We start from the raw sequence: 115,343 nt of genomic DNA, 5'->3' as shown, positions 1-115,343 counted from the left end.
CGGAATCGGTGTGCAACCGCTGCGACTGTCCGATGGCCTCGTCGAGGGTCCGGTATCCCAGCAGTGCCAGGTACTTCCGCACGTCCTCGGCGATGAACCGGAAGAAGTTGACCAGGTGGTCGACCTGTCCGGTGAAACGCGAACGCAGCTGCGGGTTCTGGGTCGCCACGCCGACCGGGCAGGTGTCGAGATGACACACGCGCATCATGATGCAACCCGCCACGATGAGCGGCGCGGTCGAGAAGCCGTACTCCTCGGCGCCGAGCAGGGCGGCCATGATGACGTCGCGGCCGGTGCGCAGCGCACCGTCGCATTGCACGGTGATGCGGTCGCGCAGACCGTTGAGCATGAGCGTCTGCTGGGCGTCGGCCAGGCCTATCTCCCACGGGGTGCCCGCGTGCTTGAGTGAGGTCAGCGGCGACGCACCGGTACCGCCGTCGTGCCCGGAGATGAGCACGACGTCGGCATGCGCCTTGGAGACGCCGGTCGCGACCGTTCCCACGCCTACCGCGCTGACCAGCTTCACGTGGATGCGGGCCTGCGAGTTGGCGTTCTTCAGATCGTGGATCAGCTGCGCGAGGTCCTCGATCGAGTAGATGTCGTGGTGCGGCGGCGGCGAGATCAGCGCGACACCGGGCGTCGAGTGCCGGGTCTTGGCGATCCACGGGTACACCTTGTACGCCGGAAGCTGGCCGCCCTCACCGGGTTTCGCGCCCTGCGCCATCTTGATCTGGATGTCGGTGGCGTTGATCAGGTAGTCGCTGGTCACACCGAACCGACCGGACGCGACCTGCTTGACCGCGCTGCGTCGTTCCGGGTCGTAGAGGCGGTCGACGTCCTCGCCACCCTCCCCCGAGTTCGACCGGCCGCCGATCTTGTTCATTGCCATCGCGATCGTCTCGTGGGCCTCGGCGGAGATCGAGCCGTAGCTCATGGCGCCGGTGTTGAAGCGCTTCAGGATCTCCTCGACCGGTTCCACCTCCTCGATCGGGATCGGTTCGCGCGCATCGAGATCGAACTCGAACAGCCCGCGGAGCGTGCCGCCCTTGCGCGACAGCCGGTCGACCTCGTCGGAGTACTTCTGGAAGATCTCCGCCTGCCCGGTCTTGGTGGCGTGCTGCAGCAGGAACACGGTCTCCGGGGTGAACAGGTGCAGCTCGCCTTCGCGGCGGTACTGGTACTCGCCGCCCGAGTCGAGACGTCGGTAGACCTGCTCGGTCGGGTTCTCCGGGAACGCCCGGTGATGCCGGATACGAACTTCCTCCGCGAGCTCGTCGAGACCGACGCCCTCGATGCGCGACACCGTGCGGGTGAAGTACTCGCGCACGACCTCCGACGACAGGCCGACGGCCTCGAAAGCCTGTGCTGCGGTGTAGGAGCTTATGGTCGAGATGCCCATCTTGCTCATCACCTTCAAGACGCCCTTGCCGAGCGCCTCGAGGTAGTTGCGGATGGCCTTCGACGGGGTGACGCCGATCAGCTCGCCCTCGGCGATGAGGTCCTCGATCGTCTCCAGGGCCAGGTACGGATTGACCGCGGCCGCACCGAAACCGATGAGCGTCGCGATGTGGTGGACCTCGCGGGCGTCACCGGATTCGACGACCAGCGCGACCCGGGTGCGTTCCTTGGTGCGCACCAGATGATGGTGGACCGCCGAGATGGCCAGCAGCGACGGGATCGGTGCGTGACCGGAGTCGGTGAGCCGGTCGGAGATGACGAGGGTGGTGTGGCCCTCGGCGATCGCCTGGCTGGCCCGCGCGCGCAGGTCCTCGAGGGCGACCCGGAGACCTTCTCCCCCTTCGTTCACCTCGTACAGCGCGCGCAGCACCTTGGCGGACAGGCCCGGGTGATCACCGTCGTCGTTGATGTGGACCAGCTTGGCGAGGTCGGCGTTGTCGAGGACCGGCCAGTGCAGCATGATCTGGCGGCACGACGCGGCGGTGGGGTCGAGCAGGTTCTGCTCCGGGCCCATCACACGCCCCATCGAGGTGACGATCTCCTCGCGGATCGCATCCAGCGGCGGGTTCGTGACCTGCGCGAAGAGTTCCACGAAGTAGTCGTAGAGCAACCGGGAACGCCGCGACAGCACGGCTATCGGGGTGTCGGTGCCCATCGAGCCGAGCGGCTCGTAACCCGACGCCGCCATCGGCGTCAGCAGCACCCTCAGGTCCTCTTCGGTGTACCCGAACGACAGCTGGCGGCGGACCACGGTGTCGTGGTTGGGCTGGAAGACCGGGCGTTCGGGAAGCGTGGCGATGTCGAGGAGCCCGGCGTGCAGCCACTCGTCGTACGCCTCGGCGTTCATCAGCTCGCCCTTGATCTCCTCGTCGGGGATGATCCGGCCCTGGGCGGTGTCGACGAGGAACATGCGGCCCGGTTCGAGGCGGCCCTTGCTGATGACGTCGTCGACCGGGACGTCGAGGACACCCGCCTCCGAGGCGAGGATGATCCGGCCGTCGCGCGTCTGCCACCAGCGGCCGGGGCGCAGCCCGTTCCGGTCGAGCACCGCGCCGACCACGGTACCGTCGGTGAAGGTGACACACGCCGGCCCGTCCCAGGCCTCCATCAGCGATGCGTTGAACTGAAGGAACGCACGGCGTTTGGGGTCCATGTCGGGGACGTTCTCCCACGCCTCGGGAACCATCATCATGACCGCGTGCGGCACGCTGCGGCCGCCGAGGTGCAGCAGTTCGAGTACCTCGTCGAGCGACGCCGAGTCCGATGCCTCGGGGGTGCAGATCGGGAAGGCGCGCTTGAGGTCGCCGGGGATGAGGTCGGTCTCGAGCAGAGCCTCGCGGGCGCGCATGCGGTTGCGGTTGCCGCGCACCGTGTTGATCTCGCCGTTGTGGGCGACGAACCTGAACGGATGCGCGAGCGGCCACGACGGGAAGGTGTTGGTGGAGAAGCGCGAGTGGACGATCGCGATGGCGCTCTGGCAGCGGTCGTCGCGCAGGTCCTCGTAGTACAGCGGCAACTGCATCGTGGTGAGCATGCCCTTGTAGACCATGGTGCGGCTCGACAGCGACGGGAAGTACAGGCCGAGGCCCGCCTCCTCGATCTCCGGGGTGACGCGCTCGGCCTGCTTGCGGAACGGATAGATGAAGCGGTCGAGGGCCGCACCGCCGATGCGCTCGGCACCCGCCTCGGGGTGGACGGTGACGAACAGCTGCATCATGTACGGCATACAGGCGACCGCGGTGCCGCCGATGTCGGCGTGCTCGTGGTCGACCGGGACGTCGCGCCAGCCGAGGATGGTGATGCCCTCGTCGGCGGCGAGCGCCTCCACCCGCGCGATCGCCTGCCGGCGCAGTTCCTCGTCCATGGGCAGGAAGCAGGTACCCGCGGCATAGGTGTGGGAGCCATCCGCGGCCGGCTCGGGCAGCTCGAAGTCGACGGCGGCGCGCAGCAATTCGTCGGGCAGCTGGATCAGGATGCCGGCGCCGTCGCCGCTGTTGGTCTCGGCTCCGGCGGCCCCGCGGTGCTCGAGGTTCTCCAGTGCCAGCAGCCCGTCGGCAACGATGGAATGCGAACGACGTCCATGGATGTCGGCGACCATCGCGACACCGCAGGAGTCGACCTCGGCCTCCGGGTCGTACAGGCCCTGCTTGGCCGGGAGCGCAGAAAACAGCATCACTACCTCCACTCGATCCGGAACGGATCGCTGCTGAGTGTCCACTGGGACAGCACTGGCCCGAGGAGTATTGCGCGGCGAGCGGATGACCGTGCCGAGATCGGTACCGGGCTGAGTCGAATCCGTCGCGACCCGTGGGACGAGACGGTCGGTACCGGGCGGTCGGAGATCGCGCGTCGTGAAATTCGATCGTATCCGAACAGCACGGCGAACGCGTGTGCTCGACGGCTGTGATACTCGCGACCGGAGGGCGCAGAACAGCGGTGGTTGTCGCCAAGCGGCTTTCGTGCTCGGTTCTCCCGGAGCCGGGAAGATCAGGAACGACGCCGACGGAACCGGGAGGCGACCCGGCGGCGGAGACTGCTTGCCGCATCGGTCTCTCCGGCGTCGGTCTCTCCGGCGTCGGTGGCTTTCGCATCGGCCTGATCCGCGTTCGGCAGTTCTGCGTCACCGGTTTGAGCGTCAGACGGTTCGGGGTCGGCATCAGCCGAGCCTGTCGTGGCGTCCTCAGGCTCTGCGGTGCCAGTTGTCGCGTCCTCAGATTCGAAGACGCCGGGTGCCTCGTCCTCTGGCTCCGAGACGGCAGTTGCTGCGTCCTCGGGTTCGGCATTGCCTGCCGCGTCCTCGGATTCGACGTCGGCGTCCACGACGTCTTCGGTCTCGACGACGTCGTCGGCCTCGTCGTCCGCTGCTGCATCGACCGAGGCTCCGTCTTCCGCGTCGGCGGTCGCGTCGTCCTCTACCTCGGGATTCGTGACCTCCGGGTCGCCTCCCTCAGCGGACTCGGCTGCGTCGGGCTCCTCCGCGGCAGGCTCCAACTCCTCAGCCTCCGCTGCGAGCGTTGCCGCTTCGGCTTCGGCCTCCTCTCCCTCGGGTTCCGGGGCCTCGGTCTCCGCGACCGCGGCGTCGTCGTCGTGGTCGTGGTCGACCACCGGAACCACCGGCTCGGCAACCTCGCGGGGAGCCGGCGAATCATCCTCCGGGCTCGACTCGTCGGCGGTTTCGACCGCGGGCTCGTGATCCTCTGCCTTCACGGCTGCAGGTGCGGTTGGGACACTACTGGTCTCCACCTTGTCGGCCTCGGCGTCGAGGGCGTCCAGTGTGTCCACATCTGCGGGCGGTTCGTCGTCTTCGACAGCATCGAGGTCGTCGAAGTCCTCGTCGTACCAGTCGTCGACGTATCCGGCGACACCCTGTTCCTCGAGTTCGGCGGCGCGTTCGGGGTGGTACATCTCCAGGCCCTGTTCACGGCCCTTGGGCGCGACGACGAAGTAGACGATCGCGCACACGAACACGAGGGCGGCGGTGAAGAGGTTCGGACGGATGCCGGCGATGTAGTTGGCGACGGCGGCACGGTCGTCACGGAGCATCTCGATGAAGAACCGGCCGAGGCAGTAGCCGGCGATGTAGAGCGCGAACAGGCGGCCGTGGCCGATGCGGAACCTGCGGTCGATGACCACCAGGAGGATCACGATCAGGACGTTCCACAGCAGTTCGTAGAGGAACGTCGGCTGGACGACAGCGACCACGACGCCGTTGGACTTGCCGTCGATCAGGCCGGCGTTGGCGTAGCCGGCCTTGTTGACCCGTTCGTAGATCTCCAGACCCCACGGCAGGGTCGTCTCCCGGCCGTACAGCTCCTGGTTGAAGTAGTTGCCGAGCCGACCGATGGCCTGGGCCAACAGGATCGGCGGGGCGATCGCGTCACCGAAGGCGGGTAGTCGGATACCGCGGCGTCGGGCGCCGATCCACGCACCGACCGCGCCGAGCGCGACCGCACCCCAGATTCCGAGACCACCGTCCCAGATCCGCAGCGCGTCGAGTGGCTCCTTGGGGGCGTCTGCCCCGAAGTAGGTCTTCCAGTCGGTGATGAGGTGGTAGAGGCGCCCACCGAGGAGACCGAACGGGACGGCCCAGATCGCGACGTCGAGGACCTCGCCTTCCTGTCCCCCGCGAGCGATCCACCGGCGGTTGCCCCACCAGACCGCGACGATGATCCCCGCGATGATGCACAGCGCGTACGCGCGCAGCGGGAACGGTCCGAGATCCCACACGCCCTGGGGCGGACTGGGGATGTAGGCGAGCATCGTCGTGGTCGGCGCGTTCACCATGCAACCCTAACCGACACGGCACCCACTCCCGCGCGGTCTGGTTGTCGGGGCGTGGCCGGCCTCGGGATACGGACCTCGGGCAACCCCTCGGCCGCTACTCGACCGGCGGACAGGTGGCCCGCGACTCGTTGAAGCAGCGTCAGACGGCAGCGTGGCGCGACCGCACGCCCTCGGCGAGTTCACCGACGAGCGAGGCCAAACGGTCCTGACCGGCCTTGGCGGCGGTCACCAGAGCCGAGCCGACGATGACGCCGTCGGAGTAGGACGCGATCTGGGCGGCCTGCTCACGGTTGCGGACACCGAGTCCGACGCCGATCGGGATGTCGGAGTACTCCCGCACGCGTGCGCACAGCTCGGGAGCCATGTCCGACACCGCGTCACGCGCACCGGTGACACCCATCGTGGACGCGGCATAGACGAATCCGCGGGAGGCGTCGACGGTCAGCGCGATGCGCTCGGTGGTCGACGACGGCGCGACGAGGTATATGCGGTCCAGGCCGTACTCATCCGAGGCGGCGTGCCACTGAGCGCCCTCTTCGGGAATCAGGTTCGGCGTGATGAGCCCGGCACCGCCCGCGTTGGCGAGGTCCCGCGCGAAGTTCTCGACGCCGTACTGCAGCACCGGGTTCCAGTAGCTCATGACCACCGCGGTGCCGCCGGCCGAGCTGATCGCCTCCACCGCGGTGAACACGTCGCGCACCCGAACGCCGTTGGTGAGGGCGAGGTCGGCGGCCTCCTGGATGGTCGGACCGTCCATCACCGGATCGGAGTAGGGCACGCCCACCTCGATGATGTCGCAACCGACGTCGACCATCGTCCGGAACGAGGTCAGCGAATCGTCCAGCGTCGGATAACCCACGGGGAGATATCCGATGAGGGCGCTGCGGTTCTCCTCGCGGCACTTGTCGAAAACCGGTCCGGTCTTCGATGAGATGGTGTCTGCGCTCATGCCTGTTCTCCCGGCTGTCCGCTGGTGGCCTTTGCCTCGTCCTGCGACGGCGGCGGGTCGAAGAGACCGAACCAGCGCGCAGCGGTGTCGACGTCCTTGTCGCCGCGTCCGGAGAGGCTGACGACAATGATCGCGCCCTCGCCGAGTTCCTTGCCGAGCTTCAATGCACCGGCGACCGCGTGCGCGGACTCGATCGCGGGAATGATCCCCTCGCGACGGCTCAGCAGCGCGAGCGCATCCATCGCCTCGGTGTCGGTGATCGGTCGGTACTCGGCCCGGCCGGTGTCCTTGAGGTAGGCATGTTCGGGGCCGACGCCCGGGTAGTCGAGACCCGCGGAGATCGAGTGGGACTCGGTCGTCTGTCCGTCTTCGTCCTGCAGCAGGTACGAGTAGGCGCCCTGGAACGCTCCCGGCGTGCCGCCGGTGAAAGTCGCTGCGTGACGGCCGGTTTCGACGCCGTCACCGGCCGCCTCGAAACCGACGAGACGAACGTCGGAGTCGTCGATGAACGGATGGAAGATACCTATGGCGTTGGAACCGCCACCGACGCAGGCGGTCACGGCATCGGGCAGGCGTCCGGCCTTGTCGAGGATCTGGGCCCTGGCCTCGAGGCCGACGACGCGCTGGAGGTCGCGGACCATCACCGGGAACGGGTGCGGGCCGGCGGCGGTGCCGAAGCAGTAATAGGTGTTGTGCGCGTTGGTGACCCAGTCACGCATGGCCTCGTTGATGGCGTCTTTCAGCGTGGCCGAACCGTTGTCGACGGCGATGACCTCGGCGCCGAGCAAACGCATCCGGGCGACGTTGAGCGCCTGGCGATCGGTGTCGACACGACCCATGTAGATCACGCATTCGAGGCCCAGGAGCGCACATGCGGTGGCGGTGGCCACGCCGTGCTGGCCGGCGCCGGTCTCGGCGATGATGCGGTTCTTGCCCATTCGCTGGGCCAGAAGCGCCTGCCCGAGAACGTTGTTGATCTTGTGCGAGCCGGTGTGGTTGAGATCCTCGCGCTTGAGGAAGATCCGCGCTCCCCCGGCGTGCTCGGCGAGGCGCTTCGCCTCGTACAGCGGCGACGGACGTCCGGCGTAATCACGCTGCAGACGGTCGAGTTCGTTCAGGAAGTCGTCGTCGGTGCGAATCTTGTAGAAGGTGGCGGTGACCTCGTCGATGACCGCCATCAGGGCTTCCGGCACGTGCCGTCCGCCGTAGACGCCGAAATGGCCGCCCTCGTCGGGTTCGATCGACGTACGCGTCGTCAAGCCGGTACTGGCCGGCGGGAGCACGGTCGCGGAAGAGTCGGGATGGGCCGAGTCAGGATGGGCGGTCACTACATCTCACAGTCGATCGGGCCGACGACGACATGGACCGAACACGGCCCGAAGACGTATGTCAGCGAACTGGTTTCGGGCACGACGGGTGGGTACCCGCGGTGACCAGCTCACGCACCGCGGCGCGGGGGTCACCACTTGTCACTAGTCCCTCACCCACCAGGACGGCGTCGGCGCCTGCGCCTGCGTAGGCCAGCAGATCGGCGGTGCCGCGCACGCCCGACTCCGCGATGCGGATGGTCTCGGTCGGCAGGCCGGGGGCGATGCGAGAGAAGGTGTCCCGCTCGACCTGGAGGGTCTTGAGGTTGCGGGCGTTCACGCCGACGACCGACGCACCTGCCTCGAGGGCACGGTCGGCCTCTTCCTCGGTGTGGACCTCCACGAGCGCGGTCATGCCGAGGCTCTCGGTGCGGTCGAGCAGCGAGGCGAGGACGTTCTGCTCGAGGGCTGCCACGATCAGCAGGATGACATCGGCGCCGTGGGCACGGGCCTCATGGATCTGATACGGCCCGACGATGAAGTCCTTGCGCAGGACCGGGATGTCGACTGCCGCGCGAACGGCGTCGAGGTCGGCGAGTGATCCGTGGAAGCGTCGCTCCTCGGTCAGCACGCTGATGATGCGGGCGCCGCCTTCTTCGTAGGCCCCGGCCAGTTCGGCGGGATCGCCGATCGTGGCCAGTTCACCCTTGGACGGGCTGGCTCGCTTGACCTCGGCGATCACCCCGATACCGGGCTGACGGAGTGCGGCCATGGCGTCCCGGGGAGCGGGAGCCTTCGCCGATGCGGCCTTCACAGCAGCGAAATCGACCACCGCTTCACGTGCGGCGACGTCGGCTTTGACTCCCTCGATGATCGACTCGAGAACGTTGGGCATGCTCACAGCGACTCCGCTCCCTTCCGCTCGTCGTGTGGTCTCAGGGTAGCCCGATCGTCTCGGCGACCTGTCACGGGGTTGGCCGATCCTCTCCGAGACGGGAGCGGTCCTGGACTGTTACGCATATCTCAGCCTGCCGTGCGAGTCTCAGGGAGACCTGTGGATCGGGTCACTGCTCGCCCGCAGGATCAGCGTTCGTCCGAATCGGTCGGATCCGTCGGATCGATGCCCGTGTCGAGCGCGTCCCACATCATGCGCTCGTTCGCGTCCGGGTCGTCGGCCGACCGACCGCCCTTTCCGCCGGTCGCGGCGCCGCCGGCCGGGGTGTCCCCGGTCTGGGTGGTGTCGGCCGCGCCCGCCTTCTTCCGCCGCTCGTAGTCGGCGAAGATCTCGGTCTCGAGCTCCTCGCGCCGGGCTGCGGGGGTCTTGTACTTCGACGACATCGTCGCACCTCTGGCGACCCGGAGCAGCACAACCGCGGCGGCGACGGCACACACCGTGCCGAGTAGGACCAGCGCGGCGGGCAGCCACTGGGTGTCGGTGTAGAGAGCGATGTACCGGTCCGGGATGTCCCCGGCGTCGGCGGCGTACTCGGAGTCGGCGCCGCCGACGATCAGCGAGATCGCCGGGAAGGCGGCGAGCACGCCACCGACAGCCACGAGCAGCGCGACCAGGCGCAGGCCCCAACCGCGTACCGACAGCACCGCGGCGATGCCGGCGAGGTACACCAGGGCAAGCGGCGTGAGCCAGGGACTCCAGTCCGATCCCTTGACGTCGAAAGTGCGCTGGGGTGAGAGGCCGTCCTCGGCCGACACGGTCGCCCAGGTCAGCCGGCTCGCACCCCAGAACGCGGCAGCCGTGGCCAGCATCAGGATCGCCGCGATCATCTGCGGCCGTCGCGAGGACTTCGGCCCGGTCTTGGACGCCCCCGGCTGGGACGACTCGGCCGGATGCTCCGCGGATGTCACGCGCTGTCTCCTGTCGGGGTCTCCCCGACCCTTGTCATCGTCGACGCGGCGGCGACGGCGTTGAGCACCGCGGTCGCCTTGTTGCGCGCCTCGTTGTACTCGTATTCGGGCTCGCTGTCGGCGACCACGCCGCCACCGGCCTGCACATAGGCCTGGCCGCGCGCGAGGAGCGCGGTGCGGATGGCGATCGCGGTGTCTGCGTTGCCGGCGAAGTCGAGGTAGCCGACGATACCGCCGTAGAGACCGCGCCGTGTCTTTTCATGTTCGTCGATGAGCTCCATCGCGCGCACCTTGGGCGCACCGGTGAGCGTGCCCGCCGGGAAGCAGGCGGTCACCGCGTCGAGCGCGTGTTTGTCCTCGCGCAGGGTGCCCGACACCGTCGACACCAGGTGCATGACGTGGCTGTACCGCTCGATGTGGCGGTAGTCGCTGACCTTCACCGTGCCCGGGACGCACACGCGGCCGAGATCGTTTCGACCGAGATCGACGAGCATGAGGTGTTCGGCGTTCTCCTTCTCGTCCTCGAGAAGACCCTTGCCGAGCAGCTGGTCCTCTTCCTCGGTGGCGCCGCGCCAGCGCGTGCCGGCGATGGGGTGCGTGGTCGCGATCCGGTCGGAGACGGTGACCAGTGCCTCCGGGCTGCTGCCGACAATCGTGAACGGCTTGCGGGCGATCGCGTCGGGGGCCGCGGTGTCGCTGTTCGCCTCAGTCCCCGGCATCCGCAGCAGGTACATGTACGGGCTGGGATTGGATGCACGGAGCACGCGGTAGACATCGAGCGGATCGGCATCGGTGTCCATCTCGAATCGCATCGACGGCACGACCTGGAAGGCCTCACCCGCCTCGATCTCGCCGACGAGACTCGTGACGATCTCGCTGTACTCCTCGAGCGTGCGCTGCGCGGTGAAGTCCGGCTTGGGCCGGTCGAAGGTCGAGACCGTCGACGACGCGGGTGCGGCCAGCGCCTCGGTCATCCGGTCGAGCCGGGCCACGGCGTCGGCGTACGCCTCTTCGACGCGCTCGTCCGAGCCGTCCCAGTTGACGGCGTTGGCGATCAGCGTGATCGTGCCCTCGTGGTGGTCGACGGCGGCGAGGTCGGTGGCCAGCACCATCATCATGTCCGGGAGACCGAGGTCGTCGACGGTGGTCTCCGGGAGCCGCTCGAGGCGTCGGACCATGTCGTAGGCCATGAACCCGACAAAGCCGCCGGTCAGCGGCGGCATGCCGGGCAACGGGTCGGTCTTGAGCACGCGCAGGGACTCGGCCAGCACCTCGAGGGCGTCGCCTCCCTCGGGGGCGCCCACCGGCACCGAACCCCACCAGTGCGCCTGACCGTCGACGACGGTCAGCGCCGACGGCGCCCCGGCCCCGATGAAGGACCAGCGCGACCAGGACCGGCCGTTCTCCGCCGACTCCAGCAGGAAGGTGCCGGGACGATCGCCGGCGAGCTTGCGGTACGCCGACAGCGGGGTCTCGGAATCGGCGAGCACCTTGCGGGTCACCGGCACCACGCGATGGTCGCGGGCGAGGTCGAGGAAGTCCGTGAGGGTCGTCGTGTGGGCCTCGGCCGCCGATGTCACGCCGCTCATCCGAGGGGCTCGCCGCCGACGCCCCACTGGGTACGGGGTACCTCGGTGATCGTCACCCAGACGGAATCCGGGTTCTTGCCGGTCGCCTTGGCGTACGCCTCGGTCACCGCCGCGATGGTCTCGCGCTTGACGCGGTCGGAGAGTCCGGGGGTCTGCGAGATCTGGATGAGGGGCATGCAGCGTCACCGCCTTTCGGGTGTGATCACGATGGAAATCTACTGTGCGGAGTCGACCGGCCGGGCTTCTACTCCGAACGGCAGCGAGCCGGTGTCGAAACAGCTGTGGTTCCCGGTATGGCAGGCCGCGCCGACCTGGTCGACGACGAGCAACACGGTGTCGCCGTCGCAGTCGAGGCGTGCGTCGTGCACGTACTGGGTGTGGCCGCTCGTCTCGCCCTTGACCCAGTACTCCTGGCGCGAGCGCGAGTAGTAGGTCGCCTTGCGGGTGGCGAGCGTCTGCTCGAGAGCGGCGTCGTCCATCCACGCGACCATCAGGACGTCGCCGGTGGAACGTTCCTGCGCAACCGCGCTGAACAGTCCGTCGGCGTTGCGCTTGAGACGTGCGGCGAGCGCCGGATCGAGTGCCATCAGCGTTCTCCTGCCTGTGTCATCGGACGGTGATCCCGGCCTCGGCCATGGCCGCCTTCACCTCGTGGATGGTGAGTTCGCCGAAGTGGAAGACCGAGGCGGCGAGCACTGCGTCCGCACCGGCCTGGACGGCGGGTGCGAAGTCCTCGACCTTGCCCGCACCGCCGCTGGCGATGACCGGGACCCGCACGGCCGCGCGGACCGCCTTGAGCATGCGCAGGTCGAAACCCTGCTTGGTGCCGTCGGCGTCCATCGAGTTGAGCAGGATCTCACCGACACCGAGGTCCTGGCCGCGTCGCGCCCATTCGACGGCGTCGATGCCGGTGCCCTTGCGGCCGCCGTGCGTGGTGACCTCCCAGCCTGACGGCGTCGGCTCCGAGCCCTCCGGCACGGTCCGCGCGTCGACCGACAGGACGATGCACTGCGAGCCGAATCGTCGGCTCATCTCGCCGAGGACCTCGGGGCGTGCGATCGCGGCGGTGTTGACGCTGACCTTGTCCGCGCCGGCGCGCAGCATCATGTCGACGTCCTCGACGGTGCGGATGCCGCCGCCGACGGTCAGCGGGATGAACACCTGATCGGCGGTCCGCTTGACGACGTCGATCATCGTGGAACGTCCCGAGCTCGACGCGGTGACGTCGAGGAAGGTCAGTTCGTCGGCGCCCTCGCGGTCATAACGCTCGGCCAGCTCGACGGGATCGCCGGCGTCGCGGAGGTTCTCGAAGTTGACGCCCTTCACGACGCGACCGTCGTCGACGTCGAGGCACGGGATGACCCGGGTCGCCAGCGTCATCGTGTCTCCTTCGCGTGCTCGTTCTTCATGGGATGCTCTCGTGCCTGTCTCATCGGTTGCCGGGGCGCTCATTCCGACCACTCCCCGACCGTTTCCTCGATCACTGCCATCAGACCCGCATGTACGGTCGGCGTACCCGCGACCAGTGACGGGGAGGCGACCGTCCAGCGCTCACCCGCGATGTCGGAGGCGACCCCGCCGGCGGCCCGGACCAGCGCGGCGCCCGCCGCGTTGTCCCACGGATGCCGACCGAACGCGACGGCGCCGCCGAAGACGCCCGAGGCGGTGAACGCCATGTCGACGCCGGTACTGCCCGTCATCCGGATGCGGGCGACGCGGGAACTCAACGCGCGCAACAGGTCTGCCCGACGATCACCCGCATAGCGGCCACGCCCGGCGGCGTTGAAGGGCCCGAAGGCGATCGCGGCCTCCTCCAGCGGCATGTCCGGCAACGGTTCGGCGACCTCGCCGTTGATCATCAGCGGACCGTCGGCGTGGGCGGCGTACTTCCGGTTCAGCAGCGGCAGCCACGTCAGGCCGAGTGTCGCCTCACCGTCGACGACGAGGCCGAGCAGGATGCCGGTCAGCGGCATGCCCGCCGAATAGTTGAACGTGCCGTCGACCGGGTCGAGCACCCACACCGGGCCGTCGACCGGGTCGGCGCCGCCGAATTCCTCACCGTGAACCGGGATCTGCGTCCGGTCCTCGAGCTCGGCCGAGATCCGCCGTTCCAGATCGAGGTCGACCTGGGTGGCGAAGTCCGTGCCGCCCTTGTGCACCGCACTCGGCGCGCCCAGACCTTCGACGAAGGTCTCGACGGCGGCGTCGAGGACCGATCCCGCGGTGTCGAGCAACCGCGGGAGGTCGAGCGAGCTCTGGGTTGCGCTCATCAGACCCCGGCGACGGCCGTGAGTGCCTCGGGCAGGGTGAAGCGGCCGGCATAGAGGGCCTTGCCGACGATCGCGCCCTCGACGCCCTGGCCGACGAGACCGGCGATGGCGACGAGGTCGTCGATGGCCGAGACCCCGCCGGAGGCGACGATCGGGGCGTCGGTGGCCGCGGCGACCTCGGCGAGCAGTTCGAGGTTCGGGCCCTGGAGGGTGCCGTCCTTGGACACGTCGGTCACGACGTAACGCGAGCAGCCGTCGCGGTTGAGGCGTTCGAGGACCTCCCACAGGTCTCCGCCGTCGGTGACCCAGCCGCGGCCGCGCAGCCGGTAGGAGTCGCCGTCGCGGATGACGTCGAGGCCGACAGCGATGCGGTCACCGTGCTCAGCGATCGCGCGAGCGCACCATTCCGGGTTCTCCAGAGCGGCGGTGCCCAGATTGACGCGGGTGCACCCGGTCGCGAGTGCGGCGGCGAGCGACTCATCGTCGCGAATACCGCCGGACAGCTCGACCTTCACGTCGAGTTCGCCGACGACACCGGCGAGGAGGTCGCGGTTGTCGCCGCGTCCGAAGGCCGCGTCGAGGTCGACGAGATGGATCCACTCCGCACCGTCGTTCTGCCACGCCAGCGCCGCATCGCGCGGCGAGCCGTAGGAGGTTTCGGTGCCGGCCGCGCCCTGGACGAGGCGGACCGCCTGCCCGTCGGCGACGTCGACGGCGGGAAGGAGTTCGAGGGTGCTACCCATGGGTGGAGTGTTCCTGTCTGTTCTCGGGTCGGGCTGTTGTGTGTTCGGGCGGGTCAGGCGGGCGGGTGTCCGTCGCGGGCGGCGATCAGGTGTGCTCGCGCGCGGTTGACCATGCGGTTTGCCACGGTACCGATGGCCGCGATCATCGCGGCCACTGCGGCCAGTGCGGCGACCAGACCGGCGAGCGGTGACCAGTTCGCCAGCAGGAGGATGAGCGGTATGCACACCGCCAGGACCAGCACGCCGGCGCCGAGAGCGTAGAACGCGAGCTTGGCGATCGAGAAACCGCCGCTTGCAGACGGGGTGTCGGAGCTGTCCCCGCCTGCTTCGCCGGCCGGCGTGCCGTCGGTCATGAGAGGCCCTTCACCCAGTTCTCCAGGAGTTGGGCACCGGCGTCCCCGGATTTCTCCGGGTGGAACTGCGTGGCCGAGAGCGGCCCGTTCTCGACTGCGGCCAGGAAGCGTCCGCCGTGTTCGGCCCAGGTCAGCTTCGGAGCGGTGAGCGGCGAACCGACGTTGTCCATCTCCCAGTTCTGCGCGGCGTAGGAGTGCACGAAGTAGAAGCGCGTGTCGGCGTCGAGGCCGTCGAACAGCACCGACCCCTCCGGGGCCTCCACGGTGTTCCAGCCCATGTGCGGCAGGACCGGCGCGGGCAGCTGGGTGACGCTGCCGGGCCACTCACCGCAGCCGTCGGCCTCGACCCCGAACTCCACACCACGTTCGAAGAGGATCTGCATGCCGACACAGATGCCCAGAACCGGGCGTCCGCCGGCGAGACGGCGACCGATGATCCGGTCGCCCTTCACCGCACGCAGGCCTTCCATGCACGCGGCGAACGCGCCCACACCGGGGACGACCAGGCCGGTCGCCTCCAGCGCGGTGTTGAAATCGGAGGTCACCGTCACCTGGGCGCCGGTACGTTCGAGTGCCCGCTGCGCCGAGCGCAGGTTGCCCGAACCGTAGTCGAGGATCGTGACGTCGGTTTCGCTCACAGGGCTCCCTTCGTCGACGGGACGCCGCTGACGCGGGCGTCGTATTCGGTGGCGGTGCGCAGTGCGCGCGCGACGGCCTTGAACTCAGCCTCGGTGATGTGGTGCTGGTCGCGGCCGTAGAGCACCCGCACATGCAGGGCGATGCGGGCGTTGAGGGCGATGGACTCGAAGACGTGCCGGTTGATGATCGTCGAGTACGGAACACCTGGATAGCCGCCGATCACCGCGGTGAGCAGGTGTTCCGGTTCCCCGGTGTGCACGCAGTACGGGCGACCGGAGACGTCGACGACGGCCTGCGCGAGGGTCTCGTCCATGGGGATCCAGGCGTCGCCGAAGCGACGGATGCCCCGCTTGTCGCCGAGGGCCTGACCGAGCGCCTGGCCGAGCACGATGGCGGTGTCCTCGATGGTGTGGTGTCCCTCGACCTCGATATCGCCCTCGGCCTTGACCGTGAGGTCGAAGCTGCCGTGCTGACCGAACGCCGTCAGCATGTGGTCGTAGAACGCGATGCCCGTGGAGATGTCGGTGATCCCGGTTCCGTCGAGGTTCAGTTCGACCGAGATCGAGGATTCCTTGGTGGTCCGTTCGACCTTCGCGATGCGAGGCGCGGGGATGCTCACTGAGAGTTCTCCAGATCTGTTGAGGCAAGCGTGCGGCTGACGTCGAGGAAGGCGTCGTTCTCGTGCGGGAGTCCGATGGTCACCCGCAGGTGGCCGGTGATCCCGACGTCCCGGATGAGGACACCGGCATCGAGGTAACGCTGCCACGACGCCGGAGCATCCCGGAAGCCGCCGAACAGGACGAAGTTCGAGTCCGAGTCGACGACGCGGTAGCTGAAACCGGTGAGCGCGGTCACCACGCGTTCGCGTTCGGCGATGATCGCGGCGACACCGGCGAGGGTGTCGTCGCTGTGCCGCAGTGCGGCCCGCGCTGCGGCCTGCGTGAGCACCGACAGGTGGTAAGGCAGGCGGACGAGCTGGATGGCGTCGACGACGGCCGGGGCGGCGGCCAGGTAGCCGAGGCGTCCGCCGGCGAAGGCAAAGGCCTTGGACATGGTGCGGCTGACGACGACCTTGGTCGGGAACTCGTCGATCAGCTCGGTCGCGCTCGGCGCGGCGGAGAACTCGGCGTAGGCCTCGTCGACGATCACGATGCCGGGAGCGGCCTCGACGAGGCGTCGCAGATCCGCGAGCGGGAGCGAGCCTCCGGTCGGATTGTTCGGCGAGGTCACGAAGACCACGTCGGGTTCGCGGTTGGTCACCTCGGCGACGGCGTAGTCGATGTCGAGACCGAAGTCGGGCGACCGTGCCGCAACCAGCCAGGTGGTGTCGGTGCCGTCGGAGATTATCGGGTGCATCGAATACGACGGCACGAAGCCGAGAGCGGACCGACCGGGGCCACCGAAGGCCTGCAGCAGCTGCTGCAGGATCTCGTTGGAACCGTTTGCCGCCCAAAGGTTCTCGACGCCGAGCTGCACGCCGGTGGCGCGGGTCAGGTACGCGGCGAGGTCGGTGCGCAGGGCGACCGCGTCGCGATCCGGGTAGCGGTGCAGTTCCGCGGCGGCGGCGCGCGCCGACTCGGCGACGTCGTCGATCAGGGCCTGCGACGGCGGGTGCGGGTTCTCGTTGGTGTTGAGAATGACCGGCACCTTGAGTTGCGGTGCGCCATATGCGGATTTGCCGCGCAGGTTCTCCCGCAGGGGCAGGTCGTCGACGCTGATCTGAGATCCGGGGAGGCTCGTCTGGTCCGTGGCCGCATCCGATGCCGTCACGACCGCGACCCCACGAAACGCTGCTTCACCGCGTCGCCGTGGCCGGGCAGGTCCTCGGCGTCGGCGAGCGTGACGACCTTGTCGGCGACCTCACGCAGCGCGGCCTCGTCGTAGTCGATGACGTGGACGCCCTTGAGGAAGGTCTGCACCGACAGGCCTGACGCGAAGCGCGCCGAACCCGAGGTCGGCAGAACGTGATTCGAGCCCGCACAGTAGTCGCCGAGGCTGACCGGCGCGAAGGGCCCGACGAAGATCGCGCCGGCGTTGTGGACGCGGTCGGCGACCGCGGCGGCGTCGCGGGTCTGGATCTCGAGATGTTCGGCGGCATAGGCATCGACGACGGCCAGCCCGGCCTCGACGTCGTCGACGAGAACGATGCCCGACTGCTCCCCCGACAGCGCGGTGATGACGCGTTCGCGGTGTTTGGTGGTGGCGGCCTGCTGCTCGACGGCGGCATCGACCGCGTCGGCGAGCTCGGCGCTGTCGGTGACGAGCACCGAGGCGGCGAGGACGTCGTGTTCGGCCTGGCTGATGAGGTCGGAGGCGATGATGCCCGCGTCGGCCGAGTCGTCGGCGAGGATCGCGATCTCGGTGGGTCCGGCCTCGGAGTCGATGCCGACGACGCTGCGGCACAGGCGTTTGGCTGCCGTGACGTAGATGTTGCCCGGACCGGTGATGAGGTCGACGGGGTCGAGGACGGCGCCCGGCTCGTCGGCCGCATCCGTATCGGTACCGCCGTAGGCGAGGAGCGCGACGCCCTGCGCACCGCCGACGGCCCACACCTCGTCGACGCCGAGGAGCGCGCAGGCGGCGAGGATCGTCGGGTGCGGCCAGCCGCCGAAGTCCTTCTGCGGAGGCGACGCGACGACCAGCGAACCGACGCCCGCTTCCTGGGCGGGGACGACGTTCATGATCACCGACGACGGGTAGACCGCATTGCCGCCGGGAACATAGAGGCCCACGCGCCGAACCGGAATCCACTTCTCGCTGACGACGCCGCCGTCGACGACCTGGGTGCGGGTGGTCTCGCGACGCTGATCGGAGTGGACCTTGCGCGCGCGGGTGATCGACTCGCGCAGCGCGTCGGCGACCTGCGCGTCCAGACCGGCGAGCGCGTCGGCGATGACCTGGGCCGGAACCCGCACGGAGGTCGGCCGCACGCCGTCGAACTTCTCACCGAACTCCAGCGCCGCGGGCGTACCGGTCTCGGCCACCGCATGCACCACCGGCGTCACCGTGTCGAGTACGGCATTGACGTCGGTACCCCCACGGGGCAGCGCGCGACGCAATTCGGCGAGCGTCGGCGTGCTACCGCGCAGGTCAGTTCGGGCGAGCATGATCTCTCCTGGTCGGTGCGGGAAATTACCCGTCCAGGATACGGGTCGGTGGCCAGCGGGTTTCTGGTGCGGGTGATCACCGGCGTGTGGTGTGTCGGGCGCCACGCCCCCACGACGCGCGACGGCGACCCGGGCGGTACCCGGGTCGCCGACGTTGTGGCCAGGCCTCGTGTCAGGGGTTCTTGTCCCCCGAGGGGAGTTGGAACCAGGTGTCGAGGTCGAAGTCCGCCTTGATGCTGCCCTGCTCGACGAGGAACGCCTTCGTGCCGGTGAGCAGCTCGACGGCCTGTGCCGGGAACGGTTCCTCGGAGTAACCGTCGGGGTTCGCCGCGGCACGGACCGCCGCCTCGGGGGCCTTCGAGTTGGCGAGTTCGAACTTCAGGTACTCGTCCCAGTGGGCCTTGGCGAACCTGACCGCGGCGGCGTGCAGCTTCTGCCAGGTGGGTGCGAACTCGGGGTTCTTGGTGAGGAAGTCCTCGCTGCTGACGGTCACACTCGTCCCGGCGAGGTTCGGGTGGTCACGGTAGACCGAGTCCACGAGGTGGAAGCCCTTGGCCTCGAATGCCTGGAGCTGAACGGACGGGATAACACCCGGCAGTGCCGCACCGTCGATCTCGCCCGAGTTCAGGGGTGCCTCCTGATCTGCCGGGTAGAGGTGGATCAGGTTCGCCGAGATCCCTTCCTCGGCCAGTGCCCCCTGCAGATACCGGTCGATGTAGGAGCCCTTGGGGACTCCGATGTTCTTGCCGGCCAGATCCTTGAGCGTCTTGATCGACGGATCCTTGGCGACCACACCGGCGTCGTTGTCGAACTGCTGCACCGCGACGAGTCGCGTCTGCAGGCCGGAGCCGCGGGCCACCAGCGCGGGGGTGTCGCCGTAGCTCGCCACGTCGAGTCGTCCACCGATGAGGGCCTGGTTCAGGTCGGGGCCGTTGGGAAAGCTGAAGACCTCCACCTTGCTGACGCCGAGCGGCGCGAACGCCTCGATGAGTTCGCCGCGACTGTGCGCAAAGCCCACCGGGCCCGCGATGACGTTGCTCGATCCGATGACACCGATGCGGAGGGTGTCGATGACGTCGCGCTGGGACGAGGACGTGTCGTCGGACCCGCATGCGGCCAGCGCCATCACGGCGGAGGCGGCCGCGAGGACGGCAACCGTGCGCTTGACTCGGCGGATCGGTGTTCGGAGGTCGATGTTCATGGGTGTTTCTCTGTTCCTTGGCGATCGGCGGTTGCCGGGATGCGAGATCGCGCGAGTTCGGTGAACCGGTTGCAGTTCAGTTGATTTCAGCTGCCGAGTGGTCAGCTGGTGGAGGGGGTGAGTTCGTCCTGGGTTCGCTCGACGAGTCGTGGTGGGGGATCCCCGTGCGGAATGGGCGGTCCGACGGCTGTGCGGCTTCCCGGTTGACGTCCCTTCCCCCAGCCCAGCTTCTCGCGGTAGCTGCCGATGAGTTCGTCGCGAACAGCGTCCCCCGGACCGATCGGCGACGATTGCGGGCTGACATAGAGCGCGTCCGTCGGGCAGTACGCCTCGCACATGAAGCACGTCTGGCAGTCGGACTGCCGGGAGATCACCGGCACACCGTCTGCGCCGACGTCGAAGACGTTCGTCGGGCAGACGTTCACGCATTTGTCGCAGGCGATGCAGGCCGATGCGACGACGAGTTCGATCATGCCGGGATCCTCGCGAGCGTCTCGGTTCCGGTGTGGTCGGCCGACCGCGCGGCGGACACCCACACGTCGTCGAGTCCGCCGGTGCGCACATGGGCCTGCTGGGCGGGATCGAGGCCGGGGAGGTCGTCACGCTTGCTCATGCCCCGGGATTCGGTACGCGCCAACGCCGATCGATAGATCCACCGTCCGACGGCAGTGATCGCGGCAGCCTCTCTGGCCCTTACGCGGCCGGCCGGCGTCAGGGCTCCGTAGGACCTGCCGGAGACCTGGTCCCACAGGGAATCGAGTTCCCCCAGGGCCGACGCCATCCGGTCGCCGGTGCGAATGTAGTTCTTGTCGAACGGGATCAGCTCGGCCTGGGCCGCCGCGACCACCTCGTCGGCGCTCAGCGAGCCGCGGCTGATGGACAGCCCGACGGTTCCGGCGCCGCGGAGACGATCGACCGGTGCCGCGCCGCCGGCGCTGAGCGCAGTTCGGGCGGCAGCCCCTCCGGCGAAGCTGCCCGAGGACATGGCCCACGCCGAATTGTGGCTGCCGCCACCGGTGAAGCCGCCACAGATGCGTTCACGCGTCGCCGCGTCGCCGGCCGCGTACAGCCCCGGCACACCCGTCCAGCAGTCGTCGTCGACGACGTCGATGCCCCCGGTTCCCCGAACGGTCCCCTCGGCAAGCAGGTCGACCTCGAATCGCTGTGTGAACGGGTCGATTCCGCGGCGGTCGAACTGGAGGAAGAAATTGGGCTGTCCCTTCCGCATCTTCGCCGCGACCGCTTCGTCGGCACGGTCGAGTTGGGCGAAGACGGGCTCGTTCAGCAACGTGCGCGCGATCATCGACCGCCCCTTCATCGACCCGGCACCCTCGACGATGCGCCCGTCGGCGTGGAAGAAGGTCGCGTACCCGTAGTAAGCCGTCTTCGTCACCGTCGAGCCCTTGGGCACGATGGCGTAGGCGTTCGCGAACTCCATTCCCGAGAACGACGCCCCGACCTCGGCGGCCATGAGGGCACCGTCACCGGTGTCGACATTGGTACCCAAGGCCTTCGAGAGGAAGGCACAGCCACCGGTGGCGAGGACGACGGCACCCGCGGTGATGCGGAAGTCGCGGTCGGCCTGGCGTTGGTATCCGGCCGCGCCGCGCACGGCGCCCGCCGCGTCGGTGAGGAGTTCGAGGACCGGCGAATGGTCCAGAATCTGCACACCGCGGCGCTGGACCCAGGCCCGCATCCGTCGCATGTACTCGGGTCCCTGGACGCCGGTACGGATGGGCTCACCTGTCCGGTCGTCGATCGGGAACGGATAACGCCCTTCGGCGCCAAGTCGGTGCATGTTGGCGTAGGTCTGATCGAGCACCCGATCCATCCACGCGTGGTCGGCGAGGTGGCCGCCCAGCGTCTCGCGGCTCGCCTTGGCCTTGGCGCGCTCGTCAAAATCGGGAACCACGTACCAGACACCGGTTCCGGCCGGCGCCGTCGTGCCCGAGGTACCGCAGTAGCCCTTGTCGACGATGATGACTTCCGCGCCCGCGTCGCGGGCATGGATGGCCGCCCAGGTGGCGGCCGGCCCGCCGCCGATCACGAGCACATCGGTGGACAGCGTCAGTTGCTCAGACATGCGTGTACTCCTGATCGGTGGTGGTGCGGATGGGCTCGCCGTCGCCGACTCCCAGACCGGCGAGCAGACGTGAGCGCAGGGCGACGAACTCGGGATCGGTGACGCGGCGTGGGCGGGGAAGGTCGACGACGATCTCCTCCGCGATGCGGCCGCCGCGCAGGATCAGCGCACGGTCGGCGAGCAGGAGAGCCTCTTCGACGTCGTGGGTGACGAGAAGCGTTGCCGGGCGATGCGTTTCCCACAGTCGTGCGACGAGCTTCTGGGCGTTGATCCTGGTGAGTGCGTCCAGCGCGCCGAACGGCTCGTCGAGCAGCAGCAGTTCCGGCTCGCGCACCAGCCCGCGGGCCAGTGCCGTCCGTTGCGCCTCACCACCTGACAGGGTCGAGGGCCACGCGTCGGATTTCGACGCGAGACCGACCTCCTCGAGCGCACGTCTTGCCCGGTCACGGGTGTTGCCGCCACGTAGACCCAGGGCGACGTTGCGCCACACGGACAACCACGGCATGAGCCGGTGCTCTTGGAACACGATGGCTTTGGCGTCCGGGGCCTCGATCGTCCCGGTGAACCCGCGGTCGAGTCCGCCGATGCCGCGCAACAGCGTGCTCTTGCCGGAGCCACTCGCCCCCAGGAGCGCGACGAACTCTCCCGGTTCGATGGTCAGATGGACGTCGGCCAGAACCCTCCGGCCGTCGAACTCACGACCCGCGCCCGAGACGACAACCCTGTTCTCACTATCGCTGCCCACGGGTCACCGTCCTTCGAATCCGTTGCGCCAGGACAGGTACCGGCGTTCGAGAAGGCGCACGGCGATATCGGTCAACAGGCCGAGGATCGCGTAGATGACCAGGACCAGGAAGATCTGGTCGGTCCTCAGATACTCCTTGGCGTCGTTCATCAGGAACCCGAGACCGACCGGTGTCGTCTGCATCTCGGCGACGACGAGCACCAGCCAGCCGATACCGAGAGCCTGACGGAGGCCGACGAAGATCTGCGGCAGCGCACCGGGAAGGACGACGTACCGGATCAGCTCGAAACGGGTGAGCTCCAACGACTCTGCGGCCTCGATCAGCTTCTGGTCGACGCCACGTATGCCGGCGACGACATTCAGGTAGATCGGAAAGATCGGCGCCACGATGATGAGTGCGATCTTGAATTCGTCACCGATGCCGAACCAGATGATGAAGACCGGCACGAGTGCGACCGCGGGCATCATGCGCAGCACCTGGACGGGCGCGTTCACCAGGTCCTCGGCGACCTTGAACAGTCCGGCGGCCGCACCCAGCACCGCACCGACGGCGATGCCCACGGCCAAACCGATTGCCACGCGGCGTCCGGAGGCGGCGAGATGCGTCCACAGTTCACCGGTGCGGATGAGTTCCCATCCCGCGGTGACCACCTCGGTCGGCGCCGGTGTGGTGGCTCCCAACCAGTCTCGCGCCCCCGAGTTGCCAGATGGCGACCACGAGGATCAGACCGATGGACTGACGCAGAGCACGAGTCACCTTGGTACGCGGAACCGAGAGTCGGCGAGAGCGCGGCGTCGAACTCGCCGGCGCGGCCTCGGTCGCAGGTGCCGCGGGCACGGCACCGACGACGCCCGGCGTCGTCGAGAGCTGGAGGGTCATTAGGAATCCGCCTGAGAGTGGGCTGGTCAGGACTTGTCGGACGCTACTGACACGTCCAGCCGCGAGGGACCCTTTGGCCCAGGGTGATTCAGAACACCCGACTGCTCGCCACGGCAGTGCGATCTGTGGTCATCATGCGTCGAGATCCCTTGCGCAGCCTGACTGAGACCTGCCCTCCACAGCTTCGCGGCTATCTTAACGGCTCTACCATGCGGCACCGACAGTTGTCGCGTCGCCGCAGATGTTCGATTTTTCCTGCACGGCAACGGAATTGCGGGTACAGTCGAACATGTATGGCACTCTTGACGGTTCTGTGGGTGCCTCCCGGTGCGCCTGAAGCGCGCAACGCCCTGTCTCACTTAAGGTTTGGTTTGCGAAGACTAAACCGAGGAGCAGGGCGTTGCGCGCTACTAGACTACTGCAGAAGTTGCTGAAGATCGAGAACCTGGTGGTTCTTGATGTCGCCATTGAAGACGACGATGACGGCCAGTTGTTGGTCGTCTCGGTCCGTGCGAAACGCAGGCAGGGCTCGCGGTGTCCACACTGTCGACGGCGTCGACCAGGCTATGACCGTCCACACCATCCGCGCCGTTGGCGACACCTCGACCTGGGCGGGATGCGCTGCTACCTGCAAGGACACATTGGACGGGTCGACTGCAGCCTGCACGGCGTCGTCACAGAACATGTGCCGTGGGCACGGCCGGCAGCAAAGATGACGCGCCGATTCGACGACACGGTCGCCTGGCTCGCCGCGCACAGTCCATCATCCGCGGTGTGTGAGTACATGAGGGTGTCGTGGCGAACAGTGCAACGCATCATCGCTCGAGTCGTTGCCGATCACACCGGACAGGCCGACCGAATGGATGGGTTGCGCAGGATTGGTATCGATGAAATCGCCTACCGAAAAGGTCGGCGATATCTGACGGTGATCGTCGACCACGACACCGGCAGGTTGGTGTGGGCGCGTGAGGGTGCAACCAAGAAGACGCTTCGCCAGTTCTTCGACGAGCTCGGCGCCACGCGCAGTGCACAGCTGACCCATGTGAGCGCCGACGCGGGTCAGTACATCGAAACGGTTGTTGCAGAACGTGCTCCGGATGCCATTCGATGCATGGATCCGTTTCATGTCGTCCAGTGGGCCACCCGTGCCGTGGACCGTTGTCGTAGCCGGGTCCTCAACCGGATCCACGGTCTCTCCAACGACGATCGTAGGAATCTGAGGTGGGCACTGTTGAAGAACCCCGAGAACCTCACCCCCGGTCAACAGCGGACCCGTGAGCTGATCGTCAAACGCGCCAATAGTGAACTCGCTCGCGCGTATCAACTGAAAGAGGAACTCCGCCACATCGTTACCGGGGAACATTCCGGCACGTGGCGACGGCTCGAGCACTGGTTACATCGAGCTGATCGTAGTCGAATCATCGAACTCGTCGGTCTCGCCAGATCGGTACGACAGCAACAGATCCAGATCTACAACTCCGTTGTCGTGGGCCTATCGAACGCCCGGGTGGAGGCCACCAACACGCATCTGAGGGCACTGACCAAACGGGCCTACGGATTCCACTCACCAGAAGCACTCATCGCGATGTCGACACTCACACGAGGAGGGGCGTGTCCTGCTCTGCCACACCAGTAGTGACCCACGAAACCGTCAGGAGGACCACATGTATTCGAACTACGGCATCGGGGGTGACCGTCATGACCGATATCGCATCAACCGATGTCGCTGATGAGTCGTCTCCGGTCGGGGTGCCCGCGTTGCTCGATGAACTCGATACGATCATCGACCAGCTGCAGACCGCGGGTTTCACCCGCCTGTCCGATACCGAGGTCGACGACGCCGGTGTCCGTATCGAACAGGCGATCGCCCGACTCACCTACACCGGTAACCAGCAGATCGTCGAAGCCGACCAACGCGACCTGCCCCGTAAAGCCGGCTACCGCAGCGTCATCGACTACATGAAACACCGGTTGCGTATGGCCTACCCCGGCAAACGGCTCAAACAAACCAGGGCCACCGCCACCTACCCCGACGCCACCACCGGCGCACCCCTCGAACCCGTCCACCCCACCCTCGCCACGGCGTTCGCCGCCGGACAGGTCGGGTCGGCGCATGTACATGCGGTGATCGACGTGCTCGACCAGATCCCCCACGCCCTCGACCACGATGTGCAGGTTGCCGCCGAACGCACCATCGCCGAACAAGCCGTCACCCTCACCCCCGACCAGATCACCGAAGCCGGCGCCCGCCTGCTGGGTTACCTCGATCCCGACGGCACCCTCACCGACGACACCGACCGCAAACGCCGCCGCCAGCTGTACCTCCACCGCCAACGCGCCGACGGCACCGCCAAGATGACCGCCACCCTGACACCCGAACTCCTGGCACGGGTGTCGATGTTCCTGGCCGTGTGGGCCAAACCCGGCATGAACAATCCGAATGACCCCGACTCACCCTGTGGCTCAGTCGAGGATGCCGATCCCGAGGCAGTGGCTGCCGCCGCTGAACGTGATGACCGCTCCCCCGCCCAGCTCAACCACGACGCCTTCAACGCCCTGCTGAAAGCCGTGCTCGAGGACGGCATGCTCGGCAAGAGTCACCGCGGACTACCCATGCAGGTGATCGTCAAAGCCGACCTCAACGACCTGATCCGCGAAGCCGGCTATGCCGTCACCGCCACCGGCACCCTGATCCCGATCACCGACCTCATCCCCATGGCCGCCGACGCCCAACCCTGGCTGGCCGTGTTCAAAGACGCCACCGCCATCCCCCTCTACTTCGGACGCGGCAAACGCCTCGCCACCCGCGAACAACGACTCGTCTCCTTCGCCCGACCCGATGGCGACACCTGCTCCACCCCCGACTGCGGTGTGCCCGCCGCACACGTGGAAGTACATCACGCCCAACTCGACTGGGGACTCGGGGGACTCACCGACATCACCGACCTCGCCCCCGCCTGCCCCAAACACAACCGCATGGTCGGCAACCAACCCGGCCAATACACCACCCGCATGGTCCGCGAAGGACCCGACGAAGGCCGCGCCACCTGGCGGCTCAACACCGAACCCGGCGCACCACCCCAACCCCGAACGCATCAACCGGCGACCCGACATACCCCGACGATTCGCCGAACACCTACAACACGTGCGCACCGAAATCCATGGACCCGAGCAGGAGTCCGGCGATCAACCACGCCTACAGATGCGCCAGATCATCGACCTACGCAACGCCTCCGACGCCGAAGCCACCCTCGCCTCACTACTCCTCACCGCGGCGTACCCGCGCGGGTGACATCCGTATGACGTTGTGCCCGGAAACCGGGCACAACGTCATACGGATCAGCAACGTCTACAACGGAACCAAGACCGTGGTGTCCGAGGACGTATCGGAGTTTGCCGACGTCATGGCAAAGGCCGACGCGGCGGACTGATCGGACCGATCGATAATCGGCAGTTGCGACCAAACTCCCGCCGGACCACCTTCCTTGGCCCGACGACCTGCGGGTATTTGGACCTCAAAGATCCCGGAGTAGCTGCGGGCGTTCATCATCCGCAGTAGCGTCACGGACATGCCAGCATATTGGGTCATGTTCGCCGTTGCGCTGATCTCCTGCATCATCATCGGGGTCGGCTTCATCATCGGAATTCCCGGCAACAAGGACTGATCGCCGAGCCCCACTTCCGCGGCCGCACCGAGCGTGCGCGCCGCATTAGGGGTGCGCGCCACTTCTACAGAATCGCCACTTCGGGCACATAAGCGCTGGTCACAGCCAACACCTATGTGCTCGGAGTGGCGATTTTCAGTTGTCGGGGTGTTGCGCCTCACACTCCCCCTGTTACTCTCTCGATACTTCAGGTCATCTGACCTGAACATGTGGTCGATAGCCTCGCTTCACCACGAGAACGGGGGATCACATGAGTACGCACCTCTCACGGAGGCACTTCCTGGGCGGAACGCTGGCTGCAGCGGGAGCCTTCGCGGGCGCATCGCTGGTCGGGTCCGGGCGGGCGTCGGCCGCGCCGTCGGGGATCGTCGACGTCATCGTCGTCGGTGGAGGACTGTCCGGGCTGGCGGCCGCGAAGGCACTCACGGCGGCGGGCGCGTCGGTGACGGTCCTCGAGGCCCGGGACCGTGCAGGCGGCCGCGTCCACAACATCTCTTCGCCCAAGGTGGGCGCCACACTCGACGCCGGAGCCGAATTCATCGGGCCCACACAGGGTCACATCGCCGGCCTCGCCCGCGAGTACGACGTCCGGACACTGCGGACCTACAACGCCGGCGACAGCATCTTCGTCAGCCGCACCGGCACCACGCACGTACCCGCGGCCCTGCCGATACCCGCCGTCGCCGACCTCGGGCAAGCGGGTGCCGCACTGGTACGCGCCCAAGCCGATGCCCTCGCGGGATTCCCCGTCGGTGAGCCGTGGAGGCACCCGAACGCCGCCTACCTGGACTCGATCACCTGGGGCCAGTACACCCATCAGATCGCCGACACACAGACCGCGCGCGATCTCGTGCAGATAGCAATGTCAGCACCGCTCTCGGTCCGCCCCGACGAGGTCTCCGCGCTCTACTACCTCAACTACATCGCGGCATCCGGTGACGAGCAGAACACCGGAACCCTCATCCGCCTCCTCAGCACCGACGACGGCGCTCAGGAACGACTCTTCGAAGGCGGCGCCGCCCTCATCCCGCTCCGCATGGCCCGCGAACTCTCGGCGCGCATGGTCTACAACGCACCCGTCCGGTCAATCTCCTACACCGACGGCATCGCAACCGTCGCCAGCGACGCCGGCACCCACCGCGCCCGTCGCGTCATCGTGGCCATGTCCCCCGCCATCGCCGGCCAGATCGACTACCGCCCAGGACTTCCCGCTGCACGCATCGGCATCCACCGCGGCTACCGGATGGGTGCGGTCAGCAAGTTCGCGGCGCTCTACAAGCGGCCGTTCTGGCGCGACAAGGGTCTGTCGGGACAGGTCTACGGCTCCGGGCGCCCCATCGACGTGACCTTCGAGAGCTACGCCGAGGGCAACCACATCCTGATGGGTTTCATCTCCGCCGACGCCATGCGCCGCCTCGACCACGCTCCCGAAGCCACCCTGGTCAAGGAATGCATCGCCAACTTCGTCGAGTACTTCGGCGCCGAGGCGCGGGACTTCATCGACTACGGCGTCTTCAAGTGGGACCTCGAACCGTGGTCCCGCGGTGGGCCGGTCGCCGTCAGCCGGCCGGGCGTACTCACCAAGTACGGCACCGCACTTCGCGAGCCCGTCGGACCCATCCACTGGGCGGGCACGGAGACCTCGGACTACTGGACCGGGTACATGGACGGCGCGGTCCGTTCGGGACGCCGCGCGGCACGGGAGATCCTCGATGATCTCCGGTGACCGAGCAGGAGTGAGGCTGCCGCGACCATGAGGATGCCCGTCGAGGAACGGCGAGAACTGCTCTTGGAGTCCGCGTTTCGGGTGATCGCCCGACGCGGGGTCGACGGCGCGACCACGCGCGCGATCTGCGCGGAGGCCGGCGTGACGCTGTCGACCTTCCACTACGTGTTCGCCACCCGCGACGAACTCCTCGAGGCGCTCGTCGAACGCGGAACCGAAAAGGAACTGACCGCAGTGAGCGCCGCGCTCGAAGAGGGCGCCCAGGAGATCTCGCAGGGTCGATCCGGTGCGGTGGCGATCCTGGAGAGCGCGCTCTCGGCCTACATCGACGGGGTGCAGACCGATCCCGACCGCGAACAGGCCATGATCTCGCTGAACCAGTACGCCAGACAGACCGACGGACTCAGCGACCTGGGCTCACAGATGTACCTCCGGTACTACGAGGCGATCGCAGCCGCACTCGAAGGCGTCGCCGCGGCCACCGGGACCGGCTGGAACCGCCCGACTGCGGAGCTGGCGCCGCTCGTCCTGGCCGCCACCGACGGAATCACCCTGTCGTACCTCAACATTCGTGACCGCGCGATCTGCGACCTCATCGCCGACGCCGTGGTCGCCAATCTTTCGACCCACATCGTCTACAACCCAGAGACCACCCAGAACATCCCAGAGAATGCCGGAGAGGGACACAGTACGTGGACGTGACACGGAGACAACTGGTCGCCGGCGCGGCGGTCACCGCCGCGAGCGCCGGTCTGGCGCTGAGCGCTGCCGGTCGGGCCTCGGCCGCCCCGTCCGACTCGACGAACTACCTCGTCGGCTGCGGCATCGGTGACATCACAGGTGCCGTTGCCGGACAGGGCATGATGGGCTACTCCAACCCCGAGCAGGTCGCCGCCGGGCTCCTGCAACGATGCTGGGCGCGTGCCTACATCATCGTCGACCAGGCCACCGGCAAGCGCGTCGTCTTCCTGACCGCGGACATCGCGTGCCTGTTCCAGTCGCATCACATGGGACTGATGGACAAGCTGCGCAAGCGTTTCGGTTCGCTCTACACCGAGGCGAACGTCAACCTCAACGCGCAGCACTCGCACGCCTCCTGCGGCGGAACCGCCTGGGACTACGCGTATTCGCTCGCCGCGTTCGGCTTCAAGAAGAACTCCTACGACGCCGAGGTCGACGGCATGTTCGCCGCCATCGTGCGAGCACACGAGAACCTGGCGCCCGGCACGATCACCATCGGTCGCGAGGAACTGCACAACGCCAGCGCGAACCGGTCCAAGGTCGCCTTCGACGCCAACCCGGCGTCGGAGAAGAAGTTGTTCCCCAACGCGATCGACCCGCAGGTCACCGTGCTGCGGCTACGCCACGCAAGCGGCAAGGACGTCGGGGCCATCACCTGGTTCTCGACCCACGGCACCTCGCTGGCCGATCACAACGTGCTGATCGCCGGCGACAACAAGGGTTACGCCAGCTACCTGTGGGAGCGCACCCAGCCGGGGTTCGTCGCCGCCTTCCCGCAGACGAACTCGGGCGACATGACGCCGAACCTCTCCCTCACGTGGTTCGAGCCGAGCGGGCCGACCACCGACAACAAGCGCAATTGCGAACTCATCGGCGAACGCCAGTACGTTGCCGGGCGACGCGCCTTCGACGCGACCCGCCCGATGACCCGTAGTGGCGTCGACTCGATCACGCGCTACGTCGACATGTCCGCGGTGCGGGTCGCCGGAACCTACACGCCCGACGGGAAACCGGCATCGACGACGCCGGCCATGATGGGTGCCGCCGCGGCGGCGACCAGCAGCGAGGACAACTACGAGCAACCACTCCCCCTGCTTGTCGAGGGGATGACCAACCCGCTGTTCGACGCTCTCGGCGGCAACAAGAAGCCGCCGATCGCCCCGTGGATGCGGGACATGCAGGCGCCCAAGCTGATTCTCTTCCCACTCGGACTCATGCCGCCGTCGGGCTGGATTCCGTCGGTGGTCCCGCTGCAGATCATGCGGATCGGTGAACTGGTGCTCGTCGCGGTCCCGGCAGAGGTGACCGTCGTCGCCGGACACCGACTGCGTCAGGTCGTCGCCGACGAACTTCGCGTCGACATCGACAACGTGCTCATCCAGGGTTATGCGAACTCGTACACCCAGTACGTCACCACTCCGGAGGAGTACGACCTCCAGCAGTACGAGGGCGGCGAAACCCAGTACGGCCGTTACACATTGCCCGCGTACATGCAGGAGTTCGCGAAGCTCGCCGCCGCAATGGCATCGGGCCACAGCCTGGGTCGCGGTCCGGCTCCCGTCGACAAGTCCGGTTTCCAGCCGGACCTGCTCCCACCGGTCCCCGCCGACCGTCCCATCCCGGGGCACTCCTACGGCGACGTCCTGCGGCAGCCGGGCGGGTCGTACCATGCCGGCCAGACCGTGACCGTCGACTTCGTCGGCGCGCACCCCAACAACGACTTCCGCCATGGCGGAACGTATCTGGAGGTCCAGCGCCGCGAAGGCGGTTCGTGGACGACGGTCGCCGACGACAACGACTGGTCGACCGAGTTCCGTTGGGCACGCCCGCCGGGCAGCACCGACACCTCACGCATCACGATCACCTGGCGGCTGCCCGCCGGGATGTCGGGGACGTACCGGATCAAGTACAACGGCAACAGCCGCGACGGCAGCGGCAAGATCCGACCGATCACCGGTACCTCGAGAACGTTCGAGGTGCGCTGATCCGATGCGCGCTCCCATCGAACAGACGCGTGCCCGACCGCCGAACCTCGATCCGACTGCCAGACTTCGATCGAAGTCTGGCAGTCGAGTTGGCGTCGACCGGTGGCGAGCTCAGCGGATACGCGCCCGCATGAGTGAGACGTTGTAGTCGGTCCAGGTCGACATGGTGAAGTACAGGTCCTCGCCGGTGGACCAGGGGTGCATGAAACCGCCGTAGAGCTGGTCGTACCTCGACGAGTGGACGAGCTCGGCGGGTTCGGACCAGAGTCCTTGCGGTTCGCGGGCCTTTCGGATCACGATCCCGCCGCGGAGCGCGTCGAGGTAGGTCAACTGCCAGCGCTTCGACTTCTCGTCGAAGCGGGCCGACACCTCGCCGGCCGGGCCGGCGAAGATCACCGACGCGACGTTGCCGTCGCGGGCCGGAACCCAACGACCGTCGCGCCAGTACTGGTAGGCGGTCTTGTTCAGGACGTGGTCGCGGTGGACGCGAGCGAGACCCACCGATCCGATCCGGGAGTTGGGCGTGCCGAACATGTAGACGTACTCGCCGTGGGGCACCATCGACGACACCTGGAACTGGCTGACGCCGAAGATGTTGTCCCACCGGGCGTACGGATCCTTGATCCACGTCGACCCGCCGTCGTCGGAGTACGCGAGCCCGCCGTGGTTGGTCAGCCACGTGCCGGGGATCTTTCCCCAGGTCCGCACCGACATGTACGTCATGAACTGGCGGTCGCCGATCGCGAAACCCGAAGTCGGGATGACGGTGATCTCGTAGTGGTCGATGCGTCGCGCGCTCAGCAGCTCCGCGGCGTGGCATCGGCTGTCCTGGATCATCGTGTCGATGCTCATGCCGTCGGACAGCTTCGCATCGCTCGAGAACCCGAGCACGTTGGAACGCCAGTCCCGACCGTTGGCTCCCGGCGGGCGGAACCCCTTGCCGAAGGTGTCGCCGAACACGACCGCGACCTTCCCGGGCGCGGACTCCCACATGATCCCGAGGTCGGTTCCGTGGATCTGCCAACGCTTGTCGGTTCGGCTCGTCGACCCCTTGCCGGTGAGTGTGCTGACGAGGTCGACGTCGGACACCCGCGGACGCGTCGGCTTGGATGCGACCGGCCCGGCGTCGACGCCCGGGGCGACGGCCGCAGGTGGCGGCGGAAGCTTCGGCGGGTTCGGATTGGGCATCGGAACAGGGATGTTCTTGGGCGCCGGATCGAAGGTGATCTTCGGGAACTCGATGCTCAGCGCGGGACCGCCGGCGTCGGGTTTCGGCTTGGGCGGGTCGGTGATGTCCGGGCACGGATCCGAGCACGGGTCCTTCGGCGGCTTCTCCGACGGGATGCGGACCACCGGCTTCTCCGGAGCCGGTTCGGGCACCGGCAGGATCCGCGGATACGGCAGCGGGATGCTGAAGCGGTCGGGCAGCCGGGGGATCAGGTCTCGCGGGTCGACCGGACCCTTACTCGGTTTCGGCGGCAGATCCGCCTCACACCCCGAACTCGGCAACACGACCGACGGTGCTGCGTGCACCACCGCGGCGGAGCCCCCGAGTGCGGTTCCGGCGACCACGATCGCGCAGACCGGGACCAACCAGCGCAGCCCGCCGATCCGGGACGAGTCCGTACGAGAACTAGGCCTTCGACTCTCGGACGGACGGCTCATGGATCAGGAGTTGTCCGCGTTGCCCTTGCGCCACTCCGACCACGGGATGTTCCAGTCACCGAGGCCGTCGGTGCCGGAGAGCGTGCCGCCCGTGGTGTTCTTGACGACCACCGGGTCGCCCCGCAGCGTGTTGTTCATGACCCAGAGCGCGTTCTCCGGGCTGAGGTTGAGGCAGCCGTGGCTGGTGTTGGTGTTGCCCTGTGCCCATACCGACCACGGCGCCGAATGGAAGAAGATGCCGCTGTAGGACATCCGCGTCGCGTAATCGACAGGTGTGCGGTAACCGTTGGACGAGTTGATCGGGACGCCGTACGTCGACGAGTCCATGATGATGTGGTCGTGCTTGTCGGCGATCAGGTAGATGCCGTTGTCGGTCTCGTCGCCCGGCTTGCCCATCGACGTCGGCATGGTCTTGATGACCTTGCCGTCACGCTCGAAGACCACCTGCTTGGTGTTGTCGTCGGCGGTGATCACCATCCGGCGGCCGACCGTGAAGTTGGTGCGGACATTCTCCTGGCCGAAGAGACCGTCGCCGAGGTCGATGCCGTAGGTGTTGACGGCGACCCGGACCTTGGTGCCGGGCTTCCAGTACTCCTTGGGACGCCACCGGACCTCGCTGTCGCTGATCCAGTAGAACGCGCCCTCGACCGGCGGATCGGTGACGACCCGGATGGCCTTCTGCGCGGCCCGACGGTTCGGGATCGGCTCGTCGAACTTCACCGCGATCGGCTGTCCGACGCCGACGGTCTCACCCGGGTTGGGGGTCAGGTAGGCCTGCGTCAGGTTGTTGGGGCTGCTGGTCGTGAAGGTGACCTTCTTGGTGACCGCGCCGCCGATGCCGACCGCGTCGGTCTCCAGCGTGTAGGTGCGGTTGTAGCCGAGCGCCTCGTTGCTGACCCAGACGGTGTCGTTGTCAGAGATGGTGCCCTTGAGTGGGGTCCCGTCCGACTTGGTGATGAGGACCCGGCTCAGCGTGCCCTCGCTCGTCGTGACCTTGATGGGGGCACCCGGCTGCACGCCGACCGTGTTGTCGCTCAGCGGCTGATCGTTCAGCTCGGTGATGTCGACCGCGGGCTTGAGCAGATCGTCGAACAGACTCGAGCTCGTCACGTTGTCGGAGTACGACGGCGCCTGCGAGCACGACGTCACGAGCGCGATGATCGCGAGCAACACACCACTGATGATCAGTGACATCCGTCGTGAAGAACGACCGATCCCCATCTCTCTCCCGCCTGTCCCGACCGACTCTGATGACTGGTCGGCCGAATGCCTCCCCGAATCTCGCACCAGTGTACGAGAACTCGGTCTGTGAGTTCCGCTGTGTGTCGTCCGTTCGGCGGCGTGTCCGGTGCACCGCCCCACACCGGCCATGAGGGCCCCAGCTCACAAACCCTCATATGCCACAAGACGCCTCGCATTGCTGCGAGACGCCTTGTGAGCTGTTGTGCGCCATCAGGGACTCGAACCCCGAACCCGCTGATTAAGAGTCAGCTGCTCTGCCAATTGAGCTAATGGCGCTTGCCTTTTTCGCCTCCGGAGTACCTCCCGGCGGCGAGAAGGAACATTACCTGACACCATCGCCAGTTGTGAAATCGCCTGGTCGGAGCGGGTTTGCGCGGGTTTGTGAGCCGTTGCGTCCCGCCGGTGCCGGCTTCGGCACGGGTCAGCTCGTGATCTTGCGGACCACGAGGACGAGCACGAGTGCCCCCACGCCGGCGATGGAGTACATGACCGCGGGCTTCTGCAGCGTCGCCAGCGCCTTGGACTTGGCGTCGTCGGCGAGGCGCTGCGGGTTGGCACGTTCGGCGAGCGCGTCGAGCGTGCTGGCAAGGTCCTCACGGGCCCTGGCGATCTCCTGCTCGATACGTTCGGTGTCTCCGGCCACGTTGCATCCTTCCGGCGCTTCTCGCTCTGGTTACGCGTCGTCACTGCTCACGCGTAGTCATCGACTGTCAGATCGCCGCCAGACGGCGGCGGTTCGATGCTACGACATCCTCGCCTCGCGGCAGGTGACCATGCACTAGCCTTGCTCTCATGGCAGAGGTCACTCCCCCGGTGGAGGCACAGCGTTTGTCCGTCGGTGATCGCGCACCAGCGTTCACCCTGCCCGACGCGAACGAGAATCCAGTGTCATTGTCCGACTACGCCGGCCAGAAGGTCATCGTCTACTTCTACCCGGCGGCGTCGACGCCCGGCTGCACCAAGCAGGCGTGTGATTTTCGCGACAATCTCGCCGAGCTGAACGACGCCGGCCTGACGGTGCTGGGCATCTCGCCCGACAAGCCGGCCAAACTGGCCAAGTTCGTCGAGAAGGAAGGGCTCACCTTCCCGCTGCTGAGCGACCCCGAGAAGAAGGTGCTCACCGAGTGGGGCGCCTTCGGCGAGAAGAAGATGTACGGCAAGACCGTCACCGGCGTCATCCGCTCGACGTTCCTCGTCGACACCGATGGGACCATCGCGCTCGCGCAGTACAACGTCCGCGCCACCGGTCACGTGGCCAAGCTGCGCCGCGACCTGTCCGTCTGAGATCTCCCGCCGATGGCCGAGTCCGCCGAACCGCTGATGCCGCGCAAGCGGCCCACGCAGGAACGAAGCAAGCGCAAGTTCCAGGCGATGCTCGAGGCGGCCCGCGAGCTGTTGATCGACGTCGGTTTCGAATCGCTGACGTGTGAGGAGATCGCGGCGCGCGCCGAGGTCCCGATCGGGACGCTGTACCAGTACTTCGCGAACAAGTACGTCATCGTCTGCGAACTCGACCGCCAGGACACGGTCGACGTCCGCGAGGAGCTGACCGCGTTCGCCACCGAGGTGCCGTCCCTCGAATGGCCCAGCCTGCTCGAGAAGTTCCTCGACCATCTCGCAGCACTGTGGCGCACCGACCCGTCGCGTCGTGCGGTGTGGCTGGCGGTGCAGTCGACACCCGCCACGCGTGCGACGGCATCGGAGAACGAACGCGTCCTCGCCGAGCAGGTCGCACGGATCATCGCGCCGCTCACGCCTTCTCAGCGTGAACGGCGCGAGATGATGTCGCAGGTGCTGGTGCACACGGCGTACTCGTTGCTCAGTTTCTCGGTGCAGGACGGCCACGACCACGACGAGACCGTCGCCGAACTCAAGCGGATGCTCGCGGGCTATCTGCTGCTCGAGGAGTCGACGACGGTCTGAGGGTCGTGCCGGTGTGCGGTTTCTGAGGGGTTATCGACCCTCGAGGATCGCGACCGCCGCCGCGGTGTCCCCGTCGTGCGTCAGGGACACGTGGACGACGGTGTCGCGCAGATGATTACCGATCTCGCCGGCGAGCCGGATCGCCGGCCTGCCCCAGTTGTCGGTGACGACCTCGATGTCGCTGTGCCGGATCAGCGGCAGCAGCGGGGACCGCGAGAACCGGCTCACCGACCACGCTTTCACGACGGCTTCCTTCGCCGCCCAGCGTGCGGCGAGATGCCGTGCGTCGTCTCCGGTTCCGGCAGCCGAGTCCCGGCGTTCGCCGACCGTGAACCGGTCGGCGAACGTCGTACCCGGCTGCCGGAGCTGCTCGGCGAACTCCGGGATCGACACGATGTCGATACCCACTCCGAGAACGCTCATCTCTTCCGGCTTCGCCTCCCCGCTCGAATCCGCTGCCGTCACCGGGTTTCCGGAACCGGACCGGAGCCGTACACGTCCGCGGAGTCGAGACGCGCCGACGGATCGAGGAGCAAGCCCGCCTCGGCGTCGTGCTCGTCGACCGACTCGTCGAAGCGACGGTTCGGCGGACGCTGGTAGGCCGGTTCGCCACCGCAGATCGACTGCAGGAAGCGCTGATTGCCCAAGCGCGCACGCTCGTCGGCACGCTTGCGGTAGGTCTCCCGCTCCTCGGGTGCCAGCGAGGCGATGAAGGCCTCCGGGTGGACGACCGCGATGAGCCCGGACACGTGGCCGAAGCCGAGGCTGGTCAGCAGACCTGCCTTGAGTGGGAACCGCTCCCCCAGCTGCAGCGTCTCGCGCGGCCAGACCAGGTGCGGGTACTCCTTCATCTTCTCGTCGACGCAGTCGAGGCTGCGGTTCGGCGGGATGACGCCATCGCGGAGCATCTGGCACAGGCCGATGAGCTGGAAGGCGGCGGCACCGCCCTTGGCGTGACCGGTGAGCGACTTCTGCGAGACCACGAACAGCGGGGCGCCCTTGTTGCGTCCGATCGCCTCCGCGAGGCGCTCGTGCAGCTCGGACTCGTTGGGGTCGTTGGCCTTCGTCGACGTGTCGTGCTTTGACACCAGCGCGACGTCGTCGGCGGTGACACCGAGCGAGTTCAGGGCGTTGGCCAGCGGCGAGGACAGCGCACCGCGGGCCGCGCCCAGGGCACCGAGTCCCGGAGCCGGGATCGAGGTGTGCACGCCGTCGCCGAAGCTCTGCGCCCACGCCACCACACCGAGGACCGGCAGACCCATCTGCGCCGCGACATCGCCGCGGGCGAGGAGGATCGTGCCACCACCGGCCGACTCGACGAACCCGCCGCGTCGGCGGTCGTTGGCCCGTGAGAACCGGCGGTCGTCGATGCCGCGGGCGGTCATCTTCGCCGAGTCCGCGGTCGCCGACATCGCACCGAAGCCGACGATGCCCTCTATGCCGAGGTCGTCGAAGCCACCGGCCACCGCGAAGAGCGCCTTGCCGAGACGGATCTTGTCGACGCCCTCCTCGACCGACACCGCCGCCGTGGCACAGGCCGCGACCGGGTGGATCATCGCACCGTAGGAGCCCACGTACGACTGGACGACGTGTGCGGCAACGATGTTCGGCAGGGCTTCCTGCAGGATGTCGTTGGCGTTGGCCTCACCGAGCAGGGTGTTGATGTACAGATCTCGCATCGAGGCCATGCCACCCATGCCGGTGCCCTGGGTGTTGGCGACGAGGCCGGGGTGCACCCAACGCATCAGCTCGCTCGGCGTGAAGCCGGACGACAGGAACGCGTCCACGGTCGCGACCAGGTTCCACAGTGCGACCCGGTCGATCGCCTCGACCATGTCGGGGCTGACGCCCCAGCGGGTCGGATCGAAGCCGGTCGGGATCTGTCCGCCGACGGTGCGGGTCAGCGAGAACTTGCGCGGCACACGGATCTCCGTGCCGGCCAGGCGCGTGACCTGCCAGTCGCCGTCGGGGTTCTGCGTCACCCGCGTCTTGTCGGGGTTGGCGCTCGCGAACGCACGGGCCTCGGTCTCGGAGTTGACCGTGAAGGTCAGGTCCTCGTCGAGGAACACCGAGGTGAGCAGCGGCGCGGTGTTGTCGACCATCGCGCCGTCGTCGGCGTAGCGGCGGATCCCGCACCGCGACACGACCTCGTCGTGGTAGCGCTCGGCGATCTCGCTCTCCGGCACCGGATCGCCGGACTCGGTGTCGTACCAGCCCGGCTTCGGAGCCGAATCCCAGTGGATCAGACCGGTGTTCCAGGCCAGCTCGAGGACGCCTGCCGCCGAGAGCTTCTCGTCGACCTCCATCTCGAAGCGGGTACGTGCCGAACCGTACGGGCCGAGCTCGCCGGCACCCACGATGACCACCAGGTCCTCGGGACGCGCGTCGATCGACGGCCATTCCGGACGCATGCTGCGCGGTGCGCGGGCGGGCGCCGGGAGTGCGGCGACGGTGGTCGTCTCCGATGTATCGTCGGCCTCCTCGGACGCCTCGGCAGCCGCTGCGGCGGTGGCCGCGAGCGCCTTGAGGTCGGTCGAGGCGTCGAGCCCGCCGGTGAAGTCGGCCAGGACCGGAGCGGTGGCCGCGGACTCTCGCTCCTCGGGGGTGCAGAGCGTCAGCAGGTTGGCGGCCATCTCCTCGGTGCTCCAGGTGCGGACACCCGCGGCCTCGACCGCGTCGACCATGCCGTCGTTGTGTCCCATCAGTCCGGTGCCGCGCACCCAGCCGATGAGGGCGTGGGCCAGCGTGGTCTTCGAGCCCCAGGACTCCTCGGCCGACCAGCGGGTCACCAGCGCGTCGAGGGCGGCCTTGCTCTCGCCGTAGGCGCCGTCGCCGCCGAACATGCCGCGGTTCGGGGAACCCGGCAGGACCACGTGCAGGCGGGCCGCGATGTCGTGGTCGGAGTGGACCTCGGCCAGACCGGCGATCAGCCGCTCGACCGACCACAGCAGCACCTTCATCTCCAGCTCGGCGCGAGCGCCGGCATCGGTGAGGTCACCGGCCACCCGCGGGGCGGCGAACGGGAACAGCATCGTCGGCTTCATGGCCGGCTTCACCACCGCGGTCGTGCCGCCGAGGTTCTCGGTCTGCTCCGTGGCCACCCACTCGACCAGGTCGTCGACGTCGGTGTACGACGCCATGTTCGCCGGGGCGATCCACAGCGCGGCGCCGGTGCGGGCGTTCTCGCGGTAGAGCTTCTTGTAGAAGGCGAGTCGCTCGGAGTTCAGGCGCGAGGTGGTCGCGATGACGGTCGCACCGCCGGCGAGGAGACCGGCCACCACACCTGCGGCGATCGAGCCCTTGCTGGCGCCGGTGACGACCGCGATCTCGCGGCTGTAGATCCCCTTCTCGGGGTTCTCGGCGGCCTGCGCGATCGCGCCGAAGACGCGGCCGTGCACGGCGTTTCCGTTCGCGAGGGCTTTGCCCTGCCACCAGGTGGCGTGTTCGGCGACGGTCTCTCCGGCTCCGGCGAACCCGCCGACGACCTTCTCGAAGTCGGCGTCGAGCTCGTCCTCGTCGGTCAGCCACAGGCGGACGAGATCCTCACGGGCGGTGGCCCACCGGTCGTCGACGAGGACGACCTTGGCGTCGTCGAACGCCGGTGCGACGGTGCGCGCCCAGTCCGATCCGAGTTCGGCGCTGACCAGTTCGGCCAGCTCGGCGTTGGGATCGGCCGCGGCCTCGGCGAGGTCGGCGACCTCGCTGAGTCCCAGCTTCTCCAACACGGTGTACGCCGCCGAGGCGAGCGCGCCCGACCGGCCGGTGATCTGTTCGGTGAACTCACCGAGAGCAGCCGCGTCGACCGTTGCACCACCGCCGGATTCGGCGGCGGGCTTGCCGACCGCGATGCCCTTCTCGGCACCCACGGCGGTGACCGCCTTGTCGATCAGCGCGTCGAGCGCGTCGGCGTTGGCGACCGGGCCGTCGAGCAGGTTGCCCAGTGCCTCACCGCGGACCGAGGCACCGTCCCGGGTGCCCAGGGCGAGCGCGACGGTCGTGTGCAGTCCCCAGCCGGGGCCCAGCTGCCAGACGCTGCTGACCCGGTCGGTGATGTAGTTCTGACGCTTGCCCAGCGGACCGAGGACCTTGCGGACCTGGTCGCTGACCGCGTCGGTGAGCACCGGACCCAGCGGACGGTAGCCGCGGGCGAGGGTCTCGACGGTCGACGACAGCGCGACCATGTCGGCCTCCGCGGCGCCGTCGATGGCGCCGAGTCCGAGTTCGCCGCCGATGTCGAGCAGCAGCTGGTTGCGGCGTGAGGACACTCCGTCACACAGCGCCTCGATGGTGTCGGCCGCACCGATCTGGTCGACGCGCATCTTGGTCCACAGGGCGATCACGGACTTCACCGCATCCGCCGGGGTGAACGCGATGTCGTCGGGACGCGGGCCGCCGGCGGGGGCTGCCGGCGCGGCAGCCGGAGCCGGTGCTGCGGGCGCAGCCTCCGCCGGAGCGGCGGCCGACTCTGCAGGAGCGGCGATCTCGTCCTCTTCCGGTTCGTGGCCGGCGTCCTTGGCCAGGATCACGTCGGAGTCGCGTTCGACGTTCACCACCTCGGTGGTGGCCGAGGCGTAGTCGTCGAGCTTGAGCGTGTTGTTGGCCAGGCCGGTCAGGGTCGGGGCACCCTTCAGGCCGATCTCGACGAAGCGCTGCACGGCGAGGCCGTTGCGTTCCGGACCGCTGAAAAGCAGGTCCTGGGTCTCGATCCAGCGCACCGGGCTGGCGAACTGCCAGGCGAGGAGCTCGATCAGGAGAACGCGGGCCAGCTCGGTGGGCTTGGCGGTCCAGGTGTCCCAGTCGGCGAGGACCTCGTTCAGCGGATCGGACGGCACGAGCGCCGCGATCTCCTCGACGAAGTCACGACCGAGGTTGAACAGGCGCGGAACCAGGTTCGGGATGTAGCGGCCGATCAGGATGTCGATGTCGATGTCGGCGGGCAGGAGTTCGGCGAGCTTGCGGCGGAACTCCGGCACACCGGCGCGCAGGACGCTGGAGTGGAACGGGACGTCGATACCCGGGATGAGGATGAATGCCCGCTTGCCACCGAACTCGGCACGGCGACGGTCGATCTCGTTCTCGAGGTGCTCCAGGCCACGGACCGTGCCGGCGATCGCGTACTGCGAACCGAGCAGGTTGAGGTTGACGACCTCGAGGAACTCACCGATCTCCGCGCCGAGATCGGAGACGAAGCCGGTCACGTCGGCGTCGGCGAGACCGAACTGGCTCGGCCGGATCGCGGCCATGCGGTAGTCGCTGCGGCCCTGCTTATCTCGCGGCACGAGGTGGTGCATGGCCTCGCCGCGCTGGAAGACGACCTCGAGGACGGCCTCGAGCGGCAGGACGCCGGCGCAGGCGGCGAGGGCGTTGTACTCACCGACCGAGTGGCCACAGGTGATGGCGCCTTCGACGAAGCCGCCGGCCTCCTTGAGTTCGGCGATCTGCGCGACACCGAGGGTCGCCATGGCGACCTGGGTGAACTGCGTCAGATACAGCACGCCGTCGGGGTGGTTGTAGGTGGTGCCGTTGGCGACCAGTGTCGTCGGGTTGTCCCGTACGACGGCCAGGATCGAGAAGCCGAGTGCCTTGCGGGTGTGCTTGTCGGCACGGTCCCAGATCTTGCGGGCGGCCTTGGAGCGCGATCGGGCGTCGAGGCCCATGCCCTTGGACTGGATGCCCTGGCCCGGGAACGCGTAGACGGTGCGTGGCGCGGCCAGGAGGCCGGTGGCGCTCATGACGAGGTTGTCGCCGACCTTGGCGCTGACCTCGACGACCTCGCGGCCGTTGTCGAGGCCGACGCGGTCGACGCGCACGGTGATGGTGTCGCCGAGACGGACCATGCCCAGATAGCGTGCCGTCCAGCCGATCAGCGGCCGCGGCGACGGCGTCGGGTTCTTCGAGTCGGTCGCGGTGACGACCTGCTGCGCGGCGGCCGACAGCCACATGCCGTGCACGATCGGGTCACCGAGTCCGGCCAACTTGGCCGCCGAAGCGTCGGTGTGGATCGGGTTGCGGTCACCGGAGACGACGGCGAAGCCGTGCATACGGTTCGGCGCGGTGATGGTGGCCGAACGGAGCAGCTTGCGGGTGGCCGACTGCTCGGACTTCGGCGCACCGCCGGCACGGAGCGGGTCGGTGAGCTCGGCGGCGCCGAGACGTCCGCGGATCGCGAAGCGCTCCTCGAGGGTGGCGATCGGTCCGGCGGGACCGGCGATCTCGACCGAGACCTCGACGACACGCCCCACGTCGGAGTCGCGCACCGCACCGATACGGGCGGTCACCGTCAGTTCGGTGGTCTCCGTGGGGATCTCACCGGTGAGGGCGATCGCGTGGTCGAGGTGGACCAGGTCGAGCAGACCCTCGACGACCGGGGCGCCGGTCTCGGTGCGGGCGGCACCGATGACGCTGAACACGCTGGGCCAGCAGGCTCCGACCAGGGTGTCGGGAACAGCGAACCCGAAGGGCTCGGTCGGGGTGGTCGGACGCAGGTGCGCGGGGAGGGAGAACCCGGTCACCGATGCGTGGTCGGCCACCGAGTCGGGTTGCCAGGTGATGGTGGTGGTCGCGGTGCCGTCGGTCACCGCGGCGAGTTCGCCGCCCGCGGCGACCGTGAGGATCTCGGTCATCGCGCCGGCCGCCTCGTCGAGTCCGACGACCGGCGATCCGCCGTCGCGTACGCCGAGACCGGCGAGCAGCGGGATGTGCACGGTGGCACCGGAGATCGGGACGCCCAGATCGAAACGGACGACGCCGTTCTCGGTACCGACCTGCTCGAGAACGGCACCGGTGGGCTCGTGCTCGGCACGCTCGGGCGCGACGACCGACCAGGCGGCGCGGTCACCGAGGAGCGCGACCGGGCTGGGAACGATGCGTCCCGCCCAGCTCACGTCGTCGGATTCCAGGACGGCGGTCAGGACGCCGGCGTCCTCGACCAGTCCGGCGCGATGCCGCGAGGCGACCTCCACCGAACGCATGCCCGCGGTCAGCAGGTCGGTGACGACCTGCGCCTCGAAGCGGTCCAGCAGCTCGCCGACCGGCTCGTCGACCTCGGTGATGCCGGCCACGGCGACCGGACCGGGGATGACGCAGACGGCGTCGGCGCCGTAACGCGCGTCGTGGGCCTGCCACAGCGAGTCACTGCGCCACCAGCGGCGCACGTCCTTGTCGATGACCGGCACGAAGTTGACCGGCTTGCCCGGGGTGCGGCACAGCTCGAGGAAGAACGCGACGTCCGCGGGATGCAGGATGTCGGTGTCGATCTCGCGATAGACGCTACCCAGCGCGTCGATCGCGGCGTGCGGGTCGTCGGCGGCCGACAGGTCGCCGAACATCGTCGGGATCGGGCCCGAGTCCTGCGGGTGCATGCGGGCCTCGGTGCGCTGCAGCATCTCGACGAAGCGCTGCTGCCAGGTGATGTCGGCCCACGGGTGCTGATCACCGTTGGCGTCGCCGACGGCGAGGGTGGCGTAGCGATCGAGCCATTCGCGGTAGGTCATCGTGGCGACGTCGCCGAAGTACGGCTTGGCGGTGTTCGCCATCGCCGCGATGATCTCGTCGCGGCGGGCGGCGACGGCCTCGGCGTCACCGGCGACCTCGTCGAGCAGACGGCCGCAACGGGACGCGGTGTTGTCGACCTCATGGATGTCGGCGCCGAGCTGTGAACGGCCCGAGGCCATTCCGGCGGTCGCGTGGCCGGCACCGATCCACTCGTCGATACCGGCGGTGTCCACGAGGAGCTGCTTGACCTCGGGGGTGGTGGTGGCCTCCTTGGTGGCCATCGCCGCGGTGCCGATGAGGATGCCGTCGAGCGGCATCAGCGGGTAGCCGTAACCGGTCGACCAGACGCCGGTCAGGTACTCACTGGCGCGCTCCGGGGTTCCGATGCCGCCGCCGACGCAGATGACGACGTTGGGCCGGGCGCGGAGTTCGCCGTAGGTGGCCAGCAGCAGGTCGTCGAGGTCCTCCCACGAGTGGTGGCCACCTGCGCGGCCGCCCTCGATCTGCACGATGATCGGGTGGTGCGGGACCTCGTTGGCGATCCGCACGACCGAGCGGATCTGCTCCACGGTGCCCGGTTTGAAGGCGACGAAGCGGAGTCCGGCCTCGACGAACTCGTCGACCAGCGCGACGGCGTCCTCGAGTTCGGGGATGCCGGCGGAGACGATCACGCCGTCGAGCGGCGCGCCCTGGGCACGGGCCTTCTGCACGAGGCGCTTGCCGCCCAGCTGCAGCTTCCACAGATAGGGGTCGAGGAACAACGCGTTGAACTGTGCCTCGCGACCCGGCTCGAGCAGGTCGGTCAGGGTGGCGATGTTGCGGGCGAAGATGTCCTCGGTGACCTGGCCACCGCCGGCGAGCTCGGCCCAGTGGCCGGCGTTCGCGGCGGCGGCGACGATCGCCGGGTCGACGGTGGTCGGGGTCATGCCCGCGAGCAGCATCGGCGACCGCCCGGTGAGACGCGTGAACGCGGTCTCGACGACGGTCCGGCCGTCGGGCAGCTCGACGAGGGTCGGGGCGAACTGGGACCACGGTGCGGCGACCTCGGGCACGCCGCCGGGGCTGAAGAGGTTGCGCTGTCCGACGCGGAGGGCGGCGGGGACGAGGCCGACGCCCTGGCCGCGGACGAGCGATGCGGTGAGACGGGTGGCGATGTCGCCGGGACCGAAGTCGAGGATCCACTTGGCGCCGCCGGCGACGACCTCGTCGACCGAGGAGACCCAGTCGACGGGTGCGACGAGGATGTCGTGGGCGTGGCGGGTCGCGAGCTCGCGGTCGATGCCGCAGCGGTCGGCCCACTCGCCGACGAGTTCGACGGCCTCGGCCATGTTCGGGTGATGGAAGGCGACCGACACCTGCAGGTGGTCGAACTTGGGTGCGAACGGTGCGCCGCCGGTCAGCTTGCGCTTGCGCTCGTCGGCCTCGGCGGCGGCGATCCGCTCGCAGAGCGCGACGAAGCCGGCGAGGTGACGCGGTGCGCCGGACAGCACGAGGGCGTTACGGCTGTTCTTGATCGACACGACGGGAGCGGTGGCCAGGTCGCTCTCGGGCAGGCTCGCGCGGTACTGGGCGAGGACCTCGTCGACGCGCGCCGGGGCGACGTTGTTGACGGCGAGCATCGGCGTGCCGTCGGTGGTTATCCCGAGGCCGCGGCGACGCGCGATGAGCGAACCGGCGGCACCGATGAGATGGGCGACGGCGAGCAGCAGGCCCTGTCCGGCCTCCGCGGCGTGGCCCTCGGCTCCGACCGCGTCGGTGGCCAGCGAACCCTGCGAATGTCCGATGACGGCGTCGGGCCGGAAGTTTGCGGTGTCGAGGCCCTGCTTGCGCAGCGCCTCGATGGCGGCCAGCTGGGTCAGCAGGACTCCGGGCCCCGACAGGGTGAAGTCGGCGAGTGCGACCTCGGCGGGCACCTCGTCGCCCGCGTCGTGCGCGTGGACCCACGCGAGCGGGTGGAAGCCGTCGGCGCGTGCGACGACGAGGTCGTCGGCGACGGGTGCGACGAGCCGTTCCGCGGCCTCTACGATCCCGGCGATGCGGTTTTCGAGGTCGGCGTCGACGACCAGTTCGGCCAGCGTCGGCAGCCACGCGCCGCCCTGACCGCCGAAACTGATCGCGTAGGGCTCGCCCTGGGCGAGGCGGTCGATGAGCGTGGTGGTGGGTCGCTCTGCGTTGGCGGCGCCCTGAGAGCCGGTGCGGAACTGGTCGACGGTCACGAGTACTCCTCTGTGGTGGTCGGTCTCGGTGGTCGGCGGAGTGTCTTTGTGCCGGCGCGAGCGCCGGCGGGTGTCTTTGTGCCGGCGCGAGCGCCGGCGGGTGTCTGTGTGCAGGCGGGAGCGCCGGCGATTCCTCGTCGTCGAGAACGGGGGTCGTCCGCGACACCGGGGCATCGCGGGCGGAAACGAGGGCGGCAGCCCTGCCTGATTCGAACTACTTGGTACAACTGGTGAACACGCCTGTCACACAGGGACATCGGCACTCCCCGGCTCATGGAGGAGTCGCTTACGACGTGAACGTGACACCCATGATGACACACGAAAGTGAGGGATTCCTCATGTTTCCGGGTGACCTGTCGGTATACCCATCAGTAACCCCGCGGGTAACTTGAAAGACCATGTCAACGACCATCCGTAGGGTCGCGAAACCTGCTGGCCAGGTACCGTACCCAGGGGTATGTCAGCCGCCGAGCGCACGCTCGGCGAACCGTTATGAAACCGTGATGTGACCCGGGACACGTTCGATCCGACGGCGGTTCGCGTCGGTCGCGTGCTGCCCGGATGAGCTCCGTCCGTGCCCTAGAGTCGGGCCCATGAGCAGTTGCATCTTCTGCGCCATCGTGGCGGGCACGGCTCCGGGCCGGATCGTCTACTCCGACGACGACGTCGTCGGCTTCCTCGACATCCGACCGGTCACCCGCGGGCACACCTTGCTCGTCCCCCGCGTCCACTCGTCCGGTCTCGACGACCTCGACCCGGCCGTCGGTGCAGCCCTGTTCACCGCCGGGCAGCGGGTCGGGTCGGCACTGAAGGCCGGGCCGATGGCCGCCGACGGGGTCAACCTCGCCCTCAACGACGGCCGCGCCGCGTTTCAGACGGTCTTCCACACCCATCTGCACGTGGTGCCGCGCCACGCGGGCGACAAGCTCAGTTTCGCCAAGGGCCTGGTCGTGCGTCGCGATCCGGATCCCGACGAGACCGCCGACCTGGTCCGTGCCTCACTCGAGGCCGCGGGGTGACCGGGCCGGCCATCCCCGAGGCCGTGGTCGACCTCGTCCGAGGCGCGTCCTGGATCACCGTCTTCAGCGGGGCCGGCATGTCGGCCGAGAGCGGGATCGCGACGTTCAGAGACGCCCAGACCGGACTGTGGGAGACGTTCGATCCCGCCGAGCTGGCCACCCCGGAGGCGTGGGAACGCGACCCCGCCCTCGTCTGGGGCTGGTACCGGTGGCGCGCCCGCGAGGTGCTCGCCGCCCAGCCGAACGCCGGACACCGCGCGCTGGCCGAACTCGGCTCCTCGCGCACCGTCATGGTCGTCACGCAGAACGTCGACGACCTGCACGAGCGTGCCGGAAGTGACGTGGTCAGCCACCTCCACGGCAGTCTCTTCGCACCGCGCTGCTCGGTCTGCGACACTCCGTACGACGGTCCGGATGCACAGCCCTCGGCCACCGATCCGGACACCGAGCACGTCGAGCCCAGGGTCACTCCCCCGACCTGCCCGAGGTGCGGCGGGGACGTCCGTCCCGGCGTCGTCTGGTTCGGCGAGGCGCTGCCCGCCGATGACTGGCAGCGGGCCGATCAGGCGTTCCGTGCGGGCGAGGTGGTCATTGTCGTCGGCACCAGCGGAATCGTGTACCCGGCCGCGTCACTACCCGAACGCGCTGTCCGGCAAGGGATTCCCGTGATCGAGTTCAATCCCGCCGAGTCGTCGGTGACCGACTTCGCGACCCACAGCCTGCGGGTGTCGGCCGCCGAGGGGCTACCAGCTCTGCTCCGCGCCCTGGGCTGATCGCCCACTCGCTCCCCCGCGTCACTCCCCGGCGGTCAGGTCGATCGGGGTCCACGTCGGGGCATCCTCTGCGGCCGGGCGTGTCGTGAGCGACCCGGGCTTGCAGCCACGCGCCTCGAGGGTCGCGGCGACCGCATCGATCACGCGATCCGGGTCGAGTTCGAACTCCGACTCCCGGACCCGCGCGAATTCCCAACCGCAGCGCCGCAACTCACGCTCGCGCTCCAGATCGGAGCGGGCCTGACGCCCGGTTCCGGGGAACGCGTCAGCATCGCATTCGACGGCCATCCGGGCATCGGCACCGAGGACCACCAGGTCGATGACCCGGTTGTTGACGGTCACCTTCGGGGTCACGTGGTAGCCGAGTGCCGCGAGACGGTTGAACACCCGCTGTTCGAGCAGGTTGTCGAACGGCTCGACGCGGCGGTCGTCGGGCACGTCGGTCGGCATCGGGCCGATGGTGAGACCCTCGCCGGCGGTGAAGTACGACAACAGCGAGTAGCGGAGATCGTTGGGCCGCAGGTCTTCCGGCCCGATCGAATGGAACAGCCAGACCTGGTCCATCGCGCGGGTGGCCGCAACGTTGATACGTCGCTGCGATTCCGCGCGGGTCAGGGCCGAGATGGCTGTCGGATCGGAGACCACCATCGACAGGAAGACGACGTTGCGTTCGTCGCCCTGGAAGTCCGGCGGGGTACCCACCCGGATCCGACGGGTGCGCCACACCTCGGCGTCGAGTCCGTTACGAAGGGCTCGTTCCAACGCTTCCGCCTGCTTGGTGCCCTGCAGCGCGATCACGCCGAAATCCCGTCCCTCGTAGGCGGGATCGGTTAGACAGTCGCGCAGGGTCCCGAGGATCGCCTCCACCTCGGCGTCGTTGACGAGCCCCGACGAGGTGCCGGTCGCCTCGCCGTCGACCGCAACCGTCCGCAACGGTTCGAGTCGGTCGGAGCCGTACTGCCGCACCGGGATCAGCGGCGCCTTGCCGTAGAACTGCCGCGACGAGAACTCGATGATCTCCGGCATCGACCGGAAGTGCTCGCGCAACCCGACGACGTTGCCGAACCGGCTGCGGAGCAACGAGAACAGACTCGACCGCGGGGTGAGTCCGTCACGGAGATAGGTGGGGAGATCCGGCAGTGCGGCGTCGAGCTCGGCGAAGGCGTCGTCGAGTGTGGTCCCGGCGAGTCCCACCGGCGCACACTGCTTGTCGTCGCCGACGACGATGATCCGCGGCGCGAGCCACAGCAGGAAGGAACTGGTGATGTCGGCCTGCGACGCCTCGTCGACGATGACGACGTCGAAGGAGTTCCGGCGGGGCGGGAGCGTCTCGGCGACCTGGTTGATCGACATGATCCACGCCGGGATCGCGTTCTGCGCCACGGACATCGCCTCGCGCGCAGCGCGACGGAACCGGTTGGCGTGCTTGCCCGACCCCTTGCCGAGGTTGATCATGTGGTCGCGATAGGACTGCAGCGCCTGGATCTCGCCGGTCGTGGTGCGCGCCAGCAACTCCCGCCAGGCACGGGCCGAGGCCAGACGGGTGGTCAGTTGCGCGACATCGACCTCGATGGCATCGAGGTCGGCCGAGATCCGGGTCTCGGAATGCACGTCACTGCGTTCGGACACCCACGTGTTGGCGTAGCGCCAGGCCCAAGCGGCAGTCATCTCCCGGGCGCGTTCGGACCAGATCGGATCGCGCGGCGTCTCCCAGATCGTCCGGACCAGTTCCGGGGCGCGACTCGTCAGCCGCAGTTCGAGGAGATCGAGTGCGTTCTCCGCGTTCGCCTCCTCCTGGGCTTTGAGGAAGGCCCGGCGGGCCGTGCGGATCGAGGCGGCGTCGGCGGTCCCGAGCGCGTCGAGCAGCGCATCGCCTTCGGGTGACGGGCCCTTCTCGAGTTCGGCGGCCAGCCCGTAAGTACACTCGGCCAGTTCACGTTCGGCGATGGCCGCATCGTTGGCGGCCGCGATCGAGCCCGCCTGCCGGGCGACCTCCGCGATCTCGGCGACGCTGCGCGGACGCGGGCCGCCGGGGCTGATGGCCTCGAGTTCGTGGACGAGGTGGTCGCGCCCGGTGACCAGCCGCGAGATCCACGCGAGCTGCGCATCGAGGCGGACGAGCTGATCGACTTGCGCGGAACGGGATCCGGAGGCGTCGACCGGGACATGGAGGTCGGCCAGGATGCGATGGACCTGATGGACGGCGTCGACGACCGTCAGGTGGTCGGCCACCCGTCGCAACGACGCCTCGTCGGTCGGGACCCGACCGTCGACGGTCGCCCGTACCGGCGACTCCTCGACCGCACGCTGCTGCGGGGAACGACGCAACCGGCCACGCCACTGACCGCCCTCGGCCAGATGGTCGGCGGCCGCATCGAACAGCGCCGCATCGCCCGGGCGGTCGCCCTCGACGAGAACCGCGTGGGCACCCAGGTCGCGATCGCGCCGGGCGGCCTCGGCGATCACCGGGGACAGGGTCGTCACGCGCGACCACAGATGGGAGTCGTGGCCGGCCAGCAACCGGTCGGCCATGGCGATCATCGCGGCCGGGAAGGACGACACCTCGCCTGCGACCACGCCCAGCTGTTCGCAGATTCCCTTGATGGCGAGGAGGCGTTCGCTGTCGACGCCGTCGAGCGACGGGAGCAGCGATCCGGTTGCGCCGTGGGTTTCCTTGGGCCGCGCGGCGATCCGGGCACAGATCGTGTCCATGTCCGCGGGCTCCGGCAGATGGTCGGCGAGCTCGGGGAATCGCTGGGTGAGACGGCCACGCTCACCACCGGTCACCTGCAGGAGTTCGACGAACCGGGCGAACTCCGAGGAGTCCAGGGGCGGCACCGCACCCTCGAGTCCCGGCGGCATCCAGTCGAAGCGCTCGGCGTCGCGCTTGACCTGACGCACGATCTCCGCCGGGGTACCCCGATAGTCCCCCGCCACCCACTCGTGGACCTCGGTCTCGCCTGCGCGCAGGTCCCAGAGCTCGCGCATGAGCTGGTCACGCTGGGTCAGTGCGTGGTCGCGGCGGGCCTCGAGGTCGGCGATCTCGGCGTCGGCGACGGACACGGAGAACGCTGCCTTCCGCTCGGCGAGGTTCTCGACCACCGACACGACCGTCTCGGCGTGGTCCTGGGAGATGTCGGCGATGGACACCGTGAGTTCGCGCAGCGCGGGCGGGAGCATGTCGCGCAGCACGTGAAGCGCGTGCGCCTTCTCGCTGACGACCAGCACGCGCTGCCCCTTGGCGAGCAGCGCGGACGTCACGTTCGCGATGGTATGTGTCTTGCCCGTACCGGGCGGCCCCTCGACCACGACGCCGGTGTCGTTGCCCAGTCGCACGAGCACGTCTCGTTGCTCGACGTTCGAGGGAAGCGGGAAGAGGGCGTCGGCGATGAGGCGGTCGGGTGAGAGCACGTCCCGGCCGTCGAGCGCGGCCAGACGATCCTCGGCGTCGATCGGTCTCACCAGCTGGGCCAGGCCGACGGGTACGCTCGCATCCTCGTCGCGCAGGTCGTCGATGATCGCGTCGTAGAAGGCCAGCGAGTTCTCGACACTGCGGCGGCGCAGGACGATCGCCGGACGCATGTCGAGAGAGAGGGTGGCACGGTCGGCGTCGATCTCGATCTCGCCCAGCCACTCGCCCACGAGGTCGGTGACCTTGCCGGCGACGACCGACGGCTGCTCGCCGAGTCTGGTCCGGGTCTTCATCGCGCCGGCGAGTTCGAGTCCGTCGACCGCGGCAAGCAGATGGGTGTCGTGCATGGTCGGCGCGGAGCCCGCGCCGAGGGACAGCCGGATGGTGCCCGACTCGTCGCGGTCGGCGACCACGGCCTGGGTGAGGAGATGCTCGCGGACGAGGGGCTCGGAGCCGGCGTCGTCGTGGACCGTGACGAGGGCATTGGCGAGGACGAGTTCGAGGGTCTCGGGGCTCTCGGTCAGCTGGTCGACGAGGCGGGCGACGTCGGCGTGGGCGGCGTCGGCGGGATCGATCTCCACGACGACCTGGCCCGGTCCTGCCGATCCCCGCACCGAGATGGGCGTCGAAGCGCCCACCCAGACGTGGCCCGCGTGTTCGTCGATGTCCCGGACATCTCCGGACCGCGAGCGGACGACGTCCCGCAGGAACGACATCAGCCGGGTGACCTGGTCTCGCAGTGTCTCGCGAGTGTCATCCTGCATCCGATGGGTTCCTCTCGTCGCCGGCGTTCCCACGCTATCAAGCCACTGGTCAGGAAAGCGGAACTGCCGCACCGTATGTCAAGGGAGACCACGTCGGCGGGGTGAGCGGCATCGCGCTCAGGTGATGGGTTCAGGTGGTGGAACGCAGCGCCCGGTACCCACCGTCGACATAGCGGACGTTGGTGTACCCGAGGCCGGCGATCTGCTCGGCGATGCGCGGCGCTTCCGAGCTCACCGACACCACCGCGATCTCGGTGTCGCGAGCGATCTTCCTGGGCTGCTCGGCGTCGCGGATGACGGGGAAGGTCCCGGTCGGGGTGGGACTCAGGAGGTTCGGTAGCTCGCTGGGCTCGACCACGAAGGCGCCCGGAAGACTGCCCTGGTGGCGCACCACCTGCGGGCGCGCATCCACCATGACCGCGTTCCCGGCGCGGCTGTGGTCGATCGCTTCTGCTGCTGAAATCGCCTTCACCAAAGACACTGGTGACTCACCAATCCTGTGTTCACTCGTAAGTTTCGTGTCCCCTCGATCGGCGGAACCCCGCAGAATCGAGGATGACACCTTGAAGACCCCCGCCTCCAAGGTTACGGAATGATCTCGGTTTGACAAGTTCCGTCACCGCACAGCGGGACGACGAGCGAAACCGACTCAGGTCGGTACGACGATCAGGCCCGGCGGCCGCGTCCGGCGACGCGCGGCGACGGCCGTTTGCCGCCGAAGTTGTCGCGACGACCGTCGCGACCACCCTGCGGTCCGCCGCGTTTGCCACCACGACCCCGCGGCGCACCCAGATCCTTGCGGATGTCGATCGGGTTCTTGCCGATCTTGGTGTGGCGGAGCTGAGACAGGGTCTCGTTGTCGAGATCGTCGGGCAGCTCGACGAGGCTGAAGTCGTCGCGGATGCTGATGTTGCCGAAGTCCGCGCGGGTGAGACCGCCCTCGTTGGCGATCGCCCCGACGATCGCACCCGGAGAGACCTTGTGCTTGCGGCCGACCGCGATGCGGTAGGTGGCGAAGCTCGCTCCGGGACGACGCGGGGCGCGCTCCCGCTGCTCGCGGTTCGCCCGCCGCTCCGACTCCGGCGGATCGGGTGCCAGCAGGAACCCGCCGTCGCGCGTCTCGAGGGCCAGCGCGGCGGCGATGTCGGCCATGGCCACGTCGTTGTCGCGGGCATAGTTCTCGATGAGTCCGCGGAACAGGTCCAGGTTGTCCGAGGACAGGTTCTGGGTGATCGACTCGCCGAACTTCGCGACGCGCTGCGCGTTCACGTCGTCGACGCTCGGCAGGCCGATCTCGGTGAGCTCCTGGCGTGTGGCCCGCTCGATCGCCCGAAGCAGGTGGCGCTCACGTGGCGAGACGAACAGCAGCGCATTGCCCGAACGGCCGGCGCGACCGGTGCGGCCGATGCGGTGCACGTACGACTCGGTGTCGTGCGGGATGTCGTAGTTGACGACGTGCGAGATGCGGTCGACGTCGAGGCCGCGGGCGGCCACGTCGGTCGCCACGAGGATGTCGATCGAGCCGCTCTTGAGCTGGTTGATGGTCCGCTCGCGCTGTGCCTGGGCGAGGTCGCCGTTGATGGCGACCGCAGACAGTCCGCGCGATCGGAGCTTCTCCGCGAGCTCCTCGGTCGCCTGCTTGGTGCGGACGAACACGATCATCGCGTCGAATTCCTCGACCTCGAGGAACCGGGTCAGCGCGTCGAGTTTGCGCTGGTGAGACACCTGCAGGTATCGCTGTGTGATGTTCTGCGCGGTCGCCGTCTTGGACTTGACGGTGATCTCCTGCGGAGATTTCAGGTAGCGCTGAGCGAGCCGGCGGATCGAGCTGGGCATGGTCGCGGAGAAGAGTGCGACCTGCTTGGTGTCCGGGGTCTCGGCGAGGATGCGCTCGACGTCCTCGGCGAAGCCCATCGTGAGCATCTCGTCGGCCTCGTCGAGCACGAGGAACTCGAGTCCGGAGATGTCGAGGGTCTTCTTGTCGAGGTGGTCGATCACGCGACCGGGAGTACCCACGATGACCTGGGCGCCGCGGCGCAAGCCCGCGAGCTGCACACCGTAGGACTGTCCGCCGTAGATCGGCAGCACCTTGACCTCGGGCATGTGTGCGGAGTAGCGGCCGAAGGCCTCGGACACCTGCAGGGCGAGCTCACGCGTCGGTGCGAGGATCAGCGCCTGAGGCGTCCGCGCCGAGGTGTCGAGCCGCGAGAGGATCGGGATCGCGAAGGCAGCGGTCTTGCCCGTACCGGTCTGCGCGAGGCCGACGACGTCGCGGCCGGCCATCAGCGGCGGGATCGTGGCGGCCTGAATCGGCGAGGGGGTCTCGTAGCCGACGTCGGTGATCGCGGCACGAACGCGTGGCTCGATGTCCAGATCGTCGAACGTACCGCCGGGGATGTCGTGTGCGGAGGGGTCAGCCGGCGCGCCATGCTCGCCTTGTCCGGAAGTACTCATGCGCGGGTCTCATTCATCGCAGTCAACTGTAATCGCCCGACCCCGGAAAGTCGGCATCGTGCCATGACCGCGTCACAACTCGCAGCCGAACAGGTAATGCGGCACTACGTCGAGCGCGTGTGATGCATCACACGGATACTGGTACTGTCAGTGCCACTCAAACGGCGTCGTCCCCGGTCACCGGGCAAACGGCGCCGGATAAGTCCAGATCAGTCAGTCCGTCTCAGGAGTGCCATGCAGCAGCAGTACGCCACCCCGTCCGATCTCACGATCGACGACAAGGCGAACCTCGTCGACTCGATCCTCAAGTACCGGGCCGAGCGACCCACGATGCCTCTCTTCCGCAAGCGCTCCCACAACCAGTGGATCAACGTCACCGCGAAGCACTTCGCCGACGAGGTCGACGCCGTCGCCAAGGGACTCGTCGCATCGGGCATCGAGCCGGGGGATCGTGTGGCCATCCTGTCCTCGACCCGGTACGAGTGGACCGTCCTCGACTACGCCATCTGGCGCGCGGGTGGATGCACCGTCGCCATCTACGAGACCTCTGCCCCCGACCAGGTGCAGTGGATCCTGGAGGACTCGGGCGCCAAACTGCTCGTCGTCGAGAACCACGAGCACTACACCAAGCACATCCGCGTGATCGACGAGACGCCCACACTCAAGGAGACGCTGGTCATCGAAGACCACGCGCTCCCGACGCTCACCAAGCGCGGCGCGACCGTCGCCGACGACGAACTCGATCGCCGTCATTCGAACTCGTTGTCCAGCGACGCCGCGACCCTGATCTACACCTCGGGCACCACCGGCCGCCCCAAGGGCGTCCTGCTCACCCACGCCAACTTCATGGCCGAGTGTGCCGCCACCCGCGACGCCGTCGGCGCCGGACTGGCCGAGGGCAAGACCACCCTCCTGTTCCTGCCGCTCGCGCACGTCTTCGCGCGCATCATCGCGGTGGCCAGCGTGGAGAACGGGGTCATCCTGGGTCACACCAACGACATCACGAACCTCGTCAACGACTTCGCGGTGTTCAAGCCGCACTACGTGTTGTCGGTGCCGCGCGTGTTCGAGAAGGTCTACAACTCGGCCAAACAGAAGGCCTACGACGGCGGCAAGGGCTCGATCTTCGAGAAGGCCACCGATACCGCCATCGAGTACAGCAAGGCCATGGAGAACGGCAAGGTCGGCCTCGGTCTGAAGCTCCGCCACGCACTGTTCGACAAGCTCGTCTACGGCAAGCTCCGCGCCGCCCTCGGTGGGCAGTGTGAGGGTGCGATCTCCGGCGGAGCCCCGCTCGGCGCCCGGCTCGGCCACTTCTTCCGCGGTGTCGGCATCCCCGTCTACGAGGGTTACGGCCTGTCGGAGACCACCGCGGCGGTCACCGCCAACAACGAGGAGAACCAGAAGGTCGGTTCGGTCGGCCGCCCCGTTCCCGGTGTGACCGTCGCGATCGCCGACGACGGCGAGATCCTGCTCAAGGGACCCGTCGTCTTCAGCGGATACTGGCGCAACGAGGCCGCGACCGCGGATGCGATCCGCGACGGTTGGTTCCACACCGGTGACATCGGCACCCTCGACGACGGGTACCTCTTCATCACCGGACGCAAGAAGGAACTGATCGTGACCGCGGGCGGCAAGAACGTCTCCCCCGCTCAGCTCGAGGACTCGATCCGCGCGCATCCGATGATCAGCCAGTGTCTGGTGGTCGGCGACAACAAACCGTTCATCGCCGCGCTGATCACCATCGACCCCGAGGCCGTGCCGGGCTGGCTGGAGCGTCACAACCTGCCCGCCGACACCCCGATCACGGAGCTGATCGAGAACGAGGACCTGAAGGCCGAGATCGACGCCGCGGTCAAGGAGGCCAACTCGAAGGTCTCCAACGCCGAGGCGATCAAGAAGTTCAGCATCCTCGACACCGACTTCTCGATCGAGACCGGTGAGCTGACGCCGACGCTGAAGCTCAAGCGCAACGTCATCCACGACGCGTACAAGCAGGCGATTGCCGACCTCTACACATAGAAGCGCCCGCCTCAGGGCGATTCAGGTCACGACTCACCGCGGCCCGGGATGACTCCGGGTCGCGGTGAGTTCTATCTTCAGATCAATGTCTTCAAAAACAGGGTCTGGGAACCGAGTGTCCGGAAACCGAGATCTCGCCATCGACGCCACGCGGGGCGTGGCGATCTGGAGCATGGTCACCGCACACTTCGCCACCGATGCCCCGCTGGCCTCGCCCACGCACGCCTTTCCCTATGTGGACGGGATGTCGGCGTTCGTCATGCTCTCGGGCATCGTGCTGGGCCTCGTGTACCAGCGCTGGGTCACCCGTCACGGGCTGCGGTACGCCTACGTCCGCCTGGCCAAGCGCATCGCGGTCCTCTACGTCTGTCAGCTGGTGATCGCGCTCGTCGCCGTCGCGGCCGCACTGGAGGGACACCGCTGGCTGACGCTCCTGCTCCCGGTCGACGGCTGGGCCGACGGGATCTGGCTGTCGGTCACGATGCAGTACCTGCCGAGCGGCGGGAACATCCTGCTCCTCTACATGGTGCTGATGATGTCCGCGTTCGCCCTGTTCCCGCTTCTCCAGCGGGGCTGGTGGGCGTGGATCCTCGCCGCGTCGCTGACGTTGTACGCGGTATCGCTGGTCTGGTCGCCCGACTGGTTCTACCTCAGCGCCTACCAGGCGGCCCCGCACATCCAGAACGTCGCGGGATGGCAGATCATGTTCATCCCATCGGTCGTCATCGGCTGGAACTGGTCGCGATGGAGTGTCCCCGAGTTCGTCGACCGTTGGCTCGTCGTCATCGTCGCGGTGGCGGTGACGGTCGCCCTGTTCTTCCATTACGGCATCGCCGCCGGCCCGTGGGCGCACCTCGAACCCGCCTTCGCCGACAAGCTGGACTTCCGGCCCGCGCGTGCCATCGGCGCCTACCTGGTGATCCCCGCCCTCTACGGGGTGTTCCGCCTGTTGCTGCGCTGGTGGCATCACGACTGGCTGCGCCCGCTGGTCATGACCGGCACCCGAAGCCTCGACTCCTACGTCATCCAGGCGATCGCGCTGGTCATCGTCCCGATTCACATCGCGCACCGGCCGTGGGACACGCTCACGATGCAGGCCGTCGCGCTGCTGGTGTTCGGCATCTGCTGGGTATGGGCGGAGTTCCGGTACTTCAACCACATCGACAAGCTGCACAAGGTCCCCGGACGGGTCGCGCGGGGCGTCCTGCCGCGCCGGGCCGACACCGCGCCGGGGTCCGGCGACCGGTCCGCTCTCGACACCGACGTCGAACCCGGTGTGCCGACCGACGAGCAGCCGCAACCGATCGGAGCCCGCGCATGACCGGAGAAGTGCAGCCCGGGGAGATGACACGCAGCGTGCACGCCGGGAATGATCCGTCGGGGCCGTCGGTGCGGACTCCCATCACGATGGCGAACTCGTATCACCTGCCGCCGGAACCGGAGCAGATGAGCTGGTCGGGCACCGACCAGCTGTTCTACACGCGCAACACCGGCGCGAACCAGGTCGCCCTGCAGGACAAGCTCGCCGCGCTCGAGGAGGCCGAGGATGCGGTCGTCCTGGCCTCGGGTGTCGCCGCGCTGCACGCGGTCTTCTTCACCTTCCTCTCCACCGGCGACCACGTCGTCGTCTCGGACACCACCTACGAGGCGACGTGGAAGCTGTGGGCGGAGCTGTTGCCGAAGAAGTACGGGATCGAGGCGACCTTCGTCGACATCACCGACCCCGAGAACGTCCGCGCGGCGCTGCGTCCCGACACCCGACTCGTGGCCGTCGAGACGATCGCGAATCCGACGACCAAGGTCGGGGACATCGCGGCGCTGGCCGACATCGCCCACACCGCCGACGCCCTGCTGCTCGTCGACTCGACCTTCACCCCGCCGCCGCTGTACCGGCCACTCGGTGACGGCGCCGACCTCGTCGTGCATTCGCTGACGAAGTACATCAACGGTCACGGTGACGCGATGGGCGGCGCGGTGCTCGGCCGCTCCGAACTGATCGGCCGCATCAAGGAGCAGGCGATGGTCGACGTCGGCGGCGTGATCTCGCCGTTCAACGCGTGGCTGATCGCCCGTGGTGCCATCACGCTGCCGCTGCGGCTCGCCCAGCACCAGCGCACCGCCGAACGCGTCGCCACCTTCCTCGACGGGGATCCGCGCGTCGCCTTCGTGCGCTATCCCGGCCTCGCCTCCCATCCGGAGCACGACCTGGCGGCCCGACAGTTCGGCGGACGCGGGTTCGGCGCGATGATGGCGTTCGCCGTGCGCGGGGACTCGGCGACCCAGAACCGTTTCGTCGGGGCGCTGCAGGTGATCACGTCCGCGGTGTCGCTCGGTCACGACGAGTCGCTGATCGTCCACGTCGGACCCGACGGCCCGCGGGTCGCGGCATACCCGGAGCCGTTCCGGCAGTGGGGCCATCTGCGTTTCTCCGTCGGCCTGGAGGACGCCGACGACCTGATCGCCGACATCTCCCGAGCTCTCGACGCAACGTTCCCGGACGGCGACTGAGCGCGCGTATCGTTCGAAACGTCGGCGCTCACCGCCGACGGGAGGCGGCGAGGATGTCAGGCAACCAGGTAACCGGCGCGGTCGATCGCGCCACCGACAGCCCGTGGTTCCAGCGCGCGGCACGCGCCGGGCACGCCGTCAGCGGACTCGTCCATTTGCTCATCGCGTACATCGTCGTGCGGCTCGCCTTCGGCGAGGGCGGGAACGCCGACCAGTCCGGGGCCCTGGGCTTCTTCGCCGGGAACACCGGGGGCCGCGTCGTGCTCTGGATCGCGGCCGTCGCGTTCGTGGCACTCGCCCTGTGGCGAGTCGCCGAGGCCATCGTCGGACCGCACGCCACCGAACCCGGCCGGGACAACGACGGCGCGGAGGATTGGCTCGACCGCGGCAAGGCACTGTCGCTGGCCGTCGTCTACGCCGGATTCGCCTGGACGGCAGTGCGATTCGCGATGGGGAACGGCCAGTCGAGTGGTCAGCAGAATACCGGACTCACCGCTCGTCTGATGCAATCCGGTGGCGGCAAGTTCGTCGTGGTGGTCGCCGGCCTGATCATCATCGGCGTCGGTGTCTACCACGTGTACAAGGGCGCGAGCCGCAACTTCCTCGAGGACCTGAAACCCCCGATCGGCCGCGCAGCCGCCGACGACGGTTCGGCAACCCGGACGGGGGCGGCCTCCGGCGACCGGACGGCCACGATCGCCGGGGTCATCGGCTACTGCGGGAAGGGTCTTGTGCTGATCGGCACGGGCATCCTCGTGCTCGTTGCGGTGGCCACCGCCGACCCGTCGAAGGCCAGTGGGCTCGACGGCACGGTGAAGTCACTTTCCGGCCTCCCCGCCGGGCAGGTGCTGATGATCCTGGCGGCCATCGGGATCGCCGCCTACGGCGTGTACTGCTACTGGCTCACGCGTTACGCCCGGATGTGACCGGCCGGCCTCAGTTCGCCTCGTAGAGGATTCCGCGGCCGATCGCCTCCCGGATCACCGGCAGTGCCGCGGTCGCCAGCGCATCGGCCTCGACGCCGTGGAAGCCGGCGAGCAACTCGATCAGGGTCTGCAGCGGAACCTGCCCACGGCATCCCGCGAGCAGAGCGCGGGAGACCTCGTCGACGCCCAGGACCGCGGCCGGACCACCGGGGCGACGGACCGCGGCCCCGACCAGATGCCATCCGTCCTCGCCGGGAAGCGAATGTTCTTCGAGCATCACCGGCGCGACGGACAGCCGCTTGCTCAGCAGTTCCGCGTCGGAGGTCTCACGCAGATAGCGGCGCCGGGCCAGGAATGCCTGCGCCTCGGGGCCGGTGACCTCTTCGCCCGCTCCGGTGATCTCTTCGAGGACGACGTCGGGTTCCCGGTCCTCCCCGCCTCCGGCGCGCGGACGGTGATGGAGCCCATGCCGATCGCGACGATGTCGTTGTCGTCGAACCATTCCAGCCACTGCTCCCCGCGTCGGGCCGCGGCCTGCTCATCCTCGCCGGCGTCGGAGAGCCACAGGGACACATAGCTGATCGGATCGGCGACCTCCCGCTGGACGACCCAGGCGTCGAGACCGGTGCCGTCCAGCCAGCCGGCTACCCGCTCACGCCAGTCCGCACCGTCGCTGATGATCCAGTTGGCCAGGATCTGGGCGGTGCCGCCCGGGTTCAGGTACGCAGGCAACTCGCCGATGAGCTGCTCGCACAACGCATCTCCAACGACACCCGAATCGCGATAGATGTAGTCCTGGCTGCCGGTCCCGACGACGAACGGCGGGTTGGAGACGATGAGGTCGAAGCGCTCCCCCGCCACGGGTTCGAACATGCTGCCCGCGCGTAGATCCCACGACATCCCGTTGAGGCGCGCGGTCGCCCGGGCCAGTGCCAGTGCCCGCTCGTTGGTGTCGGTGGCGACGACCTCAGCGCAGTGCGAGTTCAGGTGCAGCGCCTGGATGCCGCAACCGGTGCCGATGTCGAGGGCGCGTTGTGCCGGTTCACGAATGATGGCGCGCGCCAGGGACATCGAGGCACCGCCGATGCCGAGTACATGGTCGCGGGCGACGGGCCCCGACCGCATGGCGGCGTCCTGGTCGGCGACAACGAGGAAGTCGTGGGTCTCGTCGGCGTGCGGGCGGATGTCGAGGCTCGCGCGGATCGCTCCGTCCTCGAGCCGGGTGAGAACTCCCTGGGCGATGAGCGCGTCGACGCCGGTTGTCGGAAACGCCTGCGCGACGTGGTTTTCGGGTTCGTCCGAGCCGAGCAGGAAGAGTCTGATGAGGGTGGCGAGTCGCGACTCACGCTGGTCGCCGTCACGCTGCTCCGCTGCGGTCGCGGCGAGCGCAGGCCACCAGACGCCGCGCAGTAGGGCGGCGTGGACCTCTTCGCCGAGGAGTTCGGTGACACCGTCGGTCGTGTAGGCCGCGGCGCGGAGGTCGGCACCCAGGGCGTCGACGACGGAATCGTCGGTCAGCGGATGATTGAGAGAATGCGGCGCCGTCACGCACCTGAGGCTACTCACCATGACCGGCCGGGGTCGCTCCGTCCCTCGCGTCAGCAGTCGGACAGCACTCGAGACATCGCGTCCCGTTCCGCTGCGGTGACCCACAGACCGTAGGCCTTTTTGACCTCGATCTGACGGCTGACGTAGGTGCATCGATACGCCTTGTTCGGGGGCAGCCAGGTGGCCGCGTCGCCGGCGCCCTTGCGCTGGTTGACCGTGCCGTCAACCGCCTGCAGATTCCGCGGGTCGTTGGCGAACGCGAGACGGCGACGCGCATCCCACTGTGCCGCGCCCTTCTGCCAGGCGTCCGACAACGCGACGACGTGGTCGATCTGGACGAGCGCCGACGTGTCCTGGCCCCGGGTGAACGGCAGGGTCGTGCCGGAGTAGGCGTCGACGAGGGTCCCCGAGATGACGCGACACCCGTCGGCGTGCAGGGTGACGTCGACGAGGTCACGGCGCAGGATGTCCTCCCGGGTCCGACACCCGTTGCGGCCGAACTGCACATCGACCGCGTCGTCCCAGGCCGTGCCGAACTCCGAGCGCGAGTAGCCCGTCTTCGGCGCCCTGCCCTTCACCGGCAGCGAGTCGAGATCGACGAGGGCCCGGTTCACCGGCGCGCGTGTCGATTGGTTCCCCGGCGACTGTGTCGAGAACGGAAGCGACGGAACCGAAGCCGTATCCGGTGCGGGCGCTGTCGCCGGAGCCGACTCCCACTGGAGCAGACCCAGTGCACCGAGCACGACAAGGAGAACGACCACCCCGATTCCCGGCAGCACCGCCCGACGTCTCACCCCGGCATCGTTGCACGCGTCCCCGACACCGAGCCGACGTGCCCGGTGACTGGCGAACCTCGCTTCGACCTGCAGACGTCGGCCGAAGTCTTCAGGTCGAAGCGAGGTTCGCCGGTGGTCGCTCGCGGGTCGTCGGCGTTCCGGAGTCGAGGCGCCGACACCTAACGATTTCGGAACGACAATCCCGAGGTGGCAACGATTCGGTCCCATTCGGGATGACAACCCTCCGGTTCAGTATGATCACCCCTACGACCGGGTCAAACGTGCCACTTCGGCACGTCCGGCCACCCGGAGATCACTCCCTGACCGGAAGGACGGCAACGCCATGAGCGCACCGGAGAGCAGCGCCGATCGCGAGATCGACGCGGTGGACACGGAGAACGACGCCGTAGATGCCGATCTGCAGGCCGCCGACGAGGACGCGACGGTCGAGGTCGACGCCCCGGAGGACGAGGACGCCACCGTCGAGATCTCCCCCGACGAGGTCGACGCCGCAGAGGACTCCGCCGAGGAGCCCGCTTCAGAAGACTCCGCCGAGGATGTCGCTGCCGAAGACGTTGCGGTCGAGGAAACCGCCGCCGTCGACGACGCGGCCCCGGTCGAAGAAGCCCCGGTCGACGAGGAAACTCTCGACAAGCCCATAGAGACCGACACCCACGAAGATCTCGCCGACGCCGCGGACCTCGAAGGCCTGCACGTGTCGTCGCGGGTTCGGGTCACCCTCGAGGACGGCACCACCCGTGAGGGCGAGATCGTCGACGACTTCGCCGACCTCGCCCCGGGCGACCAGACCGTCGAGGCACGCATTGACGAGGATCACACGGCTCGTCTGCGCCGCTGGGCGATCTCGACCGACGACCACGACATCGTCTTCGCCGACGACGACGCCGTCGAACTGCTGAGCGTCTCGTAGATCAAGTGCGCGCCCATGGGCGCGCAACGTCTACGAGATCTGGTGCGCGAGGGGGGACTTGAACCCCCACGTCCGTAGACACTGGAACCTAAATCCAGCGCGTCTGCCAATTCCGCCACTCGCGCTCGGTGCGTTCCCGGCGTCGAACCGGACCGCGCACTGTAACCGCGACCACCCTACCGGTCGCGTTTTGATCATCGCAGGCCAGGTACCTTGATAGGTATGTCCTCGTCCCCCCGTCGCACGCACCGGCCGGCGCTCGTGGTGCTGACCGTGGTCGCCGCGGCGGCATGTCTGGTTCTCGCCTGGTGGCAGTGGTCGCGCTTCGAGTCGGCGGCCGGCAGCGGCCAGAACCTCGGTTACGCGTTGCAGTGGCCCGCCTTCGCGGTCGCGGTGATCTACGCCTACCGACGCTTCGTCGTCCTGGAGAGCGACCCGGAAGAAGTTCGCAAGGCCGCCGCGGAGGCGCGGGCCGCGGCCGAGATCCCCGAGGGCATCCTGCCCGAGCGCCCGACGACGCCGAGCGCGTCTTCCCTCGCCGGCGACCCCGATCCGGTCAAGGATGCGGCGCTCATCGAATACAACCGTTACCTGGCCGAGCTCAGATCGGCAGACACTCCCGACGCCCCGTCATCGAAAGGCCCGCAGTGACCGAGACCGCATCCACCTCTTCTGCTCCCACCGCGCCGGTGGAGAAGGTCCGTGGGGCCCTGCTGAGGTACCGCGTCCTGGCCTGGATCACCGGTATCTGGCTGCTACTGCTCGTCGCCGAGCTGATCCTGGCGTACGGCTTCGACAACAAGGCACTCGACTTCGTGCCGATCGTCCACGGCTGGGTCTACTTCGTCTACCTGATCATGGCGATCGACCTGGCCATCAAGGTGCGCTGGCCCGCAGGCAAGACGATCATCACCGCGATCGCCGGCACCATCCCGTTCCTGTCCTTCTGGTTCGAGCACAAGCGCACCCAGGAAGTGAAGGCGCAGTTCAACCTCTAGCGGCGAGCTCCCGCAGCGCCGGCACCAGTTGAGCCAGCGCCTTGCCGCGGTGGCTCAGCGAATCCTTCTCCTCCGGCGTGAGTTCGGCCGACGACCGGCCGGCCGCGAGCTCGTCGTCGGGGGCGAACAGAGGGTCGTAGCCGAAGCCGTTCGGTCCGCGCTCGGCACGCAGCACCGTCCCGCGCCACTCCCCGCGCACGACCGTCTCGGTCCCGTCCGGCAGCACCAACGCGCACGCCGACACGAAGGCCGCGCCGCGTCGTTCGTCGGGGGTGTCCGACAACTGGGCGAGCAGCAATGCGTTGTTCGCGGGGTCGTTGCCGTGAGCACCCGACCAGCGCGCGGACAGCACGCCGGGCATCCCGTTCAGCGCGTCCACCGAGATCCCGGAATCGTCCGCGAGACAGGGCAATCCGGTGGCGCGTGCACCCGAGCGCGCCTTGATCAGCGCGTTGTCCTCGAAGGTCGCGCCGTCCTCTGGCTCCTCCGGGTATTCGGGCACGGCGTCGAGGCCGAGGATCTCCAGGCCGGTGATCCCGGCGGCGTCGACGACGCGCTGCAGCTCGGCGAGCTTCTTCCGATTGCGGCTCGCGAGCAGGACCTTCGACATCAGGCGTTGCCCGGCAGCTGACCCGGGTACGGCTCGGCGAGCACGGCGCGCTGCGCCTCGAAGAGCTTTTTCGTCCCGATCGCGGCGACATCGAGCAGCGCGTCGAGCGTCGACCGTGCGAAGGTCGCACCCTCGCCGGTGCCCTGCACCTCGACGAGGGTACCGGCGTCGGTGGCGACGACGTTCATGTCGACCTCGGCCCGCGAATCCTCTTCATAGGGCAGGTCCAGGCGCACCCGGCCGTCGACGACGCCCACGCTCACCGCGGCGATCGCACACGAAAGCGGTTGCGGGTCGGACAGTTTGCCGGCGGCACGCAGGTAGGTCACCGCATCGACGAGGGCCACGTACGCGCCGGTGATGGCGGCGGTGCGGGTACCGCCGTCGGCCTGCAGGACGTCGCAGTCGAGCGCGATGGTGTTCTCACCGAGCGCCGCGAGGTCGATGCATGCCCGCAGGGAGCGGCCGACGAGCCGGCTGATCTCGTGGGTCCGGCCACCGATCTTGCCCTTGACCGATTCGCGCCTGTTCCGCTCGTGCGTGGCCGCCGGGAGCATCGAGTATTCGGCGGTGAGCCAGCCCAGGCCCGATCCACGACGCCACGGCGGGACGCCCTCGGTGACACTCGCGGTGCACATCACGCGGGTCTGCCCGAACTCCACCAGCACCGATCCCGCGGGATGGCTGGTGAAGCCACGGGTGAAGGAGATGGGACGCAGTTCGTCGTCGGCTCGGCCGTCAGCTCGTGTGGTCACGGCTCCAACTCTAACGACCGTGGCCGGACGGCAGGTTACCCACCGCTAGGCCAGCTCGATGACCTGTCCCTGACGCACGAGGTCGACCGGTCCCGAGAAAGTGCTGCGGGCCTCCGCGAGGATCTCTGTCGAATCGGTCCAGGGAGCGATGTGGGTGATCGCCAGCGCCCGCGCGTTCGCCTTCGTCGCGGCCTCCCCCGCCTCGATCCCGGACAGATGCAGGTCCGGTGGGCGTTCCGACGGCGAATGGGTCCAGGACGCCTCGCAGAGGAACAGGTCCGCGTCGGCGGCGAGGTCGATGAGTTCGTCGCAAGGAGCGGTGTCGCCGCTGTAGGCGATGACCTGCCCCTCCGGCCCGGTGATGCGCAGCCCGAAGGTGGACGGGGGGTGGTTGACGTTCATCGCCTTGATGCGCATGCCCCCCAGGGTCACCTCGAGACCGTCGCGCCACTCCTGGACGTCGAAGGTGTCGGAGATGTCGTCGACCTGACCCGGGAACTCCGACGAGCCGTAGCCGATCCGCAGCGCCGTACCCGGCGGACCGTAAAGCGGGGCACGCTCCTTCGCCGGTGATGGTGCATAGCGTCGCCAGACGAGCATGGCCGGCAGATCCAGGCAATGGTCGGCGTGCAGGTGGCTGAGCACCACCGCGACGCTGTTCGGATCGGTGACCCGCTGCAGCTCGCCGAACACCCCCGGTCCGCAGTCCAGCAGCACCGGCTGCTCGCCGGGGACGGAGAGCAGGTAGCCCGAGCACGCCGCCCCCGGACCGCCCACACTGCCCGAACATCCGAGGACCGTGAGACGCATAAGCCCTACTGTGCCATGCCCGCGCGACTCGCTGCCGGGTTACCGGGTCACAAGTACGCGGCGAAGATCCCCTGGGTTCGGCTAAAGGTGCTGCACAGCCCCGACAACGGGGCCGAGGAACCGCCGGGAGAGCTTCGCGAACATCTCCGGGTCACCGGTCGCCTGGAAGACGCGCGACGCCTCGCGACCGGTGTGCGGGTGCAGCAGGTCCTTCTCGGTCAGGACGCGGTAGAGGTCCTTGGCCGTCTCCTCCGCGCTGGACACGAGCGTCACCTCGTCGCCCATTGCGAGCTGCAGGACGCCGGTCAGTAGCGGGTAATGAGTGCAACCGAGCACGACCGTGTCGACGCCGGCCTGCTGGAGGGGTTCGAGGTATCCCTGCGCCAGGCCGAGGATCTGGCGGCCGCTGGTGATCCCGCGTTCGACGAAGTCGACGAAGCGCGGGCAGGGTACGGCGGTGATCACCGCGTCGCGGGCGGCGGCGAACGAATCCTGGTATGCGCGTGAGGCGATGGTGGCCTCGGTGCCGAGCACACCGATCCGGCCGTTCTTGGTGGCGACGACCGCACGACGTACCGCGGGGAGCACGACCTCGACCACCGGGATCGGTGCGTAGCGTTCCCGCGCGTCCCGCAGGCACGCGGCGGACGCGGTGTTGCACGCGATGACGATCGCCTTGACGCCGCGCTCGGCCAGGTCGTCGCCGATCGCCAGCGCGTGCTTGCGGATCTCCGGGATCGTCAGCGGACCGTACGGGCCGTTCGCGGTGTCGCCGATGTAGACGATGTCCTCGTCGGGCAGCAGGTCCATGATGGCGCGCGCCACGGTCAGGCCGCCGACGCCGGAGTCGAAGATCCCGATGGGCGCCTCGGGATCGGAGGTCCAGACGGGCACGTTGGGTGAAGCGGCTATGACGCCACCCCCGGGGTCGCGGTGTGCTGCTTGCGTTTGCGGTCGCGCGAGGCGAGGAACCAGGCGGCCAGCACGCCCGCGATCGCGCCGAACAGATGGGCCTGCCAGGAGACGATGGGATTGGTCGGCAGCACGCCCCACAGGATGGAGCCGTAGATCAGGAAGAGCACGACGCCGCCGAGGATCTGCCACAGATCGCGGTTGAACAAGCCGCGCACGATGAGGAAGGTGAGCCAGCCGAAGATGATTCCCGATGCGCCGACCGTGACCGAGTAGGGCGCGGCGAACAGCCACACCCCCACGCCGGAGATCACCCAGATGATGCCGGTGACGATGAGGAACCGCTGCGTCATCAGCACCAGGAAGCAGAGCACCGCCCCGGGCATGAGATTGGCGAACACGTGCTCCCAGTCGGCGTGCAGCATCGGCGCCCAGAGGATGCCGTCGAGGCCGTCGACCTGGCGGGGTTCGATCCCGTTGGAGTCGAGGTCATAACGGGTGGCCGCGTCGACCAGCTCGATGACGAACAGCACCGCGACGATGCACACGGTGGTGATCAGCGAGCGCAGCCAGAGCGGGCGGGAGCGTCGCGGCTGCTGCTGCTGCCCGACCGGTGGGGTGTACGACGTCATGGCCAGTTTCTCTTCGGGTCTCGACTCTGCGGGTGGCGCTCCGGCAGGCCGGTCACGCCCAGAGCTGACCTTCGAGTGCCTGCTCCGCGTCGTCCAGGCTACCTTCGTACACCCCGGTCGAGAGATACTTCCACCCCGCGTCGGGCACCACGAGACCGATGTCGGCGCGGACGCCGTCCTTGAGTGCCCGGCGTCCGATCCCGCGAGCGGCCTGCAGGATCGCGCCGGTGGAGATGCCCGCGAAGATGCCCTCCTGGTCGATCAGCTCACGTACGCGGGCGACCGCGTCGACACCGGTCACCGAGAAGCGGCGGGTGAGCACCGAGTCGTCGTAGAGCTCCGGGATGAAGCCCTCGTCGATGTTGCGCAGGCCGTACACCTCGTCACCGTAGCGGGGTTCGGCCGCGACGATCTCGATCTCCGGATTGCGTTCACGCAGAAAGCGTCCGACGCCCATCAGCGTCCCGGTGGTGCCGAGGCCCGCGACGAAGTGGGTGATCTCGGGCAGGTCGGCGTAGAGCTCCGGGCCGGTCCCCTCGTAGTGGGCGGCGATGTTGGCCCGATTGCCGTACTGGTAGAGCATCACCCAGTCGGGGTTCTCCGAAGCCAGTTTCTTTGCCACGGCCACCGCGGTGTTCGAACCGCCCGCGGCCGGTGAGGAGATCACCTTCGCGCCGAACATGCGCAGCAGCGACCGGCGCTCCTCGGAGGTGTTCTCGGGCATCACGCAGATCAGTTGATAGCCCTTGAGTTTCGCGGCCATCGCCAGCGAGATCCCGGTGTTGCCACTGGTGGGTTCCAGGATCGTCGACCCCTCGCGCAGCAACCCGTCGCGCTCGGCCTGCTCGATCATTCGCAACGCCGGGCGGTCCTTGATGGAGCCGGTCGGGTTGCGGTCCTCGAGTTTGGCCCAGAGCCGTACATGCGGTCCGTCGGACGTGTCGTCCCAGCGCGGGGACAATCTCTGCAGCCCGATCAGCGGGGTGTTGCCGACCGAGTCGATGAGTGAGTCGTAGCGTGCCACGCTCAGCAGCCGCCGGCGACCGCGGGCAGAATGGTCACCTCGTCACCGTCGTCGATGGAGGTGGCGAGACCGCCGGAGAACCGGACGTCCTCGTCGTTGACGTAGATGTTGACGAAGCGGTGGAGCTTACCGTCTGCGACGAGGCGCTCCTTGAGTCCGGGGTTGCCCGACTCGAGGTCGTCGATCAGCGCGGCGAGCGTGGTGCCGGAACCCTCGACGCGTTTGGCGCCGCCGGTGTGGGTCCGCAGGATCGTCGGGATGGACACGGTGACTGGCATATTCAGCTCCTGATCTCGATCTCTTCTTCGGTGACCGTGCCGTCGACGATGCGATAGCTACGGATCTCGGCGGTCTCCGGGTCCCGGGTGGACACCAGCACATAGTGGGCGCCGGGCTCGCCGGCGTAGGAGATGTCGGTGCGGCTCGGGTAGGCCTCGGTCGCGGTGTGCGAGTGGTAGATCACCACCGGTTCCTCGTCGCGACGGTCCATCTCGCGCCACACCGACAGTTGCTCGGCGGAGTCGAACCGGTAGAACGTCGGTGACCGCTCGGCGTTGATCATCGGGATGAACCGCTGCGGGTCGTCGGAACCCTCCGGTCCGGCGATCACGCCGCACGCTTCGTCCGGATGGTCGGCGCGGGCGTGCGCGACCATCGCGTCGACGAGGTCCTGATCGATCTTGAGCATCGGCGTCCGGTTCTCCTTTGCTGGCGATGGACACGACGGTTCGGCGACAGGTCGTCGCGCATGTCCCGAGAGGGAACGCCCCGGCGTGAACGCCTATTCCGCCACGATGTATGACCGGGGTCACCGTCGGCGTGCCCCCGAGGAGCCGTTCAGGCGAACGCCGAGGGCGCCGCCTCCGCGTAGGTGGGGATCGACGCCACCGACTCGGCGGCCAGCACGGCGTCGACGATCGCGCGCTGGACGACGTCGGCCGCACATCGGGAGACCTCGGCGATGATGGCCGCGTCGGCGTGCATGCCCGGTGGTGAGGCGAATGCCGGGTCGGTCGACTCCGGTCGGACCGCACCGGTGGAGACGGCGAAGATGGTGTCCCCGTCGAGCGGCGAATGGGCCGGGCGGATTGCACGGCCGAGACCGTCGTGCCCGGCCATGGCGATCCGGCGGGTCATCGCCGCATCGAGCGCGGCGTCGGTGGCGACGACCCCGATCGTCGTGTTGAGCACGGTGTGTTTCTCCGCGAGATCGGCCAGGCGCGCGATGTCGGCGGCCTCGGGACGGGTCAGGCCCAGTGCCTCGAGTTCCTCCGCGCCGAGGTCCCAGGGCAGGCCCGTCTTCGGGTCGATGACCGCGCCCACGGGGTTGGCGACCATCAGCGCGCCGACGGTGATGCCGGCCGCCGGACCTGCCTCGATCCGCACCGACGCAGTGCCCACGCCGCCTTTCAGCGCACCCGCGCGCGCACCGGCACCGGCCCCGACACTGCCGACGGCGAACTCGGTGTCTGCTGCCCGGACGGCCTGGGCACCGAAGTCGGCGTCGGGCCGGTGGTCCCACCCGCCGACCGGCAGGTCGAAGATGACCGCGGCCGGGACGATGGGCACCACGTGTCCCCGGCTGTCCAGAGGCAGGCCGACGCCCTCGGCCTCCAGTGCACGCATGGCCCCGTCGGCGGTCGCCAGGCCGTAGGCGCTGCCGCCGCTGAGCACGATGGCGTGAGCCGTCTGCACGGTGTTCGACGGATCGAGGAGATCGGTCTCCCGGGTTCCCGGGCCGCCGCCTCGGACGTCGACCGCCGCGATCGCGCCCGGCCCGGAGATCCGCACGACCGTCGTCCCGGTGGCCCAGCCGTGGCCGTCGGGTGCGTCGGCGGTGCCGGCGACCTTGGCGTCGGCGTCGACGCGATGACGGTGTCCGACGGTGATCCCGGCGACGTCGGTGATGCGGTCGCCCGTGCGGGCGGATCGTCCAGTGGTGGTCACATCCGAGAACTGTAGGTCACATCACCGCTTCGACGAGAAGATCCTGCATCACCGTCAGCCAGTGATAGACGTCGAGATGCGCGGCGTGCGGGTGGTCGGGCGGCAGGCGCTCGGGGGTGTCCTCGGAGATCCCGAGCATCGCCCCGAGGGCGAGCCGGACGTCGTTGAGGGCGGTCAGCCAGGCCGTCGCCTGCTCGACGGTGAGCGCGAGGTCTCCGCCGCCGTCCGGCAGGGTGTCCAGGAGCACCTGCGCCGCACCGAGTTTGGCGTCGATGATCTTCGGTTCGTTGACGCTGCGCAGAGCCGAGTTGAGGCGGCCGTTGATCACCTCGGCGGAGAGTTCCTCGTCCTGATCGGGACGATGGAAGTCGGGCAGCAGACGGCCGAGCGTGGCGTCGTCCGGCGCATCGGAATGGCCGGTGCGGATACCGGTGACCTCCGACAGCGTGTCCTGCGGCGCGGTGTCGGCACGTTCGGTGAGGAGCTCGCACATCGAGGAGACCAGCGACGCGAGCAACTCGGCCTCGTGCGAGTCGAGCTGAGAGGTGATCCGGGTCGACTCGCCGCGGCCCTTGCGTTTCCAGGTGCGCACGCCTCAGTGTCTCCCCACCGTCGACGAACGTCCGGTCCCGGGCCGGTCCATCTCGGGCCGGGTCATGAATCGCGCTGCATGGTGGCCCACAGGCCGGCCGCGTGGAGTTTGCGCACGTCTCCCTCGACCTTGTCCCGATCGCCGCTCGAGACGACGGCCTTGCCCTCGGTGTGCACCTGCATCATGAGCTGATTGGCGTACGACTCCGAGTAGCCGAAGATCTTCTGGAAGACGAAGGTCACGTACCGCATCAGATTGACGGGGTCGTCCCATACGACGGTCATCCAGGGTTTGTCGAGATCCGCCGCGCCGTCGGCCACCGCGGGTTCGGCAACCGCGGTACCGCCGGGGGTAGCCTCGTGCGCACGAGTTTCGTCAGGCGCCATGAGGACAAGGGTAACGCGATAGTGAGCATCGACAACACCGCGCTGCTGACCGACCAGTACGAACTGACCATGGTCGCGGCGGCTCTCCGGCACCCGGTCGCGCACCGGCCGTGCGTGTTCGAGGTGTTCGCCCGCAGGCTCCCCGACGGTCGTCGGTACGGCGTCGTGGCGGGTACCGGACGCGTCCTCGCCGAGCTCGCGGAGTTCCGCTTCGGTGACGAGGAGATCGCCGTCGTGGAGCAGTTCCTCGACGCCGAGACCGTCGCATGGCTGCGCGACTACCGCTTCTCCGGCGACATCGACGGCTACCGCGAGGGTGAGCTCTACTTCCCGGGTTCCCCGATCCTCACCGTCCGGGCATCCTTCGCCGAAGCGGTACTCCTCGAGACGCTGATCCTGTCGATCCTCAACCACGACAGCGCGATCGCCTCGGCCGCCGCGCGCATGGTCAGTGCGGCCGGGTCGCGTCCGATCATCGAGATGGGCTCCCGACGCACCCACGAGCGGGCCGCCGTCGCCAGCGCCCGCGCCGCCTACCTCGCCGGTGTCGCCGCGACGTCGAACCTCGAGGCGAATCGTCGCTTCGGGGTGCCCAGTGCGGGCACCGCCGCCCATGCCTTCACCCTCGGTTTCACCGGACCCGCCGGCCCCGACGAGAAGGCCGCCTTCGCCGCGCAGATCGAGGCGCTCGGCATCGGCACCACCCTGCTGGTCGACACCTACGACATCACCCAGGGCGTGCGGAACGCGATCGAGGTCGCCGGCCCCGACCTCGGCGCGGTGCGCATCGACTCCGGCGATCTCGGTGTGCTCGCGCGTCAGGTGCGCACACAGCTCGACGACCTCGGCGCGACGAACACCAAGATCGTGGTGTCCGGCGACCTCGACGAGTACGCGATCGCCTCGCTGCGCGCCGAGCCGGTGGACACCTACGGTGTCGGGACCTCGCTGGTCACCGGTAGCGGCGCACCGACCGCGGGCATGGTCTACAAGCTCGTCGAGGTGGACGGACTACCCGTCGCCAAGCGGTCGAGCCACAAGGAATCGCGCGGCGGGGCCAAGGCGGCCGTGCGGGCCGCACGGGGCAGTGGGACGATCGTGGAGGAGATCGTCTACCGAGCCGACGGGCCGCGCCCCGAGGCCGACGGTGGTCTCCACCTCCGGGATCTGCAGATACCGCTGGTCCGCGACGGGGAGCCGCTGGCATCGCTGCCATCGCTGACCAACGCGCGCGCCCACCTCGCGGCGGGGCTGGTGAGCCTGCCGTGGGAGGGCCTCGGCCTCTCTCACGGAGACCCGGCGGTGCCGACCCGCTACCAGCTCGGCTGACGAGCACACCCTTCGATCCGCCAGGGAGTACCTGATGAGCAGCGAACGCAACGACGGCACCAAGCCGGCCGACGCGTTGGTCGTCGTCGACGTCCAGAACGATTTCTGCGAGGGCGGCTCCCTCGCGGTCAACGGCGGTGCCGCGGTCGCCCGTGCGATCACCAAGATCCTCGGCGAGTACCGGACCGTCGTCGCGACACGCGATCACCACATCGATCCGGGCGCGCACTTCTCCGACGACCCCGACTACGTCGACACCTGGCCGCCACATTGCGTGGTCGGCACCGACGGTGTCGCGTTCCATCCCGAATTCGATTCGGCCGCAGCGGAAGAGGTCTTCTCCAAAGGCGAATACGACGCCGCCTATTCCGGTTTCGAGGGCACCACCGACGACGGGACCACGCTCGAGCAGTGGCTGCACGCGCACAAGATCTCGTCGATCGACATCGCCGGGCTCACCACCGATCACTGCGTCCTCGCCACCGCACTCGATGCGGTGAAGGCGGGCTTCACGACACGGGTGCTGCTCAACTTCACCGCGGGTGTCGGCGCGGAGACCACGTCCGACGCGCTGTCGAGCATGCGTGAGGCCGGGGTCGAACTCGTGGGCGACCTGCTCTACGACGGTTCGTACGGCACGAATCAGGCCTGAGGGAACCGCAGAGCCCGCGGATCCGTCTGAAACACACAGCCCATCTCGCACCATCTCGAACGAGGACCCCGGAACACCACATGCCCAACACTCCCCCGGTGACCGAACTGCTCGACACCGCGGTCTCCGCGCTCGGCGGTCGTCGACGTGACGGTCAGGTCGCGATGGCCTCCGCCGTCGCACACGCCATCGACACCGGCGAGCATCTCGCCGTACAGGCCGGCACCGGTACCGGAAAGTCGTTGGCGTACCTGGTGCCGGCGATCCGCCACGCGGTGGAGACCGGCCGGACAGTCGTGGTGTCGACGGCGACCATCGCGCTGCAGCGGCAGCTGATCGAGCGCGACCTCCCCCGTCTCGCCGGAGCGCTCGCCAAGCCGATCGGCCGCAAGCCGACCTTCGCGATCCTCAAAGGTCGCGGAAACTATCTGTGCCTCAACAAGATCCACTCCGGGGCCGCCGACGAGCCGGACACCGAGCTGTTCGATCCGTTCGAACTGTCCCGCACCGGACGCGAGGTCACCCGGCTGCGCGAGTGGAGCAGCGACACCGAGACCGGCGACCGCGACGACCTCGTCCCCGGCGTCGCCGACCGTGCCTGGCGCCAGGTCAGCGTGTCCGCGCGCGAGTGCCTCGGCGCCGCCAACTGCTCCTACGGCGAGGACTGCTTCGCCGAGCAGGCCCGTCGACAGTCCGGGAAGGTCGACGTCGTCGTCACCAACCACGCGCTCCTGGCCATCGATGCGACGAGTCCGGCCAACGTTCTGCCCGAACACGACGTCGTGATCATCGACGAGGCCCACGAGCTCGTGGACCGGATGACCTCGGTGGCGACCGACGAACTGTCCGCGTCGTCGATCGCGCTCGTCTCCCGTCGCGTCGGGAAACTCGTCGACGAGGAGACGGCCGACGCTCTCCTCGGCGCCGGTGAGCAGCTCGGCGAACTCCTGGAGACGGCCCCGAAGACGCAGTGGACGCAGCTGCCTCCCGACGCGACCTCGGTGCTGGTGATGTTGCGTGACCGGTTGTGGCAGACCCGGACCGCGATCGGCCCGGTGCGCGCGCCCGGAGTCGGTGACGACGGCGCGGCCGCGGCGCGGTCGGCGGCCCTCACCTCGCTCGACGACATGCACGACACGGTCGTGCGCGTCCTCGGCGCCTTCGATGAACCCGACGAGTCCAAGCGGCGCGACGTGGTGTGGGTCGGTCTCGACACCTCGCGGCGGGGTGCCGAGCCCCGGCCGGTACTGCACATCGCGCCGCTGTCGGTCGGTGGCCTCCTGCGGGCGTCGCTGTTCTCCAACTCGACGGTCGTCCTGACCTCCGCCACCCTGACGATCGGCGGCTCCTTCGACGCCCTGGCGGCAACGTGGGGCCTGCCCGCCTCCGGACGCGGCACCGACCGTCCCGCCGCCGACGAGCCGGGCGACGACCCGACCACCGACCCTGCGGCCTCGCGCAACATCACCGCCAGCGGCAAGGCGGTGCCCTCCGATACGGGGTCGGCCCGCTGGACGGGCCTCGACGCCGGCTCCCCGTTCGACTACCCGAAGTCGTCGATCCTCTACGTGGCCCGGCACCTGCCCCGTCCCGATCGTTCGGGCATCGCGCCGCGCACGATGGACGAGATCGCCCAGCTCGTCGACGCCGCCGGGGGTCGCACGCTGGGACTCTTCTCCTCGATGCGCGCCGCCCGCGAGGCGGCCGAGGCAATCCGCGAACGTTGCGAGTACCCGGTGCTGTGCCAGGGCGACGACACCACCTCGACGCTGGTCAAACGCTTCGCCGAGGACCCCGAGACGTGCCTGTTCGGCACGCTGTCGCTGTGGCAGGGCGTCGACGTGCCCGGGCCCTCGCTGAGCCTGGTGCTCATCGACCGCATCCCGTTCCCCCGCCCCGACGATCCCCTGCTGACCGCACGGCAACGCGCGGTCGACGCCCGGGGCGGCAACGGCTTCCTGTCCGTCGCGGCCAACCATGCGGCGCTGCTGCTCGCGCAGGGTGCGGGCCGATTGTTGCGTTCGGTCGACGACCGCGGCGTCGTCGCAGTGCTCGACTCACGACTGGCCACGGCGGGTTACGGGGGCTATCTGCTCGCCTCCCTGCCGCCGATGTGGCGGACCACCGACCCGGCGGTCGTCCGCTCGGCGCTCAGCCGGCTCACCAAGGCACCCCGTCCGGTGGGTTGATCGGCCCGCGGGGAGACACCCGACACGAGGACCGCGTACGACAAGACAATCGCCTACGCGGGGCACTAGGTTGGGTAGCGGTGAAACCAACGCAGGCGAGACCGACAACGCACCCTGGCCAGTCGCGGGAGCTGACGAGAGGAGGCTTCGAGTGATCGGGCGCATGGGTATCGATGACATCGCACCCCTCGTCTCCGCAGGGCAACAGCCCGCGAAAGCCGTTGTGGGAGAGTTCTTCCCGGTCAGCACCACCGCGTGGCGCGAAGGTCACGACGCGATCGGCGTCACCTTGCACATCGAGGCACCGCAACGCGGGGTCATCGACATCCGTATGACGCCGTCGCCCGAACCGGACACGTTCAACGCCGCGTTCGTCCCCGACACGGTCGGGTTCTGGTCGTACCGCATCGAGGCCTGGAGCGACCCGTACACCACCTGGCGTTCGGCGGTCACCAAGAAACTCGACGCCGGTCAGGGCGCCGCCGATCTGGCCAACGATGTCGAGATCGGCGCCCGCATCCTCGAGCGCGCCGCCGAGGACATCGTCGACGAGAACCGCGAACTCCTGCTCGACGCCGTACGTCTGCTCCGCGCCCGACGCCGCCGGGTCGAGAACCGGGTGAGCCTGGCGATCTCCGAGGAGGTCGTCGAACTGCTCCACGACAACCCGGTCCGCGAGCTGGTCACCAAAAGCCGCACCTACCGCGTGTGGGTCGACCGCACCCGCGCCCTCTTCGGGTCCTGGTACGAGTTCTTCCCCCGCTCCACTGGCGGCTGGGACGGCGAGGGCAATCCGGTCCACGGCACCTTCCTCACCGCCACCGAGGACCTCCCCCGCATCGCCGGGATGGGATTCGACGTCGTCTACCTGCCGCCGATCCACCCCATCGGCGAGGTCAACCGCAAGGGACGCAACAACACGCTCGTCGCCGGGCCGGACGACGTCGGTTCGCCGTGGGCCATCGGGTCGAAGGACGGCGGCCACGACGCAATCCACCCGCAGCTGGGTTCCGAGGAGGACTTCGGATACTTCGTCGGACGCGCCCGGGAACTGGGCCTCGAGGTCGCCCTCGACCTCGCGCTGCAGTGCGCACCTGACCATCCCTGGGCGACCGAACACCCCGACTGGTTCTTCATCCAGCCCGACGGCACGATCGCCTACGCGGAGAACCCGCCGAAGAAGTACCAGGACATCTACCCGCTCAACTTCGACGACGACCGCAACGGCATCTACCGAGCGGTGCTGAAGGTGGTCCTGCACTGGGTCGATCTGGGCGTCGACATCTTCCGCGTCGACAACCCGCACACCAAGCCGCCGAACTTCTGGGAGTGGCTGATCAGCGAGGTCAAGAAGCGGAACCCGGACGTGCTGTTCCTGTCCGAGTCGTTCACCCGGCCGGCGCGTCTGTACGGGCTCGCGCGCCTCGGGTTCACCCAGTCGTACACCTACTTCACCTGGAAGACGGAGAAGTGGGAACTCGAGCAGTTCGGTCTCGAGCTGGCCGAGCACGCCGACGAGGCGCGTCCCAACCTGTTCGTGAACACCCCGGACATCCTCCACGAGAGCCTGCAGCACGGGGGCCCGGGCATGTTCGCGCTGCGCGCCGCCCTGGCCGCGACCCTCGCCCCGACCTGGGGTGTCTACAGCGGCTACGAACTCTACGAACACGTGGCGGTCGCCGAGGGCAGCGAGGAGTACCTGGACTCCGAGAAGTACGAACTGCGTCCGCGCGACTACAAGGCGGCGGCGAGCCGAGGCGAGTCGCTGGAACCGTGGATCACCTCGCTCAACGAGATCCGCCGCCGGCATCCCGCCCTGCAGCAGCTGCGGAACATCCACTTCCACCACGTGGACAACCCGTCGCTGATCGCCTACTCGAAGATCGACCCGGTGACCGGCGATCGCGTCGTGGTGGTGATCAACCTCAACCCGTTCGCCGCCGAGGAATCGACCGTGTGGCTCGACCTGCCCAAACTCGGGTTCGAGTGGTACGACCACTTCTCGGTCCGCGACGAGGTGTCCGGCGAGGAGTACTGGTGGGGGCAGGACAACTACGTCCGGCTCGAGCCGTGGCGCGCGGTCGCCCACATCCTGGCCCTGCCGCCGCTCGATCCCGCCGCCGCCGCGCGACTCGCCTACCGAATCCAGTGAGGTGCCCGTGACCGATCGTCGTGATCCCGAGTCCCCCACCGACCCCGAAACGCACTCCGGCGCCGACACCCCCGACACCGCAGCCGATCTCCCCGACCCGAAGGCGACCGGTCACGACCTGCGCCGCCTCGACGCGCTGACCCATCCGGAGCCGCACGCGTTCCTCGGAGCGCACGACGCACCGGGCGGAACCACGATCCTGCGCACCCTGCGACCCGACGCGCTGTCGGTGTCCGCGGTCATCGGCGGCGTCGATCACCCGATGACCCGCCAGACCGACGACCTCTGGGTCGTCACCGTGCCGATCGCCGACCTGATGGACTACCGCTACCGGATCGTCTATCCCGACGGTTCCGGCGGCACCGCCGAGTTCGTCGTCGCCGACGGCTACCGCTTCCTCCCGAGCCTCGGCGACATCGACATCCACCTGTTCAGCGAGGGCCGGCACGAGGCGCTGTGGCAGGCACTCGGGGCCCGCGTGGTCTCCTACACCACCGCCGACGGCGAGGTCACCGGCACCGCGTTCTCGGTCTGGGCACCCAACGCGCACGGTGTGGCCGTCATCGGGGACTTCGACCACTGGACCGGCCGCATGGCTCCCATGCGCAAGATCGGGGTCAGCGGTGTCTGGGAGGTGTTCGTCCCCGACGTCGGCGACGGCGCGCACTACAAGTTCCGGGTGCACGGCGCCGACGGTGTGATCCGCGACAAGGCCGATCCGATGGCCTACCGGACCACACCCCCGCCGTCGACCGCGTCGGTCGTGACACAGTCGCAGTACGTCTGGTCCGACGACGCCTGGATCGCGCGCCGGGAGGCCTCCTCACCCGAGCGCGAGCCGATGAGCATCTACGAGGTGCACCTGGCGTCGTGGCGACAGGGCCTGGGCTACCGCGAGCTCGCTCATCAGCTCGCCGACTACGTCGTCGAGAAGGGCTTCACACACGTCGAATTCCTGCCCGTGGCCGAGCACCCCTTCGGCGGTTCGTGGGGTTACCAGGTGACGTCGTACTACGCGCCGACGGCCCGGTTCGGCACCCCCGACGACTTCCGCTATCTCGTCGACCACCTGCATTCGCGCGGTATCGCGGTGCTCGTCGACTGGGTTCCCGCGCATTTCCCCAAGGACGAATGGGCCCTGGCGCGCTTCGACGGCACCCCGCTCTACGAGCACGCCGACCCGATGCGCGGCGAACAACTCGACTGGGGCACCTACGTCTTCGACTTCGGCCGCCACGAGGTCCGCAACTTCCTGGTCGCCAACGCGCTGTTCTGGTTCAGCGAGTTCCACATCGACGGACTGCGCGTCGACGCCGTCGCGTCGATGCTCTACCTCGACTACTCACGCCCCGACGGACAGTGGCGACCCAACATCCACGGCGGCCGCGAGAACCTCGAGGCGGTGCAATTCCTGCAAGAGACCAACGCGACGGTCCACAAACACTTCCCCGGCGTCATCACCGTCGCCGAGGAGTCCACCGCCTGGCCGGGCGTCACCCGGATGACCGATCTCGGCGGCCTGGGTTTCAGCTTCAAATGGAACATGGGCTGGATGCACGACAGCCTCGACTACCTGTCGCGGGATCAGATCCACCGCAGCTTCCACCACCACGAGATCACGTTCTCGCTGATGTACGCGTGGAGTGAGAACTTCGTGCTGCCGCTGTCGCACGACGAGGTGGTCCACGGCAAGGGCACGCTCTGGACGCGGATGCCCGGCGACTCCTTCACCAAGGCCGCCGGCGCGCGCGTCTACCTCGCCTACATGTGGTCGCACCCCGGCAAGCAGCTGTTGTTCATGGGTCAGGAGTTCGGCCAGGTCGGCGAATGGGCCGACAACCGCAGCCTCGACTGGCATCAGCTCGAGGGCTGGGAGGGTGAACTGCATTCCGGGATCTCGGCGCTGGTCACCGACCTCAACCGGATCTACCAGGCGTCCCCGGCGCTCTACACGCAGGACATCACACCCCTGGGCTACGAGTGGATCGACGCCAACGACACCGCGAACAACGTGATCAGCTTCCTGCGGTTCGGGGAGGACGGGTCGGTCGTCGCCTGCATCTTCAACTTCTCCGGCTCGGACCGCGCCGACTACCAGGTCGGTCTGCCGCAGGGCGGGGTGTGGGAGGAGATCCTGAACACCGACGCCGACGCCTACAGCGGTGCCGGCCGCGGCAACCTGGGGGCAGTGACCGCCGACGGGCCGTCGTATCACGGACGCCCCACGTCGGCCCGGGTCATGCTGCCGGCCAACTCCGCCATCTGGCTGGCTCCCCGCCGTCCGTGAACCCATCCCGTTATAGGCAAACCCAGCATCACGGAGATGCTGGGTTTGCCGAAACGTCCGGGTTGCCGGTCAGTAGAGCGCGCTGGCCAGCTTCCGCCGCGCGGACACGACGAAGGGTTCGGCCGGATCGAACAGCTCGAACAGCTCGAGAAGCCGCGTCCGGGCGCGGGTGCGCTCCTCACCGTGGGTCACGCGGACCACGTCGATGATGCGGTCGAAGGCCGCCTCGGGCTGCTGCGACAGCAGCAGAACGTCCGCGGCCGCGAGCTGGGCGTCGATGTCGCGCGGCGACGCGGTCTCGACGATGCTCGGGTCGTGCGCCTGCGCGCGCAGGATGAACTCGAGGTTCCGCGCCGCCGACGCCGCCTCGACGTTGTCGGGTTCGGCTTCCGCGACGGCGCGGTAGGCAGCGAGCGCTCCGTCGAAGTCGCCGTCGTTGAGCTTCTCCTCGGCGGCGAGCATGCGCGGATCGGTCTGCTCGGGCTCGGGCGCGGCTCCGGCGGCGGCGTCCGGCAGTGCGTTGCCGACCTGCGCGAAGATCTCGTCGATCCACGCGGTGATCTCCGCTTCGGACCGGACCCCGTTGAACGCGGTGACCGGCTGTCCCTGCACGATCGCCACGACCATCGGGATCGACTGCACCCGGAAGGCCTGCGAGATACGGGGATTCGCGTCGACGTCGACCTTGGCGAGCACCCAGCGGCCAGCGGACTCGGCGGCGAGACGCTCGAGGACCGGCGAGAGCTGCTTGCACGGCCCGCACCATTCGGCCCAGAGGTCGACGACGACGAGCTGCTGCATCGACCGGTTGAGGACCTCGGCCTCGAAGGTCTCCTCGGTGACGTCGATGACGCTCGCACCGGCCGCAGCCGGAGGCGCGGACGGGGGCGGCGTGCCGGGGCCCGGGGTGTCATCGCGTTGCGCCTGGGGGCGCTGGGCCCGCTGGGACTGGGCCCGTTGGGCTTCGGCCCGCTCCTTGATTCCGCCGAGATCGACGGCACCGGTCATGGCCATGGCGGCAGCAGCTTGCTGACGGGCCGCCGCGGCGGCCTGCTGACGATTGGTTGGTCGCGTCACTCCTCTAGTGTGGCACGACCACCCGGGCTCGATGACCGAGGTTCGCCCAGCGCGGACACCGGTTGTTCGCGCGGGCGGACGACCCCGGCGAAGAACACCGCGAGAAGCAGCGCGGCCAGCGCTGCGAGCAACCCGGTGTCGAGACTCGTTCGGCTGCTGATGAACCCGACGACGGCGGGACCGGCGAGCATGCCGAGATACCCGCAGCCGACGACGATCGAGATCGTCCGTCCGCCCGCGGATTCGGTGAGGTTGCCCGCGGCGGTGAAGATCTGCGGGATGAGGCCGGCCAGCCCCAGGCCGAAGACAGCCCATCCGAGGACCGCGAGGGCGGGTATCGGGGAGGCGATCGCGATCGTCATGCCGGCCATGCCGACGAGCGCGCCGACCCGGAGCACGCGGACCGCACCCACCGCGGCGACCACCGGGTCGATGACGAATCTCGCGATGGTCATGGTCGCGCTGAAGGCGCCGAAGGCGATCGCGCCGATCGCCTCGCTGGTCCCGTGGCTCTCGACGATGTGCAGGGCGCTCCAGTCGTAGGCGGTGCCCTCGGCGAGCATCAGCCCGAAGGCGACGACCGCGAGGAGCGCCAGCCGACGCCGGTCGATGGCGTGCCACCAGGACACGGTGCCGGAGTCCGACGCATCATCCGACGATGGGCTCGCCGCGGGGGTCTCGCCGTGGCCGACGAGGTGACGCGCCACCGCGGCGACCACCACGAAACCCGCCATCGCCGCACAGGTGACGGTCGGCACGACACCGACTTCACCCCACAGCGTCGCGGCGACCACACCGGAGCCGACGAGGCTGCCGGCCGAGAAGAACCCGTGGAACGACGACATGATCGGTCGGCGGTAGGTGCGTTCGACCGCGACCGCCTGGGCGTTCATCGAGACGTCGAGGCACCCGTTCGCGAAGCCGAAGGCGGCGAGTGCTGCGCCGAGGGTGAGCGTGTCGACGGCCAGGACCGGCATGACGATGACACCCGACAGGAGCAGGGCGGCACCGATGGTCAGCGGTCTCGAACCCCAGCGGTCGATGAGGGGGCCGCACACCTGCATCCCGACGAAGGCGGAACCGCCGAGCAGCAGCAACAGGCCGCCGAGTTCGTCGTGTCCGACGTCGGCACGGTCGCTGATGACCGGGATGTGTGCCACCCACATCGCGGCGAGGAAACCGTTGAGAGCGAAGACCGTGGCGACCGCCCGCCGGGAGCGGCGGAGTTCGGTTGCGACGATCAGCGGACTACCTCCGGATCAGGCGCCCGTGTCAGGCGGGGGCCTGCTGCGGTGACTGCCCGGCCGACAGCTCGGCGAGGTGGCCGTTGCGCTTGGCCCACCACTCGAAGACGATCGTGCCGAAGGGCGGGATGCTCGAGACGAGCGCCAGCAGGGTCACGATCGGGATCCCGATCCGTCGCCCGCCGAGCGGGATCTCCCACTTCACGGCGTTCCACTTGAGCTGGTACGCGGTGATCAGGGCGACGATCACGAAGATCACGAACACGGCACCGTGGGTGGCGCCGGGAAGTGCGATGGCCTCGGGGTCGTCGTTGACGCGCTTGAGGACCATCCCCACAATCAGCCACGCCCAGGTGATCGCCTCCGCCACGGCAACGAGGCGGAAGCGCTTGGCGGGCGTGCTCAGGTCGAAGAAAGACAGCATGTTCCTCATTGTGCCTGCCGCAGGAGACTTCTACGACAAAGTGTCGTAGAAGTCTCCTTCAGCGGTGTGCTCAGGCCTTCGGGACGCGGACGATCAGGGCGTCGCCCTGGCCGCCGGCACCGCACAGCGCGGCGGCACCGACGCCGCCGCCACGACGCTGCAGCTCGAGAGCCAGGTGCAGGGTGATGCGGGCGCCGGAGGTACCGATCGGGTGGCCGACGGCGATCGCGCCGCCGTTGACGTTGATCTTGTCCTCGTCGACGCCCAGCTGCTGGGCCGAGGCCAGGCCGACCGCGGCGAAGGCTTCGTTGATTTCGATGAGGTCGAGGTCGGCCGGGGCGATGCCCTCACGGGCACAGGCCTTGGCGATGGCGTTGGCCGGCTGGGCCTGCAGGCTGGAGTCCGGACCCGCGACGACGCCGTGGGCACCGATCTCGGCAAGCCAGGTCACCCCCAGCTCCTCCGCCTTGGCCTTGGACATCACGACGACCGCGGCGGCACCGTCGGAGATCTGCGAGGAGTTGCCCGCGGTGATGGTGCCGTCCTTGCGGAAGGCCGGACGCAGACCCGACAGCGACTCCGCGGTGGTGTTCGCGCGGATGCCCTCGTCCTCGGTGAACTGGATGGGGTCGCCCTTGCGCTGCGGGATCGACACCGGCACGACCTCGTCGTCGAAGACGCCGTTCTTCCAGGCGGCGGCGGCGAGCTGGTGGCTTCGTGCGGCGAACTCGTCCTGCTGCTCGCGGGTGAAGCCGTCCTTGTCGTTGCCCTGCTCGGTCAGCGCACCCATCGGCTGATCGGTGAAGGCGTCGTGCAGGCCGTCGAAGGCCATGTGGTCGACGAGCTCGGTGTTGCCGTACTTGAAGCCGCCGCGGCTGTTCGGCAGCAGGTGCGGGGCCTGGGTCATCGACTCCTGGCCGCCGGCGACGACGACGTCGAACTCGCCGGCGCGGATGAGCTGGTCGGCGAGCGCGATGGCGTCGATGCCCGAGAGACACATCTTGTTGATGGTCAGGGTCGGGACGTCCCAGCCGATACCGGCCTTGATCGCGGCCTGGCGAGCCGGCATCTGACCTGCCCCCGCGGTCAGCACCTGGCCCATGATCACGTACTGGACCTCCGAGGCCGGGACCCCGGACTTCTCCAGGGCGCCCTGGATGGCCACCGCACCGAGGTCGACGCCGCTGAAGTCCTTCAGCGAGCCCAGGAGGCGGCCGAAAGGAGTACGTGCGCCGGCGACGATGACCGTCGTGTTGTCAGGAGTCGAGGACATGGAAAAGAACCTCCGGGGGTGGTCGTGCGAGGGGCTACCGAGCGCCCGCTCTGTGCGCTCTACCCCTCAACGCTACCGTTGTGACATGAGTACCTCTGCATCTGACCCCAGCACTTCTGCCGGCGCGACCGCGGTGATCTCCGACCTGGTCGTCGCGATCGACCACGTCGGTATCGCCGTTCCGGACCTGGACGCCGCCAAGGAGTGGTATGCGACACACCTCGGCTTCGAGACGCTCCACCAGGAGACCAATTCCGAGCAGGGTGTCGAGGAGGCCATGGTCGGCCCCGCCGGCGGTGGCGCCGTCATCCAGCTCCTCGCGCCACTGAACGAGGAGTCGACGATCGCGAAGTTCATCGGTCGCAACGGCCCCGGACTGCAGCAGCTCGCGGTACGCGTGACCGACGTCGACGCCGTCATGACCCGCCTCACCGAGGCCGGCGTCCGCGTCCTCTACCCCGCCGCGAAACGAGGCACCGCGAACTCGCGCATCAACTTCGTCCATCCCAAGGATGCGGGTGGCGTCCTCCTCGAGCTCGTCGAGCCTGCCGCCGACGCAGCGCACTGACCGATTCGACACGCCACCCGAACCCAAAACCGTTCGGCCGCTTGATGAATCCTTCCGCATCGCACCCGGCCCACACGCCGGAATGAACGCCGGTGGCGGCGCGTGCGCACCCGAGTGGTCGTCCATGCGCCGCCACCGAAGATCGTGTCGCCGATAACGCCGACACCGCACCCCGACGCGACTCCGACCGGGCTTCGACCTCCGGGCGTCTCGGATACACTGGCCCGCATGCCAGGTCCCGCACGGCAATTGCCCTTCGCGATCGTGATGCGCGGTTATGACCGTGAGCAGGTCGCCGACCATCTCCAGCGACTCGATGCCGAGTTGCGGGTTCTCGCCGCCGATCGCGACGCCGCCACCGCCAACGCTCACGAGCTCGCCTCCCATCTCGAAGAGGCGCGCGACGAGATCGCCGAACTCCGGCGCGAGATCGACAAGCTCTCAGTGCCGCCCACCACCGCTCAAGGAATGAGCGAGCGCCTCTCGCGGATGCTCCAGCTCGCGTCCGACGAGGCGTCGGAGATGCGTGCCGAGGCCTCCGCCGAAGCCGCCGAGACCCTGTCCATCGCACGCCAGGAAGCCGCCGACATGCGCTCCGAGGCGGCCGCCGAGGCCGAACGCATCCGCAGCGAGGCGCAGACGGCGGCGAAGAAGCTCGTCGACGAGGCGTCGGCCCGCGCCCGTCAGGTCAAGGAGACCGCCGCGGCCAACGAGTCCGAGTCTGCACGTCTCATCGCCGAACGCACCGCGGCGATGGAGGCAGAGCACACCAAGACGATGCAGGCGGCCAACGACGAGGCCCGTCGTATCGTCGACAAGGCGAAGGCGGAGGTCGCCGAGCTCGAGGCGGTCAGCGCCCGCGAACGCGCCGCCGAACGCGAACGTCAGGACGCCGAACTCGCCGACCAGCGCGAGCGTGCCCTCGACGAGGCGAGCCACATCCGGCAGACCGCGCTCGACATCGCCGGCGAACGTCTCAACCGGTCCCGTGAGATGGCTCAGGCTGCCGATCGCGCGCGTCAGGAGATCGCGGCCAACCTGGGTCAGCTCCGCGACAAGCTCGCCGAACTGCCCGAGTTGCTGGCGCAGCCGGAGGACTCCGAGTACGAGGTGCTCTCCGACACCGACGATCTCGAGCTGCTCAATCGCAAGCTGTCGCCGGAGGCCCGCGCCAACGCCTGAGCGGCGTTCTGCAGGTCGGGAACTCCGCGACCGGAGCTCCGTGGGCGGCTCAGAAGAGCCGGAACTCCGTGCTCTCCGCACCGCGCAGGGCTTCGTAATCCAGCACGACGCAACGGATTCCACGGTCTTCGGCAAGGGTTCGCGCCTGCGGCTTGATCTGCTGCGCGGCGAATACACCGGCCACCGGAGCCAGTGTGGTGTCACGGTTGAGCAGTTCCAGGTAGCGGGTGAGCTGCTCGACGCCGTCGATCTCGCCGCGCCGTTTGATCTCCACGGCGACGGTGGCGCCCGAGGCGTCGCGGCAGAGCAGGTCGACCGGTCCGATCGCCGTCATGTACTCGCGACGGATGAGGGTGTGGCCGGGCCCGAGGGTCTCCACGTGTTCGGCGAGCAGTTCCTGCAGATGCGCCTCGACGCCGTCCTTGACCAGACCCGGGTCGATGCCGAGTTCATGCTGTGAGTCGTGCTCGATCGATGCGATGGTGATCCGCAGTTCCTCGCCGGCCTTGTTGGTGACGACCCAGTAGGCCTCCGCCTCGGTGCCCTCGGGCACGGCGGCCTCGGTGAGCCAGCACGGCGGGCTCATCCAGTTCAGGGGCTTGTAGGCGCGGTCGTCGGCGTGGACGCTCACCGACCCGTCGGACTTGACCAGGAGCAGCCGCTTGGCCATGGGCAGATGGGCGGTCAGCCGCCCGACGTAATCGACCTGACACTCCGCGATGACGAGACGCACGAGCCCACCCTAGGGCATCGGCTGCGCCCTGCTCACGCCCCCGCGCCGGGGCTCCTCATGATCCTGGAGGCGGCCCCATAGATCCCCGAGGAGCGTCCGGAGCCTGCGGAGGACGCGTCACGAAGGGTCACTGGTCGTAGTAGTGCTTGAGCATGAAGGTCTCCGCGTCGATGACGGCATCCTCCATCGTCGTGTGGACGTGCGGAAGGGTCGGATCGAAGCCCTTGAGGTCGACCGGCGCATGGGGTGTCGGGGTGGTCCACTCCTCGCGCTGCCGTTCCACACTGGCCCGCACGACGCCGTCGGGATCGACCAGCGCGGCACGACGACCACTGTCGGCGAGCAGTCGTTTGATGCTGAGCACCATGGTTCGCGCGACCGCGTCGATGACACCGAGTCGCGAGATCTCCACGATCACCACGGTGAAGTCGTCCATGTCGGCCAGGAGGCGCCGATGAACGCTTTCGGCCCCGGCGAACGTCAGGTCGCCCTGCAACTCGTAGACGCGGATCATGTCGCGGCAGGTGCGTAGGTAGCTGCGCTCGCGTTCGCTCCATTCACCGGCCACCGGGGTGTCGGCCAGGTCGTAGACCGAGCGGATCGTCACCCGGCTCTCGCGGGTCACGTTGAACATGTGGAGCCCGAGGTCCTTCGACAGGTGCTGGCACGTCTTGACGCCGCGGACGCTGTTCCCGTGCTCGTCGAGGCGCGGCGAGTACACGCCGATGCCCAGTTGTCCCGGGAGGACGGCGAGGATTCCGCCGCCGACGCCACTCTTGGCCGGCAGGCCGACCGAGGTGACCCAGTCCCCCGCCCCGTCGTACATGCCGCACGTGGTCATCACGCTCAGCAGTCGCTGCGCTATCTCGGAGGAGAAGACCATCCGCCCGGTTCGGGGATTCATACCGCCGTTGGCGATCGTCGCGCCGATCCCGGCGAGATCGTCCGTCGTCACCCTGATCGAGCACTGGCGGTAGTAGAGGTCGATCGCGGCGTCGGGATCGGTTTCCAGCGCCCCGAAGCTGTCGAGCATGTAGGCGGTGGCACGGTTGCGCGAACCCGAGGCGGATTCGGAGGCGTACACGTCATCGTCCATCGAGAGTCGACGACCCGCACAGCCGGAGTAGAAGTCGAGGATCTCGCCGAAGGCATCGTCGATGTCGGCTTCACTCACCTCCCGGAAGGCCGGCAGCAGCATCGACGCCGCGAAGATCGCCCCGGCGTTGATCATCGGGTTCTTCGGACGTCGACGATCGTCGACGCTGATCTCGTTGAACGCCTCACCGGACGGTTCGACGCCGATCTTGCCGTCCACCACGTCCGCGCCGTGCTTGCGAAGTGCCATCGCGTACGTCAGCGGCTTGGACACCGACTGGATGGTGAAGGCGGCCGTGGCGTCTCCGTGCGAGTAGGTGTAGCCGTCGTGGACGCACAACGACAGCCCGTAGCCCTCGGGAGCGACGACGGCGAGCTCGGGGATGTAGTCGGCGACGTCGCCGGACCGGTACTCGCGGACTTCGTCCATGATGTGGCGGAGGTAGCCGTCGACAAGGGATTCCATGGGCCAATCTAAGCGTGTCCAGCGGTGATCGGGTAGCCGTCGCGACGCGCGCCGCGACGGGGCACACATCAGCCGTGAATAGGGCACGAACGTGACTAGGCTGGGACGCAGTGATGCCGCCGGAGAGGACAGAGATGGGAGCACCGATGAAGCTGCTCGTCGCATACATCGCCACCTCCGGGGGCGAGGACGCGGTGGCCCTGGGTGCGTGCCTGGCACGCACCTTCGACGCCGACCTCGAGATCTGCATCGTCATCCCGCCCGAACCGGCCGGCGCCGACGACGCGGTGGAGAGACTTTCCGATGCCCTCGACAGCGCGGCACGGCGCTGGCTCGACGAGGCGGCTGCCCGCCTGCCCGACGACATCGAGACCACGACGACCATCGCCGAGCACGCCAATCCGGCCGAGGGCCTCATCATCGAGGCCAGGCGCACCAATTCCGACATCCTCGTCATCGGCGGAGCCGGCGGAGGGATCAGAGGTCGGCACACCCTGGGAACGGTCGTCAACGACATCCTGCATTCGTCACCGATCCCGGTGGCGGTCGCGCCACCCGGTTTCGCGCATCTCGGCGCCGATGAGGTCCGGGAGATCACGGTGACCATCGGCGACCGCCCGGGTGCGCCCCTGCTGTTCGAGACCGCGATCCGCAGTGGCATCCGTGCCCATCGGCCGATCCGGTTGGTATCCATTCTCGCGATCGACGACATGCAGCCCTGGCGGAACGTCCCCGAGGACACCGCGATCGAATCTGCTCGCGCACATGCCCAACGGGCCCTCGACGAGGCGAGAACCAAACTCCCGGAGAACTTCCCGGTGACATCGACCGTCGCCCAGGGCTCCACCATCGAAGAGGCGGTCGAGTCACTCGAGTGGCACGACGGCGATCTGGTGATGGTCGGTTCGAGCCGGCTGGCTGCCCCGAACACGTTGTTCCTGGGCTCCACCGCCGCGAAGATCCTCCGCGCGGTATCGGTTCCGATAATCGTGGTGCCGAAGAGCACCGACTGACCATTCGCCGCCGGCGTGGGGTTGTGTAGAAGTAGTGCGGTTATCGCGCGTGGTGTTTCTACATTGTGGCGGGCCGTGTTCATGCGTGGAATGCATTGTGGCCCTACACGATTACTCGTGTAGGGCCACAATGGGATGTTGTGTTCGGCGGTGTCCTACTCTCCCACACTGATTAAGGTGCAGTACCATTGGCGCTGGAGGGCTTAGCTTCCGGGTTCGGAATGGGGCCGGGCGTTTCCCCTCCGCTATGGCCGCCGTAACTCTATGAAACAACCAACAAACCGGTCATTTGTTTGTTTGTGTGTTGTCTCAGAAGATGCATAGTGGATGCGAACACACCAAAAAGAGTGTTTTGGTGATGTTGTGGGTGTTGTTGGTAAGTCCTCGGCCGATTAGTACCAGTCACCTGAACACATTGCTGTGCGTACAGTTCTGGCCTATCAACCCCATGGTCTGTAGGGGGCCTTAACCCCGCAAAAGGGGGTGAGAAACCTCATCTTGGAACAGGCTTCCCGCTTAGATGCTTTCAGCGGTTATCCCTTCCGAACGTAGCTAACCAGCGGTGCCCCTGGCGGGACAACTGGCACACCAGAGGTTCGTCCGTCCCGGTCCTCTCGTACTAGGGACAGGTTTCCTCAAGTTTCTTACGCGCGCGGCGGATAGAGACCGAACTGTCTCACGACGTTCTAAACCCAGCTCGCGTGCCGCTTTAATGGGCGAACAGCCCAACCCTTGGGACCTACTCCAGCCCCAGGATGCGACGAGCCGACATCGAGGTGCCAAACCATCCCGTCGATATGGACTCTTGGGGAAGATCAGCCTGTTATCCCCGGGGTACCTTTTATCCGTTGAGCGACACCGCTTCCACTTGCCGGTGCCGGATCACTAGTCCCGACTTTCGTCCCTGCTCGACATGTACGTCTCACAGTCAAGCTCCCTTGTGCACTTACACTCAACACCTGATTGCCAACCAGGCTGAGGGAACCTTTGGGCGCCTCCGTTACTTTTTGGGAGGCAACCGCCCCAGTTAAACTACCCACCAGGCACTGTCCCTGAACCCGATCAGGGTCCGAGGTTAGAAGTCCAATACGATCAGAGTGGTATTTCAACAACGACTCCATGAACACTGGCGTGCCCACTTCACAGTCTCCCACCTATCCTACACAAACCGAACCGAACACCAATACCAAGCTATAGTGAAGGTCCCGGGGTCTTTTCGTCCTGCCGCGCGTAACGAGCATCTTTACTCGTACTGCAATTTCGCCGAGTCTGTGGTTGAGACAGCAGAGAAGTCGTTACGCCATTCGTGCAGGTCGGAACTTACCCGACAAGGAATTTCGCTACCTTAGGATGGTTATAGTTACCACCGCCGTTTACTGGGGCTTAAATTCTCAGCTTCACCACCGAAGTGATTAACCGGTCCTCTTAACCTTCCAGCACCGGGCAGGCGTCAGTCCGTATACATCGTCTTACGACTTCGCACGGACCTGTGTTTTTAGTAAACAGTCGCTTCTCTCTGGTCTCTGCGACCCACACCAGCTCAAGGAGTAAATCCCGTCACCAGGATGGGTCCCCCTTCTCCCGAAGTTACGGGGGCATTTTGCCGAGTTCCTTAACCACAGTTCTCTCGATCGCCTTAGTATTCTCTACCTGACCACCTGTGTTGGTTTGGGGTACGGGCCGTGTACCAACTCACTAGAGGCTTTTCTCGGCAGCATAGGATCATGGAATTCACCGCAACGGCTACGCATCACCTCTCAGGCTGCATGTGTTCCGGATTTGCCTAGAACACGCCCTACAGGCTTACACCAGTACAACCACTGACTGGCCCCACTACCTTCCTGCGTCACCCCATCGCTTGCCTACTACCAGCCAAGGTCCCATGCATCACCCCACCCGGCACCCGAAGGTGCTCCTGGGGGATCTGGATGGTTAGTACAACTGATTCAGCATGGGCGCGGATACACGGGTACGGGAATATCAACCCGTTGTCCATCGACTACGCCTGTCGGCCTCGCCTTAGGTCCCGACTCACCCTGGGCGGATTAGCCTGGCCCAGGAACCCTTGGTCATTCGGCGGAAGAGTTTCTCACTCTTCTTTCGCTACTCATGCCTGCATTCTCACTCCCACACCCTCCACCACTAGATCACTCTGTGGCTTCCACGGATGCAGGACGCTCCCCTACCCACCCACACACCTAGCCAATCCCCCATGAGGGAAAGGCGGGCTCTTGTGTGAGTGCCGCGGCTTCGGCGGTGTACTTGAGCCCCGCTACATTGTCGGCGCAGGATCACTTGACCAGTGAGCTATTACGCACTCTTTCAAGGGTGGCTGCTTCTAAGCCAACCTCCTGGTTGTCTTCGCGACCCCACATCCTTTTCCACTTAGTACACGCTTAGGGGCCTTAGCCGGCGATCTGGGCTGTTTCCCTCTCGACTACGAACCTTATCGCCCGCAGTCTCACTGCCACACTCTCACTTACCGGCATTCGGAGTTTGGCTGACGTCAGTAACCCTGTGGGGCCCATCGGCCATCCAGTAGCTCTACCTCCGGTAAGAAACATGTGACGCTGCACCTAAATGCATTTCGGGGAGAACCAGCTATCACGGAGTTTGATTGGCCTTTCACCCCTACCCACAGCTCATCCCCTCCATTTTCAACTGAAGTGGGTTCGGGCCTCCACGACGTCTTACCGTCGCTTCACCCTGGCCATGGGTAGATCACTCCGCTTCGGGTCTAGACCCGGCGACTCTTTCGCCCTATTCAGACTCGCTTTCGCTACGGCTACCCCACACGGGTTAACCTCGCCACCGAGCACTAACTCGCAGGCTCATTCTTCAAAAGGCACGCCATCACCCACAGCCACAAGGACTCACAGGCTCTGACGGATTGTAAGCGTCCGGTTTCAGGTACTATTTCACTCCCCTCCCGGGGTACTTTTCACCTTTCCCTCACGGTACTTGTCCGCTATCGGTCACCAGGAAGTATTCAGGCTTACCGGGTGGTCCCGGCAGATTCACAGCAGATTCCACGAGCCCGCTGCTACTTGGGCACCCATCACGCAAGACCATGTGTTTTCAGCTACCGGACTCTCACCGTCTACGGCAGACCATTCCAGGCCACTTCACCTAACACACGATTTTCTCACTCACGCTTCCACAGGTAGATGGAAGAAGATGAACCCCACAACACCACACACACAACCCCTACCCGGTATCACATGCGCATGGTTTAGCCTCATCCGCTTTCGCTCGCCACTACTCACGGAATCACTTTTGTTTTCTCTTCCTATGGGTACTGAGATGTTTCACTTCCCCACGTTCCCTCCACACCCCCTATACATTCAGAGGTGGGTAACACGACATCACTCGTGCTGGGTTTCCCCATTCGGACACCCTCGGATCACAGCTCGTTTGACAACTCCCCGAGGACTATCGCGGCCTACCACGTCCTTCATCGGCTCCTGGTACCAAGGCATCCACCGAACGCCCTTACACACTTACAACAACACCTACAAACCACCCCCACCCCACCAACCAGCTGCCCGAAGACAACCAACCAGCCGGCAAGGATCGAATGTAGACATCACAAAAACATTTTCTGCTAAATCACAGACCAACGTAAACGTTGATTTGAAATAAAGATGCTCGCATCCACTATGCACTTCTCAAACAACACACACCATGAGATCGTTGGCATCTCCGCACCCCATCACAGGACACCTCAACAACACCGCCAACCACACAGCTAGGTCAGAGCAAACACACACACCCGAAGGCATGCCGCGTGTTCTCTCAGAACCCCGATAGTGTGACGTGAACCCGCCGGCCTCACAGCCAAACGGTAACCCGACCTCGACATCATCTGACATCGCGATCATGTGGGTTGTCTGATGTTTCACCCTCGAACACACACCCACCGCACGGACATACGCCGGCAGAAATGGGTGATGTTGTGTGCTCCTTAGAAAGGAGGTGATCCAGCCGCACCTTCCGGTACGGCTACCTTGTTACGACTTCGTCCCAATCGCCGATCCCACCTTCGACAGCTCCCTCCACAAGGGTTAGGCCACCGGCTTCGGGTGTTACCGACTTTCATGACGTGACGGGCGGTGTGTACAAGGCCCGGGAACGTATTCACCGCAGCGTTGCTGATCTGCGATTACTAGCGACTCCGACTTCATGGGGTCGAGTTGCAGACCCCAATCCGAACTGAGACTGGCTTTAAGGGATTCGCTCCACCTCACGGTATCGCAGCCCTCTGTACCAGCCATTGTAGCATGTGTGAAGCCCTGGACATAAGGGGCATGATGACTTGACGTCATCCCCACCTTCCTCCGAGTTGACCCCGGCAGTCTCCTGCAAGTCCCCGGCATAACCCGCTGGCAATACAGGACAAGGGTTGCGCTCGTTGCGGGACTTAACCCAACATCTCACGACACGAGCTGACGACAGCCATGCACCACCTGTACACCAACCACAAGGGAACATGTATCTCTACATGCGTCTGGTGTATGTCAAACCCAGGTAAGGTTCTTCGCGTTGCATCGAATTAATCCACATGCTCCGCCGCTTGTGCGGGCCCCCGTCAATTCCTTTGAGTTTTAGCCTTGCGGCCGTACTCCCCAGGCGGGGTACTTAATGCGTTAGCTACGGCACGGAACTCGTGAAATGAGCCCCACACCTAGTACCCACCGTTTACGGCGTGGACTACCAGGGTATCTAATCCTGTTCGCTACCCACGCTTTCGCTCCTCAGCGTCAGTTACTACCCAGAGACCCGCCTTCGCCACCGGTGTTCCTCCTGATATCTGCGCATTTCACCGCTACACCAGGAATTCCAGTCTCCCCTGTAGTACTCAAGTCTGCCCGTATCGCCTGCACGCCTACAATTGAGTTGCAGAATTTCACAGACGACGCGACAAACCGCCTACGAGCTCTTTACGCCCAGTAATTCCGGACAACGCTCGCACCCTACGTATTACCGCGGCTGCTGGCACGTAGTTGGCCGGTGCTTCTTCTCCAGGTACCGTCACTCGCGCTTCGTCCCTGGTGAAAGAGGTTTACAACCCGAAGGCCGTCATCCCTCACGCGGCGTCGCTGCATCAGGCTTGCGCCCATTGTGCAATATTCCCCACTGCTGCCTCCCGTAGGAGTCTGGGCCGTGTCTCAGTCCCAGTGTGGCCGATCACCCTCTCAGGTCGGCTACCCGTCGTCGCCTTGGTAGGCCATTACCCCACCAACAAGCTGATAGGCCGCGGGCCCATCCTGAACCGCAAAAGCTTTCCACCAAACACCATGCGATGTAAGGTCATATCCGGTATTAGACCCAGTTTCCCAGGCTTATCCCAGAGTCCAGGGCAGATCACCCACGTGTTACTCACCCGTTCGCCACTCGAGTACCCAGCAAGCTGGGCCTTTCCGTTCGACTTGCATGTGTTAAGCACGCCGCCAGCGTTCGTCCTGAGCCAGGATCAAACTCTCCATGAAAAAATAGTGAAACAAAAACCAGCACCCACAAGCGCCAGCGTTTCAACACAATCAGGAAAGCAAACCTGACCAATCCAAAACTAGCAAATGTGACACCCCAGACGGGGCCGAGCGCCACACAAAAAACAAACATCCACATCAATAAAGATGCTCGATGCCAAAAAATGGCATCAGACAATTCATCATCACACTATCGAGTTCTCAAAGAACACACACCCACCAGCTACACACCCCCACAAGGGCTCTCACCAGCAGACCAGGTTCAGACTATCCGCGTCACACCCGTCTCCGGGGCAACTCTTCCAGCCTACCAGACCCCCACCACGACCCGCAAACCCGAAGTTCGCGACCCACACCAGAGACCCAGCCACCCCGCACAACATCTACAAGACATCAAGTCTCACGATCAAAGTACAGGGGCGGTCAGCAACAAACCCGATCTCCACTCCCCATCACCAGACCCTCTCAGGCCGGCCGGGGCGGCGCCGTGGCGCGCTGACTCGAAGAAAGTTACGCAACCGATTCGCCAGGGTCAAATCGCCAGGTGACCACCCGCCGCGTTGAACATCGCCGCAGGTCACGGTCCGCCGAGGCACGCCGAAACCGGCTGTAGGGCGCCCCTTTTCGGCGGATCCGCCGATGTGACGTGCGCCGCAGAACCATCCTTTCGGACAGGTGGCGACCCCCGCTCGGTCAGTTATGCGCAGGTCAGGATCTTTCTACGGTCGATTCATGACCACCATCGATCAGTCGACGACCGTCCGGGCTGCGCTTCTCGACTCATCTGACGTGCGCGAACGCGAGCCGCGGATTCTCCGATCTGCGCTTGTCCCCACCGGTTTCGCGCGCTGCGGCCTCCTATCGTGGCGCCGGGTGGCCGGCATCCTCCAGATCGCGCACCCCTTCGACGAGGAGACGATCTCCGACTCGGTGGTCGTCGACGGTCTGGTGTCACTGGTCGACGCCGGTGTCCTGTCAGGACAAGAGCAGTTCGAATCAGCTGCGGTGGGCATCATCCGGACCTCTGCGGGCACGTCCGCCGACGCATGGTCGGCGTTCTACGACAACTCGATCCGTGAACTCCGCTGCGGCACTTCGGCGTTCGCACCGGTGCACCGGCGGGCGCACTCGCTCGTCACCGGTTCGGCGGTGCTCGAGGTCGGTTCGTGCTTCGGCTTCTTCGCGCTGGCCTGCGCGATGGACGGGCTCGACGTGTCGGCCTGCGACATCTCGCCGGGCGCCATCTCCCTGCTCTCGTGCGCAGCGCGTCGACTCGGACTGCCGGTCGACGCGTGCGTCGGCGACGCCACCGCGCTCCCCTACGACGACGACTCCGTGGACACGGTCTCGCTCATCCATCTGCTGGAGCATCTCGACACCCCCGGTGTGAAGGCAGCGCTGTCGGAGGCCCTGCGGGTGGCGAGGCGACGCGTGATCGTGGCGGTTCCTTTCGAGGAGGAGCCCAGTCCACACTTCGGGCATCGTCTTCGACTGACCGAGAAGGACCTGCACACCTGGGCCGGCAGCGTCGCGCACTCCGGGGCCCAGGTTTTCCTCGACCACGGCGGATGGCTGATCCTCACCCCGTGAGGACCGCCGGTCAGATGAGACCGCGTTTGCTGGCGATGTAGACCGCGTCGGTCCGCTTGGTGACGCCGAGCTTGCGAATGATGTTGCGTATGTGGAACTTCACGGTCGACTCGGAGATGTAGAGCGTCTCCCCGATCCGCTTGTTGGACATGCCGTCGGCCAACAGTCGCAGGACCTCGCGTTCGCGATCGCTGAGCGTCTCGGTGGTATCCGCCTCCCCCGACACCGTTCGCAACACCACCGCAGCACTTCGAGGATCGAACGCACTACCGCCGGTGGACACCGCCTGGATCGCGCGTACCAGTTCGGTGGTGTCGACGTCCTTCACCACGTATCCCCGTGCACCGGCGCGGACCGCGCGCACGACCAGGTCGTCGTCGAGGAAGGTGGTGAGCACGAGCGCCGCGACCTCCGGGTGGCGCTGGGCGATGTCCTTGATCAGGCGCAGCCCTTCGTACTCGGTTCCCGCAGACAGCTTGAGATCCACGACCACGACGTCCGGTCGGCATGCGTTCACCTCGACGAGCGCGGCGTCGTGCGAGCCGGCCTCCCCGACCACCTCGACCACGTCCTCCCGCTCGAGAAGTGAGCGCATCCCTTCCCGGAGCAGCGCGTGGTCGTCGACGAGCAGTGTCCGGATCGGCCGGACCTGCTTACCCCGGCTGGTCGTGTCCCCGGGCGTCTTGTCGGTGCTCATGAGAACTCCCTGGTCGTCGTTCCGGGATCGGATGCGGTCGGCAGGATCGCGGTCACGCGGATGCCGCCCGCCCGCGACCGGCGGATCCGGACCTCGCCGTCGAGTTCGGACGCACGCGAGGCCATGTTCGCCAGACCGCGATGACGTCCGGCGGCAAGGTCGCCGAGCGACGCGGTCCGCAGAACGCGCCGGAGGTGTTCGGGGTCGCCGACCCCGTCGTCGTCGACGGACAGCGATACCCGGTCCGGCGTGTAGGTGAGCGTCACGGTGACCTCGGTCGCGCGCGCGTGGATCGCGGCGTTGAACAGTGCCTCCCCGGCGATTCGGAGCAGCGCGTGCTGGACGTCGTCGGTCAGTTCACGGGAGCGCCCCCGGATTCGGACCGCGGTCGTCAGGTCCGGCGGCATGTGCAACGAGCACAGTTCGGTGAGGACCTCGTGGACACTCGGCGACGGCACGCTCGCGGCGTTGTTCAGCGCGTAGATGAACGTCCGCAGCTGCTCGACCGCCTCCTTCGTAAGGCGGCCGGCCATCTGCAACCGTTCGAGTGCTGCCCCGTCGACGAGGTCGCGACACAGCTCGATCTGTACTCCCGCGGACAGCACCGACTGGGTCACCGAGTCGTGCAGCTCGCGGGCGATCCGCGACCTCTCCTCGTTGAGGACCGTGGCCCGCATCGCGGCGGACAGTTCACGTTGGGTGCGTTCGAGCTCGTCGTTCCGTTCGGCCAGTTCCGCTGCGTGGCGATGTGTTTCGGAGAAGAGCTCGGCGTTGAGCAGGGCGACGATCGCCTGGCTGGCCAGAATCCGCAGGACCACGACGTCGGTCGGGTCGACGACCCGGTCGGACGGCGTCCACGCGGACAGGCCGCCGACGACGTTGCCGTCGAGCTCGACCGGCACGTGCACGTGGTCCTCGGAAAGGATCGGGCCGTGCAGCAGCGGCTCGTGGCCGCGCAGGATGTCGTTCAGGCGGTTCAGCACCTCGTCGGGCAGGCCGTCGGGCGGCGAGGCCGTCGCCGAACCCTCGAAGGCGTAGAGCCGGCCGCTGCCGGAGCTGATCAGGTGGCGCGGGGCAGACCGTTCGAGCCGCCCGTCGGCGAGGCCGAAGACCACCCACTCGGCGCCCAGGTGGTCGCGGGCGGCCTCGACCACCGCGATGACCAGCGCCTCGGGGCCCTCGGCGGTACGGACCAACGCCCGTGAGATCCGTTCCAATGCACCGACCACCCGGCTCAGCCGGGCCTCGACCCCGCGGTACTGCGCGTAATGACTGCCCTTGACGCTGCGGAGGCCGACGAGGCTCTCGAGGTCGGAACGGGCCGGTTCCCGTTCGGGGTCGGGCCGCGCGGCGCCGGCCATCACAGTGCCTCGGCATACAGGTCTCGGATCCCCGCCGCCTGTGGCCGGCGCGGGTTGGTGGTCATGCACGAATCCGCGAGGGCGTGCGTGGTGAGGCGGTCGAGGTCGTCGGCGCGAACCCCTAACGGCTCCAACGACTCCGGCATGCCGACCCGGGCCCCCAGCCCCGCCACGGCGTCGGCCAGGCGGTCGGCGACCATGCGTGCGTTCCCGTCCGTGGACAGGCCGATCGCCCCGGCGAGGTCGACGAACCCGTCGGCGCACACCTCCGCGTTGTAACGGATGACATGCGGCAGCAGGACCGCGTTGATCGCCCCGTGGGGTGCGTCGCACTGCCCGCCGACCGGGTGGCTCATCGCATGCGTCGCGCCGAGGATCGCATTGGTGAACGCCATCCCGGCCCGCAGCGATGCGAGCGACATCTCCTCGGCAGCGACCTCGTCCAGCGGGTTGTCGACGAGCCGCTCGAGGTGGGTCCAGACGCCGCGGATCGATTCCAGCGCAAGCGAATCGGTCATGCGACCGTGCGCGAGCGAGACATATGCCTCGACGCAGTGCGTCAGGACGTCCATGCCGACCTGGGCGGTGACCTCGGCCGGCACCGTGGTCAGCAGTTGCGGATCGCTCACCGACAGATCCGGCACGAGTGAGCGGCCGATGATGGTGACCTTGGTGCGGCGCTCGGCGTCGTTGATGATGCAGAACTGAGAGACGTCGGCGCCGCTGCCCGCGGTGGTGGGCACGGCGACGAGCGGCGGCAGGGGCCGGTGGGCGCGGTCGATGCCCTCGTACTCCAGGATGTGGCCGCCGTTGGACGCGAGTACCGCGACCCCCTTGGCGGCGTCGATGACCGATCCGCCGCCGAGCGCCACGAGGCCGTCCGCGTCGTGCGAGTTGTACGCCAGGAACGCGGCGGCGACCTCACCGGCGCGCGGGTTGGGCGACACATCGAGGAAGGCTGCGGCGTGCAGACCGGCGTCGGCCAACCCTGCCATCAGCTGTGCGTACCAGGGGGTGCCCTCCAGGCCACGGTCGCTCACCACCAGCGGGCGGCGCATCCCGAGGCCAGAGGTGGCGAGCGGTACCTCGCCGAACGCGCCCGGTCCGAGCACGATCTCGGGGGCGTGGAACTTGGCGACATGACCGGCGCTGCGTCGGCGAGTGCCACCCTGCATCCGTTGTCCTCCGATCACCGCGGGCCGCTGATGTCGCTGTGCGCGACCCGCACATCCGACGCTACTCACGTCACCTCAGCGCTGCACCAAGTTCATCACAGCGCGCAAGCATCTCGGCGCCGTCCCGCACGCTGACCACGCCGCTGCAGTGCTCGGCGTAGTCGGCCATCGCACAGCCCGTCTGGGACCAGTACCGCGACGGCTCCGGGGTCACCCATGCGAGCCGGTGCGCGCGTCGACCGATCTCGGCGACGAGGTCGGTGCGCGCGTCGAATCCGTTGCTGCGCGCGTCACCGACGACGAGCACCGAGGTACGCGGTGTGATGAGATCGCCGAACTCGCCCAACAACCCGGCGAACATCTGTCCGTAGTCACTCGTCGCGGCCAGGTCGAGTCCGTCGGCGGCGAGCACCGCGGCCAGTGCGGAGTCGGCGGACGCCGCCCGGAGCGCCGTCGTGACGCGCACCGGCCGGTCGACGAAGGCGATGACCTCGCAACGGTCGCCGAAGCGGTGCAGGGTCTGGGCGAGCCGCAGGATGAAGCCGGTGACCGGCCGGACCGACAGCGAGACGTCGACCAGGACCAGCAGGCGCACCGGACCCGGCCGCGGACGCCGGCGCCACAGTTCGGCCGGCACCCCGTCGGTCGCCACCGCGGCGCGCATCGTGGCGCGGATGTCGAGGCTCCCGCGGTCTCCGGGACGGATCACGCGGCGCGGTGCACCGCGCATGCGCTGGACGAGCCGGTGGCAGGCGCGGTCGATGTCCGCCTGCTCGGTGCGCACCGGTGCGGCCTGACCGAGTGCGTCGCCCAGGGCGATCCCGGCCGCCTCGAGGCGTGCGGTGAACGCATCGACGAAGGCCGCCAGCGCCCGCTCGAGTTCGACGCGACGCGCGTCGTCGAGGTCGGCGTTCCCGTCGGTGCCGTAGGCGCTGCGCGGGTCGTAGGCGTCGAGCGCGGCCAGGATCGCGGCCGCGCCCGTCAGACCCAGCGGGGTGGACTCCACCCGGGCCGCGGCACCGGTGAGTTCACCCACCGTGGCCGAATCGGCGGAGTCGATCTCGACGGTATAGGTCACGCCCCCGCTCACCGAACCGCTGTCCGGGTCGACGCCGAGTTGCTCGGCACCGGCGGAGACGGTGAAGTCGTTCTCCTCGCGATGGGCGCTCTCGCCGTGACGCTCACCCGCGTCGGGATCGGGCGCCATCAGGTCGCCGATCTCCTCGGTGTGCTCGTCCGCGCCGATACGGCGGGCCGCCCCCTCGAACTCCTCGTCCCAGATGACATCGTCGGGCAGCTCAGCGGCGGCGCCCCGCGGCCGGGGCAGCTCCGCTTCCCGACCGGCCCCGGGCTCGGCGTCGAGGAAGAAGACGTCGAAGACATGCTCGAAACCCTCTGTCTCGTAACCGTATTTGACCGAGACGCTACGCAGGGCCGCGCGCAGCACGGCACGGTCTCCGGCCCCGACCATGGCCAGCGTCCGGCGGATCTCGATCACCTCCGCGGGCGACGCCGCGACCCCGGCACTGCGCAACGCCTGCCCGAACAGGACCGCGAGCACGTCGAGGATCTCGCCGCGGCGGACGTTTCCCTTCGCCGGCGTGAGCACGGTCATCGGCCCGCGTGGACCCCGGCGCTGCGGGCCCGGCCCGCACCGAACGCCCGGGCCGTGACCGAGCCCTGCGGCGTCGTGCCGTCGACCCCGACCTCGGCGACGGCGGTGTCGGCGGGGGCCGGCGACAACACACGACGGGCGAGGTCGAGGTCGGTGCCGAACTTGACCAGCAAGGAGAGCAATGCGGCGTCGACGGGAGCGGGTTCGGAACCGGCCTCCGGGCGGGGGCCGGTGGTCTTGAGGTAGGAGGCCGCCCGGGCGGCGTCGATGACCTCGGCGATCGACGGGCTCTTGCGCAGCGGCAGATCGCGGAGCCGCCGGGCGAGGTCGACGACCTCACCGATGACCTCGTCCTCGATGTCGGGCGCCCGCACGGCGACGATGGCGCGCTCGGTCTCGGGGTCCGGATAGTCGACCTGGAAGTGCAGGCACCTGCGTTTGAGAGCCGGAGAGAGTTCGCGGGTGTCGTTGGAGGTCAGGATCACCCACGGCGACGACCGCGCGGTGAACGTGCCGAGCTCGGGTACCGACACCTGGCGCTCGGCGAGCACCTCGAGCATGACCGCCTCCATCGCCTCGTCGGTGCGATCGATCTCGTCGACGAGGAGCACGGTGGGGGTGGTCGAGGTGATCGCGGCCAGCAGCGGCCGGGCCACCAGGAAGTCCTCGGTGTACACCCCGACCTCGGTGCGCGCCAGGGCTGCCGACGCCGCCGAAAGGCTTGTCTCCGCGGCCAACTCGGCGCTGATGCGATCGCGCAGCATCTGCACGTGCAGCAGCTGGCGGGCATAGTCCCATTCGTAGAGGGCACGCGAGTCGTCGAGGCCCTCGTAACACTGCAGGCGGATGAGCTCGCGCCCCGACGCCGCGGCCAGCGCCTTGGCCAGTTCGGTCTTGCCGACGCCGGCCGGCCCCTCGAGGAGCAGCGGGCGGTCGAGCAGAGTCGCCAGGTGCACGACGACCGCCAGCTCGGGTCCGATGAGGTATCCCTGCTCGCCCAGGGCGGCGGTCAGTTCCTCTGCGGAGGTGAAGCGGGCGGTCTCGTCGGCATCCGCCAGGCGGGCCAGACCGGTGGAGGTGTGCGTCATCGGGTCGCCAGACCTTCCTTCGTCGGATCGATATGTGGGACGGAAGGGCGTGCCCCGGGAGGGATTTCCCCTCCCGGGACACGGCTCCGTCACGGGCGTCGTGGGGGCGGTCGACGCCCGGGGCGTGATCAGTAGCTGCCGGTGAAGGCGTGCGTGACCATCGGGATCAGCGATTCGACGGTGCTCTCGCGGGGGTTGCCCGGGGTGCACCAGTCACCCATCATGTGCTCGGCGATGGCGCGGATCTGCTTCTCCGAGGTGTCGATGCCCTCGCCGCGGCCCTCGTACTTGCCGGTGTTCATCCGGTTCTTCTCGTAGCTGTTGGTCGACAGCTGCCCGAAGTTGTCCGGGATGCCCAGGTCCTTCGACAGGCGGATGGCCTCCTCGACTGCGGCGTCGGCGGCCTGGACGGTGGTCATCTTGGAGGTGTCGACGCCGAGCAGCGCGGCGATCTCGGCGTAGCGCTCGAAGCGGGAGGGCAGGTTGTACTCCCACACGCGGGGAAGCGCGATGGCGTTGTTGAGGCCGTGATGGCTGTCGTAGAAGGCGCTCACCGCGTGGGACAGGCTGTGCACCAGGCCGAGACCGCCGGAGTTGAATGCCTGAGCGGAGATGTACTGGGCGTACATCATTCCGGTGCGCGCCGCGAGGTTGCGCGGGTCGTACACCGCGGTTCGGAGGTGATCGCGGATGAGCTCGATCGAGTACTTCGCGTTGCCGAGCGACGGCGCGAAGTCCAGGCGCGAGACGTACGGCTCACTGGCGTGGGCGAGAACGTCGAAACCGCAGAAGGCGGTGAAGTGCTCGGGGCACGAGTAGTAGAGCAGCGGGTCGTCCATCGCCAGGTCGACAAGACAGGTGTCGTCGAAGGCCACCCACTTGTGCGGATTGTTCATGTCCGAGGTGTCGGTGATGACGTACGCCCAGGACGTCTCGGAACCGGTGCCGGCGGTGGTCGAGACCGCGATGTGCTTCGGGTTCTCCTTGTTGGTGGCCTTGGAGAAGCCCTCGAACTCGTTGATGTTGCGGCCGTCGTGCGCGATCACCATGCGGGCGCCCTTGGCGGCGTCGTGGCTCGAACCACCGCCGACCGAGATGATGCCGTCGCACTTCTCCGACTGGTACAGCGCGGCGGCGTCCATGACGTTGTAGTCCTTGGGATTGGACTCCACCTGGTCGAAGAGGACCACGTCGACACCCTGGTACTCGATCTTGCCGATCAGTTCCTCGATGATGCCCGACCCGCGGAGGCCGGTCGTCATCAGCAGGGCACGGGTAATGCCCAGCTCCTTGGCCTCGACACCGAGCATGTCGTGCGCACCGACGCCCAGCTTCGCCTTCGGGAACGGGTGGAACTCCTTGATCGGGAAGTCCCAGATCTGGTTCAGCTCAATGGCCATGGGGGTGAACTCCTTGTGACGGTTGGGTCTGTCACAACGAGAATGTCGCTCAGATCACAACGGCCACAAGGGGTCCTGACCCTTGGTGGGCAGGGTGGGTCCAACGGGACGGGGGTACCACCTGTCCGATCGGACAGGTTGGCACGCGCGAGTCAGTCGGAGACGCGCTCGATCTCGCCGCCGAGGCTGCGGAGGATCTCCACGAAGTGCGGGTAGCCGCGGTCGATGTGTTCGACGTCGTGCACCTCGGTGACGCCGTCGGCGACGAGGCCCGCGAGCACCAAGCCGGCGCCGGCGCGGATGTCCGAGCACCAGACAGGTGCGCTGGAGAGCTTCTCGATACCGCGGATGACCGCATGGTGGCCGTCGGTGCGTGCATCCGCGCCGAGGCGGACCATCTCCTCGACGAAGCGGAATCTCGCCTCGAAGACGTTCTCGGTGATGACGGACATGCCATCGGAGATGGCGGCCAGGCCGATCGCCATCGGCTGCAGGTCGGTGGGGAAACCGGGGAACGGCAGCGTCGAGACGTTGACCGCGACCGGCCGGCTGTCATGACGCACCCGGAACCCGTCGTCGAACGTGTCGACCCGGGCGCCGGTGTCGACGAGCTTGTTGAGCACGAGCTGCAGGTGCTCGGGCAGCACGCCCCGGACGGTCACGTCACCGCGCGTCATCGCGGCGGCTATGCCCCAGGTGGCGCCGACGATGCGGTCCCCCACCACACGGTGGGTCGTGGGATGCAGACGGTCGACGCCGTTCACGGTCAGCGTCGACGTGCCGGCGCCCTCGATCTGCGCACCCATCTGCTGCAACATCACACAGAGGTCGACGATCTCCGGCTCGCGGGCGGCGTTGTCGATGGTCGTCTGGCCCTCCGCGAGGACCGCAGCCATCAGGATGTTCTCCGTGGCACCCACCGACGGGAACTCGAGCGCGATCGGCGCGCCGACGAGCGCGTCGGCCTCGGCCACCACGCAACCGTGCTCGATCGAGCTGGTTGCGCCCAACGCGCGCAGACCCGCCTGATGCATGTCCAGGGGCCGCGACCCGATCGCGTCACCGCCCGGAAGCGCCACGACGGCACGATGGCAGCGGGCCATCAACGGCCCGAGGACGCACACCGAGGCGCGGAACTGGCGGACGGCCGCGAAATCGGCATGGAACTTCGGTTCGGCCGGGGCCGTGATCGAGACGGTGTCGGCCTCCGTCTCCACGACGGCACCCAGACCGCGCAGGACGTCGGCCATCAACGGCACGTCGGCGATCTCGGGTGCGTTGGTCAGCACCGTCGTCCCCTCGGCCAGCAACGCCGCCGCCATCAGCTTCAGCACGCTGTTCTTGGCGCCACCCACCGACACCTCACCGGACAGACGTGCCCCGCCCGTCACCAGAAACCGATCGCTCACGCATGCCACCTTATCCGCCGCCGACCGACGCTCATCGCACGCAGTACATTCAACGCATGGCAGTTCACCTGACGAGGATCTACACCCGCACCGGCGACGACGGTTCGACCGGTTTGAGTGACTTCTCGCGCGTCCCCAAGACCGATCCGCGCGTTGTCGCCTATGCCGACTGTGACGAAGCCAACGGCGCGATCGGCATGGCGTTGGCTCTCGGCGGTGACGTACCCGCAGACATCGCCGCGGTGTTGTCCACGGTGCAGAACGACCTGTTCGACGCCGGCGCCGACCTGTCCTCGCCGATCGTCGAGAACCCGGAGTATCCGCCGCTGCGGATCGCCCAGGAGTACATCGACGCCCTCGAGGGCTGGTGCGACGACTTCGGCGCCGACCTTCCGCCGCTGGACTCGTTCATCCTGCCTGGCGGAACCCCGCTGGCTGCACTACTTCATCAGGCGCGCACGGTGACCCGTCGCGCGGAACGTTCGGCGTGGGCCGCGGTGGCCGCCTATCCGGACAACACGAGCGTCCTTCCGGCGAAGTACCTCAACCGCCTGTCCGACCTGCTCTTCATCCTGTCGCGAGTGGCCAACCGGGCTCCCGACGGCACCCTCGGTGACGTGAAGTGGGTTCCGGGCGGCAACCGAGAGCGTCCGGAGTCGTCCGACAGCTGACGTCCGCGCCCCGGTAGGCCCCGGAGACAGGAAGATCCCGCCGGTCTCGCGGGCTCAGGCGCTCTTGCGCCGCTGTGACCGCGCAGACTGCCGGGACTCCAGCCAGGACTGGAAGGCTGTCACCGCGCCCGGGCCCATGGCGAGCTCGTAACCGTCCTTGCCTTTGATGTCCTGGCCCGCACCATCGGAACCCTTGCCGATGGTGGGGGTCTTGCCGGTCGTCTGTACCTGCAGGATCACCATGCCGTCGAGGATCTCCGTCTCGGTTCCCTCGGGGCGTCGCCGGCCCGCGATCTCGATGCCCTGACGGGCGAAGGTGACGTTGGGGCCCGGACGCAGTGAGGCCAGCCGGTAGTAGCGCAACGAGTTGTCGCTGTAGTGCACAGTGCCGTGACGCCAGCCGTGATCGACCTCTGCCGGGATGGTGCGCAGCAGGATCGGGGTACCCACGCGCCGGAGCTGAGCCAGACGCACCGCCAGCAGTACACACGCGATGACGGCGACCGCCAGCAGCACACTGAGCAACACGACCAGCAGCGTCATCACCTACTCCTTTGTGCGGTCACCACATATATCCGGTCCACCGTCGGGGATCCTGATCGAGGATGGACGGAATGCCCGACAAGCGGGACAAGGGCTGTGGATCCAGCATGCCAGAACACGCACATCGGACGCGAAACGACCTCGGCCGGTCATCGGACGTGAATCCGATGACCGGCCGAGGTGACCGTCGCGCGAGCGAGGGCGTTACTTCGAAAGGTGCTGTGCCGCAGTCAAACGCGCGTGAGCACGGTGGTACTCCGGGGAGTCCGGCTCAGCCTGCTCGAGTGCGGTCTTCTCCGCGTTGATGTCGACGTCGTCGGCCCAGTCGGCCGATTCCGCCAGCACCGTGACGGCCTCGCCGGTGACGGACAGGAATCCGCCCTCGACCGCGGCCGCGCGGCGATTGCCGTTCTCCTCGACGATCACCACGAAGCCACCCGGGACCAGCTGGCCCAGGAGCGGCTCGTGGTTGGCCAGGATGCCCAGCTCGCCGACCGTGGTCTGCGCGATGAGGAACGTGGCCTCGCCCGAGTACAGGCTCGAATCCGCGGAGACAACCTCCACGTGGAAGGACTTCTCAGCCATGGATTACCGCTACTTTCCGGCGATCTTGGCGGCGGCGGCCTCCACGTCGTCGAGTCCACCGCAGCTGTTGAACGCCTGCTCGGGCAGGTGGTCGAACTCGCCCTTGGCGACACGGTCGAATGCCTCGATGGTGTCCGAGAGCGGGACGACCGAGCCCTTCTGACCGGTGAACTTCTCGGCGACGAGGAAGTTCTGGCCGAGGAACTTCTGGATACGGCGAGCACGCTGCACCGTGACCTTGTCCTCTTCGGAGAGCTCGTCCATACCGAGGATGGCGATGATGTCCTGCAGCTCCTTGTACTTCTGCAGGATGCGCTTGACCTCGTTGGCGACGCGGAAGTGCTCGTCGCCCACGATCGAGGCCTCGAGGATTCGCGAGGTCGAGGTCAGCGGGTCCACGGCCGGGTAGATACCCAGCTGCGAGATCGGACGCGAGAGCTCGGTGGTCGCATCGAGATGCGCGAAGGTGGTCGCCGGCGCCGGGTCGGTGTAGTCGTCGGCGGGGACGTAGATCGCCTGCAGCGAGGTGATCGAGCGGCCCTTGGTCGAGGTGATGCGCTCCTGGAGCTCGCCCATCTCGTCGGCCAGGGTCGGCTGGTAACCCACCGCGGACGGCATACGGCCGAGGAGGGTCGAGACCTCCGAGCCGGCCTGCGTGAAGCGGAAGATGTTGTCGATGAACAGCAGCACGTCCTGGTGCTTCACATCGCGGAAGTACTCCGCCATGGTCAGCGCCGACAGAGCCACGCGCATACGCGTGCCCGGCGGCTCGTCCATCTGACCGAACACCAAGGCGGTGTCCTGGAGAACGCCCATCTCCTCCATCTCGAGGTGGAGGTCGGTGCCCTCACGCGTGCGCTCGCCGACGCCGGCGAACACCGAGGTGCCGGAGAACTCACGCGCGATACGCGTGATCATCTCCTGGATGAGGACGGTCTTGCCGACGCCCGCACCACCGAACAGACCGATCTTGCCGCCCTTGACGTACGGGGTCAGCAGGTCGATGACCTTGATGCCGGTCTCGAGGATCTCGGTCTTGCCCTCGAGCTCGTCGAAGGCCGGCGGCTTGCGGTGGATGCTCCACTGCTCGCCGTCGCGACCCAGGCCGGGGCTGTCGAGGCAGTCGCCGAGGGCGTTGAAGACGTGGCCCTTCACGACGTCGCCGACCGGCACGACGATGGACTTGCCGGTGTCAGAGACGGCCGCACCGCGGACGAGGCCGTCGGTGGGCTGCATCGAGATGGTGCGCACCAGGTTGTCACCGAGGTGCTGCGCGACCTCGAGGGTCAGGGTCTTGGCAACCGAGGAGAGGGTGACCTCGGCGTGCAGGGCGTTGAACAGCTCAGGGATCGAGCCCCGGGGGAACTCGACGTCGACCACGGGGCCGATGATGCGGACGACCCGCCCGTCGGCGGAACCCGCCGACTGCGCGGAGGGGTTTTCTACTGCTGCGGTCATGGTGCTTGGGTCACTTCCTCTTGATCGAAGTATTGGTTCTCGTCGTCAGGACTCGGGGGCGCAGAGGCTACGTGGCCAGTGCGCTCGAACCACCGACGATCTCGCTGATTTCCTGGGTGATCTGGGCCTGGCGGAGCTGGTTGGCCTCACGCGACAGCGTCTTGGCCAGTTCCTCGGCGTTGTCGGTCGCCGCCTTCATGGCGGTACGCCGAGCAGCCGACTCCGACGCGGCCGAATCCAGCAGTGCCGCGTACACCCGCGTTGCCACGTACTTCGGCAGCAGCGCGTCGAGCAGCGCATCCGCACCCGGCTCGAACGTGTAGTTCCGCGAGGGGGTGTCGTCGGACGGATCGTCGTCCTCGGACACGACCAGCGGCGCCACCCGGCGGACCTCCGGCACCTGCGACAGCATCGACTGGAACCGGGTGTAGACCAGGTGCAGTTCGTCGACGCCCTCGAGGACGCCGTCGCCACCCGGACGCTCGACCTCGGTACCCGAGCCGGCCACGAACAGATCCACCAGGAACTGCGTCGCGGTGCTGGCGTCGGAGTACTTCGGGGCCTCCGAGAAGCCGGTCCACGAATCCGAGACGGTCAGGCCGCGGAAGTTGAAGAACCCCACACCCTTTCGACCCATCACGAACAGCACGGCTTCCTTGCCCTCCTCGCGCAGCAGCGCGATGAGCTCACGGGTCGCCTTGAGCACGTTGGCGTTGTAGCCACCGCACATACCGCGATCGCTGGTCACCACCAGGATGGCTGCACGCTTGGGATTCTCGCGTTCGTTCAGCAGCGGGTTGTCCAGGTAACCCGAGTTGCTCGCGAGCTCGGAGAGCACCGTCGTCATCTCTTCCGAGTACGGCTTCGCCGCCGCGACGCGACCCTGGGCCTTCGTGATCCGCGAGGTCGCGATCAGCTCCTGAGCCTTGGTGATCTTCTTGGTCGACTGGACCGACCGGATGCGTGAGCGCAGCTCACGAATGCTGGCCATGAGCCCTCACCCCTTCCTTATCGCAATGTCCGTTGACGTCTGAGATCACTTGCGGATCTTGATCTCTTCGTTCTCGACGTTCTCGGCATCCATTGCCTGCGCCTCGGCCTCGTTGACCACGCGACGGCCGTCGTGGGTGAGGTAGCCGTTCTTGAACTTGTTGGTCTCGGCGACTAGGGCCTCGGCCTGATCGTCGGCCAGCGCCTTGCCACCGGCGATCGAGTCATAGACACCCTTCGCGTTGTGGTGCAGGTGGCTCAGCAGCTGGGTCTCGAAGTTGCGCACGTCGTCGACCGGGACCGAGTCGTAGTGGCCTTCACCGCAGAGGTAGATCGAGACGATCTGGTCCTCGACCGAGAAGGGGCTGTACTGGTCCTGCTTGAGCATCTCGACCCAGCGGGCACCGCGCTCGAGCTGCGCCTTCGACGCATCGTCGAGGTCGGAGGCGAAGGCCGAGAAGGCCTCCAGCTCGCGGAACTGGGCCAGCTCCAGACGAAGCGAACCCGAGACCTTCTTGAGGCCCTTGGTCTGTGCGGCACCACCGACGCGGGACACCGAGGTACCGACGTTGATGGCCGGGCGGACACCCTTGTTGAAGAGGTCCGACTCCAGGAAGACCTGGCCGTCGGTGATCGAGATGACGTTGGTCGGGATGAACGCCGAGACGTCGTTGGCCTTGGTCTCGATGATCGGCAGACCGGTCATCGAACCGCCGCCGAGCTCGTCGGAGAGCTTTGCACAACGCTCCAGGAGGCGCGAGTGCAAGTAGAAGACGTCACCCGGGTATGCCTCGCGGCCCGGCGGGCGGCGCAGCAGCAGCGAGATGGCGCGGTAGGCCTCGGCCTGCTTGGTCAGGTCGTCGAACACGATGAGGACGTGCTTGCCCTGGTACATCCAGTGCTGGCCGATGGCCGAACCGGTGTAGGGGGCGAGCCACTTGAAGCCGGCCGAGTCCGAGGCCGGGGCGGCGACGATGGTGGTGTACTCCATCGCGCCGGCCTCTTCGAGAGCGGACTTGACGCCGGCGATGGTCGAACCCTTCTGACCGATCGCGACGTAGATGCAGCGAACCTGCTTGGTGGGGTCGCCGGTCTCCCAGTTCGCCTTCTGGTTCAGGATGGCGTCGATGCAGACGGCGGTCTTGCCGGTCTTGCGGTCGCCGATGACGAGCTGACGCTGTCCGCGGCCGATGGCGGTCATGGCGTCGATGGCCTTGATGCCGGTGGCGAGGGACTCCTCGACGGGCTGGCGCTCGAGCACCGAGGCGGCCTGCAGCTCCAGGACTCGCTGCTCTTCGGCCTCGATGTCGCCCTGTCCGTCGATCGGGGCGCCGAGGGGATCGACCACACGACCGAGGAAGGCGTCGCCGACGGGCACGGAGAGCACGTTGCCGGTACGGCTGACCTGCTGGCCCTCTTCCAGGGACTCGTAGTCACCCAGGATGACGGCGCCGATCTCGTCCTCGTCGAGGTTCAGCGCGACGCCGAGGACGCCGCCGGGGAACTCGAGTAGCTCGTTGGCCATTGCGCTGGGCAGTCCGCTGACGTGAGCGATACCGTCCGACGTATCGGTGATGATGCCGACCTCGTCACGCGACGCTTCGGCTTCGAACGACGAGACGTACTGCTCGATCGCTCCCTTAATCTCGTCTGGTGAGATCGTCAACTCCGCCATGGGTTCTCGTCTTTCCTTGATTAGCTCTGAGGCTTTAGGGCTCGGGCTTTGGGTGTTCAGGTGGTCAGGGGTCGAGCTGCGTCAGCGCGGCAGGGTCTCGGCTGCCTTCGCGAGGCGCGTGGCGACATCGGCGTCGATGACCTCGTCGCCGACGCTGATCCGCAGGCCGCCCAGCAGTTCGGGCTGGACCTCGGTCTGCACCGAGATGGTGCGGCCGTAGATCCCACCGAGGACGGTCGCGAGGCGCTCGACCTGTGCGTCGGCCAGCTTGGAGGCCGACACGACGTGGGCGACCGATTCGCCGCGTCGGGCGGCAGCCAGCTCGGCGAGCTGATCGACGGCGACATCGGCGGCCTGACCGTTCAGCAGGCGCACGGTCGAGGACAGCAGCGTCCAGGTGTGGCCGCTGACCTTCTCCCCCACCAGCTTCCGCAGGAGGTCGACGCGCTTGTCGGCGTCCTTGCTGTGATCGGAGAGCAGCGACGCGAGCTGCGGGTTGGCCTCCAGGATCCGGCTGACGCGGAACAGCTCGTCCTCAACCTGCTCGATGACCCCGTCACGCTCGGCGGCGGTCAGCACGATGAGCGAGTTCTGACGACGCAGGGCGCTGATGAAGTCGCCCGACGACGACCAGCGCTGGGTCGAGGCGGTCGCGAGGACCTCCACGACCACCGGGGCCACCTTGCCGTCGAACAGGGTGTGCACCAGCGAGTTCTTACCGGCGGCGTTCTCGTCGTCCTCGACCAGGCGCTTGCGCAGCACCGGGTTCTCGCCGAGGAAGTTGATGGCCGCGGTCAGGTCACCCGACGCCGCGGCGAGCGCCGCACCGTCGAGGTCGCCCGCGGCCGAGTCGAACTTGTCCGACACGGCCAGAGCGGCGTCGCGGCTGGCGGCACGCATGGCGTGCAGACCGACGAGCTTGGCGCTCGACGGAATGGCCGACGCCGATCGCGAGGACATCTCCTCGAGCTCGTCGATGACCCGGTCGACGCTGGCGGCCTGGGCCGAGTCGTCGGCGAGATGGTTGCGCACGAGTTCACCGGCCTTGTCGACCGCGGTGAGACCGAGGTCGGTACGGAGCTGACGGACCAGGTTCGCCCGTACCAGCGCGACCTGGTTGCGGCCGTGCTCGGAGATGCGCTTGACCTCGTGATCGGCCTGCGCGCGGATGTCGGAGGTGATCGCCTCGGCGTCGGCCGCGGCGTCCTTCTTCATCTGCTCCGCCTCGGCCTTGGCCTCGGCGACGGCCTTCTCACGGGCCTTCTGTCCTTCGGCGACCCGCTTCTTGGCGGCTTCGGCCTCGGCCAGTTGGGTGCGCACCGTCTCCTGACGATCACGCATCATCTTCTGCACCGGCGGGCGGACGTACTTCCACAGCAGGAAGATGATGACCGCGAAGCCGAAGAGCTGAGCGATGAAGATCGCAGGGTCGAACGCAGCACCGATGTCGTGGAGCCAGGTACCGATGGGGCCCTGGTCGGATTCGGTCTCAGTGTTGGCAGCCATCAGTTCACCGCTCCGCTCGTCGATCGGGTGTCGGAAAGAGTGGCCGAGTCGACACCGAGCACACGCGCCGCGAGGGTCTTGGCGAGTGTGTCCACATCAGCTGCAGCCGTCGATGCCGCCTGCTCACCCTGAGCCGCCAGCTCGGAGCTGGTCGACTGCAGGGCAGCGTCGGCCTCGGCGGTCGCTCGCTGCTTCATCTCGTTCAGCTGTTCACGGCCCTGGGCGCGAGCTTCGTCGCGCTTGGCGGTGGCCTCACCGCGCGCTTCCTTGAGGAGCGAACGGAACTGCACGTCCGCATCCTCGAATTCGGCGGCGGCAGTCCGATTGTCCTCCGCGGTGCGGTGGATCATCTCGTCCCGCTCCTCGAGGACCTGCTGAATCGGCGGAACCACGAACTTGCGGATGACCAGCAGCAAAATCACGAAGATGAGCAGGACAACGAAGAACGTTCCATTCGGAAGCAGGAAGTTCTCTGCAGCAAGCGTCATTGTGGTGAGGTGTCGTTTCTACTCGGCGACAAAAGGGAGAGCGGTGATCAGCCGGCGCTGATCGGGGTGGCGAACACGAAGAGCGCCATGAAGGCCAGGTTGATGAAGTAAGCGGCCTCAACCAGACCAACGGTGATGAAGAACGGGGTGAACAGACGACCCTGAGCCTCCGGCTGGCGAGCGATACCGGCGATCAGCTGGCTACCGGCCAGACCGTTACCGATACCGGCACCGACGGCGCCACCGGCCATGATCAGGCCGCCACCGATGAGTGCGCCGAGGCCAATCATTGGATCCATTGTGATATTTCCCTTTCGGTTGCTGACATCTGGTGTGCCAGGTCTGTGACTGCGACGACAGGTGCCGACGCAGGTCGGTCATGTGCGGTTGTGATCGCGGCGTCTCCCGCCGCGAGGTGCCCTGCTCGGGCGGTCAGTGATCCTCGGTCTCCATCGACTGCGAGAAGTAGAGGATCGTCAGCAGCGCGAAGATGAACGCCTGGATCAGTCCGACGAACAGCTCGAAGGACTTCCAGATCGCGTTGGGCGCCCACATGATGTACGGCGGGAACAGGGCGATCAGGGCGACCATCATGCTGCCGGCGAAGACGTTGCCGAAGAGTCGCAGCGAGAGCGAGATCGGCTTGGTGAACTCCTCGATCACGTTGATCGGGGCGAGGAAGGTGACGTGGCCCTTCAGGATGCGCTTCGGGTGACCAAGCAGGCCGCGGGCCCGGAAGCCGGCGATCTGGTACCAGATGAAGACGAACACTGCGAGGGCGTACGCGAAGTTCACGTCCGCGGCCGGCGGCTTGAGGATCTCGTGGTGACCCACCTGCACGGGCAGGATCGACAGCCAGTTGGAGATGAGGATGAAGGTGAAGAGCGAGACCGCGAGAGGCAGGACGTACGGGGCGACCTTCATGCCGATGGCGCTCTCGACCTGGCCGCGCATCTGGATGGTGACGGTCTCCCAGAAGAGCTGCACACCCGACGGCACACCGGTCGAGGTGACCTTCGACTTCAGGTAGAAGGCCAGCGCGAGCATGATCAACGCCGCGAGCGCCGTCGCGATGATGGTCTCCAGGTTGAAGGTCAGTCCGAAGAGCTCGAACTTGGTGTAGTGACCCACCTGGATGGATGATTCTCCATCCTCTGCGGCTAGGTAGAAGGCGGTCGTCATGGTTGGCTACGAAGTCCTTTCATCACCGGAATGACCGTGTTCAGCACCAAGACCACCTGGCCGATGGCGAGTCCGAACATCGCGCCCAACCCGTCGGGTTGGACCAGAAACGCCGCCAGCAGAGCGAGCACCGTGATGGCGCCGAGTCGCATGGCGGAGTTGAGAGCAAGAGCGGTTTTACGGGGGTTCAGCTCGGCAGTGACCGCGTCGACAGCACGCTTCACGAGCAGTGCGTTGACCAGGATCCCCGCGACTCCGAGCAGGAAGAACACTGCGAAGAGGGGATGACCGACGAGAATCGAGACCACCGCGACCACGAGCGTCACGCCGCCGGCGATGAGTGCCGGACGGCGCAGACCGGTGGGCGCCTGCGGATAGACGGGGGCTGAATCAGGGGCAGAAGTCTCCATGTCCCTCTCCTCAGCTCGTTGAGTCCATACCGACGGCACGGGGCACCTGCGTGCGTGCAGCAGCCAGTGGCCGCCAGGCAACAGCTCGCGTTTGGTGTGACCCTACCAACACCACCCCGAAGGTCTTACCGGGGGGTATGAGTCGAGGCTCGCGAGAACCGCCGGCGAGAACCGTCGGCGCCCGGGCCACAACTACTACGGCCGATAGTACACGAGGTTTACCGTGCCCTTACCAAGGGTGCGCTCGGTCGGAACCGGACACTACCGGATGGTGACGCGGACCTCATCAGAAGGCTTTTGTCGACGTCCGGAGTTCGGCGAACCGGCGCTGTAAGCGAGGCGCCATGGTGACCAGCAGGGCGACCACCAGTCCCCCGCCGAACATCGGCGCGACCACCGA

92 protein-coding genes, 2 tRNA genes, 3 rRNA genes and 2 pseudogenes (2 of these 99 only partly in view) are annotated in these 115,343 nt (G+C 67.6%); 26 read left to right on the top strand and 73 right to left on the bottom strand.

Going from position 1 to position 115,343, the window contains the following annotated elements; genetic code table 11:
* The 22 genes from gltB to RVF83_RS15295 form a co-directional block, all read right to left on the bottom strand.
* Window positions 1-3,631: the 5' portion of a glutamate synthase large subunit gene (gltB, locus tag RVF83_RS15400; RefSeq protein ID WP_005196169.1), read on the bottom strand. The gene continues 941 nt to the left of window position 1, outside the view; only the first 3,631 of its 4,572 coding nucleotides appear in the window; it begins with the start codon at window positions 3,629-3,631; its stop codon lies beyond the left edge, outside the window.
* Window positions 3,632-3,945: 314 nt separating this feature from the next.
* Entirely contained in the window at window positions 3,946-5,742 is a 1,797-nt protein-coding gene (gene lgt / locus RVF83_RS15395) for a prolipoprotein diacylglyceryl transferase (protein WP_005196171.1), read from the bottom strand.
* A gap of 139 nt (window positions 5,743-5,881) precedes the next feature.
* Window positions 5,882-6,691 carry a tryptophan synthase subunit alpha gene (trpA, locus tag RVF83_RS15390; RefSeq protein ID WP_005196173.1) on the bottom strand — a complete coding sequence of 270 codons (810 nt, stop codon included), beginning with the start codon at window positions 6,689-6,691 and terminating at the stop codon, window positions 5,882-5,884.
* Window positions 6,688-8,019 (bottom strand): tryptophan synthase subunit beta, encoded by a 1,332-nt coding sequence (trpB, locus tag RVF83_RS15385; RefSeq protein ID WP_005196175.1) that lies wholly within the window; start codon window positions 8,017-8,019, stop codon window positions 6,688-6,690. Before trpB ends, trpA begins: the two co-directional genes overlap by 4 nt.
* A gap of 61 nt (window positions 8,020-8,080) precedes the next feature.
* The gene (gene trpC, locus RVF83_RS15380; RefSeq protein ID WP_005196176.1) at window positions 8,081-8,899 is read right to left on the bottom strand and encodes an indole-3-glycerol phosphate synthase TrpC; all 819 of its coding nucleotides are present in this window, start codon (window positions 8,897-8,899) and stop codon (window positions 8,081-8,083) included.
* A gap of 182 nt (window positions 8,900-9,081) precedes the next feature.
* Entirely contained in the window at window positions 9,082-9,861 is a 780-nt protein-coding gene (locus RVF83_RS15375) for a TIGR02234 family membrane protein (protein ID WP_005196177.1), read from the bottom strand.
* Window positions 9,858-11,450, bottom strand: a complete 1,593-nt coding sequence (locus tag RVF83_RS15370; protein WP_039880119.1) for an anthranilate synthase component I — start codon at window positions 11,448-11,450, stop codon at window positions 9,858-9,860. The genes RVF83_RS15375 and RVF83_RS15370 overlap by 4 nt, the downstream gene beginning before the upstream one ends.
* Window positions 11,447-11,626 carry a tautomerase family protein gene (locus RVF83_RS15365; protein ID WP_005196179.1) on the bottom strand — a complete coding sequence of 60 codons (180 nt, stop codon included), beginning with the start codon at window positions 11,624-11,626 and terminating at the stop codon, window positions 11,447-11,449. The genes RVF83_RS15370 and RVF83_RS15365 overlap by 4 nt, the downstream gene beginning before the upstream one ends.
* Before the next feature lie 39 nt (window positions 11,627-11,665).
* Window positions 11,666-12,037, bottom strand: a complete 372-nt coding sequence (hisI, locus tag RVF83_RS15360) for a phosphoribosyl-AMP cyclohydrolase (RefSeq protein ID WP_005196180.1) — start codon at window positions 12,035-12,037, stop codon at window positions 11,666-11,668.
* A 19-nt stretch (window positions 12,038-12,056) separates the two neighbouring features.
* Window positions 12,057-12,830: an imidazole glycerol phosphate synthase subunit HisF gene (gene hisF / locus RVF83_RS15355; protein WP_005196181.1), complete on the bottom strand. Its 774-nt coding sequence runs from the start codon at window positions 12,828-12,830 to the stop codon at window positions 12,057-12,059.
* Between the two features lie 68 nt (window positions 12,831-12,898).
* Window positions 12,899-13,720 carry an inositol monophosphatase family protein gene (locus RVF83_RS15350; RefSeq protein ID WP_005196182.1) on the bottom strand — a complete coding sequence of 274 codons (822 nt, stop codon included), beginning with the start codon at window positions 13,718-13,720 and terminating at the stop codon, window positions 12,899-12,901.
* Window positions 13,720-14,463: a bifunctional 1-(5-phosphoribosyl)-5-((5-phosphoribosylamino)methylideneamino)imidazole-4-carboxamide isomerase/phosphoribosylanthranilate isomerase PriA gene (priA, locus tag RVF83_RS15345; RefSeq protein WP_005196183.1), complete on the bottom strand. Its 744-nt coding sequence runs from the start codon at window positions 14,461-14,463 to the stop codon at window positions 13,720-13,722. The genes RVF83_RS15350 and priA overlap by 1 nt, the downstream gene beginning before the upstream one ends.
* 53 nt (window positions 14,464-14,516) lie before the next feature.
* Window positions 14,517-14,816, bottom strand: a complete 300-nt coding sequence (locus tag RVF83_RS15340) for a hypothetical protein (protein WP_005196184.1) — start codon at window positions 14,814-14,816, stop codon at window positions 14,517-14,519.
* A complete protein-coding gene (gene hisH / locus RVF83_RS15335) occupies window positions 14,813-15,454 on the bottom strand; it encodes an imidazole glycerol phosphate synthase subunit HisH (protein WP_005196186.1) in 642 nt (213 codons plus the stop codon). The genes RVF83_RS15340 and hisH overlap by 4 nt, the downstream gene beginning before the upstream one ends.
* Window positions 15,451-16,074, bottom strand: coding sequence for an imidazoleglycerol-phosphate dehydratase HisB (gene hisB, locus RVF83_RS15330; protein WP_005196188.1), 624 nt, complete (start codon window positions 16,072-16,074; stop codon window positions 15,451-15,453). Before hisB ends, hisH begins: the two co-directional genes overlap by 4 nt.
* Window positions 16,071-17,225 carry a histidinol-phosphate transaminase gene (locus RVF83_RS15325; RefSeq protein WP_005196190.1) on the bottom strand — a complete coding sequence of 385 codons (1,155 nt, stop codon included), beginning with the start codon at window positions 17,223-17,225 and terminating at the stop codon, window positions 16,071-16,073. The genes hisB and RVF83_RS15325 overlap by 4 nt, the downstream gene beginning before the upstream one ends.
* Complete coding sequence (hisD, locus tag RVF83_RS15320) at window positions 17,222-18,562, bottom strand: histidinol dehydrogenase (RefSeq protein WP_039880121.1); 1,341 nt, start codon at window positions 18,560-18,562, stop codon at window positions 17,222-17,224. Before hisD ends, RVF83_RS15325 begins: the two co-directional genes overlap by 4 nt.
* A gap of 172 nt (window positions 18,563-18,734) precedes the next feature.
* Window positions 18,735-19,763 carry an ABC transporter substrate-binding protein gene (locus RVF83_RS15315; RefSeq protein WP_005196193.1) on the bottom strand — a complete coding sequence of 343 codons (1,029 nt, stop codon included), beginning with the start codon at window positions 19,761-19,763 and terminating at the stop codon, window positions 18,735-18,737.
* A 101-nt stretch (window positions 19,764-19,864) separates the two neighbouring features.
* Entirely contained in the window at window positions 19,865-20,236 is a 372-nt protein-coding gene (locus tag RVF83_RS15310; RefSeq protein WP_005196194.1) for a 4Fe-4S dicluster domain-containing protein, read from the bottom strand.
* On the bottom strand, window positions 20,233-21,846 hold the full coding sequence (locus RVF83_RS15305) for an FAD-dependent oxidoreductase (protein WP_005196195.1): 1,614 nt from the start codon (window positions 21,844-21,846) through the stop codon (window positions 20,233-20,235). Before RVF83_RS15305 ends, RVF83_RS15310 begins: the two co-directional genes overlap by 4 nt.
* On the bottom strand, window positions 21,839-22,591 hold the full coding sequence (locus RVF83_RS15300; protein ID WP_005196196.1) for an ABC transporter ATP-binding protein: 753 nt from the start codon (window positions 22,589-22,591) through the stop codon (window positions 21,839-21,841). Before RVF83_RS15300 ends, RVF83_RS15305 begins: the two co-directional genes overlap by 8 nt.
* A 3-nt stretch (window positions 22,592-22,594) precedes the next feature.
* On the bottom strand, window positions 22,595-23,272 hold the full coding sequence (locus RVF83_RS15295; RefSeq protein ID WP_005196197.1) for an ABC transporter permease: 678 nt from the start codon (window positions 23,270-23,272) through the stop codon (window positions 22,595-22,597).
* 599 nt (window positions 23,273-23,871) lie between these two features.
* Between RVF83_RS15295 and RVF83_RS15290 the strand changes: the two genes are divergently transcribed.
* Together RVF83_RS15290 and RVF83_RS15285 are read left to right on the top strand one after the other, a co-directional pair.
* On the top strand, window positions 23,872-25,107 hold the full coding sequence (locus RVF83_RS15290) for an ISL3 family transposase (RefSeq protein ID WP_174718233.1): 1,236 nt from the start codon (window positions 23,872-23,874) through the stop codon (window positions 25,105-25,107).
* Window positions 25,108-25,169: 62 nt separating this feature from the next.
* A pseudogene (locus tag RVF83_RS15285) lies at window positions 25,170-26,763 on the top strand (DUF222 domain-containing protein).
* 57 nt (window positions 26,764-26,820) lie between these two features.
* Here the strand turns inward: RVF83_RS15285 and RVF83_RS15280 are convergent.
* Entirely contained in the window at window positions 26,821-27,198 is a 378-nt protein-coding gene (locus tag RVF83_RS15280) for a hypothetical protein (protein ID WP_039880913.1), read from the bottom strand.
* A 188-nt stretch (window positions 27,199-27,386) separates the two neighbouring features.
* Here RVF83_RS15280 and RVF83_RS15275 point away from each other — a divergent pair, with 188 nt between their 5' ends.
* The 3 genes from RVF83_RS15275 to RVF83_RS15265 are packed head-to-tail and all read left to right on the top strand — an operon-like array spanning window position 27,387 to window position 31,588.
* Window positions 27,387-28,862: a flavin monoamine oxidase family protein gene (locus tag RVF83_RS15275; protein ID WP_005199855.1), complete on the top strand. Its 1,476-nt coding sequence runs from the start codon at window positions 27,387-27,389 to the stop codon at window positions 28,860-28,862.
* Between the two features lie 33 nt (window positions 28,863-28,895).
* Window positions 28,896-29,564, top strand: a complete 669-nt coding sequence (locus tag RVF83_RS15270) for a TetR/AcrR family transcriptional regulator (RefSeq protein ID WP_083877558.1) — start codon at window positions 28,896-28,898, stop codon at window positions 29,562-29,564.
* A complete protein-coding gene (locus RVF83_RS15265) occupies window positions 29,555-31,588 on the top strand; it encodes a neutral/alkaline ceramidase (RefSeq protein WP_005199857.1) in 2,034 nt (677 codons plus the stop codon). The genes RVF83_RS15270 and RVF83_RS15265 overlap by 10 nt, the downstream gene beginning before the upstream one ends.
* 111 nt (window positions 31,589-31,699) lie before the next feature.
* Here RVF83_RS15265 and RVF83_RS15260 read toward each other — a convergent pair whose 3' ends face one another.
* From RVF83_RS15260 to RVF83_RS15245, 4 genes are all read right to left on the bottom strand, one after another.
* The gene (locus RVF83_RS15260; RefSeq protein ID WP_239582537.1) at window positions 31,700-33,253 is read right to left on the bottom strand and encodes a DUF4185 domain-containing protein; all 1,554 of its coding nucleotides are present in this window, start codon (window positions 33,251-33,253) and stop codon (window positions 31,700-31,702) included.
* 3 nt (window positions 33,254-33,256) lie between these two features.
* Window positions 33,257-34,447, bottom strand: coding sequence for a L,D-transpeptidase (locus tag RVF83_RS15255; RefSeq protein ID WP_039880922.1), 1,191 nt, complete (start codon window positions 34,445-34,447; stop codon window positions 33,257-33,259).
* A 251-nt stretch (window positions 34,448-34,698) separates the two neighbouring features.
* Window positions 34,699-34,771: transfer RNA gene (locus RVF83_RS15250), tRNA-Lys, on the bottom strand.
* 145 nt (window positions 34,772-34,916) lie between these two features.
* Window positions 34,917-35,138: a DUF3618 domain-containing protein gene (locus tag RVF83_RS15245; RefSeq protein ID WP_005199860.1), complete on the bottom strand. Its 222-nt coding sequence runs from the start codon at window positions 35,136-35,138 to the stop codon at window positions 34,917-34,919.
* A 149-nt stretch (window positions 35,139-35,287) separates the two neighbouring features.
* Here RVF83_RS15245 and bcp point away from each other — a divergent pair, with 149 nt between their 5' ends.
* A complete protein-coding gene (gene bcp, locus RVF83_RS15240) occupies window positions 35,288-35,779 on the top strand; it encodes a thioredoxin-dependent thiol peroxidase (protein ID WP_005199861.1) in 492 nt (163 codons plus the stop codon).
* Between the two features lie 12 nt (window positions 35,780-35,791).
* Window positions 35,792-36,418, top strand: a complete 627-nt coding sequence (locus RVF83_RS15235; protein ID WP_005199862.1) for a TetR family transcriptional regulator — start codon at window positions 35,792-35,794, stop codon at window positions 36,416-36,418.
* A gap of 30 nt (window positions 36,419-36,448) precedes the next feature.
* Here the strand turns inward: RVF83_RS15235 and RVF83_RS15230 are convergent, their stop codons facing one another.
* Both RVF83_RS15230 and RVF83_RS15225 read right to left on the bottom strand, forming a co-directional pair.
* Window positions 36,449-36,841, bottom strand: a complete 393-nt coding sequence (locus RVF83_RS15230; protein ID WP_039880916.1) for a holo-ACP synthase — start codon at window positions 36,839-36,841, stop codon at window positions 36,449-36,451.
* 38 nt (window positions 36,842-36,879) lie between these two features.
* Window positions 36,880-46,128: a type I polyketide synthase gene (locus RVF83_RS15225; protein WP_005199864.1), complete on the bottom strand. Its 9,249-nt coding sequence runs from the start codon at window positions 46,126-46,128 to the stop codon at window positions 36,880-36,882.
* A 593-nt stretch (window positions 46,129-46,721) separates the two neighbouring features.
* Here RVF83_RS15225 and RVF83_RS15220 point away from each other — a divergent pair.
* Window positions 46,722-47,147 carry an HIT family protein gene (locus tag RVF83_RS15220; RefSeq protein ID WP_005199865.1) on the top strand — a complete coding sequence of 142 codons (426 nt, stop codon included), beginning with the start codon at window positions 46,722-46,724 and terminating at the stop codon, window positions 47,145-47,147.
* A complete protein-coding gene (locus tag RVF83_RS15215; RefSeq protein ID WP_005199866.1) occupies window positions 47,144-47,920 on the top strand; it encodes an SIR2 family NAD-dependent protein deacylase in 777 nt (258 codons plus the stop codon). The genes RVF83_RS15220 and RVF83_RS15215 overlap by 4 nt, the downstream gene beginning before the upstream one ends.
* A gap of 21 nt (window positions 47,921-47,941) precedes the next feature.
* Here the strand turns inward: RVF83_RS15215 and RVF83_RS15210 are convergent, their stop codons facing one another.
* The 3 genes from RVF83_RS15210 to RVF83_RS15200 form a co-directional block, all read right to left on the bottom strand.
* Window positions 47,942-52,096 (bottom strand): AAA domain-containing protein, encoded by a 4,155-nt coding sequence (locus tag RVF83_RS15210; protein WP_005199867.1) that lies wholly within the window; start codon window positions 52,094-52,096, stop codon window positions 47,942-47,944.
* Between the two features lie 130 nt (window positions 52,097-52,226).
* Window positions 52,227-52,577, bottom strand: a complete 351-nt coding sequence (locus RVF83_RS15205; RefSeq protein ID WP_083877559.1) for a rhodanese-like domain-containing protein — start codon at window positions 52,575-52,577, stop codon at window positions 52,227-52,229.
* Between the two features lie 185 nt (window positions 52,578-52,762).
* On the bottom strand, window positions 52,763-54,550 hold the full coding sequence (locus tag RVF83_RS15200; RefSeq protein ID WP_005199869.1) for a DEAD/DEAH box helicase: 1,788 nt from the start codon (window positions 54,548-54,550) through the stop codon (window positions 52,763-52,765).
* A gap of 234 nt (window positions 54,551-54,784) precedes the next feature.
* On the opposite strand from RVF83_RS15200, the gene RVF83_RS15195 reads away from it, so the two are divergent.
* From RVF83_RS15195 to RVF83_RS15180, 4 genes are all read left to right on the top strand, one after another.
* Window positions 54,785-56,572, top strand: coding sequence for an AMP-dependent synthetase/ligase (locus tag RVF83_RS15195; protein WP_005199870.1), 1,788 nt, complete (start codon window positions 54,785-54,787; stop codon window positions 56,570-56,572).
* 85 nt (window positions 56,573-56,657) lie between these two features.
* Complete coding sequence (gene opgC / locus RVF83_RS15190) at window positions 56,658-57,893, top strand: OpgC domain-containing protein (protein ID WP_039880917.1); 1,236 nt, start codon at window positions 56,658-56,660, stop codon at window positions 57,891-57,893.
* On the top strand, window positions 57,890-59,080 hold the full coding sequence (locus RVF83_RS15185; protein WP_005199872.1) for a trans-sulfuration enzyme family protein: 1,191 nt from the start codon (window positions 57,890-57,892) through the stop codon (window positions 59,078-59,080). The genes opgC and RVF83_RS15185 overlap by 4 nt, the downstream gene beginning before the upstream one ends.
* 53 nt (window positions 59,081-59,133) lie before the next feature.
* The gene (locus RVF83_RS15180; protein ID WP_005199873.1) at window positions 59,134-60,006 is read left to right on the top strand and encodes a DUF1206 domain-containing protein; all 873 of its coding nucleotides are present in this window, start codon (window positions 59,134-59,136) and stop codon (window positions 60,004-60,006) included.
* 10 nt (window positions 60,007-60,016) lie between these two features.
* Here RVF83_RS15180 and RVF83_RS15175 read toward each other — a convergent pair.
* Together RVF83_RS15175 and RVF83_RS15170 are read right to left on the bottom strand one after the other, a co-directional pair.
* Window positions 60,017-61,575: pseudogene (locus tag RVF83_RS15175) on the bottom strand (DUF7059 domain-containing protein).
* A gap of 29 nt (window positions 61,576-61,604) precedes the next feature.
* Complete coding sequence (locus RVF83_RS15170; RefSeq protein ID WP_005199875.1) at window positions 61,605-62,333, bottom strand: HNH endonuclease family protein; 729 nt, start codon at window positions 62,331-62,333, stop codon at window positions 61,605-61,607.
* A 340-nt stretch (window positions 62,334-62,673) separates the two neighbouring features.
* Between RVF83_RS15170 and RVF83_RS15165 the strand changes: the two genes are divergently transcribed.
* Window positions 62,674-63,261, top strand: a complete 588-nt coding sequence (locus tag RVF83_RS15165) for a hypothetical protein (RefSeq protein WP_005199876.1) — start codon at window positions 62,674-62,676, stop codon at window positions 63,259-63,261.
* 40 nt (window positions 63,262-63,301) lie between these two features.
* Here the strand turns inward: RVF83_RS15165 and RVF83_RS15160 are convergent.
* Window positions 63,302-63,386 (bottom strand) — tRNA-Leu (locus RVF83_RS15160).
* A gap of 97 nt (window positions 63,387-63,483) precedes the next feature.
* Here RVF83_RS15160 and RVF83_RS15155 point away from each other — a divergent pair.
* A complete protein-coding gene (locus RVF83_RS15155; RefSeq protein ID WP_005199877.1) occupies window positions 63,484-63,912 on the top strand; it encodes a hypothetical protein in 429 nt (142 codons plus the stop codon).
* On the top strand, window positions 63,909-64,259 hold the full coding sequence (locus RVF83_RS15150) for a DUF3817 domain-containing protein (protein WP_005199878.1): 351 nt from the start codon (window positions 63,909-63,911) through the stop codon (window positions 64,257-64,259). Before RVF83_RS15155 ends, RVF83_RS15150 begins: the two co-directional genes overlap by 4 nt.
* On the opposite strand, the gene RVF83_RS15145 is transcribed toward RVF83_RS15150, so the two are convergent.
* The 11 genes from RVF83_RS15145 to clpS all read right to left on the bottom strand — a co-directional run bounded on the left by RVF83_RS15145 (window position 64,249) and on the right by clpS (window position 71,927).
* Complete coding sequence (locus RVF83_RS15145; protein ID WP_005199879.1) at window positions 64,249-64,869, bottom strand: non-canonical purine NTP pyrophosphatase; 621 nt, start codon at window positions 64,867-64,869, stop codon at window positions 64,249-64,251. The genes RVF83_RS15150 and RVF83_RS15145 overlap by 11 nt on opposite strands.
* Window positions 64,869-65,624 carry a ribonuclease PH gene (rph, locus tag RVF83_RS15140; protein ID WP_005199880.1) on the bottom strand — a complete coding sequence of 252 codons (756 nt, stop codon included), beginning with the start codon at window positions 65,622-65,624 and terminating at the stop codon, window positions 64,869-64,871. Before rph ends, RVF83_RS15145 begins: the two co-directional genes overlap by 1 nt.
* A 45-nt stretch (window positions 65,625-65,669) precedes the next feature.
* Window positions 65,670-66,434: a cyclic nucleotide-degrading phosphodiesterase gene (locus RVF83_RS15135; RefSeq protein ID WP_005199881.1), complete on the bottom strand. Its 765-nt coding sequence runs from the start codon at window positions 66,432-66,434 to the stop codon at window positions 65,670-65,672.
* An 81-nt stretch (window positions 66,435-66,515) separates the two neighbouring features.
* Complete coding sequence (murI, locus tag RVF83_RS15130; RefSeq protein WP_005199882.1) at window positions 66,516-67,328, bottom strand: glutamate racemase; 813 nt, start codon at window positions 67,326-67,328, stop codon at window positions 66,516-66,518.
* Between the two features lie 14 nt (window positions 67,329-67,342).
* On the bottom strand, window positions 67,343-67,978 hold the full coding sequence (locus RVF83_RS15125; RefSeq protein WP_005199883.1) for a rhomboid family intramembrane serine protease: 636 nt from the start codon (window positions 67,976-67,978) through the stop codon (window positions 67,343-67,345).
* A 52-nt stretch (window positions 67,979-68,030) separates the two neighbouring features.
* A complete protein-coding gene (locus RVF83_RS15120) occupies window positions 68,031-69,002 on the bottom strand; it encodes a PLP-dependent cysteine synthase family protein (RefSeq protein ID WP_005199884.1) in 972 nt (323 codons plus the stop codon).
* 2 nt (window positions 69,003-69,004) lie between these two features.
* Window positions 69,005-69,280, bottom strand: a complete 276-nt coding sequence (locus RVF83_RS15115) for a MoaD/ThiS family protein (protein WP_005199885.1) — start codon at window positions 69,278-69,280, stop codon at window positions 69,005-69,007.
* A 2-nt stretch (window positions 69,281-69,282) separates the two neighbouring features.
* Complete coding sequence (locus RVF83_RS15110) at window positions 69,283-69,690, bottom strand: Mov34/MPN/PAD-1 family protein (protein ID WP_005199886.1); 408 nt, start codon at window positions 69,688-69,690, stop codon at window positions 69,283-69,285.
* 149 nt (window positions 69,691-69,839) lie between these two features.
* A complete protein-coding gene (locus RVF83_RS15105; RefSeq protein ID WP_005199887.1) occupies window positions 69,840-70,949 on the bottom strand; it encodes a P1 family peptidase in 1,110 nt (369 codons plus the stop codon).
* A 16-nt stretch (window positions 70,950-70,965) separates the two neighbouring features.
* On the bottom strand, window positions 70,966-71,541 hold the full coding sequence (locus tag RVF83_RS15100) for a DUF2017 domain-containing protein (RefSeq protein WP_005199888.1): 576 nt from the start codon (window positions 71,539-71,541) through the stop codon (window positions 70,966-70,968).
* Between the two features lie 62 nt (window positions 71,542-71,603).
* The gene (clpS, locus tag RVF83_RS15095; RefSeq protein ID WP_005199889.1) at window positions 71,604-71,927 is read right to left on the bottom strand and encodes an ATP-dependent Clp protease adapter ClpS; all 324 of its coding nucleotides are present in this window, start codon (window positions 71,925-71,927) and stop codon (window positions 71,604-71,606) included.
* A 21-nt stretch (window positions 71,928-71,948) separates the two neighbouring features.
* On the opposite strand from clpS, the gene RVF83_RS15090 reads away from it, so the two are divergent.
* The 5 genes from RVF83_RS15090 to glgB all read left to right on the top strand — a co-directional run bounded on the left by RVF83_RS15090 (window position 71,949) and on the right by glgB (window position 80,536).
* Complete coding sequence (locus RVF83_RS15090; RefSeq protein WP_039880919.1) at window positions 71,949-73,256, top strand: nicotinate phosphoribosyltransferase; 1,308 nt, start codon at window positions 71,949-71,951, stop codon at window positions 73,254-73,256.
* Between the two features lie 34 nt (window positions 73,257-73,290).
* Entirely contained in the window at window positions 73,291-73,908 is a 618-nt protein-coding gene (locus RVF83_RS15085; RefSeq protein ID WP_005199891.1) for an isochorismatase family protein, read from the top strand.
* Window positions 73,909-73,988: 80 nt separating this feature from the next.
* Window positions 73,989-76,097 (top strand): ATP-dependent DNA helicase, encoded by a 2,109-nt coding sequence (locus tag RVF83_RS15080; RefSeq protein WP_005199892.1) that lies wholly within the window; start codon window positions 73,989-73,991, stop codon window positions 76,095-76,097.
* A gap of 151 nt (window positions 76,098-76,248) precedes the next feature.
* A complete protein-coding gene (locus RVF83_RS15075) occupies window positions 76,249-78,249 on the top strand; it encodes a maltotransferase domain-containing protein (RefSeq protein WP_005199893.1) in 2,001 nt (666 codons plus the stop codon).
* A 1-nt stretch (window position 78,250) separates the two neighbouring features.
* Window positions 78,251-80,536, top strand: coding sequence for a 1,4-alpha-glucan branching protein GlgB (gene glgB, locus RVF83_RS15070; RefSeq protein WP_005199894.1), 2,286 nt, complete (start codon window positions 78,251-78,253; stop codon window positions 80,534-80,536).
* 69 nt (window positions 80,537-80,605) lie between these two features.
* On the opposite strand, the gene RVF83_RS15065 is transcribed toward glgB, so the two are convergent.
* The 4 genes from RVF83_RS15065 to RVF83_RS15050 all read right to left on the bottom strand — a co-directional run bounded on the left by RVF83_RS15065 (window position 80,606) and on the right by RVF83_RS15050 (window position 84,554).
* Window positions 80,606-81,550: a tetratricopeptide repeat protein gene (locus RVF83_RS15065; RefSeq protein WP_005199895.1), complete on the bottom strand. Its 945-nt coding sequence runs from the start codon at window positions 81,548-81,550 to the stop codon at window positions 80,606-80,608.
* Between the two features lie 59 nt (window positions 81,551-81,609).
* Window positions 81,610-82,779 (bottom strand): MFS transporter, encoded by a 1,170-nt coding sequence (locus tag RVF83_RS15060; RefSeq protein WP_005199896.1) that lies wholly within the window; start codon window positions 82,777-82,779, stop codon window positions 81,610-81,612.
* 106 nt (window positions 82,780-82,885) lie between these two features.
* Entirely contained in the window at window positions 82,886-83,281 is a 396-nt protein-coding gene (locus tag RVF83_RS15055) for a DUF3817 domain-containing protein (protein WP_035750918.1), read from the bottom strand.
* Between the two features lie 70 nt (window positions 83,282-83,351).
* Window positions 83,352-84,554: an acetyl-CoA C-acetyltransferase gene (locus RVF83_RS15050; protein ID WP_005199898.1), complete on the bottom strand. Its 1,203-nt coding sequence runs from the start codon at window positions 84,552-84,554 to the stop codon at window positions 83,352-83,354.
* Between the two features lie 85 nt (window positions 84,555-84,639).
* Between RVF83_RS15050 and mce the strand changes: the two genes are divergently transcribed.
* Together mce and RVF83_RS15040 are read left to right on the top strand one after the other, a co-directional pair.
* A complete protein-coding gene (gene mce / locus RVF83_RS15045) occupies window positions 84,640-85,122 on the top strand; it encodes a methylmalonyl-CoA epimerase (RefSeq protein ID WP_005199899.1) in 483 nt (160 codons plus the stop codon).
* Between the two features lie 228 nt (window positions 85,123-85,350).
* A complete protein-coding gene (locus RVF83_RS15040; RefSeq protein WP_005199900.1) occupies window positions 85,351-86,304 on the top strand; it encodes a hypothetical protein in 954 nt (317 codons plus the stop codon).
* Window positions 86,305-86,353: 49 nt separating this feature from the next.
* Here RVF83_RS15040 and nucS read toward each other — a convergent pair whose 3' ends face one another.
* Window positions 86,354-87,037 (bottom strand): endonuclease NucS, encoded by a 684-nt coding sequence (nucS, locus tag RVF83_RS15035; protein WP_005199901.1) that lies wholly within the window; start codon window positions 87,035-87,037, stop codon window positions 86,354-86,356.
* A gap of 127 nt (window positions 87,038-87,164) precedes the next feature.
* Window positions 87,165-88,598: a glutaminase A gene (gene glsA, locus RVF83_RS15030; protein WP_168432673.1), complete on the bottom strand. Its 1,434-nt coding sequence runs from the start codon at window positions 88,596-88,598 to the stop codon at window positions 87,165-87,167.
* Between the two features lie 146 nt (window positions 88,599-88,744).
* On the opposite strand from glsA, the gene RVF83_RS15025 reads away from it, so the two are divergent.
* Window positions 88,745-89,611 (top strand): universal stress protein, encoded by an 867-nt coding sequence (locus tag RVF83_RS15025; RefSeq protein ID WP_039879820.1) that lies wholly within the window; start codon window positions 88,745-88,747, stop codon window positions 89,609-89,611.
* 142 nt (window positions 89,612-89,753) lie between these two features.
* On the opposite strand, the gene rrf is transcribed toward RVF83_RS15025, so the two are convergent.
* The 3 genes from rrf to RVF83_RS15010 form a co-directional block, all read right to left on the bottom strand.
* Window positions 89,754-89,870: ribosomal RNA gene (rrf, locus tag RVF83_RS15020) — 5S ribosomal RNA — on the bottom strand.
* Window positions 89,871-89,983: 113 nt separating this feature from the next.
* A 23S ribosomal RNA gene (locus RVF83_RS15015) occupies window positions 89,984-93,117 on the bottom strand.
* 462 nt (window positions 93,118-93,579) lie between these two features.
* Window positions 93,580-95,100, bottom strand: a 16S ribosomal RNA gene (locus tag RVF83_RS15010).
* Together the 16S, 23S and 5S rRNA genes form the textbook arrangement of a ribosomal RNA operon.
* A gap of 732 nt (window positions 95,101-95,832) precedes the next feature.
* On the opposite strand from RVF83_RS15010, the gene mftM reads away from it, so the two are divergent.
* Window positions 95,833-96,690, top strand: coding sequence for a mycofactocin oligosaccharide methyltransferase MftM (mftM, locus tag RVF83_RS15005; RefSeq protein ID WP_005194806.1), 858 nt, complete (start codon window positions 95,833-95,835; stop codon window positions 96,688-96,690).
* A gap of 10 nt (window positions 96,691-96,700) precedes the next feature.
* On the opposite strand, the gene RVF83_RS15000 is transcribed toward mftM, so the two are convergent.
* The 7 genes from RVF83_RS15000 to murA form a co-directional block, all read right to left on the bottom strand.
* Window positions 96,701-97,387, bottom strand: coding sequence for a MadR family response regulator transcription factor (locus RVF83_RS15000; RefSeq protein ID WP_005194808.1), 687 nt, complete (start codon window positions 97,385-97,387; stop codon window positions 96,701-96,703).
* Window positions 97,384-98,748 carry a MadS family sensor histidine kinase gene (locus RVF83_RS14995; RefSeq protein ID WP_039879904.1) on the bottom strand — a complete coding sequence of 455 codons (1,365 nt, stop codon included), beginning with the start codon at window positions 98,746-98,748 and terminating at the stop codon, window positions 97,384-97,386. The genes RVF83_RS15000 and RVF83_RS14995 overlap by 4 nt, the downstream gene beginning before the upstream one ends.
* A complete protein-coding gene (locus tag RVF83_RS14990) occupies window positions 98,748-99,923 on the bottom strand; it encodes an iron-containing alcohol dehydrogenase (protein ID WP_005194812.1) in 1,176 nt (391 codons plus the stop codon). Before RVF83_RS14990 ends, RVF83_RS14995 begins: the two co-directional genes overlap by 1 nt.
* Window positions 99,924-99,993: 70 nt before the next feature.
* Window positions 99,994-101,538: a MadC family VWA domain-containing protein gene (gene madC / locus RVF83_RS14985; RefSeq protein ID WP_005194815.1), complete on the bottom strand. Its 1,545-nt coding sequence runs from the start codon at window positions 101,536-101,538 to the stop codon at window positions 99,994-99,996.
* A complete protein-coding gene (locus RVF83_RS14980) occupies window positions 101,535-102,626 on the bottom strand; it encodes a MadB family AAA-type ATPase (protein ID WP_005194816.1) in 1,092 nt (363 codons plus the stop codon). Before RVF83_RS14980 ends, madC begins: the two co-directional genes overlap by 4 nt.
* A 128-nt stretch (window positions 102,627-102,754) precedes the next feature.
* Entirely contained in the window at window positions 102,755-104,026 is a 1,272-nt protein-coding gene (gene mdo, locus RVF83_RS14975; protein WP_005194818.1) for an NDMA-dependent methanol dehydrogenase, read from the bottom strand.
* 152 nt (window positions 104,027-104,178) lie between these two features.
* On the bottom strand, window positions 104,179-105,435 hold the full coding sequence (gene murA / locus RVF83_RS14970; protein WP_005194820.1) for a UDP-N-acetylglucosamine 1-carboxyvinyltransferase: 1,257 nt from the start codon (window positions 105,433-105,435) through the stop codon (window positions 104,179-104,181).
* A 56-nt stretch (window positions 105,436-105,491) separates the two neighbouring features.
* Here murA and RVF83_RS14965 point away from each other — a divergent pair, with 56 nt between their 5' ends.
* A complete protein-coding gene (locus RVF83_RS14965; RefSeq protein WP_035750784.1) occupies window positions 105,492-106,106 on the top strand; it encodes a cob(I)yrinic acid a,c-diamide adenosyltransferase in 615 nt (204 codons plus the stop codon).
* A 54-nt stretch (window positions 106,107-106,160) separates the two neighbouring features.
* Here the strand turns inward: RVF83_RS14965 and RVF83_RS14960 are convergent, their stop codons facing one another.
* The 11 genes from RVF83_RS14960 to RVF83_RS14910 all read right to left on the bottom strand — a co-directional run.
* The gene (locus tag RVF83_RS14960) at window positions 106,161-106,649 is read right to left on the bottom strand and encodes a DUF2550 domain-containing protein (RefSeq protein WP_005194823.1); all 489 of its coding nucleotides are present in this window, start codon (window positions 106,647-106,649) and stop codon (window positions 106,161-106,163) included.
* 204 nt (window positions 106,650-106,853) lie between these two features.
* On the bottom strand, window positions 106,854-107,234 hold the full coding sequence (locus tag RVF83_RS14955) for a F0F1 ATP synthase subunit epsilon (RefSeq protein WP_005194830.1): 381 nt from the start codon (window positions 107,232-107,234) through the stop codon (window positions 106,854-106,856).
* A 9-nt stretch (window positions 107,235-107,243) separates the two neighbouring features.
* Window positions 107,244-108,692, bottom strand: a complete 1,449-nt coding sequence (atpD, locus tag RVF83_RS14950) for a F0F1 ATP synthase subunit beta (protein ID WP_005194831.1) — start codon at window positions 108,690-108,692, stop codon at window positions 107,244-107,246.
* Between the two features lie 67 nt (window positions 108,693-108,759).
* Window positions 108,760-109,683, bottom strand: coding sequence for a F0F1 ATP synthase subunit gamma (locus RVF83_RS14945; RefSeq protein ID WP_005194832.1), 924 nt, complete (start codon window positions 109,681-109,683; stop codon window positions 108,760-108,762).
* Between the two features lie 45 nt (window positions 109,684-109,728).
* Window positions 109,729-111,357: a F0F1 ATP synthase subunit alpha gene (atpA, locus tag RVF83_RS14940; protein WP_006865802.1), complete on the bottom strand. Its 1,629-nt coding sequence runs from the start codon at window positions 111,355-111,357 to the stop codon at window positions 109,729-109,731.
* 81 nt (window positions 111,358-111,438) lie between these two features.
* Window positions 111,439-112,863, bottom strand: a complete 1,425-nt coding sequence (locus RVF83_RS14935; protein ID WP_005196354.1) for a F0F1 ATP synthase subunit B/delta — start codon at window positions 112,861-112,863, stop codon at window positions 111,439-111,441.
* Window positions 112,863-113,351: a F0F1 ATP synthase subunit B gene (locus tag RVF83_RS14930; protein WP_005196345.1), complete on the bottom strand. Its 489-nt coding sequence runs from the start codon at window positions 113,349-113,351 to the stop codon at window positions 112,863-112,865. The genes RVF83_RS14935 and RVF83_RS14930 overlap by 1 nt, the downstream gene beginning before the upstream one ends.
* Before the next feature lie 47 nt (window positions 113,352-113,398).
* Complete coding sequence (locus tag RVF83_RS14925) at window positions 113,399-113,650, bottom strand: F0F1 ATP synthase subunit C (protein WP_004021252.1); 252 nt, start codon at window positions 113,648-113,650, stop codon at window positions 113,399-113,401.
* A 133-nt stretch (window positions 113,651-113,783) separates the two neighbouring features.
* Window positions 113,784-114,533 (bottom strand): F0F1 ATP synthase subunit A, encoded by a 750-nt coding sequence (gene atpB / locus RVF83_RS14920; RefSeq protein WP_005196336.1) that lies wholly within the window; start codon window positions 114,531-114,533, stop codon window positions 113,784-113,786.
* Window positions 114,530-114,943, bottom strand: coding sequence for a hypothetical protein (locus RVF83_RS14915; RefSeq protein WP_005196335.1), 414 nt, complete (start codon window positions 114,941-114,943; stop codon window positions 114,530-114,532). The genes atpB and RVF83_RS14915 overlap by 4 nt, the downstream gene beginning before the upstream one ends.
* A 286-nt stretch (window positions 114,944-115,229) precedes the next feature.
* A protein-coding gene (locus RVF83_RS14910; protein ID WP_005196334.1) for a glycosyltransferase family 4 protein crosses the window boundary here: on the bottom strand, window positions 115,230-115,343 show its final stretch. 1,083 nt of this gene lie beyond the right edge of the window; only the last 114 of its 1,197 coding nucleotides appear in the window; its start codon lies off the right edge, out of view; its stop codon occupies window positions 115,230-115,232.

This window comes from Gordonia rubripertincta (genome assembly GCF_038024875.1).
Classification (GTDB): domain Bacteria; phylum Actinomycetota; class Actinomycetes; order Mycobacteriales; family Mycobacteriaceae; genus Gordonia; species Gordonia rubripertincta.
Note: the sequence above shows the minus strand (reverse complement) of the source record. Positions and strands in the feature narration are given on the sequence as shown.

Excerpts from the sequence above, each read along its gene's own strand:
- RVF83_RS15340 (WP_005196184.1), bottom strand. The coding sequence starts at position 14,816 with ATGACCGACGGCACGCCGGCCGGCGAAGCAGGCGGGGACAGCTCCGAC.
- RVF83_RS14995 (WP_039879904.1), bottom strand. The coding sequence starts at position 98,748 with ATGGCCGGCGCCGCGCGGCCCGACCCCGAACGGGAACCGGCCCGTTCC.
- RVF83_RS15180 (WP_005199873.1), top strand. The coding sequence starts at position 59,134 with ATGTCAGGCAACCAGGTAACCGGCGCGGTCGATCGCGCCACCGACAGC.
- RVF83_RS15135 (WP_005199881.1), bottom strand. The coding sequence starts at position 66,434 with ATGCGTCTCACGGTCCTCGGATGTTCGGGCAGTGTGGGCGGTCCGGGG.
- RVF83_RS14945 (WP_005194832.1), bottom strand. The coding sequence starts at position 109,683 with ATGGCCAGCATTCGTGAGCTGCGCTCACGCATCCGGTCGGTCCAGTCG.
- RVF83_RS14955 (WP_005194830.1), bottom strand. The coding sequence starts at position 107,234 with ATGGCTGAGAAGTCCTTCCACGTGGAGGTTGTCTCCGCGGATTCGAGC.
- RVF83_RS15115 (WP_005199885.1), bottom strand. The coding sequence starts at position 69,280 with ATGCCAGTCACCGTGTCCATCCCGACGATCCTGCGGACCCACACCGGC.
- RVF83_RS15000 (WP_005194808.1), bottom strand. The coding sequence starts at position 97,387 with ATGAGCACCGACAAGACGCCCGGGGACACGACCAGCCGGGGTAAGCAG.
- RVF83_RS15255 (WP_039880922.1), bottom strand. The coding sequence starts at position 34,447 with ATGTCACTGATCATCAGTGGTGTGTTGCTCGCGATCATCGCGCTCGTG.
- trpA (WP_005196173.1), bottom strand. The coding sequence starts at position 6,691 with ATGAGCGCAGACACCATCTCATCGAAGACCGGACCGGTTTTCGACAAG.
- RVF83_RS15305 (WP_005196195.1), bottom strand. The coding sequence starts at position 21,846 with ATGTCTGAGCAACTGACGCTGTCCACCGATGTGCTCGTGATCGGCGGC.
- opgC (WP_039880917.1), top strand. The coding sequence starts at position 56,658 with ATGTCTTCAAAAACAGGGTCTGGGAACCGAGTGTCCGGAAACCGAGAT.
- RVF83_RS15195 (WP_005199870.1), top strand. The coding sequence starts at position 54,785 with ATGCAGCAGCAGTACGCCACCCCGTCCGATCTCACGATCGACGACAAG.
- glsA (WP_168432673.1), bottom strand. The coding sequence starts at position 88,598 with ATGGAATCCCTTGTCGACGGCTACCTCCGCCACATCATGGACGAAGTC.
- RVF83_RS15155 (WP_005199877.1), top strand. The coding sequence starts at position 63,484 with ATGTCCTCGTCCCCCCGTCGCACGCACCGGCCGGCGCTCGTGGTGCTG.
- RVF83_RS14960 (WP_005194823.1), bottom strand. The coding sequence starts at position 106,649 with ATGACGCTGCTGGTCGTGTTGCTCAGTGTGCTGCTGGCGGTCGCCGTC.
- RVF83_RS15260 (WP_239582537.1), bottom strand. The coding sequence starts at position 33,253 with ATGAGCCGTCCGTCCGAGAGTCGAAGGCCTAGTTCTCGTACGGACTCG.
- RVF83_RS15110 (WP_005199886.1), bottom strand. The coding sequence starts at position 69,690 with ATGCTCAAGATCGATCAGGACCTCGTCGACGCGATGGTCGCGCACGCC.
- RVF83_RS15365 (WP_005196179.1), bottom strand. The coding sequence starts at position 11,626 with ATGCCCCTCATCCAGATCTCGCAGACCCCCGGACTCTCCGACCGCGTC.
- atpD (WP_005194831.1), bottom strand. The coding sequence starts at position 108,692 with ATGACCGCAGCAGTAGAAAACCCCTCCGCGCAGTCGGCGGGTTCCGCC.
- RVF83_RS15200 (WP_005199869.1), bottom strand. The coding sequence starts at position 54,550 with ATGAGTACTTCCGGACAAGGCGAGCATGGCGCGCCGGCTGACCCCTCC.
- RVF83_RS15055 (WP_035750918.1), bottom strand. The coding sequence starts at position 83,281 with ATGCTGTCTTTCTTCGACCTGAGCACGCCCGCCAAGCGCTTCCGCCTC.
- mdo (WP_005194818.1), bottom strand. The coding sequence starts at position 104,026 with ATGGCCATTGAGCTGAACCAGATCTGGGACTTCCCGATCAAGGAGTTC.
- atpA (WP_006865802.1), bottom strand. The coding sequence starts at position 111,357 with ATGGCGGAGTTGACGATCTCACCAGACGAGATTAAGGGAGCGATCGAG.
- RVF83_RS15210 (WP_005199867.1), bottom strand. The coding sequence starts at position 52,096 with ATGCAGGATGACACTCGCGAGACACTGCGAGACCAGGTCACCCGGCTG.
- atpB (WP_005196336.1), bottom strand. The coding sequence starts at position 114,533 with ATGACGACCGCCTTCTACCTAGCCGCAGAGGATGGAGAATCATCCATC.
- madC (WP_005194815.1), bottom strand. The coding sequence starts at position 101,538 with ATGACCGTGCTCACGCCGGCGAAGGGAAACGTCCGCCGCGGCGAGATC.
- RVF83_RS15370 (WP_039880119.1), bottom strand. The coding sequence starts at position 11,450 with ATGAGCGGCGTGACATCGGCGGCCGAGGCCCACACGACGACCCTCACG.
- clpS (WP_005199889.1), bottom strand. The coding sequence starts at position 71,927 with ATGGCGCCTGACGAAACTCGTGCGCACGAGGCTACCCCCGGCGGTACC.
- RVF83_RS15350 (WP_005196182.1), bottom strand. The coding sequence starts at position 13,720 with ATGAGCGCAACCCAGAGCTCGCTCGACCTCCCGCGGTTGCTCGACACC.
- RVF83_RS15085 (WP_005199891.1), top strand. The coding sequence starts at position 73,291 with ATGAGCAGCGAACGCAACGACGGCACCAAGCCGGCCGACGCGTTGGTC.
- RVF83_RS14930 (WP_005196345.1), bottom strand. The coding sequence starts at position 113,351 with ATGACGCTTGCTGCAGAGAACTTCCTGCTTCCGAATGGAACGTTCTTC.
- priA (WP_005196183.1), bottom strand. The coding sequence starts at position 14,463 with ATGGGTAGCACCCTCGAACTCCTTCCCGCCGTCGACGTCGCCGACGGG.
- lgt (WP_005196171.1), bottom strand. The coding sequence starts at position 5,742 with ATGGTGAACGCGCCGACCACGACGATGCTCGCCTACATCCCCAGTCCG.
- RVF83_RS15270 (WP_083877558.1), top strand. The coding sequence starts at position 28,896 with ATGCCCGTCGAGGAACGGCGAGAACTGCTCTTGGAGTCCGCGTTTCGG.
- hisI (WP_005196180.1), bottom strand. The coding sequence starts at position 12,037 with ATGGCACTCGATCCGGCGCTCGCCGCACGTCTCAAGCGCAACGCCGAC.
- RVF83_RS14965 (WP_035750784.1), top strand. The coding sequence starts at position 105,492 with ATGGCAGTTCACCTGACGAGGATCTACACCCGCACCGGCGACGACGGT.
- RVF83_RS15230 (WP_039880916.1), bottom strand. The coding sequence starts at position 36,841 with ATGAGCGTTCTCGGAGTGGGTATCGACATCGTGTCGATCCCGGAGTTC.
- RVF83_RS14935 (WP_005196354.1), bottom strand. The coding sequence starts at position 112,863 with ATGGCTGCCAACACTGAGACCGAATCCGACCAGGGCCCCATCGGTACC.
- RVF83_RS15040 (WP_005199900.1), top strand. The coding sequence starts at position 85,351 with ATGCCAGGTCCCGCACGGCAATTGCCCTTCGCGATCGTGATGCGCGGT.
- RVF83_RS15050 (WP_005199898.1), bottom strand. The coding sequence starts at position 84,554 with ATGTCCTCGACTCCTGACAACACGACGGTCATCGTCGCCGGCGCACGT.
- RVF83_RS15165 (WP_005199876.1), top strand. The coding sequence starts at position 62,674 with ATGAGCGCACCGGAGAGCAGCGCCGATCGCGAGATCGACGCGGTGGAC.
- RVF83_RS15315 (WP_005196193.1), bottom strand. The coding sequence starts at position 19,763 with ATGAACATCGACCTCCGAACACCGATCCGCCGAGTCAAGCGCACGGTT.
- hisD (WP_039880121.1), bottom strand. The coding sequence starts at position 18,562 with ATGCTCGCCCGAACTGACCTGCGCGGTAGCACGCCGACGCTCGCCGAA.
- mce (WP_005199899.1), top strand. The coding sequence starts at position 84,640 with ATGAGTACCTCTGCATCTGACCCCAGCACTTCTGCCGGCGCGACCGCG.
- RVF83_RS15125 (WP_005199883.1), bottom strand. The coding sequence starts at position 67,978 with ATGACGTCGTACACCCCACCGGTCGGGCAGCAGCAGCAGCCGCGACGC.
- RVF83_RS15080 (WP_005199892.1), top strand. The coding sequence starts at position 73,989 with ATGCCCAACACTCCCCCGGTGACCGAACTGCTCGACACCGCGGTCTCC.
- RVF83_RS14990 (WP_005194812.1), bottom strand. The coding sequence starts at position 99,923 with ATGCAGGGTGGCACTCGCCGACGCAGCGCCGGTCATGTCGCCAAGTTC.
- RVF83_RS14980 (WP_005194816.1), bottom strand. The coding sequence starts at position 102,626 with ATGACGCACACCTCCACCGGTCTGGCCCGCCTGGCGGATGCCGACGAG.
- RVF83_RS15310 (WP_005196194.1), bottom strand. The coding sequence starts at position 20,236 with ATGATCGAACTCGTCGTCGCATCGGCCTGCATCGCCTGCGACAAATGC.
- RVF83_RS15235 (WP_005199862.1), top strand. The coding sequence starts at position 35,792 with ATGGCCGAGTCCGCCGAACCGCTGATGCCGCGCAAGCGGCCCACGCAG.
- RVF83_RS14915 (WP_005196335.1), bottom strand. The coding sequence starts at position 114,943 with ATGGAGACTTCTGCCCCTGATTCAGCCCCCGTCTATCCGCAGGCGCCC.
- mftM (WP_005194806.1), top strand. The coding sequence starts at position 95,833 with ATGACCACCATCGATCAGTCGACGACCGTCCGGGCTGCGCTTCTCGAC.
- RVF83_RS15220 (WP_005199865.1), top strand. The coding sequence starts at position 46,722 with ATGAGCAGTTGCATCTTCTGCGCCATCGTGGCGGGCACGGCTCCGGGC.
- RVF83_RS15060 (WP_005199896.1), bottom strand. The coding sequence starts at position 82,779 with ATGTGGGTGGCACACATCCCGGTCATCAGCGACCGTGCCGACGTCGGA.
- RVF83_RS15275 (WP_005199855.1), top strand. The coding sequence starts at position 27,387 with ATGAGTACGCACCTCTCACGGAGGCACTTCCTGGGCGGAACGCTGGCT.
- RVF83_RS15185 (WP_005199872.1), top strand. The coding sequence starts at position 57,890 with ATGACCGGAGAAGTGCAGCCCGGGGAGATGACACGCAGCGTGCACGCC.
- hisF (WP_005196181.1), bottom strand. The coding sequence starts at position 12,830 with ATGACGCTGGCGACCCGGGTCATCCCGTGCCTCGACGTCGACGACGGT.
- RVF83_RS15065 (WP_005199895.1), bottom strand. The coding sequence starts at position 81,550 with ATGGCCATGACCGGTGCCGTCGATCTCGGCGGAATCAAGGAGCGGGCC.
- bcp (WP_005199861.1), top strand. The coding sequence starts at position 35,288 with ATGGCAGAGGTCACTCCCCCGGTGGAGGCACAGCGTTTGTCCGTCGGT.
- RVF83_RS14925 (WP_004021252.1), bottom strand. The coding sequence starts at position 113,650 with ATGGATCCAATGATTGGCCTCGGCGCACTCATCGGTGGCGGCCTGATC.
- RVF83_RS15025 (WP_039879820.1), top strand. The coding sequence starts at position 88,745 with ATGAAGCTGCTCGTCGCATACATCGCCACCTCCGGGGGCGAGGACGCG.
- RVF83_RS15145 (WP_005199879.1), bottom strand. The coding sequence starts at position 64,869 with ATGTCGAAGGTCCTGCTCGCGAGCCGCAATCGGAAGAAGCTCGCCGAG.